Annotated in this window: 107 protein-coding genes (1 of these 107 only partly in view); 63 read left to right on the forward strand and 44 right to left on the reverse strand. The window is 59.8% G+C overall.

Annotated features, from left to right (window positions below):
• The first annotated feature begins 107 nt into the window (after positions 1-107).
• Complete coding sequence (locus tag BHU62_RS14100; protein WP_073532572.1) at positions 108-797, forward strand: FadR/GntR family transcriptional regulator; 690 nt, start codon at positions 108-110, stop codon at positions 795-797.
• 65 nt (positions 798-862) lie between these two features.
• On the forward strand, positions 863-2,278 hold the full coding sequence (gene mdtD, locus BHU62_RS14105) for a multidrug transporter subunit MdtD (RefSeq protein WP_073532573.1): 1,416 nt from the start codon (positions 863-865) through the stop codon (positions 2,276-2,278).
• On the opposite strand, the gene rbsR is transcribed toward mdtD, so the two are convergent.
• The 7 genes from rbsR to kup all read right to left on the reverse strand — a co-directional run bounded on the left by rbsR (position 2,275) and on the right by kup (position 10,128).
• Positions 2,275-3,276: a ribose operon transcriptional repressor RbsR gene (gene rbsR / locus BHU62_RS14110; RefSeq protein ID WP_073532574.1), complete on the reverse strand. Its 1,002-nt coding sequence runs from the start codon at positions 3,274-3,276 to the stop codon at positions 2,275-2,277. The two genes, mdtD and rbsR, sit on opposite strands and share 4 nt — an antisense overlap.
• A gap of 4 nt (positions 3,277-3,280) precedes the next feature.
• Positions 3,281-4,207 carry a ribokinase gene (gene rbsK, locus BHU62_RS14115; protein ID WP_073532575.1) on the reverse strand — a complete coding sequence of 309 codons (927 nt, stop codon included), beginning with the start codon at positions 4,205-4,207 and terminating at the stop codon, positions 3,281-3,283.
• 61 nt (positions 4,208-4,268) lie between these two features.
• Positions 4,269-5,156, reverse strand: coding sequence for a ribose ABC transporter substrate-binding protein RbsB (rbsB, locus tag BHU62_RS14120; RefSeq protein ID WP_073532676.1), 888 nt, complete (start codon positions 5,154-5,156; stop codon positions 4,269-4,271).
• A 24-nt stretch (positions 5,157-5,180) separates the two neighbouring features.
• Positions 5,181-6,149 (reverse strand): ribose ABC transporter permease, encoded by a 969-nt coding sequence (rbsC, locus tag BHU62_RS14125; protein WP_019455467.1) that lies wholly within the window; start codon positions 6,147-6,149, stop codon positions 5,181-5,183.
• 6 nt (positions 6,150-6,155) lie between these two features.
• Positions 6,156-7,661: a ribose ABC transporter ATP-binding protein RbsA gene (rbsA, locus tag BHU62_RS14130; protein WP_073532576.1), complete on the reverse strand. Its 1,506-nt coding sequence runs from the start codon at positions 7,659-7,661 to the stop codon at positions 6,156-6,158.
• 7 nt (positions 7,662-7,668) lie between these two features.
• The gene (gene rbsD, locus BHU62_RS14135; RefSeq protein WP_073532577.1) at positions 7,669-8,088 is read right to left on the reverse strand and encodes a D-ribose pyranase; all 420 of its coding nucleotides are present in this window, start codon (positions 8,086-8,088) and stop codon (positions 7,669-7,671) included.
• 171 nt (positions 8,089-8,259) lie between these two features.
• Positions 8,260-10,128 (reverse strand): low affinity potassium transporter Kup, encoded by a 1,869-nt coding sequence (kup, locus tag BHU62_RS14140; protein ID WP_073532578.1) that lies wholly within the window; start codon positions 10,126-10,128, stop codon positions 8,260-8,262.
• A 283-nt stretch (positions 10,129-10,411) separates the two neighbouring features.
• Between kup and ravA the strand changes: the two genes are divergently transcribed.
• Together ravA and viaA are read left to right on the forward strand one after the other, a co-directional pair.
• Positions 10,412-11,920 (forward strand): ATPase RavA, encoded by a 1,509-nt coding sequence (gene ravA, locus BHU62_RS14145; RefSeq protein ID WP_088776056.1) that lies wholly within the window; start codon positions 10,412-10,414, stop codon positions 11,918-11,920.
• A 2-nt stretch (positions 11,921-11,922) separates the two neighbouring features.
• Positions 11,923-13,386, forward strand: a complete 1,464-nt coding sequence (gene viaA / locus BHU62_RS14150) for an ATPase RavA stimulator ViaA (protein ID WP_073532580.1) — start codon at positions 11,923-11,925, stop codon at positions 13,384-13,386.
• Positions 13,387-13,392: 6 nt separating this feature from the next.
• Here the strand turns inward: viaA and asnA are convergent, their stop codons facing one another.
• Positions 13,393-14,385 carry an aspartate--ammonia ligase gene (gene asnA, locus BHU62_RS14155; RefSeq protein ID WP_073532581.1) on the reverse strand — a complete coding sequence of 331 codons (993 nt, stop codon included), beginning with the start codon at positions 14,383-14,385 and terminating at the stop codon, positions 13,393-13,395.
• A 155-nt stretch (positions 14,386-14,540) separates the two neighbouring features.
• On the opposite strand from asnA, the gene asnC reads away from it, so the two are divergent.
• From asnC to BHU62_RS14270, 23 genes are all read left to right on the forward strand, one after another.
• On the forward strand, positions 14,541-15,002 hold the full coding sequence (asnC, locus tag BHU62_RS14160; RefSeq protein ID WP_004933786.1) for a transcriptional regulator AsnC: 462 nt from the start codon (positions 14,541-14,543) through the stop codon (positions 15,000-15,002).
• 100 nt (positions 15,003-15,102) lie between these two features.
• Entirely contained in the window at positions 15,103-15,543 is a 441-nt protein-coding gene (gene mioC, locus BHU62_RS14165; RefSeq protein WP_016929621.1) for an FMN-binding protein MioC, read from the forward strand.
• Between the two features lie 381 nt (positions 15,544-15,924).
• Positions 15,925-17,814, forward strand: a complete 1,890-nt coding sequence (mnmG, locus tag BHU62_RS14170) for a tRNA uridine-5-carboxymethylaminomethyl(34) synthesis enzyme MnmG (RefSeq protein WP_073532582.1) — start codon at positions 15,925-15,927, stop codon at positions 17,812-17,814.
• 138 nt (positions 17,815-17,952) lie between these two features.
• Positions 17,953-18,573, forward strand: a complete 621-nt coding sequence (gene rsmG, locus BHU62_RS14175; RefSeq protein WP_060424113.1) for a 16S rRNA (guanine(527)-N(7))-methyltransferase RsmG — start codon at positions 17,953-17,955, stop codon at positions 18,571-18,573.
• A gap of 639 nt (positions 18,574-19,212) precedes the next feature.
• Positions 19,213-19,596: a F0F1 ATP synthase subunit I gene (gene atpI / locus BHU62_RS14180; RefSeq protein WP_073532583.1), complete on the forward strand. Its 384-nt coding sequence runs from the start codon at positions 19,213-19,215 to the stop codon at positions 19,594-19,596.
• Positions 19,597-19,618: 22 nt separating this feature from the next.
• Positions 19,619-20,398: a F0F1 ATP synthase subunit A gene (atpB, locus tag BHU62_RS14185; protein WP_025160299.1), complete on the forward strand. Its 780-nt coding sequence runs from the start codon at positions 19,619-19,621 to the stop codon at positions 20,396-20,398.
• 49 nt (positions 20,399-20,447) lie between these two features.
• On the forward strand, positions 20,448-20,687 hold the full coding sequence (gene atpE, locus BHU62_RS14190) for a F0F1 ATP synthase subunit C (protein WP_004093904.1): 240 nt from the start codon (positions 20,448-20,450) through the stop codon (positions 20,685-20,687).
• A gap of 57 nt (positions 20,688-20,744) precedes the next feature.
• Positions 20,745-21,215, forward strand: coding sequence for a F0F1 ATP synthase subunit B (gene atpF / locus BHU62_RS14195; protein WP_004933804.1), 471 nt, complete (start codon positions 20,745-20,747; stop codon positions 21,213-21,215).
• 14 nt (positions 21,216-21,229) lie between these two features.
• Entirely contained in the window at positions 21,230-21,763 is a 534-nt protein-coding gene (atpH, locus tag BHU62_RS14200) for a F0F1 ATP synthase subunit delta (protein ID WP_073532584.1), read from the forward strand.
• Between the two features lie 12 nt (positions 21,764-21,775).
• The gene (gene atpA / locus BHU62_RS14205) at positions 21,776-23,317 is read left to right on the forward strand and encodes a F0F1 ATP synthase subunit alpha (protein WP_004933808.1); all 1,542 of its coding nucleotides are present in this window, start codon (positions 21,776-21,778) and stop codon (positions 23,315-23,317) included.
• Between the two features lie 59 nt (positions 23,318-23,376).
• Entirely contained in the window at positions 23,377-24,240 is an 864-nt protein-coding gene (gene atpG, locus BHU62_RS14210; RefSeq protein ID WP_073532585.1) for a F0F1 ATP synthase subunit gamma, read from the forward strand.
• A 32-nt stretch (positions 24,241-24,272) separates the two neighbouring features.
• Positions 24,273-25,655, forward strand: a complete 1,383-nt coding sequence (gene atpD / locus BHU62_RS14215; RefSeq protein WP_033631385.1) for a F0F1 ATP synthase subunit beta — start codon at positions 24,273-24,275, stop codon at positions 25,653-25,655.
• A 20-nt stretch (positions 25,656-25,675) separates the two neighbouring features.
• Positions 25,676-26,095: a F0F1 ATP synthase subunit epsilon gene (locus BHU62_RS14220; protein ID WP_004933814.1), complete on the forward strand. Its 420-nt coding sequence runs from the start codon at positions 25,676-25,678 to the stop codon at positions 26,093-26,095.
• 290 nt (positions 26,096-26,385) lie between these two features.
• Positions 26,386-27,759, forward strand: coding sequence for a bifunctional UDP-N-acetylglucosamine diphosphorylase/glucosamine-1-phosphate N-acetyltransferase GlmU (gene glmU, locus BHU62_RS14225; RefSeq protein ID WP_073532586.1), 1,374 nt, complete (start codon positions 26,386-26,388; stop codon positions 27,757-27,759).
• Between the two features lie 150 nt (positions 27,760-27,909).
• Positions 27,910-29,739, forward strand: coding sequence for a glutamine--fructose-6-phosphate transaminase (isomerizing) (glmS, locus tag BHU62_RS14230; protein ID WP_073532587.1), 1,830 nt, complete (start codon positions 27,910-27,912; stop codon positions 29,737-29,739).
• Positions 29,740-30,074: 335 nt separating this feature from the next.
• Positions 30,075-31,115: a phosphate ABC transporter substrate-binding protein PstS gene (gene pstS, locus BHU62_RS14235; RefSeq protein WP_073532588.1), complete on the forward strand. Its 1,041-nt coding sequence runs from the start codon at positions 30,075-30,077 to the stop codon at positions 31,113-31,115.
• Positions 31,116-31,205: 90 nt separating this feature from the next.
• Positions 31,206-32,162, forward strand: coding sequence for a phosphate ABC transporter permease PstC (gene pstC / locus BHU62_RS14240; RefSeq protein WP_073532589.1), 957 nt, complete (start codon positions 31,206-31,208; stop codon positions 32,160-32,162).
• Position 32,163: 1 nt separating this feature from the next.
• Entirely contained in the window at positions 32,164-33,054 is an 891-nt protein-coding gene (gene pstA / locus BHU62_RS14245) for a phosphate ABC transporter permease PstA (RefSeq protein ID WP_073532590.1), read from the forward strand.
• Between the two features lie 54 nt (positions 33,055-33,108).
• Positions 33,109-33,879 carry a phosphate ABC transporter ATP-binding protein PstB gene (pstB, locus tag BHU62_RS14250; RefSeq protein WP_016929614.1) on the forward strand — a complete coding sequence of 257 codons (771 nt, stop codon included), beginning with the start codon at positions 33,109-33,111 and terminating at the stop codon, positions 33,877-33,879.
• 11 nt (positions 33,880-33,890) lie between these two features.
• Entirely contained in the window at positions 33,891-34,625 is a 735-nt protein-coding gene (phoU, locus tag BHU62_RS14255; protein WP_016929613.1) for a phosphate signaling complex protein PhoU, read from the forward strand.
• A 168-nt stretch (positions 34,626-34,793) separates the two neighbouring features.
• Positions 34,794-35,633 (forward strand): ABC transporter substrate-binding protein, encoded by an 840-nt coding sequence (locus tag BHU62_RS14260; protein WP_073532591.1) that lies wholly within the window; start codon positions 34,794-34,796, stop codon positions 35,631-35,633.
• 81 nt (positions 35,634-35,714) lie between these two features.
• Positions 35,715-36,428 (forward strand): amino acid ABC transporter permease, encoded by a 714-nt coding sequence (locus tag BHU62_RS14265; RefSeq protein WP_025304748.1) that lies wholly within the window; start codon positions 35,715-35,717, stop codon positions 36,426-36,428.
• Between the two features lies 1 nt (position 36,429).
• Positions 36,430-37,170, forward strand: a complete 741-nt coding sequence (locus BHU62_RS14270; RefSeq protein ID WP_049200565.1) for an amino acid ABC transporter permease — start codon at positions 36,430-36,432, stop codon at positions 37,168-37,170.
• Here BHU62_RS14270 and yieH read toward each other — a convergent pair.
• Both yieH and BHU62_RS14280 read right to left on the reverse strand, forming a co-directional pair.
• A complete protein-coding gene (yieH, locus tag BHU62_RS14275) occupies positions 37,167-37,835 on the reverse strand; it encodes a 6-phosphogluconate phosphatase (protein WP_073532592.1) in 669 nt (222 codons plus the stop codon). The two genes, BHU62_RS14270 and yieH, sit on opposite strands and share 4 nt — an antisense overlap.
• 46 nt (positions 37,836-37,881) lie before the next feature.
• Positions 37,882-38,286, reverse strand: a complete 405-nt coding sequence (locus BHU62_RS14280) for an NUDIX hydrolase (protein WP_073532593.1) — start codon at positions 38,284-38,286, stop codon at positions 37,882-37,884.
• A 235-nt stretch (positions 38,287-38,521) separates the two neighbouring features.
• Here BHU62_RS14280 and BHU62_RS14285 point away from each other — a divergent pair, with 235 nt between their 5' ends.
• Positions 38,522-39,859, forward strand: coding sequence for an NCS2 family permease (locus BHU62_RS14285; protein WP_073532594.1), 1,338 nt, complete (start codon positions 38,522-38,524; stop codon positions 39,857-39,859).
• A gap of 35 nt (positions 39,860-39,894) precedes the next feature.
• Here BHU62_RS14285 and BHU62_RS14290 read toward each other — a convergent pair whose 3' ends face one another.
• From BHU62_RS14290 to rpmH, 9 genes are all read right to left on the reverse strand, one after another.
• Complete coding sequence (locus BHU62_RS14290; RefSeq protein WP_073532677.1) at positions 39,895-40,947, reverse strand: hypothetical protein; 1,053 nt, start codon at positions 40,945-40,947, stop codon at positions 39,895-39,897.
• A 79-nt stretch (positions 40,948-41,026) separates the two neighbouring features.
• On the reverse strand, positions 41,027-41,593 hold the full coding sequence (locus tag BHU62_RS14295; RefSeq protein ID WP_073532595.1) for an NADPH-dependent FMN reductase: 567 nt from the start codon (positions 41,591-41,593) through the stop codon (positions 41,027-41,029).
• Positions 41,594-41,754: 161 nt separating this feature from the next.
• Positions 41,755-42,480 carry a 4'-phosphopantetheinyl transferase family protein gene (locus BHU62_RS14300; protein ID WP_073532596.1) on the reverse strand — a complete coding sequence of 242 codons (726 nt, stop codon included), beginning with the start codon at positions 42,478-42,480 and terminating at the stop codon, positions 41,755-41,757.
• Positions 42,481-42,636: 156 nt separating this feature from the next.
• On the reverse strand, positions 42,637-43,437 hold the full coding sequence (locus BHU62_RS14305) for an MBL fold metallo-hydrolase (RefSeq protein ID WP_073532597.1): 801 nt from the start codon (positions 43,435-43,437) through the stop codon (positions 42,637-42,639).
• Positions 43,438-43,589: 152 nt separating this feature from the next.
• Positions 43,590-44,954, reverse strand: a complete 1,365-nt coding sequence (mnmE, locus tag BHU62_RS14310; protein ID WP_073532598.1) for a tRNA uridine-5-carboxymethylaminomethyl(34) synthesis GTPase MnmE — start codon at positions 44,952-44,954, stop codon at positions 43,590-43,592.
• 96 nt (positions 44,955-45,050) lie between these two features.
• Positions 45,051-46,688, reverse strand: coding sequence for a membrane protein insertase YidC (gene yidC, locus BHU62_RS14315; protein ID WP_073532599.1), 1,638 nt, complete (start codon positions 46,686-46,688; stop codon positions 45,051-45,053).
• 2 nt (positions 46,689-46,690) lie between these two features.
• The gene (gene yidD / locus BHU62_RS14320; RefSeq protein ID WP_004933881.1) at positions 46,691-46,948 is read right to left on the reverse strand and encodes a membrane protein insertion efficiency factor YidD; all 258 of its coding nucleotides are present in this window, start codon (positions 46,946-46,948) and stop codon (positions 46,691-46,693) included.
• Positions 46,912-47,271, reverse strand: a complete 360-nt coding sequence (gene rnpA / locus BHU62_RS14325; RefSeq protein WP_004933883.1) for a ribonuclease P protein component — start codon at positions 47,269-47,271, stop codon at positions 46,912-46,914. The genes yidD and rnpA overlap by 37 nt, the downstream gene beginning before the upstream one ends.
• A 17-nt stretch (positions 47,272-47,288) precedes the next feature.
• On the reverse strand, positions 47,289-47,429 hold the full coding sequence (gene rpmH, locus BHU62_RS14330) for a 50S ribosomal protein L34 (protein WP_000831330.1): 141 nt from the start codon (positions 47,427-47,429) through the stop codon (positions 47,289-47,291).
• A gap of 681 nt (positions 47,430-48,110) precedes the next feature.
• Here rpmH and dnaA point away from each other — a divergent pair.
• The 5 genes from dnaA (at position 48,111) to yidA (ending at position 55,231) form a co-directional block, all read left to right on the forward strand.
• Entirely contained in the window at positions 48,111-49,505 is a 1,395-nt protein-coding gene (dnaA, locus tag BHU62_RS14335) for a chromosomal replication initiator protein DnaA (RefSeq protein WP_004933889.1), read from the forward strand.
• 4 nt (positions 49,506-49,509) lie between these two features.
• Complete coding sequence (dnaN, locus tag BHU62_RS14340; RefSeq protein WP_004933892.1) at positions 49,510-50,610, forward strand: DNA polymerase III subunit beta; 1,101 nt, start codon at positions 49,510-49,512, stop codon at positions 50,608-50,610.
• 161 nt (positions 50,611-50,771) lie between these two features.
• The gene (gene recF, locus BHU62_RS14345; RefSeq protein WP_004933895.1) at positions 50,772-51,857 is read left to right on the forward strand and encodes a DNA replication/repair protein RecF; all 1,086 of its coding nucleotides are present in this window, start codon (positions 50,772-50,774) and stop codon (positions 51,855-51,857) included.
• Positions 51,858-51,875: 18 nt separating this feature from the next.
• Complete coding sequence (gyrB, locus tag BHU62_RS14350) at positions 51,876-54,290, forward strand: DNA topoisomerase (ATP-hydrolyzing) subunit B (RefSeq protein WP_073532600.1); 2,415 nt, start codon at positions 51,876-51,878, stop codon at positions 54,288-54,290.
• Positions 54,291-54,415: 125 nt separating this feature from the next.
• Positions 54,416-55,231, forward strand: coding sequence for a sugar-phosphatase (gene yidA / locus BHU62_RS14355; protein WP_073532601.1), 816 nt, complete (start codon positions 54,416-54,418; stop codon positions 55,229-55,231).
• Positions 55,232-55,256: 25 nt separating this feature from the next.
• Here the strand turns inward: yidA and BHU62_RS14360 are convergent, their stop codons facing one another.
• A complete protein-coding gene (locus tag BHU62_RS14360) occupies positions 55,257-56,198 on the reverse strand; it encodes an ornithine cyclodeaminase family protein (protein ID WP_073532602.1) in 942 nt (313 codons plus the stop codon).
• Positions 56,185-57,153, reverse strand: coding sequence for a threonine/serine dehydratase (locus BHU62_RS14365; RefSeq protein ID WP_073532603.1), 969 nt, complete (start codon positions 57,151-57,153; stop codon positions 56,185-56,187). The genes BHU62_RS14360 and BHU62_RS14365 overlap by 14 nt, the downstream gene beginning before the upstream one ends.
• A gap of 481 nt (positions 57,154-57,634) precedes the next feature.
• On the opposite strand from BHU62_RS14365, the gene BHU62_RS14370 reads away from it, so the two are divergent.
• Positions 57,635-58,915 (forward strand): DUF3748 domain-containing protein, encoded by a 1,281-nt coding sequence (locus BHU62_RS14370; RefSeq protein WP_073532604.1) that lies wholly within the window; start codon positions 57,635-57,637, stop codon positions 58,913-58,915.
• A 41-nt stretch (positions 58,916-58,956) separates the two neighbouring features.
• Here the strand turns inward: BHU62_RS14370 and BHU62_RS14375 are convergent, their stop codons facing one another.
• Positions 58,957-59,304 (reverse strand): YceK/YidQ family lipoprotein, encoded by a 348-nt coding sequence (locus BHU62_RS14375; protein ID WP_073532605.1) that lies wholly within the window; start codon positions 59,302-59,304, stop codon positions 58,957-58,959.
• Between the two features lie 308 nt (positions 59,305-59,612).
• Between BHU62_RS14375 and ibpA the strand changes: the two genes are divergently transcribed.
• The 3 genes from ibpA to BHU62_RS14395 all read left to right on the forward strand — a co-directional run bounded on the left by ibpA (position 59,613) and on the right by BHU62_RS14395 (position 62,388).
• Positions 59,613-60,026, forward strand: a complete 414-nt coding sequence (gene ibpA, locus BHU62_RS14385) for a small heat shock chaperone IbpA (protein ID WP_073532607.1) — start codon at positions 59,613-59,615, stop codon at positions 60,024-60,026.
• A gap of 107 nt (positions 60,027-60,133) precedes the next feature.
• Positions 60,134-60,562 (forward strand): small heat shock chaperone IbpB, encoded by a 429-nt coding sequence (gene ibpB / locus BHU62_RS14390; protein WP_073532608.1) that lies wholly within the window; start codon positions 60,134-60,136, stop codon positions 60,560-60,562.
• A 167-nt stretch (positions 60,563-60,729) separates the two neighbouring features.
• Positions 60,730-62,388, forward strand: coding sequence for a putative transporter (locus BHU62_RS14395; protein ID WP_073532609.1), 1,659 nt, complete (start codon positions 60,730-60,732; stop codon positions 62,386-62,388).
• Between the two features lie 42 nt (positions 62,389-62,430).
• Here the strand turns inward: BHU62_RS14395 and BHU62_RS14400 are convergent, their stop codons facing one another.
• Positions 62,431-63,684 carry a valine--pyruvate transaminase gene (locus BHU62_RS14400; RefSeq protein ID WP_073532610.1) on the reverse strand — a complete coding sequence of 418 codons (1,254 nt, stop codon included), beginning with the start codon at positions 63,682-63,684 and terminating at the stop codon, positions 62,431-62,433.
• Positions 63,685-63,819: 135 nt separating this feature from the next.
• Positions 63,820-65,883 carry an alpha-amylase gene (locus BHU62_RS14405; protein ID WP_073532611.1) on the reverse strand — a complete coding sequence of 688 codons (2,064 nt, stop codon included), beginning with the start codon at positions 65,881-65,883 and terminating at the stop codon, positions 63,820-63,822.
• Between the two features lie 196 nt (positions 65,884-66,079).
• Between BHU62_RS14405 and BHU62_RS25255 the strand changes: the two genes are divergently transcribed.
• Positions 66,080-66,232 carry a hypothetical protein gene (locus tag BHU62_RS25255; protein ID WP_171971322.1) on the forward strand — a complete coding sequence of 51 codons (153 nt, stop codon included), beginning with the start codon at positions 66,080-66,082 and terminating at the stop codon, positions 66,230-66,232.
• A gap of 1 nt (position 66,233) precedes the next feature.
• On the opposite strand, the gene ghrB is transcribed toward BHU62_RS25255, so the two are convergent.
• The 8 genes from ghrB to BHU62_RS14445 all read right to left on the reverse strand — a co-directional run bounded on the left by ghrB (position 66,234) and on the right by BHU62_RS14445 (position 73,673).
• The gene (gene ghrB, locus BHU62_RS14410; protein ID WP_073532612.1) at positions 66,234-67,211 is read right to left on the reverse strand and encodes a glyoxylate/hydroxypyruvate reductase GhrB; all 978 of its coding nucleotides are present in this window, start codon (positions 67,209-67,211) and stop codon (positions 66,234-66,236) included.
• A gap of 74 nt (positions 67,212-67,285) precedes the next feature.
• Positions 67,286-68,554, reverse strand: a complete 1,269-nt coding sequence (locus BHU62_RS14415; RefSeq protein ID WP_073532613.1) for an MFS transporter — start codon at positions 68,552-68,554, stop codon at positions 67,286-67,288.
• A 141-nt stretch (positions 68,555-68,695) separates the two neighbouring features.
• Positions 68,696-69,661, reverse strand: coding sequence for a sugar kinase (locus BHU62_RS14420; protein WP_073532678.1), 966 nt, complete (start codon positions 69,659-69,661; stop codon positions 68,696-68,698).
• Positions 69,662-69,668: 7 nt separating this feature from the next.
• A complete protein-coding gene (locus tag BHU62_RS14425) occupies positions 69,669-70,421 on the reverse strand; it encodes a sugar phosphate isomerase/epimerase family protein (protein WP_073532614.1) in 753 nt (250 codons plus the stop codon).
• Between the two features lie 169 nt (positions 70,422-70,590).
• On the reverse strand, positions 70,591-71,625 hold the full coding sequence (locus BHU62_RS14430; RefSeq protein ID WP_073532615.1) for a LacI family DNA-binding transcriptional regulator: 1,035 nt from the start codon (positions 71,623-71,625) through the stop codon (positions 70,591-70,593).
• A 123-nt stretch (positions 71,626-71,748) separates the two neighbouring features.
• A complete protein-coding gene (locus BHU62_RS14435) occupies positions 71,749-72,411 on the reverse strand; it encodes an OmpA family lipoprotein (protein WP_073532616.1) in 663 nt (220 codons plus the stop codon).
• A 246-nt stretch (positions 72,412-72,657) separates the two neighbouring features.
• The gene (locus tag BHU62_RS14440) at positions 72,658-73,110 is read right to left on the reverse strand and encodes an N-acetyltransferase (RefSeq protein WP_073532617.1); all 453 of its coding nucleotides are present in this window, start codon (positions 73,108-73,110) and stop codon (positions 72,658-72,660) included.
• Positions 73,107-73,673 carry a DNA-3-methyladenine glycosylase I gene (locus BHU62_RS14445; protein ID WP_073532618.1) on the reverse strand — a complete coding sequence of 189 codons (567 nt, stop codon included), beginning with the start codon at positions 73,671-73,673 and terminating at the stop codon, positions 73,107-73,109. Before BHU62_RS14445 ends, BHU62_RS14440 begins: the two co-directional genes overlap by 4 nt.
• A gap of 196 nt (positions 73,674-73,869) precedes the next feature.
• Here BHU62_RS14445 and BHU62_RS14450 point away from each other — a divergent pair, with 196 nt between their 5' ends.
• Both BHU62_RS14450 and BHU62_RS14455 read left to right on the forward strand, forming a co-directional pair.
• The gene (locus BHU62_RS14450) at positions 73,870-75,858 is read left to right on the forward strand and encodes an autotransporter outer membrane beta-barrel domain-containing protein (RefSeq protein WP_073532619.1); all 1,989 of its coding nucleotides are present in this window, start codon (positions 73,870-73,872) and stop codon (positions 75,856-75,858) included.
• 583 nt (positions 75,859-76,441) lie between these two features.
• Positions 76,442-77,188, forward strand: coding sequence for a helix-turn-helix transcriptional regulator (locus tag BHU62_RS14455; protein WP_073532620.1), 747 nt, complete (start codon positions 76,442-76,444; stop codon positions 77,186-77,188).
• Here BHU62_RS14455 and BHU62_RS14460 read toward each other — a convergent pair.
• Complete coding sequence (locus BHU62_RS14460; protein ID WP_073532621.1) at positions 77,135-77,809, reverse strand: acyl-homoserine-lactone synthase; 675 nt, start codon at positions 77,807-77,809, stop codon at positions 77,135-77,137. The genes BHU62_RS14455 and BHU62_RS14460 overlap by 54 nt on opposite strands.
• Before the next feature lie 492 nt (positions 77,810-78,301).
• On the opposite strand from BHU62_RS14460, the gene glyQ reads away from it, so the two are divergent.
• The 6 genes from glyQ (at position 78,302) to BHU62_RS14490 (ending at position 86,603) form a co-directional block, all read left to right on the forward strand.
• A complete protein-coding gene (gene glyQ / locus BHU62_RS14465) occupies positions 78,302-79,219 on the forward strand; it encodes a glycine--tRNA ligase subunit alpha (protein ID WP_004933966.1) in 918 nt (305 codons plus the stop codon).
• A 9-nt stretch (positions 79,220-79,228) separates the two neighbouring features.
• A complete protein-coding gene (gene glyS, locus BHU62_RS14470) occupies positions 79,229-81,298 on the forward strand; it encodes a glycine--tRNA ligase subunit beta (protein ID WP_073532622.1) in 2,070 nt (689 codons plus the stop codon).
• Positions 81,299-81,574: 276 nt separating this feature from the next.
• Entirely contained in the window at positions 81,575-82,294 is a 720-nt protein-coding gene (locus BHU62_RS14475) for a DUF3053 domain-containing protein (protein WP_073532623.1), read from the forward strand.
• A gap of 539 nt (positions 82,295-82,833) precedes the next feature.
• On the forward strand, positions 82,834-84,753 hold the full coding sequence (locus BHU62_RS14480) for a PTS mannitol transporter subunit IICBA (RefSeq protein WP_073532624.1): 1,920 nt from the start codon (positions 82,834-82,836) through the stop codon (positions 84,751-84,753).
• A 58-nt stretch (positions 84,754-84,811) separates the two neighbouring features.
• Positions 84,812-85,957, forward strand: a complete 1,146-nt coding sequence (locus BHU62_RS14485; RefSeq protein WP_073532625.1) for a mannitol-1-phosphate 5-dehydrogenase — start codon at positions 84,812-84,814, stop codon at positions 85,955-85,957.
• Positions 85,958-86,051: 94 nt separating this feature from the next.
• Positions 86,052-86,603 (forward strand): MltR family transcriptional regulator, encoded by a 552-nt coding sequence (locus BHU62_RS14490; RefSeq protein ID WP_073532679.1) that lies wholly within the window; start codon positions 86,052-86,054, stop codon positions 86,601-86,603.
• Here BHU62_RS14490 and BHU62_RS14495 read toward each other — a convergent pair.
• Complete coding sequence (locus tag BHU62_RS14495; protein WP_073532626.1) at positions 86,600-87,208, reverse strand: LysE family translocator; 609 nt, start codon at positions 87,206-87,208, stop codon at positions 86,600-86,602. The two genes, BHU62_RS14490 and BHU62_RS14495, sit on opposite strands and share 4 nt — an antisense overlap.
• 142 nt (positions 87,209-87,350) lie before the next feature.
• Here BHU62_RS14495 and BHU62_RS14500 point away from each other — a divergent pair, with 142 nt between their 5' ends.
• The gene (locus BHU62_RS14500; protein WP_073532627.1) at positions 87,351-88,817 is read left to right on the forward strand and encodes a PLP-dependent aminotransferase family protein; all 1,467 of its coding nucleotides are present in this window, start codon (positions 87,351-87,353) and stop codon (positions 88,815-88,817) included.
• A gap of 73 nt (positions 88,818-88,890) precedes the next feature.
• On the forward strand, positions 88,891-89,253 hold the full coding sequence (locus BHU62_RS14505; RefSeq protein WP_073532628.1) for a YibL family ribosome-associated protein: 363 nt from the start codon (positions 88,891-88,893) through the stop codon (positions 89,251-89,253).
• A 10-nt stretch (positions 89,254-89,263) separates the two neighbouring features.
• Here the strand turns inward: BHU62_RS14505 and BHU62_RS14510 are convergent, their stop codons facing one another.
• The 4 genes from BHU62_RS14510 to sodA form a co-directional block, all read right to left on the reverse strand.
• Positions 89,264-90,043, reverse strand: coding sequence for a class I SAM-dependent methyltransferase (locus tag BHU62_RS14510; protein ID WP_073532629.1), 780 nt, complete (start codon positions 90,041-90,043; stop codon positions 89,264-89,266).
• A 177-nt stretch (positions 90,044-90,220) separates the two neighbouring features.
• A complete protein-coding gene (yiiM, locus tag BHU62_RS14515) occupies positions 90,221-90,892 on the reverse strand; it encodes a 6-hydroxyaminopurine reductase (protein WP_046898781.1) in 672 nt (223 codons plus the stop codon).
• A 99-nt stretch (positions 90,893-90,991) separates the two neighbouring features.
• Positions 90,992-92,920, reverse strand: coding sequence for a methyl-accepting chemotaxis protein (locus BHU62_RS14520; protein WP_073532630.1), 1,929 nt, complete (start codon positions 92,918-92,920; stop codon positions 90,992-90,994).
• 126 nt (positions 92,921-93,046) lie between these two features.
• A complete protein-coding gene (sodA, locus tag BHU62_RS14525; protein WP_073532680.1) occupies positions 93,047-93,667 on the reverse strand; it encodes a superoxide dismutase [Mn] in 621 nt (206 codons plus the stop codon).
• A gap of 417 nt (positions 93,668-94,084) precedes the next feature.
• On the opposite strand from sodA, the gene fdnG reads away from it, so the two are divergent.
• The 10 genes from fdnG (at position 94,085) to BHU62_RS14580 (ending at position 104,939) form a co-directional block, all read left to right on the forward strand.
• Entirely contained in the window at positions 94,085-97,132 is a 3,048-nt protein-coding gene (gene fdnG / locus BHU62_RS14535) for a formate dehydrogenase-N subunit alpha (protein WP_139282286.1), read from the forward strand.
• A gap of 12 nt (positions 97,133-97,144) precedes the next feature.
• Positions 97,145-98,047 carry a formate dehydrogenase subunit beta gene (gene fdxH, locus BHU62_RS14540; protein WP_073532632.1) on the forward strand — a complete coding sequence of 301 codons (903 nt, stop codon included), beginning with the start codon at positions 97,145-97,147 and terminating at the stop codon, positions 98,045-98,047.
• Positions 98,044-98,679 (forward strand): formate dehydrogenase cytochrome b556 subunit, encoded by a 636-nt coding sequence (gene fdoI, locus BHU62_RS14545; protein ID WP_004934017.1) that lies wholly within the window; start codon positions 98,044-98,046, stop codon positions 98,677-98,679. Before fdxH ends, fdoI begins: the two co-directional genes overlap by 4 nt.
• Positions 98,679-99,608 carry a formate dehydrogenase accessory protein FdhE gene (fdhE, locus tag BHU62_RS14550; RefSeq protein ID WP_073532633.1) on the forward strand — a complete coding sequence of 310 codons (930 nt, stop codon included), beginning with the start codon at positions 98,679-98,681 and terminating at the stop codon, positions 99,606-99,608. Before fdoI ends, fdhE begins: the two co-directional genes overlap by 1 nt.
• Before the next feature lie 114 nt (positions 99,609-99,722).
• A complete protein-coding gene (locus tag BHU62_RS14555; RefSeq protein ID WP_073532634.1) occupies positions 99,723-100,373 on the forward strand; it encodes a DcrB-related protein in 651 nt (216 codons plus the stop codon).
• Positions 100,374-100,413: 40 nt separating this feature from the next.
• Positions 100,414-101,019 carry a glutathione S-transferase gene (locus tag BHU62_RS14560; RefSeq protein WP_073532635.1) on the forward strand — a complete coding sequence of 202 codons (606 nt, stop codon included), beginning with the start codon at positions 100,414-100,416 and terminating at the stop codon, positions 101,017-101,019.
• Between the two features lie 69 nt (positions 101,020-101,088).
• The gene (selA, locus tag BHU62_RS14565) at positions 101,089-102,483 is read left to right on the forward strand and encodes an L-seryl-tRNA(Sec) selenium transferase (RefSeq protein ID WP_073532636.1); all 1,395 of its coding nucleotides are present in this window, start codon (positions 101,089-101,091) and stop codon (positions 102,481-102,483) included.
• Positions 102,480-104,321, forward strand: a complete 1,842-nt coding sequence (selB, locus tag BHU62_RS14570) for a selenocysteine-specific translation elongation factor (RefSeq protein WP_073532637.1) — start codon at positions 102,480-102,482, stop codon at positions 104,319-104,321. Before selA ends, selB begins: the two co-directional genes overlap by 4 nt.
• Positions 104,322-104,403: 82 nt before the next feature.
• On the forward strand, positions 104,404-104,664 hold the full coding sequence (locus tag BHU62_RS14575) for a CopG family ribbon-helix-helix protein (protein ID WP_033639076.1): 261 nt from the start codon (positions 104,404-104,406) through the stop codon (positions 104,662-104,664).
• Entirely contained in the window at positions 104,664-104,939 is a 276-nt protein-coding gene (locus BHU62_RS14580) for a type II toxin-antitoxin system RelE/ParE family toxin (RefSeq protein ID WP_073532638.1), read from the forward strand. Before BHU62_RS14575 ends, BHU62_RS14580 begins: the two co-directional genes overlap by 1 nt.
• A gap of 11 nt (positions 104,940-104,950) precedes the next feature.
• Here BHU62_RS14580 and BHU62_RS14585 read toward each other — a convergent pair whose 3' ends face one another.
• Positions 104,951-105,862, reverse strand: coding sequence for a LysR family transcriptional regulator (locus BHU62_RS14585; protein ID WP_073532639.1), 912 nt, complete (start codon positions 105,860-105,862; stop codon positions 104,951-104,953).
• 121 nt (positions 105,863-105,983) lie between these two features.
• Here BHU62_RS14585 and BHU62_RS14590 point away from each other — a divergent pair, with 121 nt between their 5' ends.
• A complete protein-coding gene (locus tag BHU62_RS14590) occupies positions 105,984-106,616 on the forward strand; it encodes a LysE family translocator (RefSeq protein WP_073532640.1) in 633 nt (210 codons plus the stop codon).
• A gap of 54 nt (positions 106,617-106,670) precedes the next feature.
• Here the strand turns inward: BHU62_RS14590 and BHU62_RS14595 are convergent, their stop codons facing one another.
• Positions 106,671-107,918: an MFS transporter gene (locus tag BHU62_RS14595; RefSeq protein WP_073532681.1), complete on the reverse strand. Its 1,248-nt coding sequence runs from the start codon at positions 107,916-107,918 to the stop codon at positions 106,671-106,673.
• Between the two features lie 217 nt (positions 107,919-108,135).
• On the opposite strand from BHU62_RS14595, the gene BHU62_RS14600 reads away from it, so the two are divergent.
• Positions 108,136-109,128 carry an acyltransferase gene (locus BHU62_RS14600; RefSeq protein WP_073532641.1) on the forward strand — a complete coding sequence of 331 codons (993 nt, stop codon included), beginning with the start codon at positions 108,136-108,138 and terminating at the stop codon, positions 109,126-109,128.
• Here BHU62_RS14600 and BHU62_RS14605 read toward each other — a convergent pair.
• The 3 genes from BHU62_RS14605 to BHU62_RS14615 form a co-directional block, all read right to left on the reverse strand.
• Positions 109,123-110,046, reverse strand: a complete 924-nt coding sequence (locus tag BHU62_RS14605) for a GlxA family transcriptional regulator (RefSeq protein ID WP_073532642.1) — start codon at positions 110,044-110,046, stop codon at positions 109,123-109,125. The genes BHU62_RS14600 and BHU62_RS14605 overlap by 6 nt on opposite strands.
• A 2-nt stretch (positions 110,047-110,048) precedes the next feature.
• Positions 110,049-110,600 carry an isochorismatase family protein gene (locus tag BHU62_RS14610; protein ID WP_073532643.1) on the reverse strand — a complete coding sequence of 184 codons (552 nt, stop codon included), beginning with the start codon at positions 110,598-110,600 and terminating at the stop codon, positions 110,049-110,051.
• Positions 110,601-110,700: 100 nt separating this feature from the next.
• Complete coding sequence (locus BHU62_RS14615) at positions 110,701-112,089, reverse strand: amidohydrolase family protein (RefSeq protein ID WP_073532644.1); 1,389 nt, start codon at positions 112,087-112,089, stop codon at positions 110,701-110,703.
• 206 nt (positions 112,090-112,295) lie between these two features.
• On the opposite strand from BHU62_RS14615, the gene BHU62_RS14620 reads away from it, so the two are divergent.
• The gene (locus BHU62_RS14620) at positions 112,296-112,916 is read left to right on the forward strand and encodes a nucleotidyltransferase domain-containing protein (RefSeq protein ID WP_073532645.1); all 621 of its coding nucleotides are present in this window, start codon (positions 112,296-112,298) and stop codon (positions 112,914-112,916) included.
• The gene (locus tag BHU62_RS14625) at positions 112,867-113,289 is read left to right on the forward strand and encodes a DNA-binding protein (protein WP_073532646.1); all 423 of its coding nucleotides are present in this window, start codon (positions 112,867-112,869) and stop codon (positions 113,287-113,289) included. Before BHU62_RS14620 ends, BHU62_RS14625 begins: the two co-directional genes overlap by 50 nt.
• 6 nt (positions 113,290-113,295) lie before the next feature.
• On the opposite strand, the gene BHU62_RS14630 is transcribed toward BHU62_RS14625, so the two are convergent.
• Entirely contained in the window at positions 113,296-114,150 is an 855-nt protein-coding gene (locus tag BHU62_RS14630; RefSeq protein WP_073532647.1) for a LysR family transcriptional regulator, read from the reverse strand.
• Positions 114,151-114,276: 126 nt separating this feature from the next.
• Between BHU62_RS14630 and BHU62_RS14635 the strand changes: the two genes are divergently transcribed.
• Positions 114,277-114,288, forward strand: partial view of a cyanate transporter gene (locus BHU62_RS14635; RefSeq protein WP_073532648.1) — the 5' end (the start) only. 1,188 nt of this gene lie beyond the right edge of the window; the window shows 12 of its 1,200 coding nt (coding positions 1-12); its start codon is at positions 114,277-114,279; the stop codon falls past the right edge of the window.

Below are 114,288 nucleotides of genomic sequence, written 5' to 3' on the forward strand. Positions count from 1 at the left end.
GGGCGAAAAAGCGGCGAATTTATGTCACTTTTTCCGCCAAACAGCCATAAAAGCTGGCGATCACTGGAGTAAAATAGAAATAACGATGTCAGTAAGGACCCGCAGCCATGCCATTAAATGCACAACAACAGGCCGCCCAACGCAATCTTTCTTATCTGCTTGCAGAGAAACTCGGCCAACAAATTCTGGCGGGCGATTATCAGGCCGGCAGTATCCTGCCCGGTGAAATGGAATTGGGCGAACAATTCGGCGTTAGTCGCACCGCGGTACGCGAAGCGGTAAAGATGTTAGCGGCCAAAGGCATGTTGCTGCCACGCCCGCGCATCGGCACCCGCGTGATGCCGCAGAGCCAATGGAACTTCCTCGATCAGGATTTACTGACCTGGTGGATGACGCGGGAAAACTTCGACCAGGTAATGCAACACTTCCTTATCTTGCGCACGTCGCTGGAACCACAGGCCTGCGCACTGGCAGCGAACCACGCCAGCCCGCAACAAACCAAGCTGTTGGCGGAACTGATGGCGGAAATGCGCGCGCTGCATACCGAATTCGATCGCGAGCGCTGGATCCAGGTCGATACCCAATTCCACCAGCTCATCTACGAGGCCAGTGGCAACCCGTTCCTGACCTCGTTCGCCAACCTGTTCAGTTCGGTGTACCAGAGTTACTTCCGCGCCATCACCGGTAATGAAGTGATCAAGCTGCGCCATCATCAGGCTATCGTCGATGCGATACTTGCCGGAGACAGCGCCGGCGCCCTCGCCGCCTGCCAGGTGCTGCTGAAAGAGAAAGACTAGACACGCCCCCCGCTTATATAGAAGAAAGAGACGAGGGACAGACGACCATTTAACCAGGACCGATCATGACCCAATCCGCGCGCAGTATGGCAGGACTACCGTGGATCGCCGCAATGGCGTTCTTTATGCAGGCGCTGGATGCCACCATCCTCAACACGGCGCTGCCGGCGATCGCCCACAGCCTGGGGCATTCACCGTTGGCGATGCAATCGGCCGTCATCAGCTACACGCTGACGGTAGCGATGCTGATCCCGGTCAGCGGCTGGTTGGCGGACCGTTTCGGCACACGCCGCGTGTTCATCTTCGCCGTCACATTATTCACCCTCGGCTCACTGCTGTGCGCCCTGTCACCAACGCTGGGCGTGCTGGTCGCCTCTCGCGTGCTGCAAGGCATCGGCGGCGCGATGATGATGCCGGTGGCGCGCCTGGCGCTGCTGCGCGCCTACCCGCGCAGCGAACTGCTGCCGGTGCTGAACTTCGTCACCATGCCCGGCCTGGTCGGGCCGATTTTGGGGCCGCTGCTGGGCGGCTGGCTGGTGACCTACGCCACCTGGCACTGGATTTTCCTGATCAATATCCCTATCGGCCTGCTCGGCATCTTCTATGCACGCAAATACATGCCGGACTTCACCACGCCCAAGCGCCGCTTCGATTTCCTCGGCTTTATGCTGTTTGGCCTGAGCCTGGTGCTGATCTCCACCGGGCTGGAATTGTTTGGCGAGCGGGTGCTGGCGAGCTACGTTTCGCTGGGCATTCTGCTCAGCGGTTTCGTGATGTTGTTCGGCTACATCGCCCACGCCCGTCGCCATCCTCAGCCGCTGATCGGTCTCGACCTGTTCCAGACCCGCACCTTCTCGGTCGGCATCGCCGGCAACGTCGCCTCAAGGCTGGGCACCGGCTGCGTGCCGTTTTTGATGCCATTAATGCTGCAGGTGGGATTCGGCTATACGGCGATCGTCGCCGGCTGCATGATGGCGCCGACTGCCATCGGCTCACTGATGGCTAAATCCACCGTCACGCAGGTGCTGCGCTGGTTCGGCTACCGTAAAACGCTGGTCGGCATCACCGTTATCATCGGGGTGCTGATCGCGCAGTTCGCCCTGCAAAGCCCGGGCATGCCGCTGTGGCTGATGATCCTGCCGCTGTTCATGCTGGGCATGGCGATGTCCACCCAGTTCACCGCTATGAATACCATCAGCCTGGCGGATTTGAACGACGCCAACGCCAGCGCCGGCAACAGCGTGCTGGCGGTCACCCAACAACTCTCCATCAGCTTCGGCGTGGCGATCAGCGCGGCGGTGCTGCGTTTCTACGAATCCTTGTCGTTAGGCACCATGATCGACCACTTCCATTACACCTTTATCACGATGGGCATCGTCACCGTGGCCTCGGCGCTGGTGTTTATGTTGTTGAGAAGGAAGGATGGCCGCAATTTGATCAGCGGCCAGGAAAGCAAGAAAGAAGCGGAGGCGACGAGTTAACGGCGGCCCACCGAGGCGCGCTCCACCAGCTCGGGTGTCAGCACCAGCACCTGAGGCGCGCGATCCGGGTTTTGCAGGCGGTTGATCAGCGCGTCGATCGCCAGTTCGCCCAGCGAATCCTTCGGTTGATGAATGGTGCTCAGCGGCGGCGCCAGATAGCGTGCCAGTTCAATATCATCGTATCCCATCACCGCCATATCCTGCGGCACGGAGAGCCCGGCCTGATACAGCGCCTGATAAACGCCCACCGCCACCGCGTCGTTGCCGGCGAACACCGCATGCGGCGGCTCGTCCAACGCCAACAGCTGGCGCATGGCGTTTACGCCCCCCTCAAATTCAAAATCGCAATGCACTTCATACCCCGGCGGAACCGGCAACCCAGCGCGCCGCATCGCGTTGCGATAGCCTTCCAGCCGGTGACGGGCGGTGGTTTTATCCTGCGGGCCGGCGATACAGGCGATCTTGCGATAGCCGCAGGCGATCAGATGATCGGTCGCCATCTCGCCGCCCAGCAGCGAGTTATCCTGAATAATGTCGTTGGCGCCTTCGAACGGTGCCCAATCCATCATCACGATCGGCAATGACGGATAGCGGCTCAGGGCATCCTGCGATGGCCGGTGATTTTCGGTACACATCAACAGTAAACCGTCGACGCGCTTTTGCAGCAGCGTCTCCATGCTGCGGTTCATGCGTGCGGCATCTTCTTCGGTGTTGCACAGGATCAGGCTGTAGCCACGCTCATAGCAGCTGCGCTCCACGCCGCGCACCACTTCGGCATAAAACGGGTTGTTGCTGGCGGTCACCAGCATACCGATGGTGCGCGTCTGATTGAGCTTCAGGCTGCGCGCCAGCGCGGAAGGCGCGTAGTTCAGCTGTTCCACGGCCGCCATGACCTTGTCGCGCACGCTGTCGCTGACAAAGCGATTGTTGTTGACCACATGCGACACGGTAGAGGTTGAAACGCCCGCCAGGCGAGCGACATCTTTCATGGTGGCCAAAGGATCACCCCTGTTGCTGCAAGAAGGCGTCGATCTCTTCGCGCCAGGGCACCGAAGGTTGCGCGCCGGGGCGGGTCACGGCAATCGCCGCCGCCGCATGGGCGAAACGCACCGCGTCGGCCATGATCTTGCCTTCCAGCAAGGCGGTTACCAGCGCACCGTTAAAGGTGTCGCCGGCGGCGATGGTATCCACCGCGCGCACCTTGAAGCCAGGCACCAATTTGCCGTTACCGTTTTCGCTCAGCCACACGCCGCGGCTGCCGAGGGTGATGATCACCGTGGCGATGCCCTTGTCGTGCAGCGCCTGCGCCGCGCGCGCCGCATCGGCGTCGTTGTCGACGGCGATGCCGGTCAGGCGCTGAGCTTCGGTTTCATTGGGGGTGATCATATCGATCATGCCCAGCAGCTCGTCCGGCAGTTCGCGCGCCGGGGCCGGGTTGAGGATCACCTGCGTTTGATGCTGCTTCGCCAGGCGGGCAGCGGCGATCACCGTCTCCAGCGGCGACTCCAGCTGCATCAGCAGGGCGTCGGCGTCGATCACTTGTTGTTGGTAGCGCGCCAAATAGTCCGGCGTCACCGCGGCGTTGGCGCCGGCATCGATGCCGATCACGTTCTCGCCCTCGGCGTTGACGAAGATCAGCGCCACGCCGGTGGTGCTGTCGGCAATGGCTTCGATCGGTTGGGTATCAATGCGATCGCTCGCCAGCTGTTGGCGGATGCGCTCGCCGATATCATCGGCGCCCACGCAGGCGATAAAGGCAATCTCCGCGCCGCTGCGCCCGGCCGCCACCGCCTGATTCGCGCCCTTGCCGCCAAACGCTACCTTATACTGTTTCCCGATCACCGTTTCGCCCGGCTGGGGAAACTGTTCAATATTGAGGATATGGTCGGCATTGATGCTGCCCAGAACCACCAGCTTACCTGTTTCCATCGCATTGATTCCTGAATTGCGCGCCATCGTAAACGCCCCGTCCCGATGGCGCCGGTATGACTTATTTGGTGACCAGTTTCAAATCGACCGGAATGGTTGCCGGCACTTTTTCGCCTTTCAGCACTTTATCGGCAGTTTCCACACCGATTACGCCGATCTGATCGGGGCGCTGCGCCACGGTCGCCGCCAGCTTGCCGCCTTCAACCGCTTTCACGCCGTCGGCGGTGCCGTCGAAGCCTACCACGATCACGTCGGTTTTACCGGCGGTTTGCAGCGCGCGCAACGCACCCAGCGCCATCTCGTCGTTCTGGGCGAACACCGCCTGCACATCCGGGTGCGCGGTCAGCAGGTTCTGCATCACGTTCAGGCCCTTGGTGCGATCGAAGTCAGCCGGCTGGCTGGCCAGCAGTTTGAATTTATTCTGATCCAGCGACTGTTCGAAGCCTTCGCCGCGTTCACGCGCGGCGGAGGTGCCGGCAATGCCTTCCAGTTGAATCACTTTGGCATCGGTGCCCACTTTCTTGGCGATGAAGTCGCCGGCCATTTTGCCGCCCACGCGGTTATCCGAAGCGATGTGGCTCACCACGTCGCCCTTGCTCGCCACGCGGTCCAGCGTGATGACCGGGATTTTAGCCTGGTTGGCCATCTTGATGGCGTTGCCCACCGCGTCGGAGTCGGTCGGGTTGATCAGCAACAGCTTAGGCGCCCGCACCATCAGATCCTGCACGTTGGCCAGCTCTTTCGCCGGGTTGTTTTGGGAGTCCAGCACCACCAGGTTGTAGCCCAGCTTGTTGGCCTCTTGCTGCGCACCGTCTTTCATCGAGACGAAGAACGGGTTATTGAGGGTGGACACCACCAGCGCGATGGTGTCTTTGGCCATGGCATTGGCGCTCAGGGTGGCGCTCAGCGCGATGGCGGAGGCTAAGGTTGCCAGTTTTTTCATTTTCATCATCGTGATTCCTGTAGGGGGAGGTTACTTGTTGCTTTTGTTATCTACCAGAACCGCCAGCAGTATCACCACTGCCTTCACGATCATTTGGTAGTAGGAAGAAACACCCAATAAATTCAGACCGTTGTTCAGGAAGCCAAGGATCAGCGCCCCGATCAGCGTACCGACGATGCGGCCCTTGCCGCCGGCCAGGCTGGTGCCGCCCAGCACCACGGCGGCGATGGCGTCCAGTTCATAGCCGGTGCCGGCGGTCGGCTGCGCCGACGACAGACGCGCCACTTCGATCACCCCGGCCAGCGCCGCCAACAGGCCGCACAGCGAGTAGACGATAATCTTCACTTTATCGACGCTGATGCCGGACAGGCGGGTCGCCGCTTCGTTGCCGCCCAGGGCATAAATATAGCGGCCCAGGCGCGTATGGTGCAGCATATACCAGGCGGCGATGAACACGATCGCCATGATCCAGATCGGCGTCGGCACACCCAGCGGACGGCCGATGCCGAACCAGCCGAAGGTGTCGGCCACGTCGGTGAAACCGGTGTTGACCGGGCTGCCGTTGGTGTACACCATGGTGACGCCGCGCAGCAGCAGCATCATCACCAGCGTGGCGATAAAGGCCTGCACTTTGCCTTTGGCGACGATCACCCCGGTGCAGGCGCCGACCGCGGCGCCCAGCGCCAATGCCGCCGCTACCGCCACCAGCGCGTTGACCTCAAAGCCGACGATCGACGCCGCCACCGCGCCGGTCAACGCCAGCAGCGACCCCACCGACAGATCGATGCCGGAGGTGAGGATCACCAGCGTCATCCCCACCGCCATGATGGCGTTCACCGAGGTCTGCTGCAGAATATTGAACAGGTTGTTCAGGGTGAAGAAGTTCGGGCTCATGGAAGAGACCACGGCGATCAGCACCAGCAGCGCAATCAACGACTTCTGCTCTAACAGCCATTCTTTACTGAACCAGCGCTTAGCTGCGATAGTCTGGGAACTCATATCTGATTACTCCTGCTTTACGCCGTATTGCTTGCCGACGGCTGCCGCCATCAACGCTTCCTGGGTGGCCTGTTCAATCGGGAACTCGCCGCTGAGATGCCCTTCGTGCATCACCAGAATGCGATCGCTCATGCCCATCACCTCCGGCATTTCCGAAGACACCAGAATGATGCTCAGCCCTTCCTGTTTGAACTGGTTGATTAACTGATAGATCTCTTTTTTGGCGCCGACGTCGACGCCGCGCGTCGGCTCATCGAGGATCAGCACCTTCGGCCGGGTCATCAGGCCGCGGGCGATCGCCACTTTTTGCTGATTGCCGCCGGAGAGCAGGCCGATCGGCTGCTCCATCGACGGCGTTTTGATATTGAACAGGCGAATGAAATCCCCCACCGCCTGCCGCTCGTCGGCCTGTTTCAAGCTGCCGTCGGCGCGGCTGAAGTAGCGCAGCGCGGTCAGCGACATGTTTTCCTTCACCGACATCCCCAGCACCAGGCCATCGCGCTTACGGTCTTCCGAGATATAGACGATGCCGTTCGCCAACCCGTCCTGCGGCGAATGGGTGACCACGTCGCGGCCGTCCAGGTTGACGGCGCCGGCTTTGCGCGGCGCGGCGCCGTACAGGATCTTCATCAATTCGGTGCGTCCGGCGCCCATCAGCCCGGCCACGCCGAGGATCTCGCCGCGGTACAGCGTAAAGCTGACGTCTTCAACGCCGGGGCCGGAAAGGTGGCTGACTTCCAACCGTTTTTCCCCGCGCGGCAAATCAAGGCGCGGGTACTGCTCTTCCAGCTTGCGGCCGACCATCATTTCAATCAGCGAATCTTCCTGCAGCTCGCTCACCGGCCGCTCGGCGATGAACTGCCCATCGCGGAATACGGTAACGTCGTCGCAGATTTCAAAAATCTCTTTCAGGCGGTGCGAGATATAGACGATACCGCGCCCTTCGGCCTTCAGCTCGTTAATCACCTTGAATAGCGAGGCGGTTTCGGTGTCGGTCAGCGCATCGGTCGGTTCGTCCATGATGATCACTTTCGATTCGAAACTCAGCACCTTGGCGATTTCCACCATCTGCTGATCGCCGATCGACAGCTCACCCACCAGCCGGTGGCTGCTGTAACGCAGATTGAGGCGCGCCAACAAGCGATCGGCCTCGGCGTACATGCGCTTCCAGTCAATGCGGCCGAAACGGTTGACGAACTCGCGGCCGAGGAAGATGTTTTCCGCAATCGTCAGCTGCGGGATCAGGTTCAGCTCCTGATGGATAATGCCGATGCCCGCTTCCTGCGAATCCTTAGGCCCGTTGAACGCCACCTCTTTACCGAGAAAATACTGGCTGCCGGCGTCTTTCTGATAGATGCCGGTCAGCACTTTCATCATGGTGGACTTCCCGGCGCCGTTTTCCCCCACCAGCGCCATCACTTTGCCAGGATAAACGCTGAGTGCGGCGCCGGACAGCGCCTTCACGCCGGGAAAGGCTTTATCAATCCCTTTCAGTTGCAGTAAAGGTTGCATACACGCCTCAGAAAGTTACGCCGGCGCACAGGATCACGTTCGCGTAAGGCGAACATTCCCCGCTGCGGATCACCGCCCGGCTGTGCTCAGTTTGCGCTTTAAACGCCTGATGGCTGATATAACACACGCTGATGGTATTGCCCTGGCGTTGGCCCAGTGCAGTCAGTTCAGCCAACAATGCCTCGTGGAGCGACGGATTCTGTTTCACGATCTCTTCCGCCATGATGGCGCTTTCTACCTGCATCTCTTGCGTGACCGTCGCGAACACCTGCATGAAGGTCGGCACACCCTGCGTCAGCGCCAAATCGATGCGCTGCGTCGCCGCCGGTATCGGCAGGCCCGCATCGCACAGGGTGAGCTGATCGGTATGCCCCAGCCGGGCAATCACGGCAGACACGTCGGAATTCAGTAATACGCCTTTTTTCATCTTCTCACTCCGCTAGCGAAACGTTTCGCTCTCTGGGGAGAGTTTAAAAAAACGGCAGGGGAAGGCAACCGGGACGATGCAGAAGTGTGATCGTTATCGAAACGTTTCGTTCAACCGTGAACAAAGCGCAAACAAAAGGGGCTCAGCATAGCTGAGCCCCTGTCAGGCGGGTTAGATCTCGACCTGCGTACCGAGTTCGATCACCCGGTTCGGCGGGATCTCAAACTGATCCGGCGCGCGCAGCGCGTTGCGGCTCAGGGCGACGAACAGCTTGCCGCGCAGGTAGAGGTACCACGGCCGCTTGGTGAGGATCAGCGACTCATGGGACATAAAGAACGACGTCTCCGACATGCGGCACGGCAACCCTTCCAGCCCGCAGCGGTGGAACACCTCCTCAACGTTCGGCGTTTCGCGCCAGCCGTAGCTGGCCACTACCCGCCAGAAGGTTGGCGACAGCTGTTCGATGGTCACTCGGCGCACGTTGTGTACGTAAGGCGCATCCTCGGTGCGCAACGTCAGCAGCACCACGCGCTCATGCAGCACCTTGTTGTGCTTCAGGTTGTGCAGCAACGCGAAAGGAATAACGTTGGTGGCGCGCGACATAAACACTGCGGTGCCCGGCACCCGCACCGGCGGCGATTTCTCCAGCGAGGCGATCATCGCTTCCAGAGAGTTGCCGTGTTCGTGCAGGCGGCGCAGCAGGCGGAAGCGCTCGCTCTTCCAGGTGGTCATAATGATGAACATCACCAGCGCCAGCGTCAGCGGCAGCCAGCCGCCGGAGAACAGCTTCAGGGCGTTGGCGGAGAACATCGGCACGTCGATGATCAGCAAGATGGTCACGATGCCGAGCACCAGAAAACGCTTCCAGTGCCAATTGTTAATCGCCACCGAGGTCACCAGAATGCTGGTCAGTACCATGGTGCCTGTCACGGCGATGCCATAAGCCGCCGCCAGGTTGCTGGAGTGTTCGAAACCGATGATCACCAGCACCACCGAGATGTACAGCGTCCAGTTGATCACCGGAATATAGATCTGGCCGGATTCCATTTCCGAGGTGTGAATGATGCGCATCGGCGACAGATAGCCCAGGCGCACCGCCTGGCGAGTCAGCGAGAACACGCCGGAAATCACCGCCTGCGAGGCGATCACCGTCGCCAGCGTCGCCAAAATCAGCAGCGGGATCAGCGCCCAGTCCGGCGCCAGCAGGAAGAACGGGTTTTTGATCGCCTCAGGGTTTTTCAACAGCAGCGCACCCTGACCGAAGTAGTTGAGCACCAACGAAGGCAATACCACGGTGAACCAGGCCAGGCGAATCGGGAACTTGCCGAAGTGCCCCATATCGGCGTACAGCGCCTCGACGCCGGTGATCGACAGCACCACCGCTCCCAGCGCAAAGAACGACACCTTCTTATATTCCACGAAGAAGTTGAGCGCCCATTTGGGGTTCAGTGCCTGCAGCACTTCCGGGTTCGACATGATGCTGCGCGCGCCCAGCACCGCCAACACGATGAACCACAGCAGCATCACCGGGGCGAACAGCTTGCCGACGCTGCCGGTACCGTGCTTTTGGATAGCGAACAGCAGCGTCAGCACCAGAATGGAGAGCGGCACAATATAAGCGTCGAGCGCGGGTGCAGCGATTTCCAACCCCTCGATCGCCGACATCACCGAAATCGCCGGGGTGATCACCACCTCGCCATAGAAGAAGCTGCCGCCGATCAGGCCCAGTATCACCAGCACCGCGGTAGTGCGCGCCGAGGTGTTGCGCCCGGCCAGCGACATCAGCGTCAGAATACCGCCCTCGCCGGCGTTGTCCGCGCGCATCACGTAGGTGAGATATTTGAGGGAAACGATCACGATCAGCATCCAGAAAATCAGCGACAGGAAGCCGAAAACCACGTCTGGACGAACATCGAAGCCGTAATGGCCGGAGAAACACTCTCTCAGCGTATAGAGAGGGCTGGTGCCGATATCACCGTAGACCACACCGATGGCCGCCAGGGTTACCGCCGATAAGGACTGTTTATGCTCTGCGCTCATAGTTCGTTTCTTTATCAGAACATCCGTTAGCGATGCATCCGCATCAGGCAAAATACGGGCTCAAAGATCCGTCACGCCCACCAGAAAGCCGCACAGTATGCACCATTTATACCGCTTGCCTACCCTTATATCAGAGCCGAAAAATAAACAAAATGTGAACCGGATATCCGGCTGAACTTAGAAAACTTTTATGAATCAACACGCTATACCATTAAAAATAATGGTGGTTTATCATCGGATTATCGACCAAGATTGGCTAACTCTCGGACAACGCGACGATTATATGACGCCATCATCCCTTCTGGCAGAACGAATTTCCCGCCTCAGCAGCGCGCTGGAGAGCGGCCTTTATGAGCGGCAAGAGGCGATCCGCCTGTGCCTGCTGGCGGCGTTGAGCGGCGAAAGCGTATTTCTGCTCGGCCCGCCCGGCATCGCCAAGAGCCTGATCGCGCGCCGGCTGAAGTTTGCCTTCCGCAACGCCCGCTCCTTTGAATATCTGATGACGCGCTTTTCCACGCCGGAAGAGGTCTTCGGCCCGCTGTCGATCCAGGCGCTGAAAGATGAAGGGCGTTACCAGCGCCTGACCGCCGGCTATCTGCCGGAAGCGGAGATCGTGTTTCTGGACGAGATCTGGAAGGCCGGCCCGGCGATCCTCAACACCCTGCTGACGGCGATCAACGAACGCCGCTTCCGCAACGGCAACAGCGAAGAGCCGATCCCGCTGCGCCTGCTGGTCACCGCTTCCAACGAACTGCCCGAAGCGGACAACAGCCTCGAAGCCTTATATGACCGCATGCTGATCCGCCTGTGGCTGGACAAAGTGCAGGATAAACAAAACTTCCGCTCGCTGCTGGTCAACCGCCAGAGCGAAAGCCAAAACCCGGTGCCGGCGGCGCTGAGCATCAGCGACGAGGAGTTCCTGCAGTGGCAGCCGCAGATCGACAAGGTAGCGCTGCCGGAAGCCTGCTTTGAGCTGATTTTCCAGCTGCGCCAACGGCTGGACGCGCTGGAGCAGGCACCTTACGTTTCCGACCGCCGCTGGAAAAAAGCCCTGCGCCTGCTGCAGGCCTGCGCCTTCTTCAGCGGGCGTGACGCCATCGCGCCGCTCGATCTGATGCTGCTGAAAGACTGTCTGTGGCACGATCTCACCTCGCTGAAGCTGCTGCAACAGCAGATCGATCAGCTGCTGACCGAGTCGGCCTATCAGCAGCAGTCGATGCTGATCCAGCTGCAACAGATCCATACCCGCTGGCTGCAAGATCAGCAGCAACAAAGCGACCGGCAGGCCATCAGCCTGGTGAAAAAGGGCGGTATGTTCAGCCGTAAGCCGCAATATGCGCCGGCCACGCCGTTCGCCGGCGGCACCCTCACCTTGCTGCTGCAAAAACCGCTGCAGCTGCATGACATTCAGGTCAACCATCTGAGCATCGACAGCAGCGCGCTGGACAACTGGCTGCAAAAAGGCGGCGACGTGCGCGCCAAGCTGAACGGCATCGGTTTTGCCCAACCGATCGATTTGGAGGTCGACGACCAGCTGCACCTGACGGTGCTGGACGTCAGCCGCCAGCCTTCGCTGCTGGCGCTGCCGGGCAAACAGGCCACCGCCACGCCGCAGGCGCTGCTGGATGAAATGGACGCGCTGAACCTGCGTTTGGCGGAGCAACGCCGCGCCTTTAGCCAGCATCAGCCCTGCCTGTTCACACCCGCCGCCGGCCTGGCCAAGATAGAAGCCAGCCTGCTGCAGGTGGCGGAACAGGTTAAACAGCAACAGCAGCAAATGCGCGGCCAGTAATCATGCTCAGTCTGGAGACGCTCGATCTGCTGCTGGCGATCACCGAAGGCGAGATGATCGAGGAGATGATCGTCGGCATGCTGGCGGCGCCGCAGCTGTCGGTGTTCTTTAAAAAGTTTCCGGCTCTTCGCCGGGCGCTGGATCGCGATCTGCCGCGCTGGAAGCTGCAGCTCAAAGAACGCCTGCAGGAGGCCATGGTGCCGCCGGCGCTGGCGCAGGAGTTTTATCGCTACCAACAGTGCCAGCTGGAGAACAACACCCAGTTCTATCACAACCTCAACGACACGATGGAGCTGCTGCGCCAGCTGGTCTCTCCGTTTTATGAGCAGGCGCGCGCACTGGTGGACGCCGCCGATTTGCCCAATCACCCGCTGGACGACAGTTTCCAAACCCTGTTCCTGCAACGCTGGCGCATCAGCCTGACGCTGCAGGCCACCATGTTGCACCACCAACTGCTGGAACAAGAGCGCGAGCAGCTGATGGCGGAGTTGCAGGAACGCCTGGCGCTGAGCGGCGCGCTGGAGCCGCTGCTGTCGGAAAACGACACCGCCGCCGGCAGGCTGTGGGACATGAGCAAAGGCCAGCTGCAACGCGGCGACTACCAACGGCTGGTGGAGTACGGCAACTTTTTGCAGCAACAGCCGGAGCTGAAAAAGCTGGCGCAACAGCTGGGTCGCAGCTATCAGGCCAAAGCGGTACAGCAGCAGGACGCACAGCCCGAACCATTCAGGGTGATGGTGCAGGTGCCGGCCACGCTGCCGGAAGAAGTGAGCGGCATTCATCAGAGCGACGACATCCTGCGCCTGTTGCCGCCGGAGCTGGCGACGCTGGGCATTGAAGAACTGGAATACGAGTTTTATCGCCGCCTGCTGGAAAAGCGGCTATTGAGCTATCGCCTGCAGGGCGACGTCTGGCAGGAACAGATCCTGATCCGCCAGGTCACCCACCAGCAGCAGGATCAACAACCGCGCGGGCCGTTTATCGTCTGCGTAGACACCTCGGGATCGATGGGCGGTTTCAACGAACAGTGCGCCAAAGCGTTCTGCCTGGCGCTGCTACGCATTGCGCTGGCGGACAACCGCCGCTGCTACATCATGCTGTTCGCCAACCAGATCGTGCATTACGAACTCACCGCCGCCAGCGGCCTTGAACAGGCGGTGCGCTTTCTTGGCCAGCAGTTTCGCGGCGGCACCGATCTGGCGGCCTGCCTGAACGCCACCGTCACCAAAATGGCGGAGAGCGGTTGGTTCGATGCCGATGCGGTGATCATTTCCGATTTTATCGCTCAGCGCTTGCCGGAGGAGGTAATAAAGAAGGTGAAACAGCTGCAGCAAAGCCACCAGCAGCGTTTTCATGCCGTGGCGATGTCCGCCTACGGCAAACCCGGCATCATGCGCATCTTCGATCACATCTGGCGCTTCGATACCGGGCTGAAAAGCCGTTTGATGCGCCGCTGGCGGCGCTAGGCGGGATTAGAGCAGGCCTTCGACCGCTCCGCGCACTTCCGGTGACCACACGCCGCACTGCACCTGGCCGATATGCGACAGTTGCAGCAGCAACATCACCAAACGCGACTGGCCGATGCCGCCGCCGATGGTCTGCGGCATATCGCCACTCAGCAGCGACTGGTGCCATTCCAACTTCATGCGCTCTTCATCACCGGTCAGCGCCAACTGGTATTTCAGCGCGGCGGCGTCGACGCGGATGCCCATAGAAGACAGCTCGAAAGCGTCCTGCAGCACCGGGTTCCACACCACGATATCGCCGTTCAGGCCCGCCAGGCCATCCGCCGCCGGCGTGGTCCAGTCATCATAATCCGGCGCACGCACATCGTGCGATTTGCCGTGCGACAGCTTGCCACCGATGCCGATCAGGAACACCGCACCCAGCTCTTTGGCGATCGCCCGCTCGCGCCCTTTGGCGTCCAGATCCGGATAACGCTGCAGCAGGGTTTCGCTGTGCACAAAGTGGATCTGTTCCGGCAGGAACGGGGTCAGGCCATACTCGTGGCTAACTTCCGCCTCCGTCGCCTTGATCGCGGCATAGATGCTGCGCACGGTGCTTTTCAGGTAGTCCAGGCTGCGTTCGCCGTCACCCATCACCCGCTCCCAATCCCACTGATCGACGTATACCGAGTGGATCGGCGTCAGGCGATCTTCATCCGGGCGCAGCGCCTTCATATGGGTGTAGAGGCCTTCGCCGGCACCGAAATCGTAGCTGCCCAGGGTTTTGCGTTTCCATTTCGCCAGTGAATGCACCACTTCGAAGGTGGCGTCCGGCAGGGTTTTGACTTTAACCTGCACCGCTTTCTCGCTACCGGAGAGGTTATCCTGCGTGCCGTCGCCCAGACGGCTGAGGATCGGGGCCTGCACTTCGATCAGACCGAGCTGCTGCTCCAGCTGGCGGGAGAAGAAGGATTTGACCTGGCTGATTTGTTGTTGTTTTTGGATAAACTGTTTTTTCATTGCCGTATCTCTTGTAAACCTGTCTCTGTTGCCATCGATTAAGCAACAAAATGATACGCCAATTCAATATCCACTAATCAATATTGCCTTTTCACTTTTAATCGTTCATTTTTACCCGGACAGAATTCAACAATCGTTAATTAATGGGGGATTAAATGGCGGAAATTTATCAGATCGATAATCTCGATCGCGGCATCCTCAACGCCCTGATGGACAACGCGCGCACGCCGTACGCCGAACTGGCGAAAAACTTCGCCGTCAGCCCAGGCACCATTCACGTGCGGGTGGAGAAGATGAAACAGGCCGGGATCATCACCGGCGCACGCATCGACGTCAGCCCCAAACAGCTGGGCTATGACGTGTGCTGCTTTATCGGCATCATATTAAAGAGCGCCAAAGATTATCCTTCAGCGCTGAAGAAACTGGAAAGCCTGGAGGAAGTGGTGGAAGCGTATTACACCACCGGCCACTACAGCGTCTTCATTAAAGTGATGTGCCGCTCGATCGATGCGCTGCAACAGGTACTTATCAACAAGATCCAGACCATCGACGAGATCCAGTCTACCGAAACGCTGATCTCGCTGCAGAACCCCATTATGCGCACCATCGTGCCGTAACCCGTCAAATTGCATACCCACATTATCCACAGGTAGATCCCAGCCGATTCACAGCGTACAATGCAGCCACTTTGAGTGAGAAGGTTGGGATCGTTGGTTCATGGCAGACATTACTCTGATCAGTGGCAGTACGCTTGGCAGCGCCGAATACGTGGCTGAACATTTGGCTGAAAAGCTGGAAGACGCGGGTTTCTCTACCGAGATGCTGCACGGCCCTGAACTGGATGAACTGCCGTTGACCGGCCGCTGGCTGGTAGTCTCTTCCACACACGGCGCCGGCGAACTGCCGGATAACCTTCAACCACTGCTGGAACAGATCGCCGAACAACAACCGGATCTTTCCGAGGTGCAGTTCGGCGCCGTCGGTTTGGGCAGCTCGGAATACGACACCTTCTGCGGTGCGATCAAACAGATCGACGATCTGTTGATCGCCAGAGGCGCGAAAAGGATCGGCGATCGTCTCGAGATCGACGTGACCGAGCATGAAATTCCCGAGGATCCGGCCGAGGAATGGGTAAAAAACTGGATTAATTTACTCTAATTCGTCTAAAGATCGCGCGAACGATTGTGGATAACTAAGCTTAAAAGCAGGGTAAAAGCCGTAGTTATCCCAATAACAACCGTAGTGCGCTTTTTGTCCTGTGCATAACAAGCCTTTTAGATCCCAGCTTATCTGCGTTGGGATCACCGATCATTCACAGCAAACGATCCTCCTTAATCTGCTGATCTTCATCGTGAATAGTCACTTATCCACAGAGGATCGCGATCCTAATAAGAGATCCAATAAAGAGATCTTTAAATAAAAAAGATCTTCTTTTAATTACCGACGATCCTGACCACTTGGTCGATCGTCTAAACTTGAGTAGAATCCCCCACCCCAGGGCAAATAACGATCTTTCGCAATACGGCGAGGTGCAGTTCCATGTTTTATCCAGATCAATTTGACGTCATCATCATCGGTGGTGGCCATGCAGGTACCGAGGCCGCCATGGCCGCGGCGCGCATGGGACGTCAGACTTTATTATTGACACACAATATCGATACGCTGGGGCAGATGTCCTGCAACCCGGCGATTGGCGGTATTGGTAAAGGGCATCTGGTTAAGGAAATTGATGCACTCGGTGGCCTGATGGCCACGGCGATCGACCATGCGGGTATCCAGTTTAGGATACTAAACGCCAGCAAAGGCCCAGCCGTTCGCGCCACTCGCGCTCAGGCGGACCGCGTACTGTATCGCCAGGCGATCCGTACCGCATTGGAGAACCAACCCAATCTAATGATCTTCCAACAGCCGGTGGAGGATCTGATCGTCGAGAACGATCGCGTAGTGGGCGCTGTTACCCAAATGGGCCTGAAATTCCGCGCCAAGGCCGTGGTATTGACCGTAGGGACTTTCCTGGACGGTAAGATCCATATCGGCCTGGAAAACTACAGCGGCGGCCGCGCTGGGGATCCACCTTCGATCTCACTGTCGCAGCGTTTGCGTGAACTGCCGCTACGCGTTAACCGCTTGAAAACCGGTACGCCACCGCGTATCGACGCCCGCACTATCGATTTCAGCGTACTGGCGCCACAACACGGCGATACGCCGGTGCCAGTATTCTCGTTCCTGGGCGATGCCAGCCAGCACCCGGAGCAAATGGCGTGCTACATCACCCATACCAATGAAAAAACCCATGACGTGATCCGCAACAACCTCGATCGCAGCCCGATGTATGCCGGGATCATCGAAGGGATCGGCCCACGTTACTGCCCATCGATCGAAGACAAGGTCATGCGTTTTGCCGATCGCAACGCACACCAGATCTTCCTCGAGCCGGAAGGCCTGACCAGCAACGAGATTTACCCTAACGGGATTTCCACCAGCCTGCCGTTCGACGTACAGATGCAGATCGTCCGTTCGATGGAAGGGATGCAGAACGCCCGTATTATTCGCCCTGGTTATGCGATCGAGTACGATTTCTTCGATCCGCGCGATCTGAAACCGACGCTGGAAAGCAAATTCATTCAAGGTCTGTTCTTCGCTGGTCAGATCAACGGCACCACCGGGTATGAAGAAGCCGCCGCGCAGGGCCTGCTGGCCGGTCTGAACGCCGGGCGTTTCGCCAACGAACAAGAAGGCTGGGCGCCACGTCGCGATCAGGCCTACCTCGGCGTGCTGGTGGACGATCTCAGCACCCTCGGTACCAAAGAGCCGTACCGCATGTTTACCTCGCGCGCCGAATATCGTCTGATGCTGCGTGAAGACAACGCCGATCTCCGCCTGACGGAAAAAGGCCGTGAACTGGGCCTGGTAGACGACGTGCGCTGGGCGCGTTACAGCGAAAAGCTGGAGCGGATCGAACGCGAGCGTCAGCGTCTGCGCGACATCTGGATGCACCCGCACGCCGAGAACGTCGAACAGGTCAATGCGTTGCTGAAAGCGCCACTGTCGCGTGAAGCCAACGGTGAAGAGCTGCTGCGTCGCCCGGAGATGGATTACGCGCAGTTGACCGGCACCGATGTCTTCGCGCCGCCGTTGGACGATGTACAAGCCGCCGAACAGGTTGAGATCCAGGTCAAATACGAAGGCTATATCGCTCGCCAACAGGAAGAGATCGAAAAACAGCAGCGCAACGAGAACACCGTGTTGCCGCTGGATCTCGACTACCGTCAGGTTTCAGGTCTGTCGAACGAGGTGATCGCCAAGCTGAACGATCACAAACCGAACTCCATCGGCCAGGCTTCACGCATTTCCGGCATTACGCCGGCGGCGATCTCGATTTTGCTGATCTGGCTGAAAAAGCAGGGACTGCTGCGCCGCAGCGCATAAATCCCGTATCCAGGCGGCCGTTTGTTCATCCCGTAACCAAACGGCCGCTGACATCACTTGCGCCCTGAATTATCATAGTCGCCTCATTGCACCAGCTGAAAAACCGCTGGTCGTTCAGCGCCTGCCAGAGGATCCGTTGTGCAAAAAAAATTAGACTCGCTGCTCGCGGCCGCAGGCATTGAGCTGCCCGATCAGCAGAAACAGCAGCTGCTGGGCTATGTCGGCATGCTGGATAAATGGAACAAGGCTTACAACCTCACGTCGGTGCGCGATCCACAGCAAATGTTGGTGCGCCACATCCTCGACAGCATCGTGGTCAATCCGCATCTGCAAGGTTCACGTTTTATTGATGTCGGCACCGGCCCTGGTTTGCCGGGCATTCCGCTGGCGATCGTGCGCCCGGACGCGCATTTCACGCTGCTCGACAGCCTGGGCAAACGCGTGCGTTTCCTGCGTCAGGTGCAGCATGAACTGGGCTTGAACAATATCGAACCGGTGCAGAGCCGCGTTGAAGCGTTTCCGGCCGAGCCGCCATTCGACGGTGTGATCAGCCGAGCGTTCGCTTCGCTGCAGGATATGCTGTCCTGGTGTCATCACCTGCCGGCGAAAGGGCAGGGGCGTTTCTACGCGCTGAAGGGCGTGCGCCCAGATGAAGAACTGGCACAGCTGCCGGCTGGCGTCAGCCTGGAGTCTATCGTGCGGCTACAGGTGCCTGAACTGGAAGGCGAGCGTCATTTGGTGATTCTTAAGGCAAACTGAGTTTGCTTTTGATCAAACAAGCGTGAATTAAAGGGCACACGGCGCAGAAAGATAAGCAGGCTAATTAATTGGCCGCTTTTTTTAGTTAATTTACTTCCCATTAACACAAAAAACGCGGCTAATTAGCGACAATAGAGTAATTGCATTCGGAAATAGTCACGTTAGCAATCATGTGTGAAAGATTAGACCATGCTGCTAATGTTAATTGGCTGTTGGAATATTGCCCCGTTGCTTGTCAATAAAAGGTTTTCATCGGGTATACGGATTGTTTTTGAACAGTTAACTGGTAATGTTTTGATTTATATAATTTTTTGATCGCTCAAATTGCTAAAGACTGTTTGAACGACCATCGGCTATAAATCAAGAAGGGACATTATTGTGATCGGCTTCGCGTTTCCAAACGCAACGCTGGAATAATCAGACAATTAAATGCGCCCTATTATTCCGACCGTTTTCTTGTGAAAATAGGCTGGAATAGGGAAATTTAAATAATTGTTCACCTTTTCGCTACTTATCGATTGAATTCGTTGGTATGCCCCGTATAATTTGCTCGTTTTTTGCTGCTTGACTCAGGACAGCAAAAACAGTTGTATACGTCACTCAGCATACCCCCTCTGGGGTACGGAGAGAACAAACGTCATGTCTGTGTCCCTTTACAGCGGGAAAGTCGCACGCAAACTGCTGTTTTTGCAGTTAATGACTTTTGTTCTGATCAGCGTTGCTTTCTGGCTGAAAAGTCCGGAATGGAGCGCTTCGGCGCTGGCAGGCGGTCTCGCTGCCTGGTTGCCGAGTGCAATGTTTATGCTGTTTGCCTTGCGCCATCAGGCGCAAACGCCGGCGCCCGGTCGGGTTGCCTGGTCGTTCGCCATCGGCGAGGGGCTAAAGGTCGTGGTCACCATCGTTTTGCTGATCGTGGCGCTGGGGGTGTTCAAGGCGGAGTTTATACCGCTTGGCCTGACCTATTTAGCGGTGTTAGCGGTGCAGATAGTGGCACCGGCCGTGATTAACAGTTACCGAACTTAACTAAATAAGGGTAAGAGGCATCATGTCTGCAGGAGAAGTCTTGACTCCACAGGAGTATATCGGTCACCACCTGACGCAGCTTCAGGTCGGGACTGGGTTTTGGTCGATTAACCTCGACTCGATGTTTTTCTCCGTCGTCCTCGGGGCGCTCTTCCTGGTGATCTTCCGTAAAGTGGCCAAAAACGCCACCAGCGGTGTGCCGGGTAAACTGCAAACCGCAGTGGAGCTGGTGGTCGGTTTCGTCGACAGCAGCGTGCGCGACATGTACCACGGCAAGAGCAAGGTGATTGCGCCGCTGGCACTGACCGTGTTCGTCTGGGTGTTCCTGATGAACCTGATGGACCTGATCCCGGTTGACTTCCTGCCTTATCTCGGCACCCACGTTCTCGGTCTGCCTGCGCTGCGCGTCGTGCCTACCGCCGACGTGAACGTCACGCTGTCGATGGCGCTGGGCGTGTTTATCCTGATTCTGTTCTATAGCATCAAAATGAAAGGCGTTGGCGGGTTCGTTAAAGAGTTGACCATGCAGCCGTTCAACCACCCTGTATTCATTCCTATCAACCTGATTCTTGAAGGTGTCAGCCTGCTGTCCAAACCTGTTTCACTGGGTCTGCGACTGTTCGGCAACATGTATGCGGGTGAGTTGATCTTCATCCTGATTGCCGGCCTGTTGCCGTGGTGGTCACAGTGGGTCCTGAGCTTGCCTTGGGCTATCTTCCACATCCTGATCATTACGCTTCAAGCCTTTATTTTCATGGTTCTGACGATCGTCTATCTGTCGATGGCGTCTGAAGAGCACTGATTTTCTTAAAACACTTGCACTTTTAAACTGAAACAAACTGGAGACTGTCATGGAAAACCTGAGTATGGATCTGCTGTACATGGCTGCCGCTGTGATGATGGGTTTAGCGGCAATCGGTGCTGCGATCGGTATCGGCATCCTGGGTGGTAAATTCTTGGAAGGCGCTGCTCGTCAGCCTGACCTGATTCCTCTGCTGCGTACACAGTTCTTTATCGTTATGGGTCTGGTCGACGCCATCCCGATGATCGCTGTAGGTCTGGGTCTGTACGTGATGTTCGCCGTCGCGTAAGTAGAGTAACCCTCTACGACGTAACCAAACTATTAACTTTTAAAGAGGCATTGTGCTGTGAATCTTAACGCAACAATCCTCGGCCAGGCCATCGCGTTCGTTCTGTTTGTCTGGTTCTGCATGAAGTACGTATGGCCGCCGATCATGGCTGCCATCGAGAAACGTCAGAAAGAAATCGCTGACGGCCTCGCTTCTGCAGAGCGTGCCAAAAAAGATCTGGACTTAGCGCAAGCCAATGCGACCGACCAGCTGAAAACTGCTAAAGCAGAAGCTCAGGTGATCATCGAGCAAGCGAACAAACGCAAAGCTCAGATCATGGATGAAGCGAAAGCCGAAGCCGAGCAGGAACGTAACAAAATCGTGGCGCAGGCTCAGGCTGAGATCGAAGCCGAACGTAAGCGCGCTCGTGAAGAGTTGCGTAAGCAAGTCGCGATGCTGGCAATTGCCGGCGCCGAGAAGATCATCGAACGTTCCGTGGATGAAGCTGCTAACAGCGACATCGTTGATAAACTGGTCGCTGAACTGTAAGGAGGGAGGGGCTGATGTCTGAATTTGTAACTGTAGCTCGCCCCTACGCCAAAGCAGCTTTTGACTTTGCCGTTGAGCACCAAAGCGTAGAGCGCTGGCAGGACATGCTGGCGTTTACGGCTGAAGTCACTCGCAATGAACAGATTTCTGAACTGCTGTCTGGCGCGGTTGCGCCAGAAACGCTGTCCAAGACGTTCATCGCGGTTTGTGGCGATCGGCTCGACGAACATGGCCAGAACTTTATCCGTGTAATGGCCGAAAATGGACGTTTACTGGTTCTTCCTGCCGTGCTGCAGCAGTTCATCGAACTGCGCGCCTCGCTGGAATCCACCGTCGAAGTCGAAGTGCTCTCTGCGAGCGCGCTGAGCGACGAACAGCAGGCGAAAATCGCCGCTGCGATGGAAAAACGTCTGTCACGCAAAGTTAAGCTGAATTGCAAAATTGACAAGTCTGTACTGGCCGGCATCGTTGTTCGCGCCGGCGATATGGTGATTGATGGCAGCGTTCGCGGTCGTCTTGAACGCCTGACAGACGTCTTGCAGTCTTAAGGGGACTGGAGCATGCAACTGAATTCCACCGAAATCAGCGAACTGATCAAGCAGCGCATTGCTCAGTTCAATGTAGTGAGCGAAGCTCACAATGAAGGTACTATCGTTTCCGTCAGCGACGGGATCATCCGCGTACACGGCCTGGCCGAAGTTATGCAGGGCGAAATGATCGCACTGCCTGGCAACCGTTACGCAATCGCATTGAACCTGGAGCGCGACTCCGTAGGTGCCGTGGTTATGGGTCCGTACGCGGATCTGGCCGAAGGCATGAAGGTTAAATGCACCGGCCGTATTCTGGAAGTGCCAGTCGGTCGTGGCCTGCTGGGCCGCGTAGTTAACACCCTGGGTGCCCCAATCGACGGCAAAGGCCCGATTGAGAACGACGGCTTCTCTCCGGTAGAAGCTATCGCGCCAGGCGTTATCGAGCGTCAGTCCGTTGATCAGCCGGTTCAGACTGGTTACAAATCCGTTGACGCCATGATTCCAATCGGCCGTGGCCAGCGTGAGCTGGTGATCGGTGACCGTCAGACCGGTAAAACCGCGCTGGCGATCGATGCGATCATCAACCAACGCGACTCCGGCATCAAATGCGTTTACGTGGCTATCGGCCAGAAAGCGTCCACCATCGCTAACGTGGTGCGCAAACTGGAAGAGCACGGCGCACTGGCCAACACCATCGTGGTGGTGGCGACCGCTTCCGAATCCGCTGCACTGCAATACCTGGCGCCATACGCCGGTTGCGCAATGGGCGAATACTTCCGTGACCGCGGTGAAGATGCGCTGATCGTATACGATGACCTGTCCAAACAGGCCGTTGCTTACCGCCAGATTTCCCTGCTGCTTCGTCGTCCGCCAGGTCGTGAAGCTTACCCAGGCGACGTATTCTACCTGCACTCCCGCTTGCTGGAGCGTGCAGCGCGCGTTAACGCCGAATACGTTGAAGCCTTCACCAAAGGTGAAGTTAAAGGCCAAACCGGTTCACTGACCGCTCTGCCGATCATTGAAACCCAGGCGGGTGACGTTTCCGCGTTCGTTCCGACCAACGTAATTTCGATTACCGATGGTCAGATCTTCCTGGAATCCAACCTGTTCAACTCCGGTATTCGTCCGGCAGTTAACCCGGGTATCTCCGTATCCCGTGTTGGTGGCGCCGCGCAGACCAAGATCATGAAGAAACTGTCCGGCGGTATCCGTACCGCGCTGGCACAGTATCGTGAACTGGCTGCGTTCTCCCAGTTCGCATCCGATCTGGACGACGCGACCCGCAAACAGCTGAGCCACGGTCAGAAAGTGACCGAGCTGCTGAAACAGAAACAGTATGCGCCGATGTCGGTTGCACAACAGTCTCTGGTGCTGTTTGCCGCAGAACGCGGTTACCTGAACGACGTCGAAGTCGCCAAAGTGGTGAGCTTCGAAGCCGCGCTGGTAGCCTATGCGGACCGCGAACACGCCGAACTGCTGAACCACATCAACCAAACTGGCAACTTCAATGATGAGATCGAGGGCAAGTTGAAAGACATCCTCGAGACCTTCAAGAAAACCCAGTCCTGGTAACGCCGAACGGTCCTGCTGTTGAAAGACAGCAGGCCGTCTGGCACTGAGGAGAAGCAGAGATGGCCGGCGCAAAAGAGATACGTAGTAAGATCGCTAGCGTGCAAAACACGCAAAAGATCACTAAAGCGATGGAAATGGTCGCCGCCTCCAAAATGCGTAAATCGCAGGATCGCATGGCGGCCAGCCGTCCTTATGCAGAGACCATGCGCAAAGTGATTGGTCACCTTGCGTTAGGGAATCTGGAGTACAAGCACCCGTACCTGGATGAGCGTGACGTTAAGCGCGTCGGGTATCTGGTGGTGTCTACTGACCGTGGTCTCTGCGGCGGCTTGAACATCAACCTGTTCAAAAAGCTGCTGGCGGAGATGAAAGCCTGGTCCGAAAAAGGCGTCGAAACCGATTTGGCGCTGATTGGCTCTAAAGCAGCCTCTTTCTTTGGTTCCGTGGGTGGCAACGTGGTTGCCCAAGTGACCGGCATGGGGGACAAACCTTCCCTGTCGGATCTGATCGGGCCGGTGAAAGTGATGCTGCAGGCCTACGACGAAGGTCGTTTGGACAAGCTGTACATTGTCAGCAACAAATTTGTCAATACGATGTCCCAAGAGCCGCAGGTGATTCAGCTGCTGCCGTTACCGCCAGCCGATGACGAAGAGCTGAAGAAAACGCCTTGGGATTACCTGTATGAACCGGATCCCAAAGTGCTGCTTGATACCTTGCTGCGCCGCTATGTGGAGTCGCAGGTTTATCAGGGCGTCGTGGAAAACCTGGCCAGCGAGCAGGCCGCACGAATGGTCGCGATGAAAGCCGCAACCGATAACGGCGGTAGCCTGATCAAAGAGCTGCAGTTGGTATACAACAAGGCGCGTCAGGCCAGCATCACTCAGGAACTCACCGAGATCGTTTCGGGAGCCTCCGCGGTTTAAGCTAGGTTTACGAATTACGTAGAGGATTCAAGATGGCTACTGGAAAGATTATCCAGGTAATCGGCGCCGTGGTGGACGTCGAGTTCCCTCAGGATGCCGTACCAAAAGTGTACGACGCCCTTGAGGTAGAAAACGGCACCGAAAAACTGGTGTTGGAAGTTCAGCAACAGCTGGGCGGTGGCGTGGTTCGCTGTATCGCAATGGGGACCTCCGACGGTCTGCGTCGCGGTCTGAAAGTGAACAACCTGGACCACCCGATTGAAGTGCCGGTAGGTAAAGCTACCCTGGGCCGTATCATGAACGTATTGGGTCAACCAATCGACATGAAAGGCGACATCGGCGAAGAAGAGCGTTGGGCGATTCACCGCGCGGCGCCAAGCTACGAAGAGCTGTCCAACTCCCAGGAACTGCTGGAAACCGGTATCAAGGTAATGGACCTGATTTGTCCGTTCGCCAAGGGCGGTAAAGTCGGTCTGTTCGGCGGTGCGGGCGTGGGTAAAACCGTAAACATGATGGAGCTGATCCGTAACATCGCGATCGAGCACTCCGGTTATTCCGTGTTTGCGGGCGTGGGCGAGCGTACTCGTGAGGGTAACGACTTCTACCACGAAATGACCGACTCCAACGTTCTGGACAAAGTATCCCTGGTTTACGGCCAGATGAACGAGCCACCAGGTAACCGTCTGCGCGTTGCGCTGACCGGTCTGACCATGGCGGAGAAATTCCGTGACGAAGGCCGTGACGTTCTGCTGTTCGTTGACAACATCTACCGTTACACCCTGGCCGGTACCGAAGTGTCCGCACTTCTGGGCCGTATGCCATCCGCGGTAGGTTATCAGCCAACGCTGGCGGAAGAGATGGGCGTTCTGCAAGAACGTATCACCTCGACCAAGACCGGTTCCATCACTTCCGTACAGGCCGTTTACGTTCCTGCGGATGACTTGACTGACCCGTCTCCAGCCACCACCTTTGCGCACTTGGACGCAACCGTGGTACTGAGCCGTAACATCGCTTCTCTGGGTATCTACCCGGCCGTTGACCCGCTGGATTCCACCAGCCGTCAGCTGGATCCGCTGGTAGTTGGCCAGGAGCACTACGACGTAGCGCGTGGCGTGCAGTCCATTCTGCAACGCTACCAGGAGCTGAAAGATATCATCGCTATCCTGGGTATGGACGAGCTGTCTGAAGAAGACAAACTGGTCGTATCCCGTGCGCGTAAGATCCAACGCTTCCTGTCTCAGCCGTTCTTCGTGGCAGAAGTCTTCACCGGTTCTCCGGGCAAGTTCGTATCGCTGAAAGACACCATCCGTGGTTTCAAAGGCATTATGGACGGCGACTATGACCACCTGCCGGAGCAGGCGTTCTACATGGTTGGCACCATTGAAGAAGCAGTGGAAAAAGCCAAGAAACTGTAACGCCTTGAGAGGAGGGTGATATGGCTATGACTTACCATCTGGATGTAGTCAGCGCGGAAAAACAGATGTTTTCCGGCCTGGTGCAGAAGATCCAGGTGACAGGCAGCGAAGGTGAACTGGGGATCTTCCCTGGCCATGCGCCGCTGCTGACTGCCATCAAGCCTGGCATGGTGCGTATTGTTAAGCAGCACGGTGAAGAAGAGTTCATCTACCTGTCCGGCGGCATCCTCGAGGTGCAGCCGAGCGTGGTTACCGTGCTGGCGGACACTGCTATCCGTGGTACTGACCTCGACGAAGCGAGAGCGTTGGAAGCTAAGCGTAAAGCTGAAGAACACATTCGCAGCTCTCATGGCGATGTCGACTATGCTCAGGCATCCGCTGAACTGGCGAAAGCGATCGCAAAACTGCGCGTTATCGAGCTCACCAGAAAAGCGATGTAATGTTTGGGTGCTCGGCACCCAACTTTAAGAAAGCGGCCTATAGGGCCGCTTTTTTTTTACTTTAAAATAAGCATTTCAGCCCGGCGGGCAGGGTGGTGTATAACCCTTTATATCGGGAAAGAAACGTCGCCGATCGCCGACAGTTTTTTCGCTCCGATGCCGAATTGGCCGCTATGGCGGCAGGCCAAGGCCCATGCGGTCTGCGCCGGGTTCGTGATGAGAAATATGTAGTAATTTAACCTCTAAACGGTTTTACTTTCGTCTATCAAAATGGAGTTATCAGGTTGCTTATGTCGAACAGCGCAATGAGCGTGGTTATCCTCGCCGCAGGCAAGGGTACGCGCATGTATTCCGATCTTCCCAAAGTGTTGCATCCTTTGGCCGGCAAGCCGATGGTGCAGCACGTCATTGATGCCGCGATGAAACTGGGCGCGCAACATGTTCACCTGGTATACGGCCACGGCGGCGATTTGTTGAAAAGCACGTTGACTGACGGCGCACTGAACTGGGTGCTGCAGGCTGAGCAATTGGGTACCGGTCATGCAATGCAGCAGGCCGCGCCGCATTTTGCCGACGATGAAGACGTGCTGATGCTGTACGGCGACGTGCCGTTGATCTCCGTGGATACGCTGCAACGCCTGCTGGCGGCCAAGCCGCAGGGCGGCATCGGTCTGCTGACGGTCAAGTTGGACGACCCGAGCGGCTACGGTCGTATTGTGCGTGAGCATGGCGACGTGGTGGGCATCGTCGAACATAAGGATGCCAGCGAAGCGCAGCGTCAGATCAACGAGATCAATACCGGCATCCTGGTGGCCAACGGGCGCGATCTGAAGCGCTGGCTGGGGATGCTGAATAATGACAACGCGCAGGGTGAGTTTTACATCACCGATATCATTGCGCTGGCCCATGCCGACGGCAAGAAAATCGAAGCCGTGCACCCTTCGCGTCTGAGCGAGGTGGAAGGCGTCAACAACCGCCTGCAGCTGGCGACGCTGGAGCGCGTATTCCAGTCGGAACAGTCTGAAAAACTGCTGCTGGCCGGCGTGATGCTACTGGATCCGGCACGTTTCGACCTGCGCGGGGAACTTGTTCACGGCCGTGACATCAGTATTGATGCGAATGTGATTATCGAAGGCCACGTCAAACTGGGCGACCGGGTGAAAATCGGCGCCGGTTGCGTGCTGAAAAACTGCGTGATCGGCGATGACTGCGAGATCAGCCCGTATAGCGTGCTGGAAGACAGCGTGCTGGAAGCCGATTGCACCGTAGGGCCGTTCGCCCGTCTGCGCCCTGGCGCAGAGCTGGCGGCAGGGGCTCACGTCGGCAACTTCGTGGAAATGAAGAAGGCGCGTTTGGGCAAAGGTTCCAAGGCCGGGCATCTGAGCTACTTGGGCGATGCCGAAATCGGCGATGACGTAAATATCGGCGCCGGTACCATCACCTGTAACTACGATGGCGCCAACAAGCACAAGACGCTGATCGGCGACGGCGTGTTTGTCGGCTCCGATACTCAGCTGGTGGCGCCGGTGTCGGTCGGCAAAGGTTCCACCATCGCCGCCGGCACCACGGTGACGCGTGACATCGCCGAGAACGAGCTGGTGCTGAGTCGCGTCAAGCAGGTGCATGTTCAGGGCTGGAAACGTCCGGTGAAGAAGAAGTCATAGTGTGTTTTGCGTTGGGCTCCGTTAACGAGCCCAATACAAAACATAATAATCCCCACCATCTACAGGCTCGGGGCGCACGGTAAAAACCGGCAAAAATCAGGTCAAGACATCGAAAGCGCCCACGAAGGGCGTTAATTAGGAATATAACTGATGTGTGGAATTGTAGGCGCAGTAGCGCAACGTGATATCGCAGAAATCCTGCTGGAAGGTTTACGCCGTCTCGAGTACCGCGGTTACGACTCCGCCGGTCTGGCGGTGGTCGACGAGAAAGGCAACGTCAACCGCCTGCGTCGCGTAGGCAAGGTGCAAAAACTGGCCGAAGCGGCGGAGCAAACCGAACTGCACGGCGGCACCGGCATCGCTCACACCCGTTGGGCGACCCACGGTGAACCGACTGAAGCGAACGCGCACCCGCATGTATCCGACTACATTACCGTGGTGCATAACGGCATCATCGAAAACCACGAACCGCTGCGTGAACTGTTGATCGAACGCGGTTACCGCTTCAGCTCCGAAACCGACACCGAAGTGATCGCGCACCTGGTGCACTGGGAACAACAGCAGGGCGGCACGCTGTTGGAAGTGGTTCAGCGCGTGATCCCACAGCTGCGCGGCGCTTACGGCACCGTAGTGATGGATAGCCGCGATCCGAGCGTATTGGTCGCTGCACGCTCCGGCAGCCCGCTGGTTATCGGCCGCGGCGTCGGGGAAAACTTCATCGCTTCCGATCAGCTGGCGTTGCTGCCGGTAACCCGCCGCTTCATCTTCCTGGAAGAAGGCGATCTGGTGGAAGTGACTCGCCGCAGCGTCAACATTTTCGACAAGCAGGGCAACGCCATCGAGCGCCCTGAGATCGAATCCCAGGTGCAGTATGACGCCGGTGACAAGGGCGCTTACCGCCACTACATGCAAAAAGAGATCTACGAACAGCCGCTGGCGCTGAAAAACACCCTGGAAGGGCGTTTCAGTCATGGCCAAATCAACCTGAGCGAGCTGGGCCCGCGCGCTGACGAGCTGCTGGCCAAGGTGCAGCACGTACAGATTATCGCCTGTGGCACCTCTTATCACTCCGGTATGGTCGCGCGTTACTGGTTCGAATCGCTGGCCGGCGTGCCGTGCGACGTCGAGATCGCATCCGAATTCCGCTACCGCAAATCGGCGGTGCGTCCGGGCAGCCTGATCATTACCCTGTCGCAGTCCGGTGAAACCGCTGACACCCTGGCGGCGCTGCGCCTGTCCAAAGAGCTGGGTTATCTCGGTTCGTTGGCGGTGTGCAACGTGGCCGGCTCTTCGCTGGTGCGCGAATCCGATCTGGCGTTGATGACCAAGGCCGGCACCGAAATCGGCGTGGCGTCGACCAAAGCCTTCACCACTCAGCTCACCGTACTGCTGATGCTGGTGGCGCGCCTGGGTCGCCTGAAAGGCATGGCGGAAAGCGTGGAGCAGGAGATCGTGCACGGCCTGCAGGCGCTGCCGGCGCGCATCGAGCAGATGCTGTCGATGGATAAAGAGATCGAAGCGCTGGCGGAAGGTTTCTCCGACAAGCACCATGCGCTGTTCCTCGGCCGCGGCGATCAGTATCCGATCGCCATGGAAGGGGCGCTGAAGCTGAAAGAGATCTCCTACATTCATGCCGAAGCTTACGCGGCGGGTGAGTTGAAACACGGCCCGCTGGCACTGATTGACGCCGATATGCCGGTGATCGTGGTGGCGCCGAACAACGAACTGCTGGAAAAGCTGAAGTCCAACATTGAAGAAGTGCGCGCACGCGGCGGCCAGCTGTACGTGTTCGCCGATCAGGACGCCGGCTTCGTCAGCAGCGAAGGCATGACCATCATTCCTCTGCCGCACGTCGAGGAAATCGTGGCGCCGATTTTCTACACCGTGCCGTTGCAGCTGCTGTCTTATCATGTGGCGCTGATCAAAGGCACCGACGTTGACCAACCGCGCAACCTGGCGAAGTCTGTCACCGTAGAGTAATCTGCCGCAGGTAGACTGCAAAAGCCGGCCTTAGCGCCGGCTTTTTCATCTACGGCGTAAAAGATGACAAGTGTGTCGATTCGGGGATAAACGTTGTCATATTCAAGTGGATAGCCGTGGCTAAAACGGTTTTTTTATTGCTTGGCGATTGTGCTGTCTTTTAGTTAACCGTTTGATTTTAATATAAACAAACCCTTCTCCTTCGCGTTGTAATATAACTGTCATATTGCGTACATTTTTCTGTCACCAAACTGTCCTATTTTCCCTCCTGCAGCAATACTTACTCTGATTAAAACGACTCGAAGTCGATTTTAAATATCCCATTAGGAGGGATTATGAAACTGATGCGTACCACCGTCGCCAGTATTGTGGCAGCGACCTTCTCCCTGACCACCGTGTCCGCGTTCGCTGCTGCCAGCCTGACCGGTGCAGGTGCGACATTCCCCGCTCCGGTTTACGCCAAGTGGGCAGATTCTTATCAGAAAGAAACCGGCAACAAAGTTAACTATCAAGGCATCGGCTCCTCTGGCGGCGTGAAGCAAATCGTGGCCAACACCGTTGACTTTGGCGCCTCCGACGCCCCGCTGTCTGACGACAAGCTGGCGGCTGACGGCCTGTTCCAGTTCCCGACCGTGATCGGCGGCGTGGTGCTGGCTGTGAATATCCCGGGCATCAAATCCGGCGAACTGACTCTGGACGGTAAAACCCTGGGCGATATCTACCTGGGCAACGTCAAAAAGTGGAACGATCCGGCTATCACCAAGCTGAACCCAGGCGTGAAACTGCCTGACCAGAACATCGCCGTGGTGCGCCGCGCCGACGGCTCCGGCACTTCGTTCGTCTTCACCAGCTACCTGTCCAAGGCCAACGCGCAGTGGAAAGAGAAGATTGGCGCCGGTTCTACCGTTAACTGGCCGACCGGTCTGGGCGGCAAAGGCAACGACGGCATCGCCGCCTTCGTTCAGCGTCTGCCAGGATCTATCGGCTACGTAGAATACGCGTATGCCAAGCAGAACAACCTGGCTTACACCAAGCTGGTTTCCGCCGACGGCAAACCGGTCAGCCCAACCGAAGAGAGCTTCAGCAACGCCGCTAAAGGCGTGGATTGGAGCAAGACCTTCGCTCAGGATCTGACTGACCAGAAAGGCGACAACGTGTGGCCAATTACCTCCACCACCTTCATCCTGGTGCACAAAGAGCAGAAAAACCCTGCTCAGGGTGCCGAAGTGCTGAAGTTCTTCGACTGGGCTTACAAAACCGGCGGCAAACAGGCTAACGAGCTGGATTACGCCACCCTGCCGAAAGAAGTGGTTGAGCAGGTGCGTGCCGCCTGGAAAACCAACGTAAAAGACAGTTCAGGTAAAGCGCTGTACTAACAACGCAGGGGCGCGGGTTCGCCGCGCCCCAACAGTTCTTCAGGCTCTGATTCCGGTTGGGGCTGCCAGGGTTCAAACAGAGAGTAATCTATGGCTGAGTACAAGCCGACCATCAAAGCACCGGGCAAAAACGGTGACATTATTTTCAGCGCGCTGGTGAGACTGGCTGCGCTGATTACCCTATTGTTGCTGGGCGGCATCATCGTTTCGCTGATCTTCGCCTCCTGGCCGAGCATGCAGAAATTCGGCTTCGCCTTCCTGTGGACCAAAGAGTGGGACGCGCCGGCGGAGCAGTTCGGCGCGCTGGTGCCGATCTACGGCACCGTGGTCACCTCGCTTATCGCGCTGATCATCGCCGTGCCGGTGAGCTTCGGCATCGCGCTGTTCCTGACCGAACTGGCGCCGAACTGGCTGAAGCGGCCGCTGGGCATCGCCATTGAGCTGCTGGCGGCCATCCCGAGCATCGTTTACGGCATGTGGGGGCTGTTCGTGTTCGCTCCGCTGTTTGCCGAATACTTCCAGACGCCGGTCGGTGAAGTGCTGTCGGGTATTCCGATCGTCGGCGAACTGTTCTCCGGCCCGGCCTTCGGCATCGGCATTCTGGCCGCCGGGGTAATCCTGGCGATCATGATCATTCCTTACATCGCCGCGGTCATGCGCGACGTGTTTGAACAGACCCCGGTGATGATGAAAGAGTCGGCCTACGGCATCGGCTGCACCACTTGGGAAGTGATCTGGCGCATCGTGCTGCCGTTCACCAAGAACGGCGTGATCGGCGGCGTCATGCTGGGCCTGGGCCGCGCGCTGGGGGAAACCATGGCGGTGACCTTCATCATCGGCAATACCTACCAGCTCACCAGCGCATCGCTGTATATGCCGGGCAACAGCATCACCTCCGCGTTGGCCAACGAATTCGCCGAAGCCGAATCCGGTGTGCACACCGCCGCGTTGATGGAGTTGGGCCTGATTCTGTTTGTTATCACCTTTATCGTGCTGGCGCTGTCGAAGTTGATGATCATGCGCCTGGCCAAGAATGAGGGGCGTTAACATGGCGACGATGGATATGCAAAACGCAGTAGTCCTGGCGGAAAGCCGCCGCAAAATGCAGGCCTGGCGCCGGCAGAAAAACCGCCTCGCGCTATTCCTGTCGATGGCGACCATGGCGTTCGGCCTGTTCTGGCTGATCTGGATCCTGATCGCCACCATCACCAAAGGTTTCGACGGCATGTCGCTGGCGCTGTTCACCGAAATGACCCCGCCGCCGAATACCGCGGGCGGTGGTCTGGCCAACGCCATCGCCGGCAGCGGCCTGTTGATCCTGTGGGCAACCATTTTCGGTACGCCGCTGGGCATCATGGCCGGCATCTACCTGGCGGAATACGGCCGCAAATCCTGGCTGGCGGAAGTGATCCGCTTTATCAATGACATTCTGCTGTCCGCACCGTCGATCGTGGTGGGCCTGTTCGTTTACACCATCGTGGTGGCGAAGATGGAACACTTCTCCGGCTGGGCCGGTATCGTGGCGCTGGCGCTGCTGCAGGTGCCGATCGTCATCCGCACCACCGAGAACATGCTGAAGCTGGTGCCGGATACGCTGCGTGAGGCCGCTTATGCGCTGGGCACGCCGAAATGGCGCATGATTTCCGCCATCACGCTGAAAGCGTCGGTGTCCGGCATCATCACCGGCGTGCTGCTGGCGATTGCGCGCATCGCGGGGGAGACCGCGCCGCTGCTGTTCACCTCGCTGTCGAACCAGTTCTGGAGCACCGACCTGATGCAGCCGATCGCCAACCTGCCGGTGACCATCTTCAAATTTGCCATGAGCCCGTTCGCCGAATGGCAACAGCTGGCTTGGGCCGGGGTGCTGTTGATCACCCTGTGCGTACTGTTACTGAATATCCTGGCGCGCGTGATTTTCGCCAAGAAAAAGCATTCATAAAATTTTGAGCGCCGCTTTGGCGGCGCTGATGAAAAGAGAGAAGTCTTGATGAGTATGGTTACTGACGCTTCCAGCAGCAAAATTCAGGTACGCGATCTGAACTTCTACTATGGCAAATTCCATGCGCTGAAGAACATCACGCTGGATATCGCCAAGAACAAGGTCACCGCGTTTATCGGCCCGTCCGGTTGCGGCAAGTCCACCCTGCTGCGCACCTTCAACAAGATGTACCAGCTGTACCCGGAACAGCGTGCGGAAGGCGGTATCCTGCTGGACGGCCAGAACATCCTGACCGACAACTCGGATATCGCGCTGCTGCGCGCCAAGGTCGGCATGGTATTCCAGAAGCCGACGCCGTTCCCGATGTCCATCTACGACAACATCGCCTTCGGCGTTCGCCTGTTTGAAAAGCTGTCGCGCGCCGATATGGACGAGCGCGTGCAGTGGGCGCTGACCAAAGCGGCGCTGTGGAACGAAACCAAGGACAAGCTGCACCAGAGCGGCTACAGCCTCTCCGGCGGCCAGCAGCAGCGTCTGTGCATCGCCCGCGGTATCGCCATCCGACCGGAAGTGCTGTTGCTGGATGAGCCTTGCTCGGCGCTGGATCCGATCTCCACCGGCAAGATTGAAGAGCTGATCAGCGAACTGAAGGCCGATTACACCGTGGTGATCGTGACGCACAACATGCAGCAGGCGGCGCGCTGCTCCGACTCCACCGCATTTATGTATCTGGGCGAGCTGATCGAGTTCAGTGATACTGATAACCTGTTCACTGCGCCGCAGAAAAAGCAGACTGAAGACTACATCACTGGCCGTTATGGTTGATAGGAAGCATCATGGATAACCTGAATTTAAACAAACACATTTCCGGCCAGTTCAACGCAGAGCTCGAGCATATCCGCACCCAGGTGCTGACCATGGGCGGGCTGGTGGAGCAGCAGCTGACCGACGCCATCACCGCGATGCACAATCAGGATGGCGAGCTGGCTAAGCGCGTGATCGAAGGCGACGCCAAGGTCAACATGATGGAGGTGGCGATCGACGAAGCCTGCGTGCGCATCATCGCCAAGCGTCAGCCGACCGCCAGCGATCTGCGCCTGGTGATGGCGATCATCAAAACCATTTCCGAGCTGGAACGCATCGGCGATGTGGCAGACAAAATCTGCCGCACTGCGCTGGAGAAGTTCTCGCACCAGCACCAGCCGCTGCTGGTTAGCCTGGAGTCGCTGGGGCGCCACACCGTGCAGATGCTGCACGACGTGCTGGACGCCTTTGCGCGTATGGATCTGGACGAGGCGATCCGTATTTACCGCGAAGATAAAAAGGTCGACCAGGAATACGAAGGCATCGTGCGTCAGCTGATGACTTACATGATGGAAGATTCGCGCACCATTCCGAGCGTGCTGACCGCACTGTTCTGCGCCCGTTCTATCGAGCGCATCGGCGACCGTTGCCAGAACATCTGCGAATTTATCTTCTATTTCGTCAAAGGGCAGGATTTCCGTCATTTGGGCGGCGATGCCCTGGAAAAGCTGCTCTCTCCGGGCGGTAAAGACGAAAAAGCAGACTAACCCTTTCCGGGTAATATCCTTCAAAGGCGCGGTTTCCCGCGCCTTTATTCCATCTTAATCGCGTAAAGATAAAAAGGTTATAAACATAGCTTTTTATATTATTTCCTGACCTATGTGGAGATTGCTAGCTTATCCGCCAGCAGGACATCAACCACTTAGGAGCTTTCTATGAAACATCGCGCTTTGGCCTTAACGTTGTTAGCCAGTCTGACCGGCCTCGCCGCCGGCGCCGCGCACGCGGACAAACTTGACGATATCAAGCAAGCCGGCGTGGTGCGCATCGCGGTGTTCGACAGCAACCCGCCGTTCGGCTACATCGATCCGCAGAGCAAGAAGCTGGTGGGCTACGATGTGGATGTCGCCGACGCGATCGGTAAAGCGCTGGGGGTGAAAGTGGAGCTGCGCGCCACCAACCCGGCCAACCGTATTCCGCTGCTGGTGTCGAAGAAGGTTGACCTGATCGCCGCCAACTTCACCATTACCGACGAGCGCGCCAAGGAAGTGAACTTCAGCGTGCCGTACTTCGCCACCGGCCAGAAATTCATCGCTCGCAAAGGCGTGCTGAAAACCCCGGAAGACATCAAGAAACTGCGCATCGGCGCCGATAAGGGCACGGTGCAGGAAATCACCCTGCGCGAGCGTTTCCCGACGGCGAAAGTGATCTCCTACGATGACACCCCGCTGGCGTTCGTGGCGCTGCGCAATGGCAACGTGCAGGCGATCACCCAGGACGACGCCAAACTGGTCGGCCTGCTCGGCAACCTGCCGGCGGCGCAGAAGGCGGAGTTTGAAATTTCGCCGTTCAGCCTGACCAAAGAGTATCAGGGCGTCGGCATTCCCAAGGGCGAAGATCGCCTGACCGCCGCGGTGAACGAGACGCTGATCAAGCTGGAAAAAGACGGCGAAGCGGTTAAGATTTACGATCGCTGGTTCGGGCCGGAAACCCCATCTGCCCAGCCGCGCGGCGACTTCAAAATCGCGCCTTTGGATCAACAACCGAAAGTCTGACTTAACCGTTCGCGGTGAGATCGGTACGGAGGGGCGCAGCTTGCTGCGCCCCTGATGCATTCTGTAAGACAAGGATTGAACATGAACCTGGACTGGCTGCTGGCGCCGCAATACCTGAGCTGGCTGTGGCACGGTTTTCTGCTGACGCTGTGGCTTTCCGCCTGCGCGGGCCTGGCGGCCACGCTGCTGGGCTTTGTGCTGGCGGCGATGCGTGACAGCAGCCTGCGGCCGTTGCGCTGGCTGGCGATGGGCTACAGCTCGCTGTTTCGCAATACGCCGCTGCTGGTGCAGCTGTTCTTCTGGTACTTCGCCGCCGGGCAGATCTTGCCGTCCGCCGCCATGCAGTGGCTGAACAGTTCACATCAGGTCGGCCCGCTTGAGTGGCCGTCGTTCGAGTTTCTCGCCGGTTTCTTCGGCCTGACGCTGTACTCCACCGCCTTTATCGCCGAAGAGATCCGTTCCGGTATTCGCGGCGTCGCCGGCGGGCAGAAATATGCCGCTCAGGCGCTGGGGCTGACCGGCTGGCAGGCGATGCGCTATGTGGTGCTGCCGCAGGCGCTGAAAATCGCGCTGCCGCCGCTGCTGGGCCAGTACATGAACGTGATCAAGAACTCGTCGCTGACCATGGCGATCGGCGTGGCCGAACTCTCTTACGCCTCGCGTCAGGTCGAAACCGAAACGTTGCGCACCTTCCAGGCGTTCGGCGTGGCGACGGTGCTGTATATCGCCATCATCGCGCTGCTGGAAGGCTGGGGCATGTGGCGCCAGCAGCGTAAACCGCTGGGAGGACATTGAGATGGATTTCAGCGTAATTCACGATAACCTGGGCTACCTGCTGTGGGGCACCTGGCCGGACGGGCCGCTGGGCGGCGCGGCGCTGACGTTGGCGATCAGCCTGATGGCCGGCGTGGCTTCGGCGGTGCTCGGTACCTTATTCGGCGTGGCGCTGGCGATGTCACGCGGCGTCGCTGCAGGATTGCTGGCGGCGGTGCTGGGCTTTTTCCGCGCTATTCCGGTCATCATGCTGATCTTCTGGACTTATTTCCTGCTGCCGATGGTGTTTGGCGTCGAGATCCCGGAAATCACCACCGTGGTGTGCGCGCTGGCGCTGATCGCTTCGGCCTATCTGGCCCATGCGGTGAAGGCCGGTATCGCCGCGATCGGCCCCGGCCAGTGGCAGGCCGGGCTTTCTCTGGGGCTGACCCGCTGGCAGACGCTGCGCATGATCGTGCTGCCGCAGGCGCTGCGCATGATGGTGCCGTCGTTCATCAACCAGTGGATTTCCCTGATCAAAGACACCTCGCTGGCTTATATCGTCGGCGTTGGCGAACTGACCTTCCTGGCGACCCAGGTCAACAACCGCAGCATGGTCTACCCGATGGAAGTGTTCCTGTTTGTGGCGCTGGTCTATTTCGTGTTCTGCCTGGCGCTCGATCTGCTAGCCAACGCGGTTAACCGCCGCTTCGGTGCGCAAACCCGCGCGCTGAAGCGCTCCTGGCGCTGGTGGCGCAATAAGCCACCGCTGCCGGCCAGTTAATCGGCCGTCAGTCGCCAGCCGCGTTCGCGCCACAGCGCGGGCAGCTGAGCCAAATCGTCAAACGTCGTCACCAGCGGGTGGTCGATCGGCGGGTTATGCGGATCGGCGCAGAAGTAAAAGACCGGAATGCCGGCATTGATACCGGCCTGGGCGCCGGCGGGTGAGTCGTCCACCAGGATGCAATGCGTCACCGGCACCTGCATCTGTTCGGCGGCGTGAAACACGATCGCCGGATCCGGTTTCCAGCGCTGAAGGTCGTAGCCGCTGAACAATCGGTCATCAAAATAGGGCAGCATGCCGGTCAGGCCGAGCGAGTGCTGCATCTTGCTGACCGGCCCGTTGGAGACGGTGCAGACAGGCACCGTCAGCTGCGCCAGCAGCTCGCGGGCACCGGCAATCTGCTGCAGTTCGCTGTCGAACAGCCGTGCCACTTCCTGCCGATACAGCGGCTCCAGCACCTCCTTTGCCAGGTTAACACCCTGCTCGGCGTTGACCCGATCGATGATCTCGTACAGCTTCACCCCTTTGTATTTCTTGAACACCTCTTCCAGCGATAGATGAATGCCGTAGTGGGCGAACATGTGTACATAGGCTTTGCTGCACAGCACTTCGCTGTCCACCAGTGTGCCGTCGCAGTCGAACAAAATGCAGTCAATCTGATTCATGCGGGACAGGTTCCTTCGGGTTAGCGCCGCTGAGGCCGCTCAGCGATCACTTGATCAGGTTGCGCGCCTTGAGATCGTGCAAAATCAGCGCGGCGACTTGTGAACAGTGCGGCAAATCGCGGCTGTCGCACCACCTCAGTTCGGCGATTTCGGCGGCCGGCTGCAGTTGCCCGGTAAACCCGGCCTGATAGCAGCGAATGCGCACCTGGGTGCCGTCCTGCTTGCCGTCCGCCGGGCCGGCGAATTCGCCGTAAAACGCGATGGATTCCGGCTGTAGCGCGACGGTCAGCTCTTCGTCGATTTCGCGGCACAGCGCCTGTTCATCGGTTTCGCCCGCTTCGCGTTTTCCGCCCGGCACATAAAACAGCGTCTTGTTGTGCGAGCGCACCAGCGCCACTTTGTCGTCTTTCAGCGTGATCAACGCGAGCTTATCGATAAAAGTCGAAGACATGCGGATTCCTGTTTTTTTTAGCGGGTAGGATAAGAGATGCGATAGGCCATTTTATCGGCCGTGCCGGCAAACGGCAACGCAGCGGGAGCAACAGGGGATGAATGTCTGTAAATACAAGCCGTTGACGTGTTTAGCCGTAAAGACGGCGAAAAAAACCTGTGATCGGCGTCAAAAGCCCCACTTTTTGTTATAGGATAGCCAGCGACTGTCCATTCCCATTTTCGGAATTCTGATAATGACCAAACCAGTATCTGGCCTTGACGCTGAGCAAGGCTTGCTTGGGCGCGTGTTTAAACTCAAGCAACATGGCACGACGGCGCGTACGGAAACGATTGCCGGTATCACCACCTTCCTCACCATGGTGTATATCGTGTTCGTTAACCCGCAAATTTTGGGCGCGGCGGGCATGGATACCCAGGCGGTATTTGTCACTACCTGTTTGATCGCCGCCTTCGGCAGCATCTTCATGGGCCTGCTGGCGAACCTGCCGGTGGCGCTGGCCCCGGCGATGGGGTTGAATGCCTTCTTCGCCTTCGTGGTGGTCGGGGCGATGGGCATCTCCTGGCAGGTGGGCATGGGCGCCATTTTCTGGGGGGCAGTCGGCCTGCTGTTGCTGACCGTTTTCCGCATCCGTTACTGGATGATCGCCAACATTCCGGTCAGTCTGCGGGTCGGCATCACCAGCGGCATCGGTTTGTTCATCGGCATGATGGGGCTGAAAAACGCCGGCATCGTGGTGGCCAACCCGGACACGCTGGTGACCATCGGCAGCCTGACTTCGCACAACGTGCTGCTGGGGGCGCTCGGCTTCTTCATCATCGCCGTGCTCTCTTCGCGTAATTTCCACGCGGCGGTGCTGGTGTCGATCGTGGTGACTACCCTGATCGGTTGGCTGCTGGGCGACGTGAAATACGGCGGCCTGTTCTCCATGCCGCCGAGCATCACCTCGGTGGTGGGCCAGGTCGACGTGGCCGGCGCGCTGAACATCGGGCTGGCCGGGGTGATCTTCTCGTTTATGCTGGTGAACCTGTTCGACTCCTCCGGCACGCTGATCGGCGTCACTGATAAAGCCGGCTTGACCGACAACCAGGGCAAGTTCCCGCGCATGAAGCAGGCGCTGTACGTCGACAGCATCAGCTCGGTGGCCGGTTCGCTGGCGGGCACTTCTTCCGTTACCGCTTACATCGAGAGTTCGTCCGGCGTCGCCGTCGGCGGCCGCACCGGTTTGACGGCGGTGGTCACAGGCCTGCTGTTCCTGCTGGTGATCTTCCTGTCGCCGTTGGCGGGCATGGTGCCGGCTTACGCCGCCGCCGGTGCGTTGATCTACGTTGGCGTGCTGATGACTTCCAGCCTGGCGCGGGTGAAGTGGGACGATTTGACCGAAGCGGTGCCGGCGTTTGTCACCGCAGTGATGATGCCGTTTAGCTTCTCGATTACCGAAGGTATCGCGCTTGGCTTTATCTCCTACTGCGTGATGAAGCTCGGCACCGGCCGCTGGCGTGAAATCAGCCCGTGCGTGGTGGTGGTGGCGCTGCTGTTCGTGCTGAAGATCGTCTTCGTCGACGGCCACTGACAGCCACAGGGCCGATGCCTGTCGGCCCTGAAATCTTATACTCCCGGCGTCGCATCCGGCGCCCGATCCAACATCCACTGCAACGGCCGCCTGAAGCGTGCCTGCCAGCTGCCGGCGGCATCTTCGCCCTGGGCGAAGTGCAGCGTCTGCACCTGATTCTCTTCCCCGAACAGATTGGCGAAGTGCAACGCCAGCGCCTGCTCGCTGAAGTTCTGCCGATCGTAATACGCCATCACGATTTTCTTTTGCGCCGCCAGCGACTGCTGGGCCGGTTTGATCTCGCCGTTGGGCGCGATCAGCAAGGCGCCGGCGTAAAACTGCGGGTACTTCGCCATCAGATTGGCGGCGTGCAGTGCGCCCTGGCCGCGGGCGCTGAGGTAAATCCGTTGGGGATCCAGCTTTAACTGGGGAGCCAGTTGTTGCACCGTGTGCTGAATGGCAGTTTGGGTACCCTCGTCGCTGTAATTCGACCAGCGGAAGCTGTTTTCCGATAGCATCTGGGTGCCGTTGAGCTCGATGTAGGCCACGCCCATTTCACCGAACAGCAGCCGTTCCTCGGGGCTGATGGCGGCGGCTTTGCCGTAGGTGTGCAGGAAGATCACTGTTGGCCACCCTTCGGGCGGTGCCTCGCCGCCCGGCACTGCGTAGCTGGCTTTGCCTTCATAGTGGCGGGCGTGCTGCAGATAGCGCGCTTTGGTGGCGGCCAGGATGGATTGATAGGTGGCGCTGTGCTGCAGGCTGTTGAAGGCGTCGTCCTCCAGCAGGTTGTAGTAATACCATAACCCGCGATCGGCGCTCAGCTGCAGGTAGCGCTCTGCCAGCTCGGTTTGCCCTTTCTCCGCCGATGACGCTGCCAGCTGATAGGGTGCCCAGACATTGCGATCGTCTTCGCGCATCAGCGTCAGGTACAGCGACATGGCGCCGAGTTTTCTATCTTCCTGGTTCTGCAATGAACGTGGCAGCTGGGTGTTCAGCGCGCTGTGCGCAGGCAGTTCCAGCGGCTCTTCGCCGGCGGGATAACGTATGTCTGTGGCTAAAGCAGGTCTGGTGATGGAAGCGAAAAATAACGCTAAAATGAAAAAATAAATCATGCTATGGCTTTAATTTTAAATGAATTAACGGACTTCATGTCCTGTCGCGGCACCCGGCGGGCGCCGCGAGACCTGATCACTCCACGCGGCGGATAAAATCGCTGAACGCGGACAGCTGGCCAGTCAGGAAATCCAGCGTTCCTTGTTCGATCAATTCACCGGCCTGTTCGTCGACCTTGCTTTGGATCACGCCGCCCATAAACTCCGGCTTGTTCATCACCATCGCATCGAGGAATACCAGAATTTGGCGCAGGTGGTATTGGCAGCGTGCGCCGCCGATTGGCCCCATCGAACTGGTTTGAATGGCCACCGGTTTGCCGGCCAGCGGCTGGTTCGGCAAGCGCGACAGCCAGTCGATGGCGTTTTTCAACCCGCCGGGTACGGAATAGTTGTATTCGGGGGTCACGATGATCACGCCGTCGGCCTGGCGGATCTGCTCGGCGATTGTCTCAACCGCGGCGGGAAAACCTTCGCCCTGTTGCAGGTCGGCATCGTACAGCGGGATATCGCGGATGGAAGGCAGCGCTTCAATGGTGACGCCTTGCGGGGCCAGGCCAGGCAGAGCGCGGGCCACCATGGCGTTGTAAGAGCCCTTGCGCAGGCTGCCGAGCAGGGTGACGATTTTTAAGGTTTGGTCTGACATGGTGATTCTCCCTTTCGAATGAGCAGATTCAGCGTACAACATGGGCGAATAGTAGGCTAAAGCGCTGGTCGAGAATAGGCGATCGCTCAATATTTAGCGGTCTTTACAATTTAATGCAGAAACGCGCGCGGAAAGGAAAGTTCTACCCGTCTTTCGCCGCGTTAGCCGGGCGTCGTCAAGCCGGTCAGTTTGACGAAGCGTGAGGAGGCCGCGGGACTGCGCGGCGAGATCTCCCCGTCTTTCTGCAGGCCGTGGTGCTCTTCGTAGCGCCAGCACAGCAGGCGTTCCAGACTGGGAGCGCAGGCGCAGGCCCAGCTCAGGTATTCGTCGGCGTCGCTCATCACCTGAACGTGAGGCGTGGCGCTGGATCGCAGATGGCCGGAGAACGGGTGCAGGCGCAGCGTAGACTGCCCGCTGTTGCCCAGGCCGGAAATTTTCAGCACGCTTTGCCGGATGCTCCACAGCTGCGTTTCCGCCTCCAGTCGATCGTCCTGCGCGCCGATCCAGGCGCTTTCCGCCGGCGTTTGGTGCGCGTGTTGCAGCGCGCTTTGCCGATTGCCGCGTGCGCGCATCACTTCGATATCCAGCCCGACTTTACCCTCATCGCTCAGCAGCACGCCGACGGTGTTGCTGGCGTAAGCGAGGCTGAAATCGGGCAGTTGATGATCGGCGAAGCAGGGGCGGCCGGTTGGGGTGGTGGCGATGGGCGGCAGCGTCGGCAGGCCGTACAGGTAGAACATCATTTCGGCGAGCAGGATGCGCCCTTGCAGGTAGCGCGTGCGACGCTTGATGGAGAAGGCGCGGGTGGCGGCGATCGCTTCGTCGGAGAGTCTCTGGGTATCCAGAACTGCGGAGGCCGGGATCCATCGGGCAAAATGACACGCCATTGTTCACTCCATCACAGAGGGTCGCTAAGAACGCTGGGGTGTTAGATTAAGACTAAGTTGAGGATTTATCATCAAAAAACACTATGCGTTTTATCCGATTTGTTGTCGAATTTACGCATGAACGGCATAGGCGATGGCCAACCTTGCCGCACTGCTTTATTCCAGGATCCAGGTATCGCCGGTGGCTGGCGCGAGCCCTTCCGGCAACCATAGCCGGCCCCAGGTGCCGGTACAGTGGCAGCCCATGATCTTTTCCGGCTGATGTTGCCGCAAAAAAAGGCGGACGCGCCAGAGCGTGAGCGGGGAAGCGCAGCGCAGATGAAAACCGCCGATCAAGGCGTGGATCCGGTCGATCCCGGTGATTTTCTGGCAGTGGCGCACGATATTGACGATCCCGCGATGCCCGCAGCCGGTCACGATCACCAGACCGCGATCCGACTTGTAAATCAGCACCCCTTCGTCGATCACGTAATCCACCGCCGCATTTTCCCCGGTAATCACCCCGTAGGCGCGCGGTGCGGGCACCGCGATCTCGCCTGACCACATAAAGCGATCGCCGATCGCCAGCGGTTCGCGGCTGTAGTGCATGCAGTGGCGCGAGTAGTCGATGTCTAAAGAGAGCTTTTTGATTTTACGGGTGTGACCCAACACCTTCAGCGCTGCATAGCGCTCGTCGCCGATCTGTGGATGGCAGATGATGCGACTGTTGTCGGGCAGCCAAGCGACGCCGCCGCAGTGGTCATAGTGGCCGTGGGAGAGCACCGTGGCGGTGACGCGGGTGAGATCGACGCCCATCAGCGCCGCGTTGCGCAGGAAGCTGTCGTCGGGGCCGGTGTCGAACAGAATGGAAGTCGTTTCATCCTCAATCAGCAGGCTCAACCCGGCTTTGGCCTGCAATGACGGGTTGGCGCCGGCGGCGCGGCGGTTTTCCAACAGTACCTTGAGGGTCAATGCCATGATGAACTCGTTCCTGAGAGAGATTCCTGACTGGTCAGTATAGCGCGGGGTGCTGCGGTGGCTCTGTGAGCCGGCGCGCAGAGCGAGAGTGGGAAAGAAAAACGGCCGGAACAAGGGCTTGTCCCGGCCGTGAGGGCGTTTGTTGGTGCGGCTTATTTGCCGATGCAAAAGCTGGAGAAGATGCGGCCCAGCAGGTCGTCGGAGGTGAATTCGCCGGTGATTTCGCTCAAGGCCAGCTGCGCCTGGCGCAGTTCTTCGGCCAACAGCTCGCCCGCGTAAGCGCTCACTAGCTGTTCTTTGCCCTGCACCAGATGCTGCGCCGCCAGTTCCAGCGCCTGCAGGTGGCGACGGCGCGCCAGGAAACCGCCTTCCATGTTGCTGGTGAAACCCATGCTTTGTTTAAGATGATCGCGCAGCACATCGATGCCTTCGCCGGTGCGGGCCGACAGGCGAATAAGTGAGTGGTTATTCACTTCCGTCAGACCCAGCGTTTCACCGGTGATGTCGGCTTTGTTACGTACCACGGTGATCGGCAGCGTGCCCGGCAGGCGCGCCATAAATTCCGGCCAGATCTCCGCCGGCTCGGTGGCGGCGGTGGTGGTGCCGTCAACCATAAACAGCACTCTGTCGGCCTGTTCGATCTCGTTCCATGCACGTTCGATACCGATGCGTTCCACTTCGTCGCTGGCGTCGCGCAGGCCGGCGGTGTCGATGATGTGCAGCGGCATACCGTCGATATGGATATGTTCGCGCAATACGTCGCGGGTGGTGCCGGCGATATCGGTGACGATCGCCGCCTCGCGCCCGGCCAACGCATTGAGCAGGCTGGATTTACCGGCGTTGGGGCGCCCGGCGATCACCACCTTCATCCCTTCGCGCAGCAGGCTGCCCTGGCGCGCTTCACCGCGCACGCTGTCCAGATCCGCCATCACGTCGTTGAGCTGCGCCTCGATTTTACCGTCGGACAGGAAGTCGATTTCCTCGTCCGGGAAGTCGATCGCCGCTTCCACATAGATGCGCAGGTGAGTGAGCGCTTCCACGAGTTGGTGGATGCGGGTGGAGAACACGCCCTGCAGCGAGTTCATCGCCGAACGCGCCGCCTGCTCGGAGCTGGCGTCGATCAGATCGGCAATCGCTTCGGCCTGCGCCAAATCGAGTTTGTCGTTGAGGAACGCGCGCTCCGAGAACTCGCCGGGCCGCGCGATGCGCACGTCGGGCAGCGCCAGCACGCGCTTGAGCAGCAGATCGAGGATCACCGGCCCGCCGTGGCCCTGCAGTTCCAGCACGTCTTCGCCGGTAAAGGAGTTCGGCCCCGGGAACCACAGCGCGATGCCTTGGTCGAGGGTGGCGCCCGTGGCGTCGCGGAACGGCAGATAGTCAGCGTAGCGCGGCTTCGGCAGCTTGCCGAGCAACGCCTGGGCGACGTCTTTGGCCTTGCTTCCGGAAATGCGCAGAATGCCGACGCCGCCGCGTCCCGGCGGGGTGGCTTGGGCTACGATGGTATCGGTGGTGCTCATAACGGTTCTCTCTGACGATTAAGATGCAAAAAGGCGGTCTAATGACCGCCTTTGGTGTTACTGCAAGGGTCGGCGCGCCGAACCCCTACAATACGCTTAGCTTTTTTTCTTGTCGCGGCTGTGCAGACCGCGTTTTTCCAGACCACGGTAAATCAGCTGCTGCTGCAGGATGGTCACCAGGTTGCTGACGATGTAGTACAGCACCAGACCGGACGGGAACCACAGGAAGAACACTGTGAAGATCACCGGCATGAAGGTCATGATTTTCTGCTGCATCGGGTCAGTCACGGTGGTCGGCGACATCTTCTGAATGAAGAACATCGTCACGCCCATCAGGATTGGCAGGATGTAGTACGGGTCTTGCGCCGACAGGTCATGGATCCACAGGGCGAACGGCGCGTGGCGCAGCTCGACCGAGCCCATCAGCATGTAGTACAGCGCCAGGAAGATTGGCATCTGGATCAGCAACGGCAGGCAGCCGCCGAGCGGGTTCACTTTCTCCGCCTTGTACAGCGCCATCATCTCTTGGCTCATGCGCTGTTTGTCATCGCCGATACGCTCGCGCATCGCCTGCAGCTTCGGCTGCAGCATGCGCATTTTCGCCATCGAGGTGTACTGCGCCTTGGTCAGCGGGTACATGATGCCGCGCACGATGAAGGTGATGATGATGATGGAGAAGCCCCAGTTACCGATAAAGCCGTGGATGAACTTCAGCAGTTTGAACAGCGGCTGGGAGATGAACCACAGCCAACCGTAATCCACGGTCAGGTCCAGGTGCGGCGCCAACTGGGCCATCTGATCCTGCAGCTCCGGGCCGACCCACAGGGTCGCGTTCAGCTGTTGCTGAGCGCCCGGCTGCACCACGACCGGCGTAGATTTGAAGCCGATGGTGGACAGGTTGTCACCCGGTTTGGCGGTGTAGAAGGTGTTGTCACCCTTGGTCGCCGGTACCCACGCGGTGGCGAAGTACTGTTGCAGCATGGCGACCCAACCGTCTTTGGTGGTGACGTTCAGGTTTTCGTCTTTGTCGAACGCGTATTTCTGGTACTTGTCATCGCTGGACGAGTACGCCGCGCCGCGGAAGGTGTGCAGCGCGAAATTGCTGCTGCCGGTGTCGCGGTGCTTAGGCAATTCGGTGGTCTGCTTCAGCTGGCCGAACAGGGTCAGCTCCAGCGGCGTCGCGCCTTTGTTGTCGATGCTGTAATCCACGCCGACCGCATAGTGATCGCGTTTGAGCACGAAGGTCTTGGTGTAGACGGCGCCGTCTTTATCGGTGTAGGTCAGCGGGATACGCAGCTCGTCCTGGCCTTCCGGCAGGGTGTAGCTGTCCTGCGCCGCTTGATACAGCGGGCGTTCGCCGTTGGCCGGGTTGTCCGGGCCGTTTTTACCTGTCAGGCCGCTTTGCGCCTGATAGACGAACGACGGGGTGGTTTCCAGCAGTTGGAACGGAGTCGATGAACCCAGAGTATCCGGGTAGGCCAACAGTTTAGCCTGCTCGATATCGCCACCACGGGTGTTGATGGTCAGTGACAGCACGTCGGTGTTCACGGTAATCAGCTTACCCTGACCACTGGCTGGCACGGCCTGGCTGGCGGCATCACCGGCTACTGCGTTCGAAGTCTGTTGCGTGGTCTGTGCAGCCGGCTGCGGAGCGTTGTCCGTTTGCCATGCCTGCCAGATCATGAAAGACACGAACAGCAGAGCGATGAGGAGAAGATTGCGTTGCGAATCCATCGTTAGTGTTCTCTGTTATCGTCGGTTTTTGGCGGCACCGGATCATCGCCACCTGGGTTCAAAGGGTGGCATTTTAATACGCGTTTCAATGCTAACCAACTGCCTTTTATCATGCCAAACCTGCTTAATGCCTCAATTGCGTAATGAGAGCATGTCGGCTGGAAGCGACAACGAGGCCCTAGCAGCGGACTGATGACGAGCTGATAGGCCCGCACCAGTCCGATTAGGATGCGGGAGCCTGGCGACAGTGGCGACGCCATAATTTATCCAAAGCTTCCGTCAGCGCGCGGTTATCCAAATCCGCTATCCCCTTTTTGGCCACCACGACAAAATCCATCGCCGGTAATTCGTGCTGGCGCAGGCGGAAGCTTTCGCGGGTTAGGCGTTTGATCCGATTACGCTCGTGCGCGCGTTTGACGTGTTTTTTGGCGACGGTAAGACCGATGCGGGGATGCCCCAGCTGGTTCAGGCGGCCGAGGATGGTGATTTGCGGCGTGCCAGCCCGTTGTGGCTGCTGGAAGACGAAAGTGAAATGAGTGGGAGTTAACAAACGTAACTCCCTAGGAAAAGCGAGCTTAACCACTCAGCGGGTTAGCTTTATTACTTAGAAACAGTCAGACGAGCACGGCCTTTCGCACGACGGCGGGCCAGAACTTGACGACCATTTTTGGTGGCCATACGAGCACGGAAACCGTGGCTACGGTTGCGCTTCAATACGGACGGTTGGAAAGTGCGTTTCATAGCGATTTCTACCTAAACTTAAAATAATTACTGATCAGTAAACGCGTTTGGCTACTCGGCGTGAAGATGACCGACGCCTCAATCGCAATACATAAAGAAGCGGGATTGTAATAATTGTACAGTCCTGAGTCAATTCGCATCGCGCCAGCCTACCTGGTTGTCTGCCAATACGGAGTAAAATCCGGTCTTGGCCCGTGGTCACCGCAGAATCCTGTCTGGCTAATGACGCACCATAAGGAACCAGGTATCACACGTAGGGCGAAGATTATACGGACTCGGGGTGAAATCGCAAGGATCCCGGCGAGATCCTTTGCGCGCGAACCCAGGATCCGGCGTGGATAACAGGGTATAACCGGTTGACAATGTAAAAAATGCGGCGCAGCGGCCGGGATCTGCACTGTCATGCGGGCGCGGCGGTGAAAAGATCGCCGCCGGCCGCGGCCTGTGGATAAAATGGATCTAATCTGTGAGGAAGGGGAGGATCTCTTGCGCGGATTGCGCTATGATCCGTCATTCCGATCGCGATCCCTCATGCCGGGATCGTGAGGGACACAAACCGTGAAAGGCGGTTCGCATCCCCCACAGGCAAACAGCCGATGCCGGGTATGTGTCAAAAATCATGAGTTATAAAAAAGTTGCCCGTTTCTTTTCTTTATTGATCTTGTTCGAGTGGAGTCCGCCGTGTCACTTTCGCTTTGGCAGCAGTGTCTTGCCCGATTGCAGGATGAGTTACCTGCCACAGAATTTAGTATGTGGATTCGCCCATTGCAGGCGGAACTGAGTGACAACACCCTGGCGCTGTACGCGCCTAACCGTTTTGTGCTGGATTGGGTTCGCGATAAGTACTTAAACAACATCAATGGTCTGCTGAATGATTTCTGCGGCACGGACGCGCCTTTGCTGCGTTTTGAAGTCGGCAGCAAGCCGATCACGCAGGTGATCAGCCAGACCGTGACCGCCAGCGTCAGCAGCGCACCTGCGGCCCCGGCGGCGCGCACGGCCGCGCCTTCGCGCCCGAGCTGGGACAACGCGGCGGCGCAACCCGAGCTCTCTTACCGCTCCAACGTCAACCCTAAACACACCTTCGACAACTTCGTTGAGGGTAAGTCCAACCAGCTGGCGCGCGCGGCGGCTCGCCAGGTGGCGGACAATCCGGGCGGCGCCTACAACCCTTTGTTCCTGTATGGCGGCACCGGTCTGGGTAAAACTCACCTGCTGCACGCGGTCGGCAACGGCATCATGGCGCGCAAGGCCAACGCCAAAGTGGTTTACATGCACTCGGAACGCTTCGTGCAGGACATGGTCAAAGCGTTGCAGAACAATGCCATCGAAGAGTTTAAGCGCTACTACCGTTCGGTCGACGCCTTGCTGATCGATGACATCCAATTCTTCGCCAACAAGGAGCGTTCGCAGGAAGAGTTCTTCCATACCTTTAACGCCCTGTTGGAAGGCAATCAGCAGATCATCCTGACCTCGGATCGCTACCCTAAAGAGATCAACGGGGTGGAAGATCGTCTGAAGTCTCGCTTCGGCTGGGGGCTGACGGTGGCGATCGAGCCGCCGGAACTGGAAACCCGCGTGGCGATCCTGATGAAAAAGGCCGACGAAAACGACATTCGCCTGCCGGGCGAAGTGGCGTTCTTCATCGCCAAGCGTCTGCGTTCCAACGTGCGTGAGCTTGAAGGGGCGCTGAACCGCGTGATCGCCAACGCCAACTTTACCGGCCGGGCCATCACTATCGATTTCGTGCGCGAAGCGCTGCGCGATCTGCTGGCGCTGCAGGAAAAGCTGGTCACCATCGACAATATTCAAAAGACGGTGGCGGAGTATTACAAGATTAAAGTCGCGGATTTGCTGTCCAAGCGGCGTTCGCGATCCGTTGCCCGCCCGCGCCAGATGGCGATGGCGCTGGCGAAGGAACTCACCAACCACAGCCTGCCGGAAATCGGCGATGCGTTTGGTGGCCGCGACCATACCACGGTGTTGCACGCCTGCCGGAAGATCGAGCAGCTGCGTGAGGAAAGTCACGACATCAAAGAAGATTTCTCCAATTTAATCAGAACATTATCTTCATAGCGCTATGAAATTTATCGTTGAACGTGAGCATCTGCTAAAACCGCTGCAACAGGTGAGCAGCCCGCTGGGCGGCCGCCCGACCTTGCCGATCCTGGGCAACCTGCTGCTGCAGGTGACGGAAGGCTCCCTGCTGCTGACCGGCACCGATCTGGAGATGGAGATGGTGGCGCGCGTCGCCCTGTCCCAACCGCACGAGCCGGGCGCGACCACCGTGCCCGCGCGCAAATTCTTTGATATCTGCCGTGGCCTGCCGGAAGGGGCGGAGATCGCCGTCACGCTGGAGAGCGAGCGCATGCTGGTGCGGTCCGGCCGCAGCCGCTTCTCGCTGTCCACGCTGCCGGCGGCGGACTTCCCGAACCTGGACGACTGGCAGAGCGAGGTGGAGTTCACCTTGCCGCAGGCGACGCTGAAGCGCCTGATCGAAGCCACCCAGTTCTCGATGGCCCATCAGGACGTGCGTTACTACCTGAACGGCATGCTGTTTGAAACCGAAGGCGAAGAGCTGCGCACCGTCGCGACCGACGGCCACCGCCTGGCGGTGTGCTCGATGCCGATCGGCCAACAGCTGCCGTCGCATTCGGTGATCGTGCCGCGTAAAGGGGTGATGGAGCTGGTGCGTCTGCTGGACGGCGGTGATTCGCTGCTGCAGCTGCAGATCGGCAGCAACAACATCCGCGCCCACGTCGGCGACTTCATCTTCACGTCCAAGCTGGTTGACGGCCGTTTCCCGGACTATCGCCGCGTATTGCCGAAGAACCCGGATAAAACGCTGGAAGCCGGCTGCGATCTGCTCAAGCAGGCGTTCGCCCGCGCGGCGATCCTGTCGAACGAGAAATTCCGCGGCGTGCGGCTGTACGTCAGCCAGAACCAGCTGAAGATCACCGCCAACAACCCGGAGCAGGAAGAAGCGGAAGAGATCCTCGACGTCAGCTACGACGGCGCGGAGATGGAGATCGGCTTCAACGTCAGCTACGTGCTGGACGTGTTGAACGCGCTCAAGTGTGAAGACGTGCGCCTGCTGTTGACCGACTCGGTCTCCAGCGTGCAGATCGAAGACGGCGCCAGCCAGGCGGCGGCCTACGTTGTCATGCCAATGCGGTTGTGATCGATATCCGGGCTATCTTGCTTGCCATTTTACGCTTGGGCAGTGCTCGCAATCCTCACGTACGCTGTGTACGCTCCGGTTGCTGTGCGCTGTCCGCACGTAAACTGCCTGCGCCGATAACGCCCTTACATTGAGCGTAGTTTCCCGGTGATAGAGTAGGCATGGCATTAACGCGTTTATTGATTAAAGATTTCCGCAATATCGAGGCGGCGGATTTGGCGCTGGCGCCGGGATTCAACTTCCTGGTCGGCGCCAACGGCAGCGGCAAGACCAGCGTGCTGGAAGCGGTGTATACGCTCGGCCACGGCCGCGCCTTCCGCAGCCTGCAGGCCGGTCGGGTCATTCGCCACGACCAACCGGAGTTCGTGCTGCATGGCCGCATCGAAGGCGCAGAGCGCGAGCTGTCGGTAGGATTGAGCAAGAGCCGTCAGGGTGACAGCAAAGTACGCATCGATGGCAGCGACGGCCACAAGGTGGCCGAACTGGCGCAGCTGCTGCCCATGCAGCTGATCACCCCTGAAGGTTTTACCCTGCTAAACGGCGGGCCGAAATTCCGGCGCGCCTTCCTGGACTGGGGCTGTTTTCATAACGAACCCGGTTTTTTCACCGCCTGGAGCAACCTGAAAAGGTTACTGAAGCAGCGCAATGCCGCGCTGCGCCAGGTGAGTCGCTATGCGCAGATCCGCGCCTGGGATCAGGAACTGATCCCGCTCGCGGAGCGCATCAGCGAATGGCGGGCGGAATACAGCGACGCGATCGCCGCGGATATCACCGCGACCTGCGCGCAGTTTCTGCCTGAATTCGCCCTGAGCTTCTCCTTCCAGCGCGGCTGGGACAAAGAGAGCGACTACGGCGAGCTGCTGGAGCGCCAGTTCGAGCGCGACAGGGCGTTGACCTATACCGCGGTGGGGCCGCATAAAGCGGACTTCCGCATTCGTGCCGACGGCACGCCGGTAGAGGATTTGTTATCGCGCGGTCAGCTTAAGCTGCTGATGTGCGCGTTGCGCTTGGCGCAGGGTGAGTTTCTCACCCGGCAGAGCGGGCGGCGTTGCCTGTATCTGATTGATGATTTTGCCTCCGAGCTGGACACCGGCCGTCGCCGGTTGCTGGCCGATCGCCTGAAAGCCACCCAGGCCCAGGTTTTTGTCAGCGCGGTCAGCGCTGAACAAGTGACCGACATGGCCGGTGAAAAGGGCAAGATGTTCCGCGTGGAACAGGGTAAAATAGAGGTTCAACCACAGGACTAAAATGAGCGAGAAACGTTGATGTCGAATTCTTATGACTCCTCAAGTATCAAGGTATTAAAAGGGCTGGATGCGGTGCGCAAGCGCCCGGGCATGTATATCGGCGACACCGATGACGGCACCGGTCTGCACCACATGGTATTCGAGGTTGTGGACAACGCTATCGACGAAGCGCTCGCGGGCCACTGTAGTGACATTCAGGTCACCATCCATGCCGACAACTCGGTATCGGTACAGGATGACGGCCGCGGCATTCCGACCGGCATTCACCCTGAAGAAGGGGTTTCAGCCGCAGAGGTCATCATGACCGTGCTGCACGCCGGCGGTAAATTCGACGACAACTCCTATAAGGTTTCCGGCGGCCTGCACGGCGTGGGCGTCTCGGTGGTTAACGCCCTGTCGGAGAAACTGGAGCTGGTGATCCGCCGCGAAGGCAAAGTGCACGAACAGACTTACAGCCACGGTGAGCCGCAGGCGCCGCTGAGCGTGGTGGGCGAAACCGAGCAGACTGGCACCATGGTGCGCTTCTGGCCGAGCCACCAGACCTTCACCAACGTGACCGAATTCGAGTACGACATTCTGGCCAAGCGCCTGCGCGAGCTGTCTTTCCTCAACTCCGGCGTGTCTATCCGCCTGAAGGACAAGCGCACCGACCGTGAAGACCACTTCCACTACGAAGGCGGCATCAAGGCGTTTGTCGAATATCTGAACAAGAACAAAACCCCGATCCACCCGAACGTGTTCTACTTCTCCACCGTGAAAGACGACATCGGCGTGGAAGTGGCGCTGCAGTGGAACGACGGTTTCCAGGAAAACATCTACTGCTTCACCAACAACATTCCGCAGCGCGACGGCGGCACGCACCTGGTCGGTTTCCGTACCGCGATGACCCGTACGCTGAACAGCTACATGGAAAAGGAAGGCTACAGCAAGAAGGCCAAAGTCAGCGCCACCGGCGACGACGCCCGTGAAGGCCTGATCGCCGTGGTGTCGGTGAAGGTGCCGGATCCTAAGTTCTCTTCTCAGACCAAGGACAAGCTGGTCTCTTCCGAGGTGAAAACCGCGGTTGAAACGCTGATGAACGAGAAGCTGGTGGATTACCTGATGGAGAATCCGGGCGACGCGAAAATCGTGGTCGGCAAAATCATCGACGCGGCGCGCGCGCGCGAAGCGGCGCGTAAAGCGCGTGAGATGACCCGCCGCAAAGGCGCGCTGGATCTGGCCGGCCTGCCGGGCAAACTGGCGGACTGCCAGGAACGCGATCCGGCGCTGTCCGAACTGTACCTGGTGGAAGGGGACTCCGCGGGCGGCTCTGCCAAACAGGGGCGCAACCGCAAGAACCAGGCGATCTTGCCGTTGAAGGGGAAAATCCTCAACGTCGAGAAAGCGCGCTTCGACAAAATGCTCTCTTCGCAGGAAGTGGCGACGCTGATCACCGCGCTGGGTTGCGGCATCGGCCGCGACGAATACAGCCCGGACAAACTGCGTTACCACAGCATCATCATCATGACCGATGCTGACGTCGACGGTTCGCACATTCGTACGCTGCTGTTGACCTTCTTCTACCGCCAGATGCCGGAAATCATCGAGCGTGGCCACGTCTTCATCGCGCAGCCGCCGCTGTACAAGGTGAAGAAAGGCAAGCAGGAGCAGTACATCAAAGATGACGAGGCGATGGATCAGTACCAGATCGCCATCGCGATGGACGGCGCCACGCTGCACACCAATGCCAGCGCACCGGCGCTCGGCGGCGAGCAGCTGGAAAAACTGGTAGCCGAGCACTATAGCGTGCAGAAGCTGATCGGCCGCATGGAGCGCCGCTACCCGCGCGCGCTGCTGAACAGCCTGATCTATCAGCCGACGCTGAACGAAGGCGATCTCAGCGATGAGGCCAAGGTGAAAGCCTGGATCGCTGCGCTGGTGCAGGCGCTGAACGACAAAGAGCAGCACGGCAGCAGCTATGACTTCGTGATCTTCGAGAACCGCGAACGCCAGATGTTCGAACCGGTGCTGCGCATCCGCACTCACGGCGTGGATACCGACTATAAGCTGGACTTCGATTTCATCCACGGCGGCGAATACCGCAAGCTCTGCCAGCTGGGCGAGAAGCTGCGCGGGCTGATCGAAGAAGGCGCGTTCATCGAGCGCGGCGAACGCCGTCAGCCGGTAGACAGCTTCGAGCAGGCGCTGGAGTGGCTGGTGAAAGAGTCCCGCCGCGGCCTGTCGGTGCAGCGTTATAAAGGTCTGGGCGAGATGAACCCGGAGCAGCTGTGGGAAACCACCATGGATCCGGAAAGCCGCCGCATGCTGCGCGTGACCGTCAAGGACGCCATCGCCGCCGACCAGCTGTTCACCACGCTGATGGGCGATGCGGTTGAGCCGCGCCGCGCCTTTATCGAAGAAAACGCCCTGAAAGCGGCGAATATCGATATCTGATGCGTTAATGGCTGTGAAAATCCGCGCCGGGCGACCCGCGCGGATTTTTTTTGCGCCTTTTTTGGCGCTGACAGCGTGGGCTGAAACGCGTTAGCATGGGAAAAAACCACTGGGAGAAGCGTTGAATGGCTATTGAACTGATTGCGATTGACATGGATGGTACGTTGCTGGATCCGCAGCATCAAATCACGCCGGCGGTAAAACAGGCTATCGCGGCGGCGCGGCGCAAAGGGGTGCATGTGGTGCTGGCCACCGGGCGGCCCTATGTCGGCGTGCAGAATTATCTGCGCCAGTTGGACATTCAGGGCTCCGGCGATTTCTGCATTACCTATAACGGCGCGTTGGTGCTGCGTGCGGCCGATGGCGCCTGTATCCTGCAGGAAACGCTGGGTTTTGAGGACTATCTGCATTTCGAGCAGATGGCGCGCGCGTTCGGCGTTCATTACCAGGCGTTTGATTTCGATACTCTGTATACCCCGAATAAGGACATCGGTAAGTACACCATACACGAGGCGGAGATGACCGGCATTCCGTTGAAATACCGCAGCGTGGAGGAGATGGATCGCCAGATGCGTTTCCCTAAATTGATGATGATCGACGAGCCGGAACTGTTGGACAGTGCCATTGCACGCATTCCGGCGGAAACGCGTGAACGCTACACCATTCTGAAAAGTGCGCCTTACTTCCTTGAGATCCTGCCTAAGAACGTCGATAAGGGCACCGGCGTAAGAATGTTGGCCGAGCACCTCGGCGTGGCACGGGAAAACATCATGACGCTGGGGGATCAGGCCAACGATACGGCGATGATCGAGTATGCCGGTGTCGGCGTGGCGATGGGTAACGCCATTCCTGAGTTGAAAGCGGTGGCGCAGTTCGTCACCAGCGCCAATACCGAAGACGGCGTGGCACGCGCCATCGAGAAGTTCGTGCTCAACGTCTGAGAACACGGGGCGCTGCGGCGCCCCTTTAGATTGCCGCTAACACGCCTTTGGCGATCTGCAGATCCTGAATCGCTAACCCGGTGAGATCGGCGATGGTAATTTGTTGTGGCTCGCTTCGCACCCGCCCACCCTGCGCTAATACGGCACCCACTTCGACGATCGGCGTGGAAACCAGCCTGTTCTGTCGATAAGCCGTGGCGATCTCGCCATATTCCGCACACTGCGCCAGGGCATCAACCAGCAGCACGTCCGCACCGGCCACCAGATCGGTCGCCAGTTCTTGCTTACCGTGCGCGTCGGCGCCCACCGCGGTGATGTGCGTGCCGGGCCGAATATCCGCCGCCTGCAAAATCGGTTCGCGGCTGGGCGTGGTGGTGACAATCAGCTGACAGTGCGCCGCCAGCTCCGCCGCATCCTGCGTGATCCGTACCCGAAAACCGCCGGCCTCGGTATCGCGCCGATACGCCGCCAGCGTTTGTTCGTTGCGGCCCCACACCCACACCTCGCGGCAATGGGTTACCGGTTTCAGGCATTGCAGCTGCAGCCGGGCTTGCTGGCCGGTGCCGACAATGCCGATCGCCTGAATGACCGGCGGCGCGCACAGCTCGGCGGCGATGCGGCCGGCCAGTGCGGTGCGCAGCGCGGTCAGCCAGCCCTCATCCTGCAGTAACGCCCGCGGCTCGCCGGTCAGGGCGGAGAACGCCATCATCAACCCCTGATTGCTGGCCAGGCCGCGCTCGGCGTTGCGATAGAAGCCGGCGGACACCTTGACCACGAACAGCTCGTCGCCTTCCAGCCAGGCGGATTTGACACAGCAGTCGCCGGCGGCCCGCTCGAACAGAAAATGTTGCACCGGCGGCTGTTGCACCCGCCGTTGCGAGTAGGCGATAAAACCCTGCTTCAGCAGCGACGTGACGGCCTCTGCGTCGAACGCGGTAAGGATTTGCTGACGGTTAAGGATGTGCATCGGCGATGGCCTTGAGGTATTTCTCCAGCACGATGTTTTTACCGCACAGCACCACCGCCACCTTTTTCCCCTGGTATTCCGGCGCCAGCTTGATCGCCGCCGCCAGCGCCACGCCGGCCGCGCCCTCGATAATCCACCGATCGCTGGCGGCGATCCGGCGCATCGCGTGCTTGATCTCCGTCTCGCTGATCAACACTTTGCGGTCGATCAGCCGCTGGCACAGCGGGAAGGTTACGGCGCCCGGTTCTACGCCGCCGGCGGTGCCGTCGGACAGGGTTTCATGCTCTTCCACCGGGAAGATATGGCCCGCTTCCAGCGCGCTGTACATGCTGGTGGCGTTCTCCGGCCAACAGGCGATAAGTTGCGTTTTCGGCGACAGTTGCCGCAGAACGGTGCCAATGCCGGCGATATAGCCACCGCCGCCCACCGCCACGAACACCGCGTCCAGATCGGCTTGTTGTTCAACCAGCTCCATGCCGCAGGTGCCTTGGCCGGCAATGACCTGCTCGTCGTTATACGGTGAGATATAGGTTTTGCCCTGTTCGCGCGCGGCCCGCTCTCCCGCCAATTCGGCGTTCAGCGCATCGCCCGGTATCAATTCCACGGTGCCGCCCAACGCGCGGATGGCGTCGAGTTTGATGCTCGCCGCCGTCTGCGGCGCGTAAACCGTGACGCCAACGCCCATCAGTTTACCTGCCAGGGCGACCGCCTGGCCGTGGTTACCGGTCGAGGCGGCGATTACGCCGCGCCGGCGTTGCTCGTCATCCAGCAAGCGCAGCTTGTTGCTGGCGCCGCGAAATTTAAAGGAACCGGTATGCTGCAGATGGTCGCATTTCAGATACAGCTCGCAGCCCAGCTGTTGTGAGAGCAGCACGCTGCGCTCCAATGGCGTTACCCGCACCTGAGGGCGCAGTTGCTGATGGGCGGAAACAATGGCTTCGAAGAGGGGGCTCATACCGGCTCCAGAGATTGAATTGGACTTAAAATCCAGTTTGTACTTTTTTGTATGGATTGTAAACCCCGGGGCTCAACCGCTGGGCAAAACCGGTCATCAAGCGGAAACGATGTGGTGCGAGCGCGCTGACGCTACAAAATAATCATTAATATCTCGTTGAGCGGCACGATGCTTTATTTATTTGCGTTAAGGACGCTGCGGCTGCGCAATTAATTTTAAATTAGGTCGTGATAATGAAAAAAATAGCGCTCGCCTCATTAACCTGCGCCGTCATGGAGGCCGCTGCCCAGCCGGTGGGTTATTTCCAGTCGGCGTTATCAGCAATGGGCCGCCTTGTTTTATGAATGATAAGACGCTGGAAAATTATTGCGTAATGCCGAACTGAAAACGTAATGCTGCCCGCTCTCAGCTGGCGGTATGAAACGCTCCCGCCGATCCGGTAAGATGGCGGTTCAGTGCCAGCATGTGCAGGAGAACCGCCATGAGCCATCGGGAAAAACAACTGACTTTCGACCCACGCGGGCATCAGTTAACCAATATCAACGCCTGGACGCCTGACAGCCAATGGCTGGCTTATGACGTGCGCCCGCGCGGCGCCTCTTTCACCGGCCTGAGCATCGAGCGGGTCAACGTCGCCAGCGGCGCGGTGGAGGTGGTCTATCGCGCCCAGCAGGGCGCACACGTCGGCGTGGTCACGGTCAGCCCCGATGCGCCGGCGCGTTACGCCTTTATCCACGGCCCGGAGCACCCGGACAGCACCTGGCAGTATGATTTTCACCACCGCCGCGGGGTGATCGTCAGCGAACCGGATCGTGAGTTGGCCATCACCCTCGACGCGCTGGATATCACTGCGCCTTACACGCCCGGCGCGTTGCGCGGTGGCAGCCATGTGCACGTTTTCAGCCCGGACGGCAGCCGCCTCAGTTTTACCTACAACGATCACGTGATGCATGAGCGCGATCCGGCGCGCGATCTGCGCAACGTCGGTGTGGCCGTGCCGCTGCACGGGGTCAATCCGCCGAAACATCATCCGCGTGAGTATGACGGCAGCCACTATTGCGTGCTGGTCAGCGAGACCGTGCCGCAGCCGCAACCGGGCAGCGATCAGATCAATCGTGCCTACGAAGAAGGGTGGATCGGCCGTGAAGGCTACCGTAAAGCCGACGGCGGCCGGCAGCGCTGGGCGCTGGCGTTCATCGGCGATACGCTGTCTGCCACCGGCGAAAAGCTGCCGGAGGTGTTTATCGTCGATTTGCCGGAGAACGACGCCGATTACGCCAGAGCGGGCACCCGGCCGCTGCAGGGGACACAGAGCGAGCTGCCGGCGCCGCCGTCAGGCGTCAGGCAACGGCGGTTGACCTTTACCGGTGAACGCCGTTTCCCAGGCGTGGCCACTGCGCCGCGCCATTGGTTGCGCAGTTCGCCGGACGGCAGCCAGATCGCTTTTTTGATGAAGGACGACGGCGGCGTGGTGCAGCTGTGGACGGTGTCGCCGAACGGTGGCGAGCCGCGCCAGGTGAGCCGCAGCGAGCACGACATTCAGTCGGCGTTTAGCTGGCACCCGCAGGGCGGTGCGATCGCGTTGGTGTGCGATAACAGCGTGATGCTGTGCGAGGTCGCCAGCGGCCGCCTGCAGCGTTTGACGCAGCGCAGCGTTCAGTCACCGTCGGCGGATGCCGTGGTGTTTTCTCCGGATGGCAAGAAAGTGGCGTTTATGCGTGAGATGGCGGGTTTTAACCAGATCTTTGTGGTTGAGGCGTAACGCAGATTGCGGGCCAGGAGGCGGCCCGCGGCATTCGCTGATTAATGCATGGCGGTGCTTTCGTCGCCCTGGCCGGGATTGCCGGTCGTTGCCAGATTCTGCTGCTCGCTGCGCAGGATGCGCGCCTTAGGCGAGTCTGCAGCCGTGTCGTTGCCCGAACGCAGATAGTCATAAGGCAGCAGCACGGTATCCATCACCGCAGAGAACGGCAGATCCAGCGCCACCAGTGGCATCATCGCCCAGCTGGTGTTGTCGTCCTTCAGCATGCCCACGCTGGCGCGAGTGCCGGGATAGTAACCCTGATTCGGGCCGGTATGGCTCATCACGCTGGAGCAACCGCTGGTTGCCAACAACATGCAGCCTGTCGCTATCGCTTTCATCATCGTCATTAATCCATCCTGCAGGGTTGCTGTTCCCCTAAATTAAGCTGATTTATAGCATCCTGTTGCCGCTTTAAAAGAAGCAAAATCCCGCTCTGTGGCGGCTCTCTCACTTTAGTGTAAGTGGTAAAAAAACTTTCACCAATCGGTTCGGCCTTTTTTTGATCCTCGCCTGTTGAATTGATGAAATCAACCCCCATTTTATCATCAGAGCCGAATTGAGAATTCGCCGTAAGGGAATTCTGGCTTAATTAGCCTGTCCAGAGTGGAAGGCGTATTTATTTCAACCTCGCTGAAGTGCCTTAGGAGGCTGTTTTATGCGTAATTTTGATCTTTCCCCGCTATACCGTTCCGCCATTGGTTTCGATCGCCTGTTCAACGCGCTGGAAGCCGGCCAGAGTCAGGGCAACGGTGGTTATCCGCCTTATAATGTCGAACTGGTAGATGAAAATCATTATCGCATCGCCATCGCGGTGGCCGGGTTTGCCGAGCAGGAGTTGGAGATCACCGCGCAAGATAACCTGCTGATCGTGCGCGGGGCGCACAATAACGAACCGGCGGAAAAAACCTATTTATACCAGGGCATCGCCGAGCGTAATTTCGAGCGTAAATTCCAGTTGGCCGAACATATACAAATTAATGGCGCTAAACTGGAGAACGGTTTGCTTTATATCGACATGCAACGCATCGTGCCGGAAACATTAAAACCGCGCCGTATCGAAATTAAATAAATTTCCGTTTCACCGGCAGGTACGCTGCCGGTAAATATGAAGTTATGTCTAGCCTGCCGTCAGGGGGCTGAATAAACACATCTCGCTTAATGAAAGGAGTTGTTCCTATGCGTAATTACGATTTATCCCCGCTTCTGCGTCAATGGATTGGTTTTGATAAATTAGCCAGTTCAATGGGTGGCCAGGAACCTCAGGGGTTCCCGCCGTATAACATTGAGAAAAGCGATGACAATCACTATCGCATTTCTCTGGCGCTGGCCGGTTTCCGGCAGAGCGACCTGAATATTGAAGTGGAAGGGCCGCGCCTGACTGTCAGCGGTAAGCCGACGCCGCCGGAAAAACAGGTCGAATACCTGCATCAGGGCTTGGTGTGCAAAGAGTTCCAACTGACCTTTACCCTGGCGGAGCATCTGCAGGTGTCTGAGGCCAAATTTGAAAACGGTCTGCTGCATATCGATCTGGTGCGTCAGGTGCCTGAGGCCTTGCAGCCGCAGCGCATCGCCATCAGTGCGACGCCGGCGCTGGAAGCCAAATAACCGGCTGAAAAACGGTAATAAACATGCGGGGGAGGTCCAGACGGATCTCCCCCGTTGCGTTATGTGGCGCACGCCACAGTCCCCTTGTCATCCCGATGCCATAATCCTTGTAAGTTGTGTGTCTTTGGCCGCACACCCAATGTTTAACTTTGGCAAGGATGTGACCTATGAGCGATATCGCCCTGACCGTCAGCATGTTGGCGCTGGCGGCCGTCATTGGGCTGTGGATGGGGAACTGGAAGCTGTACGGCGTCGGCCTGGGCATTGGCGGCGTGTTATTCGGCGGCCTCCTGGTCGGGCATTTCGCCCAGAGCGGGCAAATCAGCCTGAATGGCGACATGCTGCACTTTATCCAGGAGTTCGGCCTGATCCTGTTCGTCTACACCATTGGCATTCAGGTCGGCCCCGGTTTCTTCTCTTCGCTGCGCGTCTCCGGTCTGCGGCTCAACGCCTTCGCGGTGCTGCTGGTGCTGACCGGCGGTGTGGTGGCGGCGGCGGTGCACAAGCTGTTTGAGGTGCCGCTGCCGATCATCCTCGGGGTGTTCTCCGGTGCGGTCACCAACACCCCAGCGCTGGGCGCCGGCCAACAAATCCTGACCGACCTCGGTTCCGATCCGGCGTTGGTGGACGGCATGGGGATGGGGTACGCCATGGCCTATCCGTTCGGTATTTGCGGCATCCTGCTGGTAATGTGGCTGATCCGGCTGTTTTTCCGCATCAACATCGAGCGCGAGGCGCAGGCGTTTGAAAGCAGCCTGGGCAATCAGCGCGAGCTGTTGCACGCCATGAACGTGGCGGTGCGCAATCCCAACCTGCAGGGCATGGCGATCAAGAACGTGCCGCTGCTCAACGGTGAAGAGATCGTCTGCTCGCGCCTCAAACGCGGGGAGCTGTTGATGGTACCGGCGCCGCATGAGCGGCTGGAACTCGGCGACTACCTGCATCTGGTGGGCAAACGCGAAGATCTGGAGAATGCCCGGCTGGTGATCGGCGAGGAGGTGGACGCCTCGCTGTCGACGCGCGGCACCGCGCTGCAGGTGGTGAGGGCGGTGGTGACCAACGAGCAGGTGCTGGGCAAGAAAATCCGCGATCTTAACCTGAAGCAGAAGTATGACGTGGTGATTTCACGCCTCAACCGCGCTGGCGTAGAGCTGGTGGCCGGCAGCAATGTGACGCTGCAGTTCGGCGACATTCTCAACCTGGTCGGCCGACCGGAGGCCATCGATGCGGTAACGGCAATCGTCGGCAACGCCCAACAAAAATTGCAGCAGGTGCAGATGCTGCCGGTCTTTATCGGCATCGGCCTCGGGGTGCTGCTCGGCTCCATTCCGCTGTTTGTGCCCGGCTTCCCGGCGGCGTTGCGGCTGGGGCTGGCCGGCGGGCCGCTGGTGGCGGCGTTGATCCTGGGGCGCATCGGCAGCATCGGCAAGCTGTACTGGTTTATGCCGCCGAGCGCCAACCTGGCGCTGCGCGAACTGGGTATTGTGCTGTTTCTGGCGGTGGTCGGGTTGAAATCGGGCGGCAACTTCATCGATACGTTGCTGCATGGCGAGGGGCTGACGTGGATTGGTTACGGCGCGTTGATCACCGCCATTCCGCTGCTGAGCGTCGGTATTCTGGCGCGCACGGTGGGCAAGATGAACTACCTGACGCTGTCCGGTATGTTGGCGGGGTCGATGACCGATCCGCCGGCGCTGGCCTTCGCCAACGGCCTGCACCCCACCAGCGGCGCCGCCGCGCTGTCTTACGCCACCGTTTATCCGCTGGCGATGTTTCTGCGCATCATGTCGCCGCAGCTGCTGGCGGTGCTGTTTTGGACGCTGTAATCCAAAAAAAGGGCGCCGTGGTGGCGCCCCGATGGGTTGAGCTTAGTTCGCTTCCTGATGCGCGCGTTCGATCTCTTCCGCCAGGATCGCCACGCCGCGCTCTATTTTCTCTGGATCGGGCACGTAGTTCATGCGCATGCACTGGTGGGTATGCGGCCACTCATGCTCCAGCCCCGGGAAGAAGTAGTGGCCCGGCACCATCAGCACGCCGCGCTTTTTCAGGCGCTGATACAGCACTTCGGTGGTGATCGGCAGGTCCTTGAACCATAGCCAGAGGAAGATAGCCCCTTCCGGTTTGTGGATCAGGCAACGCTCCGGCGACAGGTAACGGCGGATAATCTCGATGGTGTGTTCGACACGCTGTTTGTAGAACGGGCGGATCACCTCGTTCGACAGGCGCAGCAGATCGCCGCGCGCGATCATTTCCGTCGCCATTGCCGGCCCCATGCTGCCCGGCGACAGGCTGATGATGCCGTTCATGTTGGTCAGCGCGGTGATCACCTTCTCGTCGGCGATCACGATGCCGCAGCGCGAGCCCGGCAGGCCGAGCTTGGACAGGCTCATGCACAGGATGGTGTTCGGGTTCCACAGCGGCGTGGCGTCGCTGAAGATGATGCCGGGGAAAGGCACGCCGTAGGCGTTGTCGATCACCAGCGGAATATCGCGCTGCTGCGCCAGCAGGTCGAGCTTCATCAGCTCTTCGTCGGTGATCACGTTGCCGGTCGGGTTGGTCGGCCGTGAAACGCAGATCATGCCGATGTCGTCGCCGATGGTGAGGTGTTCAAAATCAACGTGATATTTGAACTGGCCGTCCGGCAGCAGCTCGATGTTCGGTTTGGCGGAGACGAACAGCCCTTCGTCCAGCCCGGCGTCGGCATAGCCGATATATTCCGGCGCCAGCGGGAACAGCACGCGGCGGCGCGAACCGTCGGCGTAGCGGCCGGCGAACAGGTTAAACAAGTAGAAAAACGCGCTTTGGCTGCCGTTAGTCAGTGCAATATTCTGTGGCGAAATCTCCCAGCCGAGCTCGTCGCGCAGCAGATTAGCCAGCGCTTTCAGCAGCGCGTCTTTGCCTTGTGGGCCGTCGTAGTTGCACAGCGCCTCGGTCAGTTTGCCTTGGTCGAGCATCTCCTGGCACAGCTGTTTGAAGTAGGCTTCCATCTCTGGGATCTGCGCCGGGTTGCCGCCGCCGAGCATGATGGCACCGGGGGTGCGCAGGCCTTCGTTCAGGTCGTCCATCAAACGGGTAATGCCCGCATAACGGGTAAATTTTTCGCCGAAAAGTGAGAAAGTCATAGGTGCAGCAGTACTGTTTCTTAGCAGGTAATCACCCACCATACCGCCAGATAAATCCCGCTGCAATGCGGCCGATAAATCGACCAATGGGCACAAACTTCGCCCATTAGCCGATTGGTAGCATATTACACTGGATTATTGTGACCGTTCGCCGGCCCACACCACCATCACCTTATCGTCGCCGAGCCGGCGGCTGAAGGCGTAGTAGCCGGTGTGCGGTTGCGGGGTTTGCACGCCGCCGCCGATCGCCGGGTGGCGAGCGCGGAACTGCCCCAGCCGCTGCCAGTGAGCCAGCAGCGAGGCTTTTTCCCCCTGCATCTCACGCCAGTTCATATCGGAGCGGGTGCCCTGCAGCGGATCGGAACCGGTCGGGCCGAGCGGGCGCCCGCTTTCATCGCCGTAGTAAATCTGCACCGCGCCCGGCGCCAGCAACAGCAGGTTCGCCGCCCGCTGTTGCAGCGGCAGCGAGCCTTTGGCATCGCTGGCGAAGAACAGCCGGGTGTCGTGCGAAGAGAGGTAGCTCAGCACGTTGAAATCCTGCAGCCGCTCGGCCATCTGCCGGTAGGTGGCGTCGATGTCGGCGAAGCAGCCCAGCGCCTGCGCCGCCTGGTCCTGGAAATCGAAGTTGATCATCGCGTCGAAGCCGTTTTGGTAATAGTCGCTTTTCATCACCCCGTGTCCCCAGGCTTCGCCGGTCATCCAGAATGGCGCGTCATCCAACGCCTGCTGCGGATGCTCCGCTTTCCACGCTGCCAATGCCGCCGTTGCGCGTTGTTTTAACAGCGCCAGCGTCGGTTTTTCCACGTGTTTGGCGGTATCGACGCGGAAACCGTCGATGCCGTAATCGCGCACCCACTGGCTGAGCCAGACGGTCAGGTAATCGCGGGTGGTGGCGCCGGGAATGTCGCGCGCGGCGGTGTCGGGTTTGTGGCGGTAGAACAGCGGCAGGCCGCTGGCGCCGGGTGCTTCGGTTTTGATGTCCGGCAGGAAGGCCAGCGACATCGTCAGGTCGTCATAGCCCGGCGCGTCATAGTCACCGATGTCGGTGCGGATCCAGTTTTTCCCCCACCATTGGCGCCAGCCCGTCTTATCGCTGAAGTTGATGTAGTCGTTGAAGCTGTGCCAGTTTTGCCCCGGCTTGGGGCGCCAGTCGCTCCAGTTTTTTCCCAGGGTTTTCTCCACCTCCGCGCCCTGCAGATACAGCGAGCCGAAGTGGAACGTCTGCATATCCGCCAGCGTGGCGTAACCGACGTGGTTCACCACCACGTCGAACAGAATGCGAATGCCGCGCCGATGTGCCTGTTCGACCAGCGTGCGCAGCTCCTGTTCGGTGCCCATGTTGGCGTCGAGGCGGGTCCAGTCCAGCGCGTAATAACCGTGATAGGCGTAGTGTGGGAAGTCGCCTTTGGTGCCGCCGCCGACCCAGCCGTGGATCTGCTCCAGCGGCGAGCTGATCCACAAGGCGTTGACGCCGAGCTGTTGCAGATAATCCAGTTTTTGCGTCAGACCGGCCAGATCGCCGCCGTGAAATGTGCCGATTTCCTGCAGGCCGTCGTTGCGGCGCCCGTAGCTGTGGTCATTGGCCGGATTGCCGTTCTCAAAGCGATCGGTCAGCACGAAGTAGACCGTGGCATTATGCCAGCTGAACGCTGCCGGTTTTATCGTGGCGGCGGATTCCAGCAGCAACAAGCCGCCGCTGGCGGCGGCGGGCTGCAGCGTGATTTTACCCTGCCTCACCAGTGCCGTTTGGCCGGAATAGAAATCGCGCAGCGTTTCGCCTTCGGCGAAGGTGGAGGCGACGTCGACCGTCACCGGTTTGCCGTCCCAGCGCGGGCAGCTGCGGACGGCAACGGCTGCGCTGTCCGGCGCGCTGTTCAGGCTGAGCTGCAGTGTCGGTGTGCCGCTGCGGGTGTCGATGCGCACCTGATAGTCGCCGGCGCGGAACTGGCGCCAGCTGACCGGCGGATTGTCTCCGCAGGGCTGCAGCGACAGCGTCTGATTCAGCTTCGCCGCCTCGGCCGGCTGCCAGCATTGGTTATCCTGAGACAGCCGCAGCGGCAGCTGGCCTTTGGGCAACGCGGCCTGGCTGGTGAACAACCCGGCGGCGGTTTCGTCGAAGGTCGGGAAGCCCGGCAGCGTCCAGCCGGCCAGCGCCGAAGGCGACAGCAGCATCAACAAGGGCAGGGGTAACAGTTTCATGGCTCTCCTTACGCGCGGCAGGAAGCGTTTTTGTCGTAGGGTAGCGCCCAGTGTGGCAAACGATGAAAAAACGGCCTCCTCCCTGCGGGGGTTTTTCGGGGAGGAGAGGAAGGGCGGAGCGTTTTCGGATTGATTCGGCTTGGCTTTGCGCGCGCGCTGCGGCAGATTAAACGATGAACATCAAAGGAGGTTAGCGATGACGGACAAAAACTGGCGAGAAGAGATCGTTCAGGCAATTCAGGATGCCGAATTGCAGCACTTCGCCGAAGAACATCAACTGCAGGCGCTGTTCGCGCCGCAGCAGGAAGATCAACACGGCCGGTTATCCGCAGACCACCGGCCCCGGTAAGTTATTTCCGCAACAGCTGTGGATTGACGCAGTTTTCTGTCACCGTGCCGGTCAAGGCGGCGATCAGATTATCCACCGCGCAGGCGGCCATGCCGTAACGCGTTTCATGAGTGGCGGAGCCGATGTGCGGCAGCGCCACCACGTTCGGCATGCTGAGCAGCGGCGAGTTGGCCGGCAGCGGCTCTTTCTCGAACACATCCAACCCGGCGGCGTGGATCACGCCGTTTTGCAGCGCGTCGATCAGCGCCTGCTCATCCACCACTGGCCCGCGGCCGGCGTTGATCAGAATGCCGCTTTTCTTCATTTTTGCCAGCTGATCGCGGCCGATCATGTGAAAGGTTTGTTCGGTCAGCGGCAGCGTGATGCAAACGAAATCCGACTCGGCCAGCAAAGTGTCCAGATCGCAGCGGCGGGCGTTGAAGCGCTGTTCCGCCTCTTCGTGCGTGCGGCGGGCGTTGTACAGCACCGGCATGCCGAAGCCGAAATGCGCGCGCTGCGCCAGCGCCAGGCCGATACGCCCCATGCCGAGGATGCCGATGGTTTTATGGTGTACGTCGATGCCAAACCAGTCCGGGCCGATGCTGCCGCGCCATTCGCCGGCCTTGACCCGTTCCGCCACTTCCACCACCCGGCGTGCGGTCGTCAGCACCAGGCTCATGATGGTGTCGGCGACGGTTTCGGTCAGGACTGTCGGGGTGTGCATCAGCAGCACGTTATGGGCGTTGAGCGCCTCGACGTCGAAGTTGTCGTAGCCGACGGAAACAGTTGAGGCCGCGCGCAGTTTGGGCGCCTGCTGCAGGAAAGCCTCGTCGATTTTGCCGCCGGAACCGATGATCCCTTCGGCCTGCAGCAGCGCCTGGCGCAGTTCGTCGCGGTTCTCCGGCTGCAGGCCGTTGAAGGCGTGTACGGTGAAGTGCTGTTCCAGACGTTCACGCAGGTCGGCGGGCAGGCTTTTGTACAATACGATAGAAGGCTTCATCACGAACTCCAGCGAGGCCAAAGGGGGCCTGGCGCCCCCTCGGGTAGGGTTAACAGAGAAAAAGTATAACGGGATCACGCCAACTGCGGCTGGATCTCGCTGCGGGCGGGTTTGACGATCAGCGTCAGCACCACCGCCACCACCAATGCGATGGCCATAAACATGTAAGAAGCTGCCGGGCTGCCGGTGGCGCCATTCAGATAACCGACGAACCAGGAACCGAAGAACGAGCCCAGCGCACCCATGCTGTTGATCAGCGCCATGGCGCCGCCGGCAACGTTTTTCGGCAGCATTTCCGGAATGATGGCGAAGAACGGCCCGTAAGGGGCGTACATGGCGGCGCCGGCGACCACCAGCAGGCCGTAGGAGATCCAGAAATGGTTGGTGCCGACGGCGTAAGAGCCGAAGAACGCCAGCGCGCCGATCAGCAGCAGCGGCCAGACGAACAGCTTGCGGTTTTGCATTTTGTCCGACGCCCAGGAGACCACGATCATGGCGATGGTCGCCGCCAGATAAGGCACCGCCGACAGCCAGCCGGCTTCCACCATACCCATCTGCATGCCGCTGCGCAGGATGGAAGGCAGCCACAGCACGAAGCCGTACACACCAATGCTCCAGGCGAAGTACTGCACGCACAGCAGGATCACGTTGCGTGAGCGGAAGGCTTCGCCGTAGTTGCGCACCGCCTTGATGCCTTTCTGCTCTTCGTCCAGCTGCTGTTGCAGCGCCCGCTTCTCATCGGCGCTCAGCCAGCCGGCCTGCGTCGGTTTGTCTTTCGCCAGCACCCACCAGCAGAACGCCCAGATGACCGCCGGAATGCCCTCGATGATGAACATTTCGCGCCAGCCGAAGGCGTGGATCAGGTAGCCGGACACCACCGACATCCACAGCACCGTCACCGGGTTGCCGAGGATCAGGAAGGTATTGGCGCGTGACCGTTCCGATTTGGTGAACCAGTTGCTGATGTAGATCAACATCGCCGGCATCACCGCCGCTTCTACCACGCCGAGGATAAAGCGGATGGCGGCCAGCATCGGGATATTGCTGACCACGCCGGTCAGCGAGGCGCAGCCGCCCCACAGGATCAGGCACCAGAAGATCAGCTTTTTGACGCTGCGGCGTTCGGCGTAGATGGCGCCGGGAATTTGGAAGAAGAAATAACCGAGGAAAAACAGCGCGCCCAGCAGCGAGGCCATGCCTTTGGTGATGCCGAGATCTTCATTGATGCCGGCGGCGGAGGCGAAGCTGAAGTTGGCGCGATCGAGATAGGCCAGGCTGTAGGTGATAAACACGATGGGCATGATGTACCACCAGCGTTTGGCCGCGACAGTCGCTTTGTTCATGTTCAGTATCCTTCAGTGGTGTTGCATCCCCTTCGTTCGGCCCACTGGGCGTGAAAGACGAAGGGTCAGGTGCTCTCCCGACGCATCCCGGTTGTAGGGCCAGAGGCTGACGTCATGCGGAGAAGTCGTATTTTTTTATTATTATTCGGCCAGCGCCGCTCGGGTCGGCAGGCCTTCGCTGTCGCCGATGGCCTGGATCGCCAGCGAACCGATTTTGTTGCCGCGCTGCACTGCCTGTATCAGCGTTTTACCTTCCAGCAGAGCGCTGAGGGTGCCGACGGCAAAGCCGTCACCGGCACCGACGGTATCCACCACGTTGTCGACCTTGACCGCGGCCACCGCGGCCTTATCGCCGGCGGCGGTTTTAAACCAGGCGCCGTCCGGGCCGGTTTTGATGATCACCGCCTGCACGCCGCGCTCCAGATAGAAATCGGCGATGCCTTCCGGCGTCGATTGGCCGGTGAGGATCTGCCCTTCTTTCAACCCCGGCAGCACCCAGTCGGCAGCGAACGCCAGCTGGTTCAGCTGCTCGATCATCACCTCGCGGCTGGGCCACAGCACCGGGCGCAGGTTGGGATCGAACGAAATGGTTTTGCCCATGGCGCGCATCTCGCGCGCCGCATGGTGGCACAGCGCCAGCGACTGGCTGGACAGCGCCGCCGCCACGCCGCTCAGGTGCAGGTGGCGTGCGGAGCCGAAATACTCAGGGTTGAAATCGGCGACCGACAGGTGGCTGGCCGCCGAGCCTTTGCGGAAGTATTCCACGCTGGGATCGGTACCATCGGTGGTTTTGGATTTCACCTGAAAACCGGTGGGATAGTGGCCGTCGACCGTCACTTGCCGGTAGTTGATGCCTTCCTTTTTCAGCTGTTGCAGGGTGAAGCGGCCGAACGAGTCGTTGCCGACGCGGCTAACCCAGCCAACGTTCATGCCCAGACGCGCTAGGCCGATCGCCACGTTCAGTTCGGCCCCGGCGATGCGTTTGGTGAAGGTTTCCACCTCCGCCAAATCGCCGGATTGCGCCGCCACGAACATCGCCATGGCTTCGCCCAGCGTGACCACATCCAGGAGCGCCTGCTGCGCCGTCGTTGCCGTTAACGTTGTCATCATGGGGTTACTCCGCACGCAAAATATTGACGTAATGACGGGTGACGGCTTCCAGATCATCGCCCTGCAACGGGAATTCGATACCGCGCGGCGCGTTGTGCGGCAGGCGGGCCAGCAGATCGCGCCAGCTGCCGTCGGTGTCGTCCAACGCAACGGCGCGCCAGCCGCGTGGGCCTTGCGTGGCGGCTTTGACGTGCACGTAACCGACGTGGCGGGCCAGGCGTTCGGCGGCGGCGAAGGCGTCTTGCCCCACCCACAGCCAGTTGGCCATATCGAAGGTCATGCTGACCGGCAAGTGGCTATCTTCCGCGGCGTGGAAAAAGGCGTTCAGCATCGACAAAATACCGCAGTCCGGTGTTTGGTCATTTTCCACCACCAATTTGACCGGATGCTGCTCCAGCGCGACTTTCAGCTCGGTAAAATCGAAGCCGGGGCGGAAATGGCCGAGGGACAGTTTCAGCTGGCGCGCGTTCAGCGCCTGTGCTTCCGCCAGCAGCGCCGGCAGGTTGGGGTTCAGCGTATGTTGCGGGGTGAACAGCGCCTCAGGGGCGGAGTAGACGGCGAACAGCTGTTGGCGATCGATCTCCTGCGCCAGCGCCGGCAGGCTGTCCAGTTCGCCGGCGGCGAACAGTTCGCGGCGGATCTCCACCCCGTCGGCGCCGGCACCGGCGATGATGGGCAACAGCGCGCGCTGGCCGCCGTGTTGTTTGACGGTATCGGTGCCGTAGGCGCCGGTGACCACGATGATTTCTGTTTTCATTTTGACTCCTGAGGCGGCATTGTCGCCGCCGCTGCTGTTACCGGTACGTTAAATGGAACCGGTTCCAGCGAAAAGCGACAGAGTGTAAAAATATGATCGCAATCACGAAGCTGAGCAAAAAACAGCCGATGTGGCGCGGGGGCGGTTAGCGGCCCCCGGAGAAGGCGGGTTAGCGGGTGGTGGAGCCGCGGACGATCAGCTCGCCGGAGAACATCTGCTCGCCGCTGGGGGCGGCCAGGCCCTGAATGCGCTGCACCAGCCGTTCCAGCGCCGCGTGCCCCATTTGGTAGGTGGGCTGCTTCAGCGTAGTGATACCGACGCCCGCCAGCTCAGCCCACTCCAACTCGTCGAAGCCCAGCAGGCCGATGTCGTTGCCCCACTGAATGCCGAGCCGGCGCATGGCGCGCGCCACCTGCAACGTCAGAGCGCCGTTGGCAGAGATCACCGCCTTGCGCATGCCGCGATGGCGGCCGCTGAAATCGCTTAGCACCTGTTCCAGCTTTTGCCGATCGTTGAGCGGTATTTCGGCCTGCTCCGCCAACAGCGTGGGGTGCTGCGCCATGGTGTGCCGGAAGGCGTGCAGGCGTTCCAGGCGGGTATTGACCGTACCGAGCGGCTCGCTGAGGAACAGGATCGCTTCAAAGCCTTGTTGCAGCAGGTGTTCGGTGGCGACGGTGGCGGCTTCGCGGTTGTTCAGGCCCACCACGTCGCAGGCGAAGTCGGGGATCTTGCGGTCGATCAGCACCATCGGCAGCATCGACTGTTGCAGCGTAGACAGCGCTTCCTCGCGCATGCCGACCGCGTTGACCACGATGCCCTCCACCCGGTAACTGCTGAGCAGCTGCAGGTAGTGCTGTTCCTGATTGACTTCGTTGTTGGTGTTACACACCAGCAGGGTAAAGCCGTGTTGGCGGCAGGCGGCCTCGATGCCGCGCATCACGTCCACCGAATAGGGGTTGGTGATATCGGCGAGGATCAGGCCGATCAGCCGGGTCTGGCCGCCCTTCAGGCTGCGCGCCATCTGGCTTGGCCGGTAGTCGAGCTGCTGGATCGCCTGTTCGATGCGCTGTTTGAGATCGTCGGAAAGCAGGTGCTGTTCACCATTCAGATAGCGCGACACGCTGGTCTTGCCGGTTTTGGCGATGCTCGCCACATCGCTGATGGTGGCGCGTCCTGAGGTGCGCGTTGCCTTGACAGTGCTCACAGCCTTTCTCTCCCGCGGTTAATTGCCAAGGAGACTACCATACCCGATGCGCGGGCGGGAATGCTGAGGGTAAGGAGAACGTCGGGAGGAAGCTGCGGGGCGCCGGTCGCGCCCCGCAGGGAATTACTGCAGCGGGCTGAGGGTGATCTCGACACGGCGGTTTTGCGCCTTGCCTTCCGCGGTGCTGTTGGAAGCGATCGGGTTGTCCGGGCCGGCACCGGTGGTGCGGATGCGGTTCGCCGCCACGCCTTGGGTGATCAGTGCGCTGGCTACGCCGTCGGCGCGCTGTTGCGACAGGTTCATGTTGAGCGAACGGGAGCCGGTGCTGTCGGTGTAACCGACGACGTTGACCGCGGTTTTCGGATACTCTTTCAGCACCATGGCGACGCCGGTCAGGGTGTTGGCGCCCGCCGGTTTCAGCGTGGCGCTGCTGCTGTCGAAGGTCACGTTGTTCGGCATGTTCAGCACGATGTTGTCGCCCTGGCGGGTGACGCTGACGCCGGTGCCTTTCATCTTGTCGCGCAGTTTGGCTTCCTGCACGTCCATGTAATAGCCTACGCCGCCGCCGAGGGCCGCACCGGCCGCTGCGCCGATCAGCGCGCCCTTGCCGCGATCTTTCTTGGAAGAGGACAGCACGCCGACGCCGGCACCCAATGCGGCGCCGAGGCCCGCGCCGATGCCGGATTTGCCGGCTTCGGATTCGCCGGTGTAAGGGTTAGTGGTACAGGCCGACAGCGCGAGCGTGACGCTCACTGCGCCGGCAATAATTGCAATGCGTTTTTTCATGTTCTTGTCCTTAATGGCATCAGAATCTGTACGCGCCAGCCCAAAACGGGGACGCAAAAAAGTGGATGACGCAGGGGGCCCGCGTCGCCGCGCTACTATGACGCGTTGACTCGTCGGCAGTTCCGGAGAAAAACGTGACAAATGATGAGCGCGGGGCGGTGCTGGGGGAGTTATGCGACAAAACGCCGGGCGGCGCCATGCAGCGGATTCCTAATTGTGCGCATCCGGGGTGCGGATGCGCCTTTTTTAACCGTAACTGGCTGAGTTTTCGATTGCCGGCCAGTTCATGATCAGCGTATAGGCCTGGGTTTCGTCGTTGAACAGGCGCTGCGTCACCTGAAAACCGTGCTTGTGGTAAAACGCGCAGGCGCGCAGGTTTCGCTGATAAACCTCCAGACTGAGGCTGTGGTAACGCTGCTGCGCGTGCGTCATCAGCGCCTGGGCGACGCCGCGGCCGTGAAACGCCTGCTCGACAAACAACGCGCCGATGAACTGCTCGTCCAGCACGCTGATAAAGCCGACGATCTCGCCTTCATGCCAACAGGCCCAGCTTTGCGCGCGCGGCAGGTAGTTCTCCCGCACCAGCACGGCACTTTCCCGCCAGTATTTTTCCGCCACGAACGGGTGGGCGGCGATGGTGCTCGGCAGCCACAGCGCCATCAGACGCTCGATATCCGCCGGGCCGCAGGGGCGGATCACCGAGGCTTTGGGTAGCACATGCACCCCGTCAGATGATCGTTCACCAGCCCGCTGGCCTGCATGAAGGCGTAACAGATGGTGGAGCCGATAAACTTGAAGCCGCGCTTTTTCAGCGCCTTGGACATGGCGTCGGACTGCTCGGTTTTGGCCGGCACCTGGTTCAGCGCCTGCCAGCGATTGAGCTGCGGCCGGCCGCCGACGAAGTCCCAAATGAAGGCGACGAAATCTTCACCGGCCGCTTCCATCGCCAGATAGGCTTTGGCGTTGGTGATGATGGCTTCTATCTTGCCGCGGTGGCGGATGATGCCGCTGTCCTGCAGCAAGTGTTCCACGTCTTGTTCCGTCATGGCGGCGACTCGCTGCGGATCGAAATGATGGAAAGCGCGGCGGTAGTTCTCGCGCTTTTTCAGTACGGTGATCCAGGAGAGGCCGGCCTGCTGCCCTTCAAGACACAGCATTTCAAACAGCTCGCGCGCGTCGGTGGTGGGCGCGCCCCATTCCCTGTCGTGATACTCCAGATACAACGGATCGGCCGTCACCCAACCACAACGTTCGTCTGCCATCCTGATCGTCCTTATGCTGTGTTTATGAACAGTAATCATCGCTCGAAGCAGCGGACTTGGCAAGTCTCTGATTGTTTTATCATCAGCCCGCTTGACGTGGCGAAAAAGCCGACAATAGTTACTACATGGCCGGTGGAAAGCAGGCCAACCATAAAAACGACATCGCCTTCATTTGCAGGCTCTCAGGAGTCGATTCATGCCTCTAAAAATAACGTGCATGCCCCGCCCGGCGGCGCTTGCAGTGGCGTTACTCTGCAGTGTGACAATTCCGGCTCAGGCGTATGATCAGCTCTACGTCTTTGGCGACAGCTTGAGCGATACCGGCAACAACGGCCGGTTCACCTATGATGGCAGCCAGCACCTGTTGTACGACGAAGTATTGGCGCAACGCATCGGTGCGGCGCTGGTGGCTTCGGACAACGGCGGTGAAAACTACGCTGCCGGCGGTGCAGTGGCGGTGCCTGGACTGAATCCGGTCGACAACACCCAGGATCAGGTGCAGCGCTATCTGAACCGGGTCAACGGCCAGGCCGACGGCGATGGCCTGTATATTCACTGGATTGGTGGCAACGATCTGGCGGCGGCGGCGCTGAATGCCGCCACCGCGCCCGGCGTAGCCTATAACAGCGCCGCGGCGGCCGCCGCGCAGGTACATTCGTTGCTGAATGCCGGCGCCGGTACGGTGATCGTGCCGACGGTACCGAACATCGGTTCCACGCCGCAGCTGATGGAACTGATCATCCAACAGGCGCTGTCGCCGGTGCAGGGCGCGGCGATCCAGGCGGCCTACGCCACGCTCAATTCGGTGACTACCCCGGATACCGCTGCGCGTACGCAGGCGATCCATGCGGCGTTGACCGCCGCGGCGAAACAGGGCAGCGCCGTTCCGCAGGTGCAGCAGGCGATCGCCGCCCAGCTCATCGCGGCGTATGACAGCCTGAGCGCGCAAGCCGCTCAGCTGACCGATTTCTATAACCAAAGCGAAGACCGTTTGCTGGCGCAGGGCGGCGGGAATATCGTGCGGGCGGACGTCAACAAACTGTTCGCAGAAGCGATCGCCAATCCGGCGCAGTTCGGCTTTGCCAATACCGCGGGCATGGCTTGCCCGCCCGGCGTTTCTTCGGCGGTCTGCCGTTCCGACATGCCCGGCTTCGACGCCAGCCAGTCTTACCTGTTCTCCGACCATTTCCACCCCAGCCCGCAGGCCCACCTGCTGATCGCGGATTATATTCAGGCGGTGTTGGATGGTCCGGCGCAGGCGGTGGCGCTGAATCAGGCGACGGCGGCGATGGCGCGCGACAGCCGCGCCACGCTCGACAGCCGTTTCCAGCAGCTGCGCAACGGCGACAACCCGCAGGGATCGCTGGGCGTGTTCGGCGGTTACGCCGGCCAACACTACGATTATGCCGACAACCGGGCGGCGGGGGACGGTAACGCCACCACCCACAACCTGACCGTCGGCGTGGATTATCAACTGACCGACCGTTGGTTGATCGGTGCGCTGATCGCCGGCTCCAACGACGACCAGCACCCTTCCAGCCGTTATGACTACAAGGCGCGCGGGCTGCTGCTCTCGGCCTTTACCTCGCTGGCGATATTTGATCGCGGCTGGGTCAATGCCGATCTGCACTATGGGACGATGAAGTATGACGACATTCGCCGCAGCATGCGGCTGGGGCCGTTGACCCGTACCGAAACCGGCAGCACAGACGGCAAGCAGTGGGGCGCGCGCGTGACCGCCGGCTATGACTTCCCGATCACCTCCTACCTGACCACCGGGCCGGTGGCGCAGTTCGCCTGGGATTACAGCAACGTTTCCGGTTACAGCGAAGATGGCGACGACAGCACTGCCATGCGCTTCAACGATCAAACCTACCACTCGCAGATTGGCGCGTTGGGTTGGCGGCTGAATACGCAATTCGGCGTGTTCAATCCTTATGCGGAAGTGAGCTATCAGCATCAGTTCGGCGACGATGTCTATCGCGCCGGCGGCGGCCTGAAATCGACACAAACCTCGTTTACCCGCGACAGTGCGGGCCAGGATAAAAACTGGGTGGACGTTACGTTGGGGGCCAACATGCCGCTGACCGATCGGGTGTCGGCCTTTGCCACCGTCTCGCAAACCGGCGGGCTGAGCAGCGGCGAACAGTTTATGTATAACGTCGGCGTCAGCGCGCGTTTTTGAGCGATGATCGGCTCGGCGTGAGGGGATTACGGTGGGGTGGCATGGGGGCGTGGCGCTGTTCGTGGGGGAAACTGTACTTTAGTACAACTATCATTTGTCGCTAAAAGTTCTTATCGTTGTCGCATAACGATAAAATACAGCGCCACAAAAAAAAACTGATCCTATAAAGGATCAGGTAGCCACTTGGCCAACACCAGGGAAAATTTTGGTTATTATTGTATAACAAAATCTTCACTGTCAATGGCTTTTTCCCTTCGCCCTCGGGTGCGGGGATGTTTCGCATGTCTGTCTGGCCTCCCTTCCTCCTTTCCTCAATAGCATGTTTCTTGCCCGATTCAGTATATGATACGGGGCTGTGACGATTTTGTTGGGTTAATGTTTCATGCTGATGCGTCACTGGCGCCCGGTGAATTATTTAAATAAAAAATTAACCCCTGAAATTGTTTAAATCTCATATTGAAAACGGACGGTGATTATTAATGCACCCCATTATGATGGCCAGGTTAATTTACTTGGCGACATAACCGGGTTATACTGATCTCTATTTTTAAAGTATAGGTCTGTTTTTAAAGAGGATTGATGCGTGTCTAACTTTTTTTTCAATAATGAAACCATTAATGCCTCTATAAAAGAAGAGCTGGAACGCAATTTAAGCAGGTACAGTAATATAAAATATGCCTATGCTATAATGAATAAAAGAAATCCGGCCAGCTTTTCCATTATTTCTAACAGGACGGAGTGGTTCGAGTTTTATATAAAGAACAACTATCACTTTATTGATCCCGTCCTGATTACGGCGTCACATAGAATTACTCCGTTTACCTGGGACAAAGATTTAATGATTGGCGCCGGATTAAAGTTGCCAAAGATTTTTGATATGGCCAAGAACTATAACATTATTAATGGCTATACTTTTGTCTTGCACGACCATCATCATAATTTAGTGGTGCTATCCATTATGTTGGATAAGCATTGCGATGCGGATATTGAGCAGCAGATTGATAATAATAAAGCCGAAATCCAAATGCTGTTAATTACCATACATGGAAAGCTGACGGCGCTTTATCAGGAAATGAGCACGCCTGCCGACTTCGAAAAGATGAACCAGCGGGAGTTTTTCTCCAAGCGTGAGAATGAAATCATTTACTGGGCAAGCTTGGGGAAATCCTATCAAGAGATCGCGCTTATCTTGGGGATAAAGCTCACCACAGTAAAATATCATATGGGTAACGCGGTCAAAAAGCTGGGCGTCACCAATGCCAAACATGCCATCAGGCTAGGCGTGGAGTTGCAGCTCATCCGGCCGATTCTCGCCGACGCGGAAGGATAACGGCCAGGAATCCAGCGGCTTATCCCACCGAGGGGCGCGTTGGTTGATGCGTTCGAGCAGCCGGTTTCGGTTGTCATCGTCTATAGGCATGTAAACCAGATGGATGTTCTTATTCTTTTCGGAACATCCTGTTTTCACCACCGAAATATTCCAGCCGGAGCGTTGGAAAATGACCCGCATCGGGTGACTGATAATGGCGTAAATGCCTTCGTAGCCGCAGTTTCTCGCATAATTGATCATCGAAAGAAAAAGCATTGCGCTGACCGGCGTTTGATGAAGCTGCAGTGCTTGCATACGCGCCTTATCAATAAATAATCTGCTGGCTTCAACATAATTTCCTTCGGGAAGGCTGATGCCGTCGAAGTAACTATCGAATGCGCCACCGCTGATCATATTGGGGTGCTTGGTTTCTATAAATCGCAGGCTACAAATAACTTGCTCTTGGTAGGTGCCGAAAATATACGTTGCGTGACGATTGTCGTATTCGTCAAACTCCATATTATTTTCGCAATTGACGATCCAGTCTAGACGATCTTTAAACGTTTTTTTTCTCAGAGAGAATAACTCTTTCGATCTGTTATCTGGCAGCAAATTATAGTCTACATCAAAGAGCTCTATCATTTTCAATCTTTTCCCTAATCGACTTCAATGGTTTTTTTAGCTGCTGGCTGTTGTGTGTGATTATTTATACTATCAGAGTCACCATGGCAAGTAAATTTCAGTTGGCGACGTTTCGGTGGGAATAAATTAAATGTATAACACTAAGTTATGTTTTTTTTCATTCTATTCACTTATTTGAACGTTGTTCAACACCATCGCCGCCGTTTGGTTGAACTGAGGTCTGTCAACAGGGGGATAGGCACGTGCAGGATAGGCTGTGGCGTTTCTTTTGCGCAGTCCGGTCCCTGCGATGGCCACGCCGGCGGCTCAACGGAAGAGCCTGCAGAATTTTGCGGTGCCGGCCCCGCGCGTTTCTTCCGCGCCCGGCGCGTGAAAATCCAGCGCTTCTCACCCGATTCGCACTTGTTGCCGGATTCTGGCTGTATATCTTACGGTCAACGGGTATACTGGCGCATTCCATCTAAATCCACTTGTATCGCGTGCGAATTCAACATGCAAAAGTTTGATACCAAGACCTTCCAGGGCCTGATCCTGACACTGCAGGACTATTGGGCGCGCCAGGGCTGCACCATCGTTCAACCATTGGACATGGAAGTCGGCGCGGGAACCTCACACCCGATGACGTGCCTGCGCGCGCTGGGGCCGGAGCCGATGGCTGCCGCCTATGTACAGCCATCCCGCCGCCCGACCGACGGTCGTTACGGCGAAAACCCGAACCGTCTGCAGCATTACTACCAGTTCCAGGTGGTGATTAAGCCATCGCCGGACAACATTCAGGAACTCTACCTGGGCTCGTTGAAAGAGCTGGGTCTGGATCCGACCATTCACGACATCCGCTTCGTGGAAGACAACTGGGAAAACCCGACGCTCGGCGCCTGGGGCCTGGGCTGGGAAGTGTGGCTGAACGGCATGGAAGTGACGCAGTTCACCTACTTCCAGCAGGTCGGCGGCCTGGAGTGCAAGCCGGTGACCGGCGAGATCACTTACGGTCTGGAACGTCTGGCGATGTACATCCAGGGCGTGGACAGCGTGTACGATCTGGTGTGGAGCAACGGCCCGCTGGGCGTCACCACCTACGGCGACGTGTTCCACCAGAACGAAGTGGAGCAGTCCACCTATAACTTCGAATACGCCGACGTCGACTTCCTGTTCTCCTGCTTCGAGCAGTACGAGAAAGAAGCCCAATCGCTGCTGGCGCTGGAAAAACCGCTGCCGCTGCCGGCTTACGAGCGCATCCTGAAGGCGGGCCATACCTTCAACCTGCTGGACGCGCGCAAGGCGATTTCGGTGACCGAGCGTCAACGCTACATTCTGCGCATCCGCACGCTGACCAAAGCCGTTGCCGAAGCCTACTACGCTTCCCGCGAAGCGCTGGGCTTCCCGATGTGCAACAAGAAGAACGAGAACTAAGAGGCAGCCATGACTCAACAGACTTTCCTGGTGGAAATCGGCACGGAAGAGCTGCCGCCGAAGGCTCTTCGTTCCCTGGCGGAATCTTTCGCCGCCAACTTCACCGCCGAGCTGGACAACGCCGGCCTGGAACACGGTGACGTGAGCTGGTTCGCCGCACCGCGCCGCCTGGCGCTGAAAGTGGCTAACCTGAGCGCGGCGCAGGCCGATCGCGAAATTGAAAAACGCGGCCCGGCGATCGCCCAAGCGTTCGACGCCGAAGGTAAACCGAGCAAAGCGGCCGAAGGCTGGGCGCGCGGCTGCGGCATCACCGTCGACCAGGCCGAACGCCTGGTGACCGACAAGGGCGAGTGGTTGATGTACCGCGCCCACGTCAAAGGCCAGTCGGCGCAGCAACTGCTGTCCGGCATGGTCAGCACTGCGCTCGGCAAGCTGCCGATCCCGAAACTGATGCGTTGGGGTGACTCCGACGTGCAGTTCGTGCGTCCGGTGCACACCGTGACGATGCTGCTGGGTGCCGATCTGATCCCGGGCACCGTGCTGGGCATCGAATCCGCGCGTACCGTGCGTGGCCACCGCTTCATGGGCGAAGCCGAGTTCATCCTCGACAACGCCGACCAATACCCGCAGATCCTGCTGGAGCGCGGCAAAGTGGTCGCTGACTATGAAGCGCGTAAAGCCCTCATCAAGCGTGACGCCGAACTGGCGGCCGCGAAAATTGGCGGTAAGGCCGATCTGAGCGAGAGCCTGCTGGAAGAAGTGGCCTCTCTGGTGGAATGGCCGGTGGTGCTGACGGCCAAATTCGAAGAGAAATTCCTGGCGGTGCCGGCGGAAGCGCTGGTGTACACCATGAAGGGCGACCAGAAGTATTTCCCGGTGTACGACGCTGCGGGCAAACTGCTGCCGAACTTTATCTTCGTGGCCAACATCGAGTCGAAAGACCCGCAGCAGATCATCTCCGGTAACGAGAAGGTGGTGCGTCCGCGCCTGGCCGACGCCGAGTTCTTCTTCAACACCGACCGCAAGAAGCGCCTGGAAGACAATCTGCCGCGCCTGGAAACCGTGCTGTTCCAACAGCAGCTGGGCACCCTGCGCGACAAAACCGATCGCATTCAGGCGCTGGCGGGCTGGGTTGCCGGTCAGATCGGCGCCGACGTCAACCACGCCACCCGCGCGGGCCTGCTGTCGAAGTGCGACCTGATGACCAATATGGTGTTCGAATTCACCGACACCCAGGGCGTGATGGGCATGCACTATGCGCGCCACGACGGTGAGGCGGAAGACGTCGCCGTTGCGCTGAACGAGCAGTATCAGCCGCGCTATGCCGGCGATGCGCTGCCGCAGTCGCTGGTGGCCTGTTCGCTGGCGATCGCCGACAAGATGGACACCCTGGCCGGCATTTTCGGCATCGGGCAGCATCCGAAAGGCGATAAAGACCCGTTCGCGCTGCGCCGCGCCGCGTTGGGCGTGCTGCGCATCATCGTCGAGAAAAACCTGCCGCTGGATCTGCAGACCCTGACCGAAGAGGCCGTGCGCCTGTACGGCAGCAAGCTGACCAACGCCAAGGTGGTCGACGAGGTGGTGGAATTCATGCTGGGCCGATTCCGCGCCTGGTATCAGGAAGAAGGCCACGCGGTCGACACCATTCAGGCGGTGCTGGCGCGTCGTCCGACCAAGCCGGCCGACTTCGACGCGCGCGTCAAGGCGGTGTCCCACTTCCGCACGCTGGAAGCGGCGGCGGCGCTGGCTGCGGCCAACAAGCGCGTCTCCAACATCTTGGCCAAGTCTACCGACACGTTGAACGACAGCGTGCGCGCCTCGGTGCTGAAAGACGCGGCGGAGATCCAGCTGGCGACCCATCTGGTGGTGCTGCGCGACAAGCTGCAACCGTACTTCGCGGCGGGCAACTACCAGGAAGCGCTGGTGGAGCTGGCTGCGCTGCGCGAGCCGGTGGATGCGTTCTTCGACAACGTGATGGTCATGGCGGACGATGCGGAAGTGCGCGTGAACCGTCTGACGCTGCTGAGCAAGCTGCGTGAACTGTTCCTGCAGGTGGCGGATATCTCCGTGCTGCAGTAAGCGGTTCTCTGCTGTGAAAAGGCGCCTGCGGGCGCCTTTTTTATTTCCGTTTCCTGGGGGTGACTGGGGGTAATTGAAGCGCCCGGTCGCCGACGGCAATGAGCCTCAGTGCGTTTTGCGCACGATTTTCAACCGCATCCGGTCGAGACAATGTTCACCGCAAGCGGAATCGCGTATCGGAACGCCGCCAGTTGATCTATTCTTATAGGCGCACGGAGTGCGGAAAAAGGGGCGGAGTCCAATGAAAAAGCAGGTTTATAACAGGAGTTATGTCACATGGCGGTAGGGATCCAGAGCAGAGGTTTCGCGCGTTGGTTGGCACCGGTATTGGCATTGTTGGTGGTCATGCAATTGACCGCCTGCGGCGATAAAGAGCCGGAACAGCGCAAAGCATTTATTGATTACTTACAGAATACCGTGATGCGCAGCGGGGTTAGCATTCCCACGCTGAGCGAAGATCAGAAACAGAAGTTCGGCAACTATGCCGGTGATTATGCGATTTTGGTCGGTTTTTCCCAGCAACTGTCCAAGTCGGTTGGCGCCAGCCTGACGCCGGCGCTGGATCAGATTAACCAGATCCGCACCGCACAGGACTACCTGAATAAACGCGACGCGCTGCAGCAATCGGTCGGGGCGTTGAACCTGCTGGGCCAGCAGGTCCAGTCCGCCAAATCGCAGGCGGATACCGCCCGTGCGGCGCTGAAGCTGCCCGACGATCTGAAGGCGGTGTACAACCAGGCCTATGACAAGATCGTCACCGCACCGGCCAATGCCTTGATGCCGGCGATCCCGACCACCGCCAGCTTCGTGCAGGATCTGGTGCAGGTTGGCGATTTCCTGCAGAGCCAGGGCAATCAGGTCAGCTTTAACAACAACGGCGTGCAGTTCCGCACCGCGCAGCAGGTGGCGCAATACAACACCATGATGTCGAATCTGGTGGCCAAACAGCAAAACCTGCTAAATGCGCAGAAAACCATTCAAAGCGTGACGCAATAACGCGCCCCCGCACGAAACAGGCCGGCATTGCCGGCCTGTTTTATTTCCCCTCAGCGTTTCCAATAGCTTGCTGCTTTATTGCTCAGGCTTCTGTACTACACTTCAATTAATCCATTCATTCGGCAATGTAGTTTTCTTTCATTCATCACTTCGCTAGTTCCCGGCGGGATGAGTGCTCACAGGGAAGATCAAACAGTGCGTCCGATCGGGCGCTGCAGGTAAAAATAAATTGTGATAACAATCACAATTTAAAAACAAAATACCAATTAGAAAATGTGACCAATATCACTTTATTGTGGGTTTCTTGGCGATTATTTTCTCACTGTGCTTTTTTTACACGTCATAAATGTGATCTGTATCACTATTTGTTGGGTCATATTGGGGTGTTTTATGTGATTTATATCACAAAAAATTCGTGAAATTCGCGTGGCAAAAACAGCGTGATAGAGTCCGTTTCGCATACAGCGGCAACACGGCTGGATCGTCACAACAATAATCACGCGCTCTATTGTCAGCGCGTAACAATAGGGGTGTGTTTTATGTTTTCACCAGACATCAAGGTTAAAGTGCAAAACTTTGGCCGCTTCCTGAGCAACATGGTGATGCCCAACATCGGCGCCTTTATCGCCTGGGGGATTATCACCGCGTTATTCATTCCAACCGGCTGGCTGCCGAATGAAACCCTGGCCAAGCTGGTCGGCCCAATGATCACCTACCTGCTGCCCTTGCTGATCGGCTACACCGGTGGGCGGCTGGTGGGCGGCGATCGCGGCGGCGTGGTCGGTGCCATCACTACCATGGGCGTCATCGTCGGCGCCGACATGCCGATGTTCCTCGGCGCGATGATCGCCGGTCCGCTGGGCGGCTGGGCTATCAAGCACTTCGACCGCTGGGTGGACGGCAAGATCAGAAGCGGCTTTGAAATGCTGGTGAACAACTTCTCCGCCGGCATCATCGGCATGCTACTGGCGATTCTGGCCTTCCTGGGGATCGGGCCGTTGGTGGAGGTGCTCTCCAAACTGCTGGCGGCGGGCGTACACGTGATGGTGTCGAACAACCTGCTGCCATTGGCGTCTATCTTCGTCGAACCGGCGAAAATCCTGTTCCTGAACAACGCCATCAACCACGGCATCTTCTCGCCGCTGGGTATCCAGCAGGCCACGGAAGCCGGCAAGTCGGTGTTCTTCCTGATCGAAGCCAACCCAGGCCCGGGCATGGGCGTGCTGATGGCCTACATGTTCTTCGGCCGCGGCAGCGCCAAGCAATCCGCCGGCGGTGCGGCGATCATTCACTTCCTGGGCGGCATCCACGAAATCTACTTCCCGTACGTGCTGATGAACCCACGCCTGGTGCTGGCGGTGATCCTGGGCGGTATGACCGGTGTCTTCACCCTGACGATGCTGAACGGCGGCCTGGTTTCTCCGGCTTCCCCAGGTTCGATCCTGGCGGTGCTGGCGATGACCCCGAAAGGTGCCTACTTCGCCAACATTGCGGCGGTGTGCGCAGCCTTCGCCGTCTCCTTCGTGGTGTCCGCTTTCCTGCTGAAAACCTCCAAGGTGAAAGAGGATGACGATCTGGAAGCCGCGACCCGTCGCATGCAAGAGATGAAATCGCAGGCCAAAGGCGGCGCGGCCGCGCAAGCATCGGTCGACGGCGATCTGACCTCCGTGCGCAAAATCATCGTCGCCTGCGATGCGGGCATGGGATCCAGCGCCATGGGCGCCGGGGTACTGCGCAAGAAAGTGGCCGACGCCGGGCTGAAGAACATCTCGGTGACCAACAGCGCCATCAACAGCCTGCCGGACGACGTGGATCTGGTGATCACCCACCGCGATCTGACCGAGCGCGCGATGCGCCACGCGCCGCAGGCCCAGCACATCTCGCTGACCAACTTCCTCGACAGCAAGCTGTACAGCGATCTGGTCGACCGTTTGCTGGCGGCCAACAAAACCAGCGACAACCAGCAGAAGGTGCTGGGCGCACTGGACGACAGCTTCGAAGCCGGTGAACCGAGCCTGTTCAAGCTGAGCGAAAGCAACGTGTTTCTCAACCTGCAGGCCAGCGACAAAGAGCAGGCGATCCGCTTCGCCGGCGAGCAGTTGGTGAAGGGCGGCTACGTCGAGGCGGAATACGTGCCGGCGATGCTGGAGCGCGAAAAACTCACCTCCACCTACCTGGGTGAGTCGATCGCCGTGCCGCACGGCACCATCGAGGCCAAAGACCGGGTACTGCGCACCGGCGTGGTGTTCTGCCAGTACCCGCAGGGTGTGCGCTTCGGCGAGGAAGAGGATGAAGTGGCCCGCCTGGTAATCGGCATCGCCGCGCGCAACAACGAACATATCCAGGTGATCACCAGCCTGACCAACGCGCTGGATGACGAGAGCGTGATCGAGCGGCTGGCGAATACCACCAGCGTGCAGGAAGTGCTGGACCTGCTCGGCGGCAAAAAAGCCGGATAACGGAATCATTTTAAAGGGTGCAGCTTGCTGCACCCTTCGACATTAAGAAGGTAGAGTTATGAAAGCATTACATTTTGGCGCAGGGAATATCGGCCGTGGTTTTATCGGCAAGCTGCTGGCGGACGCAGGGGTTGAGCTGACCTTCGCCGACGTCAATCAAACGGTGCTGGATCTGCTGAACAGCCGTAAAAGCTACCGGGTGCACGTGGTGGGCGAGCAAGAACGCGTGGAGAGCGTCAACAACGTCAGCGCCGTCAACAGCGGCAGCGAGGCGGCGGTGGCGCTGATCGCCGAGGTGGATCTGGTGACCACCGCCGTTGGCCCACAAATTCTCGCCAAAATCGCCGGCACGATCGCCAAAGGGCTGGTGCTGCGTCATCAGCAGGGCAATGTGCAGCCGCTGAACATCATCGCCTGCGAGAATATGGTGCGCGGCACCAGCCAGCTGAAGCAGCATGTGTTCGCCGCGCTGCCGCAGGATGAGCAGGCATGGGCTGAGCAGCACGTCGGCTTCGTCGATTCGGCGGTCGACCGTATCGTGCCGCCGGCGGACAGCAGCGATCCGTTGGAAGTGACGGTGGAAACCTTCAGCGAATGGATCGTCGATCAGACCCAGTTCAAGGGCCAGCCTCCGGCGATCGCCGGCATGGAGCTGACCGATAACCTGATGGCGTTCGTCGAGCGCAAGCTGTTCACCCTCAATACCGGCCACGCCATCACCGCCTACCTCGGCCAACAGGCCGGGCTGCAAACCATTCGCGACGCCATTCTTGACCCGGCGATCCGCCGCGTGGTCCAAGGGGCGATGGAAGAGAGCGGTGCGGTGCTGATCAAGCGTTACGGCTTCGATGCCGACAAGCACGCTGCCTACATCAACAAAATCCTCGGCCGCTTCGAAAACCCCTATCTGCACGACGACGTCGAGCGCGTGGGGCGCCAGCCGTTGCGCAAACTGAGCGCCGGCGATCGCTTGATCAAACCGCTGCTGGGCACGCTGGAATATGGCCTGCCGCACGCCAACCTGATCCAGGGTATTGCCGCTGCCATGAGCTACCGCAGCGAACAGGATCCGCAGGCGCTGGAGTTGGCCGAATTGCTGAACACGCTCGGGCCGAAAGCCGCGCTGGCGCAAATTTCCGGCCTGCCGGCGGAAAGCGAGGTTGTAGAAGAGGCCGTTGCTGTGTATAACGCCATGCACAAGTAGATCCGTGATGATGAACACCCGAGCGCAGCTTGCTGCGCTCCTGCAATCCGAGTTCGGCATCGACGGCCCTCCCCACGCCTTTCGAAAAGCGACGATGGAAGAAGCACAGGCATTTGAAAACCAGGTTCTGGAAAAGCTGAACGCGGGCAAAACGGTGCGCAGCTTCCTGATTGCGGCGGTAGAGCTGCTGGCGGAAGCGCTCAACGTGCTGGTGGTGCAGGTATTCCGCAAGGACGACTACGCGGTGAAATATGCCGTCGAACCGCTATTGTCCGGCAGCGGCCCGCTGGGGGAGCTGTCGGTGCGCCTGAAACTGATGTATGGGCTGGGGGTGATTTCCCGCCACGAGTATGAAGACGCCGAGCTGCTGATGGCGATGCGCGAAGAGCTGAACCACGACGGTGCGGAATACCGCTTCGTCGACGACGAAATCCTCGGGCCGTTCGGCGAATTGCACTGCGTGGCCGCGCTGCCGCCGGTGCCGACCTTCCTGCAACCGGGCGAAGCGGATGAAGCGCTGATCGCCATGCAGCGCCAGCGCTATCAGCAGATGGTGCGCTCCACCATGGTGCTGTCCGTTACCGATCTGATCGCCGGCATCGGCGCCAAACAACCTTCCCGGCTCTCTCCTCTCGGCCGCGGCTAAGCAAAGGCCGCGCGCCACTCGTCGAACAACAACCACAGCGCGGTGGCGGCCATCAGGCCGGACATCACGCCGTTGAAGGCCCGCAGTTTCCAGGTGACCCGCAGCGCGTTGCGCAACCGGTCGCCCAGCACCGCCCACAGCAGCACGCACGGCAGGTTCAGCAGCGCGAAGCCGGCGATGACCGACAGCGTATGGACGAAGGTGGCGCCTTCGCGCGGGGTGAACAGGATCGCCACGTTGATCACCATTAGCCAGGCCTTGGGGTTGACCGCCTGAAACAGCGCGCCGTTGAGCAGGCTCATCGGCTGCGCCTGCTCTTTGGCGTCCGGCGAGGCCGCCTGGAACAGTTTCCATGACAGCCACAGCAGATAGGCGCAGCCGATCACCGCCAGCGGGAAGCGGATGATGCCGGCCCAGCTCAGTGCCAGCGCCAGCAGCGGGATAATGATCGCCAGCTGCACCGCGCAGCCGACGCAGATGCCGAATAGCATCGGCAGGGTGCGGCGCAGGCCGAAGTTGACGCCCGACGAGGCCAGCAGCAGGTTGTTGGGGCCGGGGGTGATCGACATGACGGTGACGTAGCTGACAAAGGCGGAGTCCAGCATGGCAGGTTCCTTGAAAATGACGGTAATAACGAGAGGATCAGCATAATCGCTGCGATGGGATGGTGACAGAATCACAAATCGGATATTGTCATGGTTACAGTTGTGCAAAAGATGAACTGTACCCATTGCCTGGAGAGAAACTGTGACCCTGCTCGATGAAACCCCGGAGACCCGTTACCTGCAGCTGGCGGATACGCTGGCCGAGGCCATTCGCCGCGGCACGCTGCTGCCCGGTGACCGTTTGCCGTCGGTGCGGCGCTGCGCGCAAACCCATCGCGTCAGCATCAATACCGTGGTGTCGGCTTACCGCACGCTGGAAGATCGCGGGCTGATTGAAGCGCGGCCGCAGTCGGGGTTTTACGTCCGCAGCACGCTGCCGGCGCTGAAGATGGCCTCGGCGCCCAGCAGCCGCATCGAACCGCCGGCGGACGACGTGCTGGCGCTGATCGATACGGTGTTCGCCGCCCAGCAGAATCCCGCCTTCACCAACATTGCGCTGGCCTGCCCGCAGACCAGCGATTTCTATCCCGGCGGCAAACTGGGGCGCATGCTGTCCTCTCAGCTGCGCCGCCAGCCGGATCTGATCGGGCAGTATCCATTGCCGCCCGGCAGCCTGCGGTTGCGTCAGCAGATCGCCCGCCGCTCGATGACGCTAGGGATGCTGCTGGAGCCGGGCGACGTGGTGTTGACCCACGGCTGCATGGAGGCGCTGCAGCTGGCGCTGCGCGTCACCACCAAACCGGGCGACTGCGTCGGGCTGGAGTCGCCAACCTATTTTTATCTGCTGCCGCTGCTGGCCAGCCTGGGGTTGAAAGCGCTGGAAATTCCCACCGATCCGCAGCTGGGGCTGTCGCTGGACGCGCTGGAACTGCTATTGAGCGAGAAGCGGCTGAATGCGGTGATCGCCATGCCGACGGTGCAAAACCCGCTGGGCTGCACCATGCCGCTGGCGGCGAAAAAGCGGCTGGCGCGGCTGATGAACGATCATCAGGTGCCGTTGATCGAAGACGGGCTGTATGCCGAGATCCAGTTCGGCGGCGCGCTGTCGCCGGCGGTGAAGGCGTTCGATCGCGACGGTTGGGTGCTGTTTTGCTCCAGCTTCACCAAAACGCTGGCGCCGGATTTTCGCGTCGGCTGGATCTGCGGCGGCCGTTTCCACGAGGCGTTGCGCAAGCTGAAGGCAGTGTCGTCGATGTCCGAGTCGCAGCTGCTGTCGGAAACGCTGGCGACCTTCCTTGAGAGCGGCGGCTACGATCACCATTTGCGCAACCTGCGCAAGCGCTATGCCGCCCAGGTGGACGAGGCGCGGGCGCTGATCGCCCGGCATTTCCCGCGCGGCACGCTGGCCACGCAGCCTGCGGGCGGCTTCGTGTTTTGGGTTGAATTCCCCTCCGGTGTGGACAGCGTGGCGCTGTTCCACCAACTGCTGGAGGAGCAGATCTGTTTGACGCCGGGCACCCTGTATTCCCCCAGCGGGCGCTACCGCAACGCGCTGCGGCTCTCCTGCTGCTACCCGTTCGACGCGCGCTATACCCAGGCGCTGGTCCGGGTCGGTGCTAAAGCCTGCGAGATGAGCGGCCTGCCGCCCGGCGTTGCGCAGGACGGGTAACGGCGCGCGCCTTTTGCTACAATGCCGGTATCATTGATTAACGTGCCATTTTGGGCACAACGGGCCAGAGACCATGAAAGAGAAAGAAAAGGCAGAGATCAAGCGCCTTAGCGACCTGCTGGACGCTTTGAACCACAAAGACGCCACCGTGATCCAACAGGGCAACCCGGAGTTGATCGCACAGCACACCAAAGAGAAAGAAAAGCTGGCAGCGGAGATCGAGCGCCTGAAAAACGTGCGCGACGAGAAGCTGAGCGCCGAAGCGCAGAAGCTGAGCAAGCTGCCGTTCAGCCGCGAGATCACCAAGAAAGAGCAGGCCGACATGGGCTCGCTGAAGAAAAACGTGCGCGGTCTGATCGTGGTGCACCCGATGACCGCGCTGGGCCGCGAGATGGGCCTGAAAGCGGTCACCGGTTACGCCAAAAAAGCGTTCTGAACCCCGGGCGTCAGGCCTTGGTGGTGAAATACGCCTTGGTCTGATAGGGCACGGTTACCGTGTCCTGGCCCCGCAGCTCCTCTTCTTCCGCCACCAGTTGGCGCAACTGATCGATGACCTGCTCCTGTTGCGGCTGTGGCAGCGCGGCGATAAAGCTGGTTGAACGCACTCGGTTGTAGATCACGTCCTCTACCGCGCCCCGGTGGCCGAGTATAAACACCTGTTCCTGCAGCGGTTCAAAGCCGTTGAACGGGAAGAACTTGCGCCACGCGCCGGTATAGAAACGCGGCGCATCGCCTTCGTGGCGATCGACGATCTGATTCAGTTTACGCACCCAGCCGACGCGCGCATCGCGCATGTTCCACACCAAACCGAGTTTGCCGCCGGGCTTGAGAATGCGCTGGATCTCCGCCAGTGCCTGCGGCGTGGCGAACCAGTGGAAGGACTGGGCGCACACCACTGCATCGACCGACTCGTCCGGCAACGGGATCGCCTCGGCGGTGCCGGCCAGCGTTTTCACCTGCGGCAGCGCCGCCGACAGTTTTTCCAGCATTTGCGGTACCGGTTCGACGGCGATCACCTGCGCGCCGGTTTCCAGCAGGCGCGGGGTGAACTTGCCGGTGCCGGCGCCGAGATCGATGGCCGTCATGCCGGTATGCAGGCCGATAGCCTCACGCAGCCAGACGGCGATTTCCGGCGGGTAATCCGGCCGGCCTTTCACATAGCGATCGGCATTGGCCTGATAGCCCTCGGCGGCGGCGTGATGAATCGAATGGGTCGGGGTGGTCATATACCTGGCTCCTGGCTGAAAAACACGCGACTACAGTATATACCCGTCATACTTGAAGCTGCATCTGGGGTGAGCGCTCTTGCCGCCGTGATGCAACTCCAATTATTTAGGGTAACAGGCGGAAGAAAATGTTTGGCGCGGCATTCGGCGCACGTTTTTCATCTTCCGCTGCCGTTTTCAGCGGCCGAGCAGGCGGCGGTTGAAGTCCTCGAGGCGCCCTTCGGCGAGCCGCGTGAGCATGGTCTTGCTCCAGCTGGCGGAGAGGCCGGCCACCGCCAACAGGCGGCGATATTGTTCCGCGTCGAACGGCATATGCCAGGCGATGGCAATGGCTTCGGCGACCGATACGTCGCTGTTGCGCGCCGCCAGCTCCAGCGGACGATCGCCGCTGACTGCGCCCGGCGACACCACTCGATACAGCCAGCCGCAGCGGCCGCTTTGCTGCATCAGCACCGAAATGTCCTCGATAGCGAAGTGATAATTGAGCTTGAAGCACGGCGAGCGTGGCTGTGTGACCTGGATCAGCGCCTCGCCCCAACGGAAGATGTCGCCCATAAACACATTGTGCTCGGTCAGCCCTTCGGTGGAGATATTCTCGCCGAAGGCCGGGGCGCAAAACTGTTCGGCCTGCGCCGGAAATTGCTCGCGCCAGTGGGCGTAATGCTCGCGCGGGTAGTGGCACAGCGCGCGGTCCGGCCCGCCGTGATAACTTTTCTCCGCCTGTTCGTCGCCTTCGAGGCCGAGCGGCGTGAGCCGGATGGCGCCATCCACCTGGCGTTTGGCGATGGCGCTGGGGCGCCCGCCTTCATAGGGTTGAATGCTGCCGATATAAACGTCTGGGTGATGCATGTGCGCCTCCGTGTCTCGCGTCGAGGGCTCAGCATAGCCTGAGTTGCGTCGGGGGGACATAACAACCCGCCCGAAAATCGTCGGGCGGGCGGCGGGGCGTCAGAAGGTGGTCCAGTTATCTTCCGCTGCGGCGTTGGCGGCCGCGGGTTTTACGGCCGGCGCTTTCGGCGCGGCGGCTTTCACGGCGACGGGTTCGGTCTGCTCCGCTAAACGGAACACCGAGACACTCTGCAGCAGCATCTCCGCCTGCTCCTCCAGCGAATCGGCGGCGGCGGCGGACTCTTCCACCAACGCGGCGTTCTGCTGGGTCGTGTGGTCCATCTCGACGATCGCCTGGCCAATCTGGGCGATGCCGCGCGTCTGCTCATCGGAGGCGGCGGCGATCTCGGCCATGATGTCGCGCACGTGAGTGACCGAGCGAACGATCTGTTCCATGGTATTGCCGGTGCTTTCCACCAGTTCGGTGCCGGTTTTCACCCGGCTGACCGATTCGGCGATCAACCCTTCGATCTCTTTGGCCGCCTGGGCGCTGCGGCTCGCCAGGCTGCGCACTTCGCTGGCGACTACCGAGAAGCCGCGGCCCTGCTCGCCGGCGCGCGCCGCTTCCACCGCGGCGTTGAGCGCCAGGATATTGGTCTGGAAGGCAATGCCGTTGATTAGGGTAGTAATTTCGGCGATACGCTGCGAACTGCTGGAGATATCGCGCATGGTGCTGACCACGTTCTCCACCAGCTTGCCGCCCTGTTGCGCGGTCTGCGAAGCGTCGGTAGCCAGCTGATTGGCGTGATGGGCGTTGTCGGCGTTCTGTTTCACCGTGGCGGTCAGCTGCTCCATGCTGGCGGCGGTTTCCTCGACCGCTGCCGCCTGCTGCTCGGTGCGGGAAGAGAGATCGGTGTTGCCGGCGGCGATTTCCGCGGAGGCGGTGGAGACCTGGCTGACCCCCATCTGGATCTTCTCAATCATGGTGCGCAGGTTTTGGCTCATGGCCGCCACCGCGTTCAGCAGTTGGCCCAGTTCATCGCGACGGGTGCTGGTCTGCGCCTGGCGCAGGTCGCCGCCGGCGATGCGTTCCGCCATCGCCAGCGTGCTGTGCAGCGGGCGGGTGATCTGCAGCGTGATACGCCAGGCGATAAGCACCCCGGCGATGATGGCGATCAGGGTAGTGATGCCCATCTGCAGCTGCGCCAGATTGATGTTGCTGCGCGTTTGCACCAGTTCGTCCTGCAAGAAGGCGTTCACCAGCGTGCCGATCTCTTGCGCGCGATTGCCGAGCTGCCGGCTGATCTGTTGCTCGTGCTCATAGGCCGGCAGGTAAGCCGCGATGCGATTTTTGTAATCGTCCAGGGCGGACAGCAGCGGTTGCAACTGCGGGCGCTGCGCGTCGCCGACCCGGCGGCTCAAGGCGTTGGCCGCGTCGCGCGCGTCGTCGATGGCCGCCATCAGCGGCGCTTCGGTCTCTTTGTTCAGGCTCAGCAGCAGGCCACGCGCGCCGTAGCGCACCTGGGTCAGCTTCTGGTTCAGCTGGATGAAGGCCAGCTGCAGATCGCCGTTGGTCAGCTGGCGCTCAACCTGGCTCAGGCTGGCCTGCACTTCCGACATGTTCCAGCTCTGGCGCACCGCGTCTTTCGCCGAGACCGCCTGCTCAAAGACTTCTTGCTGTTGCTGATATTCCCCGATCAGCTTGGCCAGACGCTGCAGATCCTTGCGGCTCTGGGTGTCCCAATCCAGCGTCTGCCCTTGGTCGATCAGTTTGACGGCGTTGTTGATATTGTCGCGGTTGTTCTGCAGATATTCCGGCTGGTAGGTCTGGCCGTACATGGCGCGGTTGTATTTGGCCTGGTTGATCTCTTCGTTCAGCCGATTGCTGAAGTCGATGCGCTCAGAACGGGATTCGATGATGTGCAGGTATTGCGCCCCGGTGCCGGCGATGACCACCGCCAACAGCAGCAACAGCGCGAAGCCGAGGCCGAGCTTTTTACCTACGGTGAGATGGGTGAACTTTCCTGCCAATGCTTGCAATGCCGCCATAGTGTTTTTCCTTCTCCGGGCGAACGTCAATTGAACAAACCATCGGCAAGAAGTGGTCAAACTTTAGCGGGTTGCAGGCAAAAAAATACCCGCCGGCGGCGGGTATCTTTATCAATAGGGAGCGAATTACTTCTTCGCGGCGAAGCGCGCGGCGGCTTCATCCCAGTTGACCACGTTCCAGAACGCTTTGATGTAGTCAGGGCGTTTGTTCTGATATTTCAGGTAGTAAGCGTGTTCCCATACGTCCAGGCCGATGATGGGGAAACCGGCAGCGCCGGCGAAGGCTTCGCCCATCAGCGGGCTGTCCTGGTTGGCGGTAGACACCACGGCCAGTTTGCCGTCTTTCAGCACCAGCCAGGCCCAACCGGAACCAAAGCGGGTAGCCGCGGCTTTCTCGAACTCTTCCTGGAATTTCTCAACGCTGCCGAAATCGCGCTCGATAGCCGCTTTCAGATCGCCGCCCAGCGTGGTGCCGGTTTTCAGGTTTTTCCAGAAGAAGCTGTGGTTGGCGTGGCCGCCGGCGTTGTTGCGCATGAAGGTGCGTTTGTCGGCAGGCACTTTATCCAGATCCTGGATCAGCTCTTCCACGCTGTATTTGGCCAGCTCAGGGTAGGCTTCCAGCACGGTGTTGGCGTTGTTGACGTAGGTCTGGTGGTGTTTGGTGTGATGGATTTCCATCGTCTGCTTGTCGAAATGCGGTTCCAGTGCGTCGTAGGCGTACGGCAGGGATGGCAGTGAATAACTCATAATCATCATCTCCAGTGGTGTATGGGCGGCGCAAAGGGCGAGCACCGCGTAAGCAGTCGGATCATTATAGTTAATTAAATGATATTGAAAATGATTATCAATGCCTTGTTAACTGTGTGGTTAATGAACAAATCGCTGCGTTAACATACTGATAGAAGGGAACGTGGCCGGCCGATCCCTCCCGCCGCCCCTGCGCGTTGGTTACTCTCTATACTGTAGGAAGTACCGACGCCGAAATGTATCGAAATGTGCCAAAGCGTTCACTGAATGAGCACGAGTGTGTAACAACCACAAGCACGCTGTGGTAATATGACCGGCGTTCGTAGCAAGCATAACAACAGTGACATTCGCGTTTGCCGCGCTAGCGGGGCAGGCGCATTTGAACAATGTGACAATCGAGAGTGAAAGGAGACCCCCATGCAGGTCAGCAGAAGGCAGTTCTTTAAGATCTGCGCTGGCGGTATGGCAGGAACGACGGTGGCCGCGCTGGGCTTTGCCCCCGAAGTGGCGTTGGCGGAAACCCGGCAGTACAAACTGCTGCGCGCCCGCGAGACCCGTAATACCTGTACGTATTGTTCCGTCGGCTGTGGGCTGTTGATGTACAGCCTTGGTGATGGCGCCAAAAACGCCAAAGAAAGCATTTTCCATATCGAAGGGGATCCGGATCATCCGGTAAACCGCGGCGCGCTTTGCCCGAAAGGCGCCGGCCTGGTTGACTTCATCCACAGCGAAAGCCGTCTCAAGTACCCGGAATACCGGGCGCCAGGGTCAGACAAATGGCAACGCATCAGCTGGGACGACGCCTTTACCCGCATCGCCAAGCTGGTGAAAGAAGACCGTGACGCCAACTTCATCAAAACCAACGACCAGGGCGTCACCGTCAACCGTTGGCTGACCACCGGTATGCTGTGCGCCTCGGCCGCCAGCAACGAAACCGGTTTTCTGTCGCAAAAATTTAGTCGCGCTCTCGGCATGCTTGCCGTAGACAACCAGGCGCGTGTCTGACACGGACCAACGGTAGCAAGTCTTGCTCCAACATTTGGTCGCGGTGCGATGACCAACCACTGGGTTGATATCAAGAACGCGAATTTGCTTATCGTCATGGGCGGTAATGCGGCGGAAGCGCATCCGGTGGGGTTCCGCTGGGCGATGGAAGCCAAAATACACAACAATGCCAAGCTGATCGTGATCGATCCGCGCTTTACCCGAACCGCATCGGTGGCGGACTTCTACACGCCGATCCGCTCCGGGACCGACATCGCTTTCCTGTCGGGCGTGTTGCTGTATCTGATGACCAACAACAAGTTTAACCGCGAATACGTCGAGGCCTACACCAACGCCAGCTTGCTGGTGCGGGAAGACTTCGCCTTCGAAGACGGTTTGTTCAGCGGCTACGACGCGGAAAACCGCAAGTACGACAAAACCACCTGGAACTACCAGTTCGACGAGAACGGCTTTGCCAAGCGCGACGTCACGCTGCAGGATCCGCGCTGTGTGTGGAACCTGCTGAAACAGCACGTGAGCCGCTACACGCCTGACGTGGTGACCAACATCTGCGGCACGCCGAAGGACGATTTCCTCAAGGTGTGCGAATACATCGCCGAAACCTGCGTCGCGGATAAAACCGCTTCGTTCCTGTACGCCCTGGGCTGGACTCAGCACTCGGTCGGCGCGCAGAACATCCGCACCATGGCGATGATCCAGCTGCTGCTCGGCAACATGGGCATGGCGGGCGGCGGCGTCAACGCGCTGCGCGGCCACTCCAACATCCAGGGTCTGACCGATCTCGGCCTGTTGTCGCAGAGCCTGCCGGGCTACATGACGCTGCCATCGGAGAAACAGACCGATCTCGAGACCTACCTGAAGGCCAACACGCCGAAGGCGCTGCTGCCGGGCCAGGTGAACTACTGGGGCAACTACCCGAAATTCTTCGTCAGCATGATGAAGACCTTCTACGGCGACAAGGCGCAGAAGGACAACAGCTGGGGCTTTGACTGGTTGCCGAAGTGGGACAAAGGCTACGACGTGCTGCAGTACTTCGAAATGATGTCGCAGGGCAAGGTCAACGGCTACTTCTGCCAGGGCTTTAACCCGGTGGCGTCGTTCCCGAACAAAAACAAGGTCGTGGCTTCGCTGTCCAAGCTGAAGTTCCTGGTGACCATCGATCCGTTGAACACCGAGACCGCCAACTTCTGGCAGAATCATGGCGAGTTCAACGAGGTTGATTCGTCGCAGATCCAGACCGAAGTGTTCCGCCTGCCGTCCACCTGCTTCGCCGAAGAGAACGGCTCGATCGTCAACTCCGGCCGCTGGCTGCAATGGCACTGGAAAGGCGCAGACGCCCCGGGCGAAGCGCTGAACGACGGCGAGATCCTGGCGGGCATCTTCAGCCGCCTGCGCGAGATGTATGCGCGCGACGGCGGTGCAGTGCCGGAACAGGTGCTGAACATGACTTGGGACTACCTGACGCCGGACAATCCGGCGCCGGAAGAGGTGGCGCAGGAGAACAACGGCAAGGCGCTGGCGGATCTACTGGACGCCGACGGCAAGGTGCTGGTGAAAAAAGGCGAGCTGCTCAGCTCGTTCGCGCAGCTGCGCGACGACGGCACCACCGCCAGCGGCTGCTGGATCTTCGCCGGCAGCTGGACGCCGGCCGGCAACCAGATGGCGCGGCGCGACAACGCCGATCCGTCCGGCCTCGGCAATACGCTGGGCTGGGCCTGGGCATGGCCGCTCAACCGCCGCATCCTGTACAACCGCGCCTCGGCTGACCCGCAGGGTAAACCGTGGGATCCGAAACGCCAGCTGCTGGAGTGGGACGGCGCCAAGTGGGTCGGGGCCGATATCCCGGACTACAGCACCGCCGCGCCGGGCAGCGACGTCGGGCCGTTCATCATGCAGCCGGAAGGCATGGGCCGCCTGTTCGCCACCGACAAGATGGCGGAAGGGCCGTTCCCTGAACACTACGAGCCGTTCGAAACGCCGCTCGGCACCAACCCGCTGCACCCGAACGTGGTGTCCAACCCGGCGGCGCGCGTGTTCAAGGACGATCTGGCCGCGATGGGCAAGTCCGACAAGTTCCCTTACGTCGGCACCACCTATCGACTGACCGAGCACTTCCACTACTGGACCAAGCACGCGCGGCTGAACGCCATCGCGCAACCGGAGCAGTTCGTGGAGATCGGCGAGAAGCTGGCGGAGAAGAAAGGCATCAAGCAGGGCGACACCGTGAAGGTCAGCTCCAACCGCGGCTACATCAAGGCCAAGGCGGTGGTGACCAAGCGTATTCGCACGCTGCAGGTGCACGGCCAGGAAGTCGACACCATCGGCATCCCGATCCACTGGGGTTACGAAGGGGTGGCGAAGAAAGGCTTTATCGCCAACACGCTGACGCCGTTCGTCGGCGACGCCAATACGCAAACGCCGGAGTTCAAGGCGTTCCTGGTCAACGTGGAAAAGGTGTAACGGAGACGAATTATGGCCATGCAATCTCAAGACATCATTCGTAAATCCGCCACCAATGGTTTCACGCCGGCGCCGCGCGCCCGTGACCACCAGGAAGAAGTGGCCAAACTGATCGATGTCACCACCTGTATCGGCTGCAAGGCCTGTCAGGTGGCCTGTTCCGAATGGAACGACATCCGCGACGAAGTCGGCCACAACGTCGGGGTGTACGATAACCCCGCCGATCTGACCGCCAAGTCGTGGACGGTGATGCGCTTCTCCGAGGTGGAGGAAAACGGCAAGCTGGAATGGCTGATCCGCAAGGACGGCTGTATGCACTGCGCCGATCCGGGCTGCCTGAAGGCCTGCCCGTCGGAAGGCGCGATCATTCAGTACGCCAACGGCATCGTCGACTTCCAGTCCGAGCACTGCATCGGTTGCGGCTACTGCATCGCCGGCTGCCCGTTCGACGTACCGCGCATGAACAAGGACGACAACCGGGTGTACAAGTGCACCCTGTGCGTCGACCGCGTGGACGTCGGCCAGGAACCGGCCTGCGTGAAAACCTGCCCGACCGGCGCCATTCACTTCGGCACCAAGGAAGCGATGAAGCAGGTGGCGGCGGATCGCGTCAGCGAGCTGAACACCCGCGGCTACCAGAACGCCGGTCTGTACGATCCGGCGGGGGTGGGCGGCACGCACGTGATGTACGTGTTGCACCATGCCGACAAACCGCAGCTGTACCACGGCTTGCCGGACAACCCGAGCATCAGCCCGGCAGTGACCTTCTGGAAAGGCGTGTGGAAACCCCTGGCGGCCATCGGCTTTGCCGCCACCTTCGCGGCCAGCGTGTTCCACTATGTCGGCGTCGGGCCTAACCGCGTCGACGATGAGGACGAACACGACGAGCCGCACGACGAGGAGACGCGCAAATGAGAAAGGAAAAGCCCATTCAGCGTTACAGCGCGCCGGAGCGCATCAACCACTGGATCGTGGCGTTCTGCTTCGTGTTCGCCGCCATCAGCGGGCTGGGGTTCTTCTTCCCCTCCTTCAACTGGCTGATGAACATCTTCGGGACGCCGCAGCTGGCGCGCATTCTGCACCCGTTTGTCGGGGTGATCATGTTTGCCGCGTTCCTGCTGATGTTCCTGCGCTACTGGAAGCATAACCTGATCAACCGGGAAGATATCGTCTGGGCCAAGAACATCCACAAAATCGCCATGAACGAGGAAGTGGGTGACACCGGGCGCTATAATTTCGGCCAGAAGTGCGTGTTCTGGGCGGCGATTATCAGCCTGGTGCTGCTGCTGGCCAGCGGCGTGGTGATCTGGCGGCCGTATTTTGCGCCGTCGTTCTCCATCCCGCTGATCCGCATTGCGCTGCTGGTGCATTCGCTGGCCGCGGTCGGTCTGATCATCGTGATTATGGTGCACATTTACGCCGCGTTGTGGGTAAAAGGCACCATTACCGCGATGGTGGAAGGCTGGGTGCCGGCGGCCTGGGCCAAGAAACATCATCCGCGCTGGTACCGTGAGGTCCGCGAGAAACGACAGGAAGATAAACCCTGATGAGTATCCGCATCGTTCCTAAAGAGCAGTTAGGGGCACAGCGTGAGAAGTCCACAACGGCGGAGAACATCCCGCCGTTACTTTTCGCCAACCTGAAAAGCCTGTACAGCCGCCGCGCCGAACGCCTGCGCAAGCTGGCTGTCGACAACCCGCTGGGCGACTACCTGAACTTCGCCGCCGAGCTGGCGCAGGCGCAGCAGCATGCGCTGCACGATAACCCGCTGCAGCTCGATCTGAGCGAGGCGTTGGCGCAGGGCGCCGCCAGCGGAAAACCGCCGCTCGATCTGAGCGTGTTTCCGCGCAGCGAGCACTGGCGCAAGCTGCTGACGTCGCTGATCGCCGAGCTGCGCCCGCAGGCGCCGGAACATATCCTGGCGGTGCTGGACAACCTGGAGAAAGCCTCGGTGCACGAGCTGGAGCTGATGGCCGACGCCTTGCTCAATCGCGAGTTCGGCAAGGTGGGCAGCGAGAAGGCGCCGTTCCTCTGGGCCGCGCTGTCGCTCTATTGGGCGCAGATGGCCAGCCTGATCCCCGGCAAGGCGCGCGCCGAATACGGCGAGCAGCGCCAGTTCTGCCCGGTGTGCGGCAGCATTCCGGTTTCCAGCATGGTGCACATCGGCACCGTCAACGGCCTGCGCTACCTGCACTGCAACCTGTGCGAAAGCGAATGGCACGTGGTGCGGGTGAAGTGCAGCAACTGCGAGCAGACCCGCGATCTCAACTACTGGTCGCTGGACAGCGAACAGGCGGCGGTGAAGGCGGAAAGCTGCGGCGACTGCGGCACTTACCTGAAGATCCTCTATCAGGAAAAAGACCCGCAGGTTGAAGCGGTGGCCGACGATCTGGCCTCGTTGGTGCTGGACGCCCGCATGGAAGAAGAAGGCTTCGGGCGCAGCAGCATCAATCCGTTCCTGTTCCCGGCGGAGTAACTGCCCGGCCCCGTTCGCGCGGGGCCGGACAAGCAATTTCAGAACGGGCTTCTGGCATTCACCCGGGCGAGTTGCTACGTTTAGGCCATGACGCGCCAAGCGAAAGGAACCACGATGTTAAAGACCCTGGCAAAATTGACCGCGGTCGCCGTGCTGGCGACCGGACTGACGGCCTGCGACAACAAGGACGACACCAAACCGGCGGTGCCGCCACCCGACACCAAGCCGACCGTGACGCAGCCCGCACCGCCTGCGCCTGCGCCGGTAGAGACCCAACCCGCACCGCCGCCGGGGCTGAATGTGTCGCTGCAGAAGGGCAAAATCACCTTCGAACTGCCGCCGGGCTTTAGCGATCAGACGCTGAACAGCGGCATTATCAACGACAGCAATTCCACTATTCAGCGCTTCCTTGACGGTAAGTCGCGCCAGAGCGCGGTCTCTTCCGAAGTGATCCCGCCGGACGACATGAAGCTCAACACCAGCGACAAAATGCTGAAAGAGCTGACGCAGAGCGCCATCACGGTGCTGGCCGAGCGTTATCAGAATATCCAGACCACCAAAGAAGAAAACTTTACCGTCGGCAAGCAGAAGTTTCGCCGGGTGGATACCGAACAGACCATCAACGGGCAAAAAGTGGTGTCCACGCTGGTGTTGACGGTGTTCAACAAGCGGGTGGTGACGCTGCAAATGCTGTCGCCGGCCAAAGCGCCGGAGGTGCATCAGGCGCTGGTGCAGCGGATTATCGATACCCTGGCGGTGAAGTAAGGGCGTTGCGCCGCGGCCAGGGCGAAGCGGAGGAGAACGGATGAAGCTTATCGGCAGTTACACCAGTCCCTTTGTGCGCAAGATTTCCGTGATGCTGCTGGAGAAGGGGATCGCGTTCGAATTCGTCAACGATCCGCCGTATGAGCCCGGCAGCCGGGTGGGGGAGTTGAACCCGCTCGGCAAGGTGCCGGTGCTGGTCGCCGATGACGGTGAAGTGTTTTACGACTCGCCGGTGGTGGCCGAATTCCTCGAGCTGCTGGCGGTGGAGCCGGCGTTTTTGCCGACCGATCGCGCCACCGCGTTGCGCGTCCGCCAGGTGGCGGCGCTGGCGGACGGCGTGACCGAAGCAGCAGCGGCCCTGTTCCGCGAAAGCCGGCGTGCGCCGGACAAGCAGGACGAAAACTGGATGCTGCGCCAGCGTGACAAACTGGCGCACGGGCTGGACGCGCTGGAGACGTTGGCGCGAGAAAAAACGTGGCTCAATGCCGAACGGCTGACGTTGGCGGATATCGCCACCGGCTGCGCGTTGGGCTACCTCAATTTCCGCCATATCCTGCCCAACTGGTGCGTCGAGCGCCCGGCGCTGGTCAAGCTGGCCGAACGCCTGTTCGCCCGCGAAAGCTTCGCCCGCACCTCGCCGCCCTGAGCTTTCTTTTCTCCCCGCCGCGGCGGGGTTTTGCTATGCCGATACCTCTAAACTGAAAACCGAGCGACCATGAGTACTGAATCCCACCTTCTTTACAGCCAGCTGCCCGCCATTGACCGACTGTTGCGCGAACCCGCGATTGAACCGCTGGTGGCGCAGCATGGCCAGACGCTGATCGGCGAACTGCTGCGCCGGCTGCAGGCGCAGGCGCGCGACGCGATCAAACAACAGCAGCGTTTACCGGCCTGGTGCGGCGACTGGCCGCAGGCGCTGCGAGCCGAGCTGGCTCGGCAGCAACGCCCGGCTTTGCTGCCGGTGTTTAACCTCAGTGGCACCGTGCTGCACACCAACCTCGGGCGTGCCCTGCTGGCGCAGCCGGTGAAAGACGCGGTGAGCGCGGTGATGGGGGAGGCGGTGACGCTGGAGTACGATCTGGACGGCGCCGGGCGCGGGCATCGCGATCGGGCGGTGGCGGATCTGCTGTGCCGGTTGACCGGCGCGGAAGACGCCTGCATCGTCAATAACAATGCGGCGGCGGTGCTGCTGATGCTGGCGGCGATCGCCCCCGGCAAAGAGGTGGTGGTGTCGCGCGGCGAGCTGGTGGAGATCGGCGGCGCGTTCCGCATTCCCGACGTGATGCGCCAGGCGGGCTGCCAATTGGTGGAGGTCGGCACCACCAACCGCACCCATTTGAAAGATTACCGCCACGCCATCAACGAGCAGACCGGCCTGTTGATGAAGGTGCACACCAGCAACTACAGCATTCAGGGCTTTACCGCGGCGGTCGATGAAGCTGAATTGGCACAGCTCGGGGCCGAACAGGGCGTGCCGACCGCCACCGATCTGGGCAGCGGTTCGCTGATCGACATGGCGCAGTACGGCCTGCCCGCCGAACCGATGCCGCAGCGGCTGCTGGCCGCCGGGGTCGATCTGGTGACATTCTCCGGCGATAAGCTGTTGGGCGGCCCACAGGCCGGTATTATCGTCGGCAAAAAGGCGCTGATCGCCCGCCTGCAGCAACATCCGCTCAAGCGCGCGCTGCGCGTCGGAAAACTGACGCTGGCGGCCCTGGAGGCCACGCTGCGGCTCTATCTGCAACCGGAAAAACTGGCTGAGCAGTTGCCGACGCTGCGGCTGCTGACCCGCCCGCAGCAGGAGATGCAACAGGTGGCAGAGCGGTTGCTGACGGCGCTGGCGCCACAGTTCACCGCCGATTTCGAGCTGCGCGCCGAACCGTGCTGGTCGCAGATTGGCAGCGGTTCGCTGCCGGTGGATCGCCTGCCCAGCTATGCGTTGACCTTCATGCCGCGCGACGGCCGCGGCGCGACGCTGGAAGCGCTGGCCGAGCGTTGGCGCCGCCTGCCGCAACCGGTGATCGGCCGTCTCGGCGACGGTCGGCTGTGGCTGGATTTGCGCTGTCTGGAGCAGGAGGGGGCGCTGATCGAGGCGCTGAGCGCATCATGATCATCGCTACCGCCGGCCATGTCGATCATGGCAAAACCACTCTGCTGCAGGCGATCTCCGGGATCAACGCAGATCGCCTGCCGGAAGAAAAGCGCCGTGGCATGACCATCGATCTGGGTTACGCCTACTGGCCGCAGCCGGATGGCCGAGTGTTGGGCTTTATCGACGTGCCCGGCCACGAAAAATTCCTCGCCAACATGCTGGCGGGCGTCGGCGGCATCGACCACGCATTGCTGGTGGTGGCCTGCGACGACGGCGTGATGGCGCAGACCCGCGAGCATCTGGCGATCCTGCGTTTGAGCGGGCGCCCGGCGCTGACGGTGGCGCTGACCAAGGCCGACCGGGTGGACGCGGCGCGTGTCGACGAAGTACGCAGCCAGGTGTGCGACGAGCTGGCGCGGCAAGGCTGGCCCGATGCGCCGCTGTTTGTCACCGCGGCGGCGGCGGGAGAAGGCATCGAGGCGCTGCGCGAGCATTTGCTGGCGCTGTCGCCCGGCGAACATGCGCTGACGCGCCGTTTTCGCCTGGCGGTAGACCGTGCGTTCAGTGTCAAAGGGGCGGGGCTGGTGGTGACCGGCACCGCGCTCGGTGGCCGGGTGCAGGTGGGGGATACGCTGTGGCTGACCGGCGCCGACGCGCCGGTGCGGGTACGTGGTCTGCACGCACAGAATCAGAGCGTAGAACAGGCGCAGGCCGGGCAACGCATCGCGCTGAACATCAGCGGCGATGTCGATAAAGAGCGGATCGCGCGCGGCGACTGGCTGCTGGCGCAGCGTCCGCCGGAGGCGGCGGAACGCATTCTGGTGGCGCTGGAGACGGATCGGCCGATCAATCACTGGCAGCCACTGCATCTGCACCATGCCGCCAGCCACATCACCGGGCGCATTTCGCTGCTGAACGACGGGTTGGCGGAACTGATCCTCGATCGCCCGCTGTGGCTGGCGGAAAACGATCGGCTGGTGCTGCGTGATATCGCCGCGCGGCAAACGCTGGGCGCTGCCCGGGTGCTCAGGCTGAACGCGCCCAAGCGCGGCAAGCGCCAGCCGGATTATCTGGCCTGGCTGCAGGCCCTGGCGCAGGCACAAGACGACGCGCAGGCGTTGGCGCTTGAGCTACCGCACGGCGCGCTGCCGCTGGCGGCGTTCGCCTGGGCGCGTCAGTTGACCGACGACGGCCTGGCGGCACTGCTGGCGAACCGCGATCTGCTGATCGTCGGTGACCGGGCGCTGGCGCAGGATCAGGTGCAACAGGCGGAGAGCCGCCTGTTGCAGGTGCTGGCTGAATACCACCAACAGCACGCCGATCAGCTGGGGTTAGGGCGCGCCCGCCTGCGGCGCATGGCCCTGCCTCAGCAGCCGGAAGCGCTGGTATTTATGATGATCGATCGGTTGCTGAAGGCCGGTGTGCTGCGCAATACGCGCGGCTGGCTGCACCTGCCGGAACATGGCCTGGCCTTCAGCGCCGAAGAGGCGCCGCTGTGGGCGCGCATCGAACCGCTGTTCGGCGACGAGCCGTGGTGGGTGCGCGATCTGGCGAGCGAGTTGGGCGAAGAGGAGAGCCGGGTGCGGGCGCTGCTGCGCAAGGCGGCTCAGCTGGGCCATGTGACGGCGGTAGTGGTGGATCGCTATTACCTCAGCCGACGCATCGACCAGTTCGCCGCGCTGATCCGCGAGCTGGATGCGGAGCGGGGCGGCGCCAACGCTGCCGATTTCCGCGATCGGCTCGGCGTCGGGCGCAAACTGGCGATCCAGGTGCTGGAGTTCTTCGATCGCAGCGGCTTTACCCGCCGCAAGGGTAACGAGCATCTGCTGCGTGACGGCGGGTTGTTCGGTAACTGATTGCGTGTTTTTTGTTCTCTGATGGCGGTATAATCAGCTTTAATCACTTTGATTGATGTTGATTGTACTGAGGAGCAAGACGATGAATACGAAAGTCATCACCGCTCATGTGCCGCTGCCTTTGGCTGAAAAGGTGGATGAAATGGCCGCCAAACTTGAACGTTCACGGGGATGGATAGTGAAGCAAGCCCTCGCCGCCTGGCTTGAGCAAGAGGAAGAGCGCCGTCGATTAACGCTGGCGGCGCTGGCCGATGTCGAACAGCAAAACGTTATCGATCATGAGTCGGTAGAAGCCTGGGCTGCCAGCCTGGACAGTGACGAGCCGCTGCCGGTACCGCGCTGATGGAGTTAAAATGGACGAGTAAGGCGCTATCGGATTTGGCGCGTTTGTTTGAGTTTCTTGCCTTGGCTAACCGTACTGCGGCAGCGAATTCGGTGAAGGCCTTGGTCGCCGCGCCTAAAGCGTTGCTTGATAATCCTCGCCTGGGTGAAAGACTGGATGAGTTTTTACCGCAGGAAGTGAGGCGTATTCTGGGCGGCCGTTATGAGATACGTTACCAGGTGCAGCCGGCAACGATTTATGTTCTGCGTATTTGGCATACCCGCGAAGAGCGATAGGCCGAATTCCCCTACCCGATAAACCTGACGGCGGCCCGGCTGACGTCGGGCGTCTGGGCGCTGAGAAACGCCTGTAAGCGTTCGATCAGCGGCCGTTTCGCCGATTCCTCCGGCCAAACCAGATAATAACCGTCGCCGGTGCGCACGGCGGCGTCACAAGGCAGCGCCAATAACCCCTCTTCAATCGTCCGCAGGCTCAGCGCCAGATCGCCGATCGAGACGCCGTGCCCGGCGATGGCCGCCGCGTTGCCCTGCTCCAGCGAATCAAACACCTGGCCGCGCGCAAGATCGATCGGGGTTGCGATGCCGCTTTTTTTCAGCCAGCGCCGCCAGTCGCGCCGATCGGGCGAAGGGTGGATCAGCGGGCAGGCGGCGAGATCGCGCCGTCCGTCGGCGAGCAGCGCGGGGGCGCAAATCGGGATTAGCCATTCGTCGAACAGCTTGGCGGCGGCGGTGTTGGCGCCGAAATGGCCGTTGCCGAGCAGGATGGCGCAGTCGTAGGGTTCGCTGAAAAAATCCACGCTGTCGATGTCCATCCAGACGCTGGCAATCTGCACTTCGAACGCCTGCGCCGTTTGCCGGAACCGGCTCAGGCAGTCCAGCAGCCAGCGCATGGTCAGGGTGGAGGGCGCCTTCAGCCGCAGCAGATCGCGGTGGCTTCTGAACAGCTCGCAGGCTTGCTCGATGCGGCCAAACCCTTGCTGCAGCTCGGCGGCGAAGATTTTCCCCTGCGGCGTGACTTCGATGCGTGGGCCGTTGCGCTGGAACAGCCGGCAGCCGAAGTGCTGCTCCAGCGTTTTGATGTGCTTGCTGACGGCGCTCGGGGTGAGATGCAGCTCCTCGGCGGCCAGCGTGAACGAGCCGGTGCGGGCGGCGCTTTCGAAGGCGCGCAGGGCGTAAAGTGGCGGAAGGGAACTGGCCATCGCGGCGTCTCTAATAATGAGTCTGATTCACAGTAAACGACAGGATTACTCCTTTTTCAAGGCGGGGGTGGCGGCATGATAATGGTGCGACGCCAACTGACTGAATGTGAGTGAAATAAAGATGAACCTGTCGTTGCTGGCGGCGTATTTCGCCGCCATTTTCTTGCTGATCGCCACGCCGGGGCCGGTGGTGGTGATGGTGGCCAACACCGCAGCGCGCTTTGGCGCCCGGCGTGCGCTGTTGACCGCGCTGGGCAGCAACTGGGCCTCCTTGTTGCTGATCGGCATCGCCGCGTTGATCATCACCGGGCTGTTCGCCGTGGATATGCGCATGTTGCAGTGGATCAGCCTGTTGGGCTGCCTGTTTATCGCCCGCATGGCGATCGTCTCGCTATATGAGGATTTATCTTCCTATACATCGACCTTGAGCGCACCGCGCCCGGCGCCGCCGCAAAATCGCTCGGCGATCGTGAACGGCTTTCTGGTGGGGATCGCCAACCCCAAAGACATCATCTTCTTCGTCGCTTTTTTCCCGCAGTTTATCGCCGTCACTCCCTCGGTCGGCGCCAGCCTGACGCTGCTGACCGTGCTGTGGGTGTTGGCGGATTTTGCCATCTTGCTGGTTTATATCACCCTGCTGTCGGGAACGGCGCTGCAGCGTGCGCGGCGGGCGATTTCGATCCTGTCGGCGTTGCTGCTGTTGGTGGTGGCGGTGGTGGGGACGGGGTATTCATTGTGGGCGCTGTTTGGTTGAGCGCTGCATAAAAAACGCCGGTCGGGGAACCGGAGCGGCGTTTTACCGTGGCGATTAGGCTGCGTTGTTCGGCTGCGGCGTGGGGTCGCCGTTGCGGTGTTTGCCGAGGAACAGCGCTACCAGCGTCAGCCAACACAGGCCGCTGATGAGGTTGAACAGGTTGAACAGCCCGCTGCCGCCCCAGACGTAGGCGACCTTGGCCAGTTCGATGCCGACGGTGAACACCATCATGCTCAGCATGCCCATGGTGGCGGAGACGGTGCCTTTACTGACGTTGCTGGAGAACAGCGTCAGGCGATACAGCCCGGCGTTGGCCAGGCCGATGCCGAAGGCGTACAGGCTCAGGCCGGCGGTCATCCACAGGTAGGCGTGGCTGGAGAACTGGGTCGCCAGCGCGGCGATCAGCAGCCCCAACAGCATTGGGCCTGCGCCCAGCTTGATCAAACGCTCCACGCTATTTTTGCCGGTCAGGCGCGCCAGCGTCAGGTTGCCGAGGATCAGCGCGCCGAACACCGGGATCTGCAGCAGGCCGTAATCCAGCGTCGACAGCGACTCGCCGCTGATCAGGATCACCGGCGACTGGGCGATCCAGGCCAGCAGCGGCAGGCTGGCGAAGCCGATCGCCAACGCGCCGCACAGGAAGCGGCGGTTGCCCAGCACCTGGCGGTAGTCGCGCCACAGGTTGGCGGCGGAAAACGCCTCGCCCTGCAGCGTGGCGGTTTCCGGCATGGCTTTCCACAGGCCGTAAAACGCGATGGCCGCCAGCGCGGCGAACAGCACGAACATGCTCTGCCACGGCGCGACGTGGATCAGCGCTGCGCCGGCCAGCGGCCCGAGCAGCGGGGCGATCAGCGCCACGTTGGCCATCAGCGCGGTGATTTTGATGCACACCGATTCTTCGAACGACTCCTGAATGGTGGCGTAACCCACCGCGCCGATAAAGCACAGGCCGATGCCCTGCAGGAAGCGCATGGCGATGAACTGCTCAATGTTGGTGACCAGCAGGATCGCCAGGCAGGCGACGATAAAGAACGCCACCCCGGCCAGCATCACCGGGCGGCGGCCGCGGCGATCCGACAGCGGCCCGAGCAGCCACTGCAGGAAGATGCCGCCGGCCAGATAGGCGGTCATCGAGGTGGGCACCCACTCTTCGCCGGCGTTGAAATCCGCCACGACGGCCAGCATGCCTGGCTGGATCATATCGTTGCCGATATAAGTGGCGAATTCGAACAGCACCAGACAAAGAGGGAATAAAAGCGCCTGTCGGCCCAAACGTGCCGCAGGTGGTAATGTCGTTTTCATATTATTGTACTGATAGTAAAAGAGAAAAAGGAACTGCCAGGGCGGGAAGCGCAAACTGAGCGAGTTGTGGCGGCTATTTTGCCGCCAATTGTTCACCTTCGCAATCATAAGGTGTTGTTTCAGCACATTCTGATATTTCGCTTTTGGGTTGTCGCCGAACGCCGTGCCCGATAACCTCTTCTTAACATATCAATATGACACAAGATCGGGCGAGCGTTTGAGCGAGAAAATCGGCTGGATAGACAACCTGCGAGCGATGGCGTGCATGATGGTGGTGATGATCCACGCCACCACCTATTACGTCACCAACGGCGCGGCGATAGGGCTGCACAACTGGGATATTGCCAACGTGCTGAACTCGCTGTCGCGCGTGTCGGTACCGCTGTTCTTTATGATTTCCGGCTACCTGTTCTTCGGCGAAAAGAGCGCCGGCCGGCGGCATTTCACCCGCATCACCTGCTGCATTCTGTTCTACAGCGCCATCGCGCTGATCTATATCGCGGCCCTCACCAAGATCGGTTTTTGGCCGTCGCTGCGCGGCATCCTGCAAAAGCCGGTGTTCTACCACCTGTGGTTTTTCTACGCCATTGCGGTGATTTACCTGCTGTCGCCGCTGATTTGCGTCAAGCCGGTGTCGCGCCGCTACCTGGCCGCCGTGCTGGTGGTGTTGGCAGCGATCGCCAACCCGAATACCGACAAGCTGACCTTCGGCAACGTGCACCTGCTGCCGGTTAACCTGTATATCTACGGTGATACCTTCTACTACCTGCTGTATGCGCTGGCTGGCCGGGCGATTGGCATGATGGAGGCGCGCGGGCGTGCCGTGGGCTGGTTGGCGGCGTTGGGATTTGTGCTGTGCGTGGCGCTGATCGCACGCGGCACCAAACACCAGCTGTTTATCAACGGCAACTTCGCCGATACCTATTACCTCTACAGCGGCCCGCTGGTATTTATGGCGGCGGTGGCGCTGCTGGTGTGGGTGAAACACTGTCTGCCGCAGCCGATCGGCTGGCTGAGCGTGTTCTCCCGCCATTCGCTGGCGATCTACGGTTTTCACGCCCTTATCGTCAACGTGATGCGCAGCCGGCACCTGGATTTCACCGGCCACCCGCTGCTGGATATCTTCTGGGTGTTCGGCGTGGCGCTGGGGCTCAGCCTGCTGTTGTCTGTCGGCCTGCAGCGGTTGGATACCCGCCGGCTGGTGTCATAGCGGCGAGCGCTGGCGCTGCTGGGCGCGGCGCAGCTGCCGCCCGGAAGAAAAGCCGGCCGCCAGCGCGGCCTTTTCCAACCCATATCCTTGCTGCAGGCGCTGTTGCGCCACCGCCAACCGCAGCTGCTCATGATATTCCCGCACGCTGATGCCGACGTGGCTGCGAAACAGCCGCGCCAGGTGGCGGCTGCTGACGTGCGCTTTTTCCGCCACCTGCGGCACCGACCAGTCGGCCTCCGGCTCGGCGGCCATCACGTCCTGCGCGCGGTGCACCGCCGGGTGCAGGTGGTTGCGGTAGCGCAGCCAGGGCGACAGCTGCGGATCGTCCCCGGCGCGGCGGAAATAGACCACCATGTCGCGGGCGACGTCGCGCGCCCGGCCGGAGCCGCAGTGGCGGTGGACCAGGTGCAGCGCCAAATCGATGCCGGTGGTGATGCCCGCGCTGGTGTAGACGCCGCGGTCTTCGACGAAGATGCGGTTCTCTTTCACCTGCGCTGCCGGCGCCTGCAAGCGGATGCGTTCGATGACGTCGTGGTGGGTGGTGCACTGATAGCCGTCGAGCAGCCCGGCCTGCGCCGCCAGTAGCGCGCCGGAACAGATGCACACCAGGGTGATGCGCTGCCGCTGCAGATCCGGCCGTAGCGTCGCCAGCCAGCGGCGCGCTTGCTCGGCCTCTTCCCCGGCGAAGTAGCGCTGCGAATCGCCGACGCCCGGCAGCACCAGGATGGCGCCGTCTTCCAGGCGATCGGGCAGCGGCTGCAGGCCGCTCAACGTCATACCGATGGAGCAGACGACCTGCGGCACCGGGCTGAGGTAACGCAGGCTGAACGGCCCGGCGAGGCGCAGGGTTTCCGCCGGGCCGCTGACGTCCAGCGACAGCACGTTGGGCAGCAGCAGAAAATAGACGGCCTGCGACATGATTACTCCTGTGCGAGTTGCGCCAGCGCCTCATCCACGCTGGCGATGCGGGCGAAACGATCGGCCAGTACGGTTTCAGTATGCCGCTTCAGCTGCGCGGGGGTAAAGACTTCGCCGTCGGGATGGCGCATCGGGAAGGTTAACGTCGCCTCGGTGACGAAGGTCACCTGATAACCGAGATCGGACGCCACTCGGGTGGTGGTTTCGCAACACTGTTCGGTGCGGATGCCGGAGATGATCAGGTGGTTGATATCCCGTTCGCGCAGCCAGGCGTCGAGGCCGGATTCGGTCAGCGCATTGTGCACGTGCTTATGCACGGTGATATCCGCCTGGTGGGTGAGGAACGGCAGGCGCTGCACGTGGCCCGAAGCCAGCGAGAACGGCCCCTGCGGCGAAACGTGCAGCACGTCGACCAGCGCCGCGCCGCGTTGTTGGCAGCCCGCGATCAGGCGGGTCAGCGCCTGTTGAAACGCCGGCAGATCGTCCTCCTGCCAGAATGGACGGTGCTGGAATGATTGTTGGACATCGATGATCAATAACGCGCTCTGTGACATTTTCGGCCCTCCGCCAGTGTGTGTAGCGACCATCTTGCGCCGCACCTTACTCTGGCAGAAGGCCAAAAACGGCCATCATGATGACAGCAGCGGACCGGCGTCAGGCTTTGCTCACCTGACCGGCCACCAGACGGCCCTGATGGAAGGTGGCGCTGCGCGCCGGCAGGCGGGCGACCGCTTCGGCGGAACAGCTGGCGTTGACCAGCACGAACTCGGCGGCGTCGCCGGCTTTTGGCCAGGCGCGCTGGCCTTTATCGTCCAGCGGCAGCACGCCGCCGGTGGAGATGGCCATGGCGCGCGACAGGTGATACTCGTCGGAGCCGCGGTACAGCTGGGCGTACAGGTTGGCCTTTTCCAGAATGTCGCCGGTGCCGAACGGCGACCAGTGGTCGATCACGCTGTCGGTGCCGGTCATCACGAACACCCCTTTCTCGCTGAGCTGCGGCAGCGGCATCATCAGGCCGCCGATCGGCACCGTGGAGGCGATGGTGATCTGCTGCGCCGCCAGCCGGGTGGCGGTTTCCGCCAGTTCACCCGGCGTCAGCGTGGTCAGGGCGAAGGCATGGCTGATGGTGACCTTGCCGCGCAGCGCCGGGTTTTTCTCCACGGTGGCGATCATGTAGTTGATGGCGGCGACCCCGGCCGGGCTGGTCTCATGCAGGTGGATATCTACGCCCTTGCCGGTATCGAGGGCGATCTGGAACATGGCGTCCAGCGATTTTTCCATCGCGCCGTCGACGTTGGTCGGATCCAGCCCACCGACGTACTGCACGCCCATCTGCATCGCTTCGCGCATCAGCGCATCGACCTTGGAGTGCAGCAGGCCATGCTGCGGGAAGGCGACGATTTCACAGCTGAAATCCGCCCGGTGGTTTTCCAGCGCACGCTGCAGATGTTCCAGGCTTTTCAGGCCGCTGACCGGATCGATATTGCAGTGGCTGCGCGCCACGGTGCTGCCTTTGGATTGCAGCAGGGCGATCAGGTTTTCCGCCCGCTGCTGCGAGGTGGGCAGCAGTTTCGGGATCAGCGTCTGCTCCAGCGCGATCATGTCCATGATGGTTTTGCCCTGGCGCGGGCGCGGCGCCTGCCACGGGCCGCTGTAGAAGGTTTTATCCAGGTGGATGTGCATGTCGCGGAACGCCGGCAGCAGCAGCTGGCCCTGCGCTTTATAGCGGGGTAAGCCGGCGGGCAGGGTGGCGTTGGCGGCGTGAATGGCGGCGATCTTGCCGTCTTTGATCTCCAGTGTGTACAGCGCGGTGCGGGTGCCGATCACCGTTTCGCCGTCGTATTCAAAGCCGTCTTCCAGCCGCACCTCGCTCAGGCAGTAGTGGCGATCGGTCAGGGTCATCGGCGTTGGCGCGCACGGCTCGCCGCCCGGTGACGCGGCCTGCGCCATGCCGCCCGTCAGGCCGATCACCGCGCAGGCAGTGGTGAGTTTGCCGGTTTGGCTGAGGAAGGCTCTGCGGCCCGGTTGTTGAGGGTTTTCCACGTTCGGTTCCTTAATCCAGAGGTGAGGGGTGAAAACATCCCCCAATTTAGGAGAGGAACCGGCCGGTTGGCAGCGACATTTGCCACTGGTGACTATTCGATTTGGTAATGATCGGCGTCCGCCGGCGGAATGGTGTTCTTGGCTTGCTCTTTCGTAGCCTTAATGGCTACATTTGTAGTCATTAAGGCTACATTGAGGTCAGCGTGATGCACGATCCGATGCTCGAACTGCTGTTCAGCGAATACCGTAGAAAAGTGCTAAGCCTGCTGTTTATTGAAGCCGGGCAGGCGTTTCATGTGCGAGAAATTGCGCGGCGCACCGCAACTCAGGCCGGGACTTTACACAAAGAGTTGAGCAGGCTGGCTGAAGGCGGCATCTTGCTCAGGCAGCGGCAGGGCAACCAAATTTGCTATCAGGCTAACGCTGATTGCCTGATCTTTCCCGAGCTGGCGGCGATTTTCCGCAAGGCTTGCGGGCCGGTTGCGCGCTTACGGCAGGTACTGACTGGATTTGGGGAAGACATCGAACGGGCTTTCATCTTTGGTTCCGTCGCCAGTGGCAAAGCGACGGCGGCCAGTGATATCGATGTTCTGATCGTCGGGAAACTGTCTTTTGCGGATGTGATTCAGGCGGTTTATCCGCTGCAGGAAACGCTGGGTCGGGAAATTAACCCCAAACTGTACTCGCCGGAAGAGTGGCGAGCGGCTTTAGCCGAGAACTCTGCGTTTATTCAGGACATTATGGATAAACCCCAACTCTGGATTGTGGGAGACAAGGATGACGCTGGACAATCTGGTCGGGCTGGGACTGGAGGTGATAACGCCTGACGCGGGGGCGATTAAAAAATTGCTGGCCGCCGCCGCTCGCAACCGACGCGATGCGGGTATCACTCAGCTCAGCAATGAGAGCCGTTTTGACACGGCATATAAGGCGGTCATGCAAATGGCTAATGCCGCTTTACAAGCCAAGGGATACCGCACACTGACCAGTAAACCCGGCCATCACCAGATCATGATCCAATCGTTGCCGCGAGAGGCAATGATCTGCCTGGATGCATTGCGAAAGCAGCGCAACGTGGCGGATTACTCCGGCGACTTGGTGACGGACGCGGCGGTACAGGCTTGCCTTGAGCAGACAGAGGCGCTGTGGGGGCGGCTGATCGACTGGCTGCAGCGCGAATATCCGCAGATAGTGGCGTAAGCGGCCTCACTTCAACCCGCAAAACACCGCCAGCCGTTGGGCCAGCGCCTGCGTGGCGGCGGGAACGCCATCGCGGTAATAGAGCGCCAGTTCGAAGCTGTCTATCGGCGGCAATCCTTCGGCCTCGCCCAGCACCCGATGCGCCGGCAAACGGCAGCCGGCCGGCAGCAGGGTGACGCCCAGCCCGGCGGCGGAGGCGGCGGTTAGCGCCGCCAGGCTGGCGCTGCTGTAGCCGATGCGCCAGCGTTTGCCGAGGTTGTCCAGCGCCTGGCACAGCTCGTCGCGGTACAGGCCGTTGAGCGGGAACACCGCCAGCGGCACCGGCGATTGCTCGATGGCCGGGAAGGCCAGGCTGTCCAGCCACAGCAGCGGTTCCGGCCGCGCGGCGCGCGGCGGTTGCCGGCGGCGCTGCTTCACCAGGATCAGATCCAGCTCTTCACGCGCGTAGGCGCTGTGCAGATCGGCGCTCAGGCCGCTGGCGACGTCCAGCCGCAGGTGCGGGTGCTCGCGGCTGAAGTCGGCCAGCAGTTCGGTGGTGGGCACGGCGAAATCCTCCGGCATGCCGATCCGCAGCACGCCGTCGCGCCAGATGCCGGTCAGCGCGTCGTGGGCTTCTTCATTCAGCGCGATGATGCGGCGTGCGTAGCTCAACAGTTTCACGCCTTCTTCGGTCAGCAGTACCTGATGCGAGGAGCGCTCAAACAGCGGCTTGCCCAGCATCTCTTCCAGCCGGCGCACCTGCTGGCTGACGGTGGACTGCGACAAAAATACCCGCTCTGCGGCGCGGGTGAAGCTGTTGCTGTCGCATACGGCGACGAAGCTGAGCAGCAGCTGCGGATTGAACATCGGGTAGCGATTCATTTTCCCACTGTTGGCTATTTTATTATTTAATTTCCCAATACTAGCGGTGTTGCCTACAGTAACGCAACGCTGCGGCGATCGCGCTGTGACACCGCCCCCTTCATTGTGCAGTACCAGGAATATACCGTGTTAAATCAT

The organism is Serratia marcescens (genome assembly GCF_001902635.1).
GTDB classification, from domain to species: domain Bacteria; phylum Pseudomonadota; class Gammaproteobacteria; order Enterobacterales; family Enterobacteriaceae; genus Serratia; species Serratia marcescens_F.

Excerpts from the sequence above, each read along its gene's own strand:
- ravA (WP_088776056.1), top strand. The coding sequence starts at position 10,412 with ATGACGCCATCATCCCTTCTGGCAGAACGAATTTCCCGCCTCAGCAGC.
- BHU62_RS14605 (WP_073532642.1), bottom strand. The coding sequence starts at position 110,046 with ATGTCGCAGGCCGTCTATTTTCTGCTGCTGCCCAACGTGCTGTCGCTG.
- glyS (WP_073532622.1), top strand. The coding sequence starts at position 79,229 with ATGACTCAACAGACTTTCCTGGTGGAAATCGGCACGGAAGAGCTGCCG.
- gyrB (WP_073532600.1), top strand. The coding sequence starts at position 51,876 with ATGTCGAATTCTTATGACTCCTCAAGTATCAAGGTATTAAAAGGGCTG.
- BHU62_RS14450 (WP_073532619.1), top strand. The coding sequence starts at position 73,870 with ATGCCTCTAAAAATAACGTGCATGCCCCGCCCGGCGGCGCTTGCAGTG.
- BHU62_RS14220 (WP_004933814.1), top strand. The coding sequence starts at position 25,676 with ATGGCTATGACTTACCATCTGGATGTAGTCAGCGCGGAAAAACAGATG.
- BHU62_RS14435 (WP_073532616.1), bottom strand. The coding sequence starts at position 72,411 with ATGAAAAAACGCATTGCAATTATTGCCGGCGCAGTGAGCGTCACGCTC.
- rbsD (WP_073532577.1), bottom strand. The coding sequence starts at position 8,088 with ATGAAAAAAGGCGTATTACTGAATTCCGACGTGTCTGCCGTGATTGCC.
- BHU62_RS14520 (WP_073532630.1), bottom strand. The coding sequence starts at position 92,920 with ATGGCGGCATTGCAAGCATTGGCAGGAAAGTTCACCCATCTCACCGTA.
- BHU62_RS14590 (WP_073532640.1), top strand. The coding sequence starts at position 105,984 with ATGAACCTGTCGTTGCTGGCGGCGTATTTCGCCGCCATTTTCTTGCTG.
- rbsC (WP_019455467.1), bottom strand. The coding sequence starts at position 6,149 with ATGAGTTCCCAGACTATCGCAGCTAAGCGCTGGTTCAGTAAAGAATGG.
- BHU62_RS25255 (WP_171971322.1), top strand. The coding sequence starts at position 66,080 with ATGACGGACAAAAACTGGCGAGAAGAGATCGTTCAGGCAATTCAGGAT.
- pstB (WP_016929614.1), top strand. The coding sequence starts at position 33,109 with ATGGTTACTGACGCTTCCAGCAGCAAAATTCAGGTACGCGATCTGAAC.
- BHU62_RS14480 (WP_073532624.1), top strand. The coding sequence starts at position 82,834 with ATGTTTTCACCAGACATCAAGGTTAAAGTGCAAAACTTTGGCCGCTTC.
- kup (WP_073532578.1), bottom strand. The coding sequence starts at position 10,128 with ATGAGCGCAGAGCATAAACAGTCCTTATCGGCGGTAACCCTGGCGGCC.
- BHU62_RS14360 (WP_073532602.1), bottom strand. The coding sequence starts at position 56,198 with ATGCACATCCTTAACCGTCAGCAAATCCTTACCGCGTTCGACGCAGAG.
- dnaN (WP_004933892.1), top strand. The coding sequence starts at position 49,510 with ATGAAATTTATCGTTGAACGTGAGCATCTGCTAAAACCGCTGCAACAG.
- yiiM (WP_046898781.1), bottom strand. The coding sequence starts at position 90,892 with ATGCATCACCCAGACGTTTATATCGGCAGCATTCAACCCTATGAAGGC.
- BHU62_RS14270 (WP_049200565.1), top strand. The coding sequence starts at position 36,430 with ATGGATTTCAGCGTAATTCACGATAACCTGGGCTACCTGCTGTGGGGC.
- BHU62_RS14630 (WP_073532647.1), bottom strand. The coding sequence starts at position 114,150 with ATGAATCGCTACCCGATGTTCAATCCGCAGCTGCTGCTCAGCTTCGTC.
- BHU62_RS14610 (WP_073532643.1), bottom strand. The coding sequence starts at position 110,600 with ATGTCACAGAGCGCGTTATTGATCATCGATGTCCAACAATCATTCCAG.
- BHU62_RS14420 (WP_073532678.1), bottom strand. The coding sequence starts at position 69,661 with ATGACAACGTTAACGGCAACGACGGCGCAGCAGGCGCTCCTGGATGTG.
- BHU62_RS14505 (WP_073532628.1), top strand. The coding sequence starts at position 88,891 with ATGAAAGAGAAAGAAAAGGCAGAGATCAAGCGCCTTAGCGACCTGCTG.
- BHU62_RS14100 (WP_073532572.1), top strand. The coding sequence starts at position 108 with ATGCCATTAAATGCACAACAACAGGCCGCCCAACGCAATCTTTCTTAT.
- atpH (WP_073532584.1), top strand. The coding sequence starts at position 21,230 with ATGTCTGAATTTGTAACTGTAGCTCGCCCCTACGCCAAAGCAGCTTTT.
- BHU62_RS14370 (WP_073532604.1), top strand. The coding sequence starts at position 57,635 with ATGAGCCATCGGGAAAAACAACTGACTTTCGACCCACGCGGGCATCAG.
- yidD (WP_004933881.1), bottom strand. The coding sequence starts at position 46,948 with ATGGCGTCGCCACTGTCGCCAGGCTCCCGCATCCTAATCGGACTGGTG.
- recF (WP_004933895.1), top strand. The coding sequence starts at position 50,772 with ATGGCATTAACGCGTTTATTGATTAAAGATTTCCGCAATATCGAGGCG.
- BHU62_RS14580 (WP_073532638.1), top strand. The coding sequence starts at position 104,664 with ATGGAGTTAAAATGGACGAGTAAGGCGCTATCGGATTTGGCGCGTTTG.
- asnC (WP_004933786.1), top strand. The coding sequence starts at position 14,541 with ATGGCGGAAATTTATCAGATCGATAATCTCGATCGCGGCATCCTCAAC.
- yidC (WP_073532599.1), bottom strand. The coding sequence starts at position 46,688 with ATGGATTCGCAACGCAATCTTCTCCTCATCGCTCTGCTGTTCGTGTCT.
- BHU62_RS14555 (WP_073532634.1), top strand. The coding sequence starts at position 99,723 with ATGTTAAAGACCCTGGCAAAATTGACCGCGGTCGCCGTGCTGGCGACC.
- BHU62_RS14365 (WP_073532603.1), bottom strand. The coding sequence starts at position 57,153 with ATGAGCCCCCTCTTCGAAGCCATTGTTTCCGCCCATCAGCAACTGCGC.
- BHU62_RS14575 (WP_033639076.1), top strand. The coding sequence starts at position 104,404 with ATGAATACGAAAGTCATCACCGCTCATGTGCCGCTGCCTTTGGCTGAA.
- mnmG (WP_073532582.1), top strand. The coding sequence starts at position 15,925 with ATGTTTTATCCAGATCAATTTGACGTCATCATCATCGGTGGTGGCCAT.
- BHU62_RS14400 (WP_073532610.1), bottom strand. The coding sequence starts at position 63,684 with ATGACTTTCTCACTTTTCGGCGAAAAATTTACCCGTTATGCGGGCATT.
- BHU62_RS14620 (WP_073532645.1), top strand. The coding sequence starts at position 112,296 with ATGCACGATCCGATGCTCGAACTGCTGTTCAGCGAATACCGTAGAAAA.
- BHU62_RS14295 (WP_073532595.1), bottom strand. The coding sequence starts at position 41,593 with ATGTCAGACCAAACCTTAAAAATCGTCACCCTGCTCGGCAGCCTGCGC.
- ibpA (WP_073532607.1), top strand. The coding sequence starts at position 59,613 with ATGCGTAATTTTGATCTTTCCCCGCTATACCGTTCCGCCATTGGTTTC.
- atpG (WP_073532585.1), top strand. The coding sequence starts at position 23,377 with ATGGCCGGCGCAAAAGAGATACGTAGTAAGATCGCTAGCGTGCAAAAC.
- mioC (WP_016929621.1), top strand. The coding sequence starts at position 15,103 with ATGGCAGACATTACTCTGATCAGTGGCAGTACGCTTGGCAGCGCCGAA.
- selB (WP_073532637.1), top strand. The coding sequence starts at position 102,480 with ATGATCATCGCTACCGCCGGCCATGTCGATCATGGCAAAACCACTCTG.
- rpmH (WP_000831330.1), bottom strand. The coding sequence starts at position 47,429 with ATGAAACGCACTTTCCAACCGTCCGTATTGAAGCGCAACCGTAGCCAC.
- BHU62_RS14445 (WP_073532618.1), bottom strand. The coding sequence starts at position 73,673 with ATGGCAGACGAACGTTGTGGTTGGGTGACGGCCGATCCGTTGTATCTG.
- BHU62_RS14475 (WP_073532623.1), top strand. The coding sequence starts at position 81,575 with ATGGCGGTAGGGATCCAGAGCAGAGGTTTCGCGCGTTGGTTGGCACCG.
- BHU62_RS14460 (WP_073532621.1), bottom strand. The coding sequence starts at position 77,809 with ATGATAGAGCTCTTTGATGTAGACTATAATTTGCTGCCAGATAACAGA.
- mdtD (WP_073532573.1), top strand. The coding sequence starts at position 863 with ATGACCCAATCCGCGCGCAGTATGGCAGGACTACCGTGGATCGCCGCA.
- sodA (WP_073532680.1), bottom strand. The coding sequence starts at position 93,667 with ATGAGTTATTCACTGCCATCCCTGCCGTACGCCTACGACGCACTGGAA.
- fdxH (WP_073532632.1), top strand. The coding sequence starts at position 97,145 with ATGGCCATGCAATCTCAAGACATCATTCGTAAATCCGCCACCAATGGT.
- BHU62_RS14625 (WP_073532646.1), top strand. The coding sequence starts at position 112,867 with ATGACGCTGGACAATCTGGTCGGGCTGGGACTGGAGGTGATAACGCCT.
- BHU62_RS14405 (WP_073532611.1), bottom strand. The coding sequence starts at position 65,883 with ATGAAACTGTTACCCCTGCCCTTGTTGATGCTGCTGTCGCCTTCGGCG.
- BHU62_RS14495 (WP_073532626.1), bottom strand. The coding sequence starts at position 87,208 with ATGCTGGACTCCGCCTTTGTCAGCTACGTCACCGTCATGTCGATCACC.
- fdoI (WP_004934017.1), top strand. The coding sequence starts at position 98,044 with ATGAGAAAGGAAAAGCCCATTCAGCGTTACAGCGCGCCGGAGCGCATC.
- BHU62_RS14260 (WP_073532591.1), top strand. The coding sequence starts at position 34,794 with ATGAAACATCGCGCTTTGGCCTTAACGTTGTTAGCCAGTCTGACCGGC.
- atpD (WP_033631385.1), top strand. The coding sequence starts at position 24,273 with ATGGCTACTGGAAAGATTATCCAGGTAATCGGCGCCGTGGTGGACGTC.
- rbsK (WP_073532575.1), bottom strand. The coding sequence starts at position 4,207 with ATGGAAACAGGTAAGCTGGTGGTTCTGGGCAGCATCAATGCCGACCAT.
- asnA (WP_073532581.1), bottom strand. The coding sequence starts at position 14,385 with ATGAAAAAACAGTTTATCCAAAAACAACAACAAATCAGCCAGGTCAAA.
- BHU62_RS14485 (WP_073532625.1), top strand. The coding sequence starts at position 84,812 with ATGAAAGCATTACATTTTGGCGCAGGGAATATCGGCCGTGGTTTTATC.
- pstA (WP_073532590.1), top strand. The coding sequence starts at position 32,164 with ATGGCGACGATGGATATGCAAAACGCAGTAGTCCTGGCGGAAAGCCGC.
- selA (WP_073532636.1), top strand. The coding sequence starts at position 101,089 with ATGAGTACTGAATCCCACCTTCTTTACAGCCAGCTGCCCGCCATTGAC.
- BHU62_RS14375 (WP_073532605.1), bottom strand. The coding sequence starts at position 59,304 with ATGACGATGATGAAAGCGATAGCGACAGGCTGCATGTTGTTGGCAACC.
- pstC (WP_073532589.1), top strand. The coding sequence starts at position 31,206 with ATGGCTGAGTACAAGCCGACCATCAAAGCACCGGGCAAAAACGGTGAC.
- ibpB (WP_073532608.1), top strand. The coding sequence starts at position 60,134 with ATGCGTAATTACGATTTATCCCCGCTTCTGCGTCAATGGATTGGTTTT.
- phoU (WP_016929613.1), top strand. The coding sequence starts at position 33,891 with ATGGATAACCTGAATTTAAACAAACACATTTCCGGCCAGTTCAACGCA.
- atpE (WP_004093904.1), top strand. The coding sequence starts at position 20,448 with ATGGAAAACCTGAGTATGGATCTGCTGTACATGGCTGCCGCTGTGATG.
- BHU62_RS14595 (WP_073532681.1), bottom strand. The coding sequence starts at position 107,918 with ATGAAAACGACATTACCACCTGCGGCACGTTTGGGCCGACAGGCGCTT.
- pstS (WP_073532588.1), top strand. The coding sequence starts at position 30,075 with ATGAAACTGATGCGTACCACCGTCGCCAGTATTGTGGCAGCGACCTTC.
- viaA (WP_073532580.1), top strand. The coding sequence starts at position 11,923 with ATGCTCAGTCTGGAGACGCTCGATCTGCTGCTGGCGATCACCGAAGGC.
- BHU62_RS14560 (WP_073532635.1), top strand. The coding sequence starts at position 100,414 with ATGAAGCTTATCGGCAGTTACACCAGTCCCTTTGTGCGCAAGATTTCC.
- yieH (WP_073532592.1), bottom strand. The coding sequence starts at position 37,835 with ATGAATCAGATTGACTGCATTTTGTTCGACTGCGACGGCACACTGGTG.
- BHU62_RS14305 (WP_073532597.1), bottom strand. The coding sequence starts at position 43,437 with ATGGCATTGACCCTCAAGGTACTGTTGGAAAACCGCCGCGCCGCCGGC.
- BHU62_RS14425 (WP_073532614.1), bottom strand. The coding sequence starts at position 70,421 with ATGAAAACAGAAATCATCGTGGTCACCGGCGCCTACGGCACCGATACC.
- atpA (WP_004933808.1), top strand. The coding sequence starts at position 21,776 with ATGCAACTGAATTCCACCGAAATCAGCGAACTGATCAAGCAGCGCATT.
- BHU62_RS14265 (WP_025304748.1), top strand. The coding sequence starts at position 35,715 with ATGAACCTGGACTGGCTGCTGGCGCCGCAATACCTGAGCTGGCTGTGG.
- BHU62_RS14510 (WP_073532629.1), bottom strand. The coding sequence starts at position 90,043 with ATGACCACCCCGACCCATTCGATTCATCACGCCGCCGCCGAGGGCTAT.
- glmS (WP_073532587.1), top strand. The coding sequence starts at position 27,910 with ATGTGTGGAATTGTAGGCGCAGTAGCGCAACGTGATATCGCAGAAATC.
- atpB (WP_025160299.1), top strand. The coding sequence starts at position 19,619 with ATGTCTGCAGGAGAAGTCTTGACTCCACAGGAGTATATCGGTCACCAC.
- fdhE (WP_073532633.1), top strand. The coding sequence starts at position 98,679 with ATGAGTATCCGCATCGTTCCTAAAGAGCAGTTAGGGGCACAGCGTGAG.
- atpI (WP_073532583.1), top strand. The coding sequence starts at position 19,213 with ATGTCTGTGTCCCTTTACAGCGGGAAAGTCGCACGCAAACTGCTGTTT.
- BHU62_RS14300 (WP_073532596.1), bottom strand. The coding sequence starts at position 42,480 with ATGGCGTGTCATTTTGCCCGATGGATCCCGGCCTCCGCAGTTCTGGAT.
- ghrB (WP_073532612.1), bottom strand. The coding sequence starts at position 67,211 with ATGAAGCCTTCTATCGTATTGTACAAAAGCCTGCCCGCCGACCTGCGT.
- glyQ (WP_004933966.1), top strand. The coding sequence starts at position 78,302 with ATGCAAAAGTTTGATACCAAGACCTTCCAGGGCCTGATCCTGACACTG.
- rbsB (WP_073532676.1), bottom strand. The coding sequence starts at position 5,156 with ATGAAAATGAAAAAACTGGCAACCTTAGCCTCCGCCATCGCGCTGAGC.
- BHU62_RS14585 (WP_073532639.1), bottom strand. The coding sequence starts at position 105,862 with ATGGCCAGTTCCCTTCCGCCACTTTACGCCCTGCGCGCCTTCGAAAGC.
- BHU62_RS14490 (WP_073532679.1), top strand. The coding sequence starts at position 86,052 with ATGGAAGAAGCACAGGCATTTGAAAACCAGGTTCTGGAAAAGCTGAAC.
- yidA (WP_073532601.1), top strand. The coding sequence starts at position 54,416 with ATGGCTATTGAACTGATTGCGATTGACATGGATGGTACGTTGCTGGAT.
- mnmE (WP_073532598.1), bottom strand. The coding sequence starts at position 44,954 with ATGAGCACCACCGATACCATCGTAGCCCAAGCCACCCCGCCGGGACGC.
- glmU (WP_073532586.1), top strand. The coding sequence starts at position 26,386 with ATGTCGAACAGCGCAATGAGCGTGGTTATCCTCGCCGCAGGCAAGGGT.
- BHU62_RS14395 (WP_073532609.1), top strand. The coding sequence starts at position 60,730 with ATGAGCGATATCGCCCTGACCGTCAGCATGTTGGCGCTGGCGGCCGTC.
- BHU62_RS14415 (WP_073532613.1), bottom strand. The coding sequence starts at position 68,554 with ATGAACAAAGCGACTGTCGCGGCCAAACGCTGGTGGTACATCATGCCC.
- rbsA (WP_073532576.1), bottom strand. The coding sequence starts at position 7,661 with ATGCAACCTTTACTGCAACTGAAAGGGATTGATAAAGCCTTTCCCGGC.
- BHU62_RS14280 (WP_073532593.1), bottom strand. The coding sequence starts at position 38,286 with ATGTCTTCGACTTTTATCGATAAGCTCGCGTTGATCACGCTGAAAGAC.
- BHU62_RS14285 (WP_073532594.1), top strand. The coding sequence starts at position 38,522 with ATGACCAAACCAGTATCTGGCCTTGACGCTGAGCAAGGCTTGCTTGGG.